Origin of the sequence: Pseudomonas salmasensis (assembly GCF_014268375.2) — a bacterium.
In the GTDB taxonomy this organism is placed as follows: Bacteria; Pseudomonadota; Gammaproteobacteria; order Pseudomonadales; family Pseudomonadaceae; genus Aquipseudomonas; species Aquipseudomonas salmasensis.
Window position 1 is genome coordinate 173,015 of record NZ_CP077083.1, and the last position, 115,343, is coordinate 288,357.

Here is a 115,343-nt window from a genome sequence, read left to right on the forward strand (position 1 = left end):
GCTTCGGCACCGGCAGCGAAGGCCGCGACCTCTTCGTGGCGCACATGCATCCACTCGATGCTGTCCATGCTGCGCAAGGCGTCGGTCAGGCCATTGAGGCTGTCGCCGGTCAGCCCCCAGATACGCTTGATACCCGCTTGTTCCAGGGTGGTCGCCAACTGCTGGGCCAGGTTGATTTTCGCCATGAGGAACTCCAATCGTCAGTGAGGTTGAAAAACTGCTGATCAGTAGGGGACAGTTCAATCACGGCGAATGCTCCGCCTTTAATGTGAAGATTGCGTCATGCTCGCGCGATACTGCCGCGTACGCCGCGCGATAAACCACTGGTCACACACCAATGCCAGCCAGGGCGCGACGTTGGGGTTGGGCAGGCGGCCGCGGCTCAGGCGGCGCATCTGGTTGCGCACCACGGCGAGGGTGGCGAGGGCGGCCAGGGGTTTGCGTTTCCATTCCATGGGCTTGAGTTGTGGGTTGAGGTCGCGACCTTCACGCCACTGCTTGATCAGCTGTGGCTCCAGGGTCAGGGCGGTGGCGATGCCGGCCATGGCGATGCCGCTGTCCAGTACCTGCTGGACCACCGGCAAACGGCGAATACCTCCGGTCACCATCAGCGGCATGTTGGCGACAGTTGCCATTTCCCTGGCGAAATCCAGAAAGTACGCTTCACGGGACAGGGTGCGCCCGTCTCGGGCCTCGCCTTGCATGGCCGGTGCTTCATAGCTGCCGCCGGACAATTCAAGCAAATCGATCGGCAGTGTATTGAGCATCTCCACCACAGCGCGCGCATCGGTCTCATCGAAGCCGCCGCGCTGGAAGTCTGCCGAGTTGAGCTTTACCGACACACAAAACCCAGGGCTGACGCTGGCTCGCACGGCGCGGATGACCTCCAGCAGCAGGCGGGCGCGGTTTTCCAAGGAGCCGCCCCAACGGTCGGTGCGATGGTTGCTCAAGGGTGAGAGGAACTGGCTCAACAAATAGCCATGGGCGCCGTGGATCTGCACCCCGGTGAACCCGGCTTGCTCGGCCAGGCGCGCACTGGTGGCGAAGCGTTTGATGACGTCCTGGATGTCGTCTTCGGTCATGGCCTTGGGGGTGGCGAACATCTTGGAAAAACTGCCCACATCCAGCGCAATGGCGGACGGTGCCAACGCTTGTTGACCCAGGTTGGCCATGGTCTGGCGGCCCGGGTGGCTGAGCTGTACCCAGAAGTGCACACCTTTGGCCCGGGCTACGTCGGCCCATTCACGAAAACTGGCCAGGTGTTGCTCGTTTTCCAGCGCGACACCACCAGGGCCGGTCATGGCGCGGCGGTCGATCATCACGTTACCGGTCAACAGCAAGCCGGGCTCGCCGTCGGCCCAGGTCTTGTACAGCTGCTTCAATGCTTTGGACGGTGCCTGATGCAAGTCCGCCATGTTCTCTTCCATCGCGGCCTTGGCGATGCGGTTGGCGATGACTTGGCCGTTAGGCAGTTGCAGGGGGGTGAAGGGTGACATGGGTTAACTCCTGAGCAGGGGAGGCCTCAGGCTAAGCTTAAAGTTAACTTTAATGTCAAGCGGCAGTCGATCACACAGGATTGACTGGCGACGGAACTGTAGGAGCGAGGGGGACGCCTAGTTCTTGCTCGCGAAGAACGCGAGGACAACGCGTTCATTCAGGATGTCAGCGTTATCGTTCAGGTTTTTCGCGAGCAAGCTCGCTCCTACAGGGACAAGGTGTTAGCGGCGGCGGAACAGCGGCAGGGGTTCATCGGTGGCCGCTTGATAGGTCACCGAGAAATCCTTGAGGCTTTCCAGTGCTTCGTACGGGTCTTTGTCCGCGCGCAAGGCGAAGGCATCGAACCCGCAGCGGCGCAGGTAGAACAGCTGGTCACGCAGCACATCGCCAATGGCACGCAGCTCACCCTTGTAACCATAACGGTCACGCAGCAGGCGCGCGTTTGAGTAGTTGCGCCCGTCGGTGAAGGCCGGGAAGTTCAGGGCGATGACCTGGAAGTGCTGCACGTCATCGCCGATTTCTTCGGCTTCTTCATCGGCGTCCAACCACACACCCAAACCGCCATCACGGGCCTTGAGGGCGTGGCCGTGCTCGCGCCACAAGGCCAGCGGCACGATCAGGTCGTCGCAGTTGGAGATGCCGTCGAAGCTCGCGTCCTTGGGCAGCAGGTGCCAGGTTTCGTCGACGACTGCGTTGTTCTTAATGATTCGCTGCATAGACGCGCTCCTTGAACAGGTCGATGCCGATGCGCTGGTAGGTGTCGATGAAACGCTCATCTTCGGTACGCTGTTCGATGTATACGTCGATCAGCTTGCCGATCACCTCAGGCATGGCTTCCTGGGCAAACGACGGGCCGAGGATCTTGCCCAGGCTCGCATCGCGGCTGGCGCTGCCACCCAGGGACACTTGGTAGAATTCTTCGCCTTTTTTGTCCACGCCCAGGATGCCGATGTGGCCGACGTGGTGGTGACCACAGGCGTTCATGCAACCGGAGATGTTCAGGTCCAGCTCGCCGATGTCGAACAGGTAGTCCAGGTCGTCAAAACGGCGCTGGATCGACTCGGCAATCGGGATCGACTTGGCGTTGGCCAGGGAGCAGAAGTCGCCGCCCGGGCAGCAGATGATGTCGGTCAAAAGGCCGATGTTCGGCGTGGCAAACCCGCCTTCGCGCAGTTCGCCCCACAGGGTGAACAGTTGGCTCTGTTCAACGTCTGCAAGAATGATGTTCTGCTCGTGGGAGGTGCGCAGTTGGCCGAAGCTGTAGCGCTCGGCCAGGTCGGCGACCGCGTCCAGCTGCTTGTCGGTGATGTCGCCTGGCGCCACGCCGGTGGGCTTGAGCGACAGGGTCACTGCCACGTAGCCGGGCTTCTTGTGCGCCAGGGTGTTGCGGGTGCGCCAGCGGGCGAAGCCTGGGTGTTGCTGGTCGAGTGCAGCCAGCTCGGCGTCCTGATTGCTCAGGGCCTTGTACTCAGGGTCGACGAAATGCTTGGCGACGCGGTGCACCTCGGCTTCGGTCAGGGTGGTCTGGCCGCCGCGCAGGTGTTCCATTTCGGCATCGACTTTCTGGGCAAACACCTCAGGGGTCAGCGCCTTGACCAGGATCTTGATCCGGGCCTTGTACTTGTTGTCGCGACGGCCATAGCGGTTGTAGACCCGCAGGATGGCGTCGAGGTAGCTCAACAGGTCCTGCCACGGCAGGAACTCGTTGATGAACGCGCCGACCACCGGGGTACGGCCCAGGCCACCACCGACCAATACACGAAAGCCCAGCTCACCGGCGGCGTTGTACACCGGCTCCAGGCCGATGTCGTGCACTTCGATGGCCGCACGGTCCGAGGTCGAGCCATTGATGGCGATCTTGAACTTGCGCGGCAGGTAGGCGAATTCAGGGTGGAAGGTGGTCCACTGGCGCACGATCTCGCACCATGGCCGTGGGTCGATCAGCTCATCGGCGGCAACGCCGGCAAATTGGTCGGTGGTCACGTTGCGCAGGCAGTTACCGCTGGTCTGAATGGCGTGCATCTGCACGGTGGCCAGTTCAGCCAGGATATCCGGCACATCTTCCAGGGCCGGCCAGTTGAACTGCACGTTCTGGCGGGTGCTGATGTGGGCATAGCCTTTGTCGAAGTCGCGGGCAATCTTGGCCATCATGCGCGTCTGGCGCGACGTCAGTTGGCCATAGGGCACGGCCACCCGCAGCATCGGCGCAAAGCGCTGCACATAAAGGCCATTTTGCAGGCGCAGAGGGCGGAACTCTTCTTCGCTCAGTTCACCTGCTAAGTAGCGTCGGGTCTGATCACGGAACTGCTTGACGCGGTCCTCGATGATGCGCTGATCGTATTCGTCGTATACGTACATATAGGTCCTGTTCTCGGCAAATCTGCGCGCACGGCCGCGCACTCCCAACGGAGCCGGCGCACGATAACAGTTTGCGTATATGCGCAAAAGTGATGTTTGGGTATATGTAAATAACCAAACTGACTAATGAGAACCGTTATCGACATACCCACATTTGTCATAGGGGCAAGCGTGGTCTTTACTGTGATCGAGTCTTAGTGCAGTCACCTATAAAACCGACAAGAGGCGATGCGATGAGCAATTCCACCAAAGCCCGTAAACCCGACAGTACCGTGGACGCCTGGGCGATTTTGTTCCTGATCATTCTGGTAGTAGGGACCGCTGTGTTCTGGGTCAGCCACCAGTAAAGCAGCACGTTGATTGAGCCTCGATTGAATATCTAATTGCCACTATCATGGCGATCTATATTCAAGGTTCAGGCAACCATGTTGAAGGTTCTGATGGCGTGTGCGTGGCTGCTGGGGGCGGCGTACGGGGCAACCGCTCAGGCTGCGTCGGTGGTGTTTCTCAACCCTGGCTTGTCTTCGGAAACCTTCTGGGTCAGTTATGCGCAATTCATGCAGGCCGGCGCCAAGGACCTCGGCCTGGATTTGCGTGTGCGCTATTCCGAGCGTGACAACCAGGTCACCCTGGCCCATGCGCGGGAGGCACTGCTGGGCGCTGAGCGGCCCGATTACCTGGTGCTGGTCAATGAACAGTACGTCGGCCCGCAGATCATGCGCATGGCCCATGGCAGCGGGGTGAAGTTACTGGTCGTCAGCAGCGCGCTGACGCCCGACCAGGTGCAGCTACTGGATGCCTACAACAATACCGGCTTGATCGGCACGATGGTTGCCGACGACGAGCAGGCGGGCTACCTGATGCTCACCGACTTGTTGCGCCAGCACGGCCCGGTCGCCCCGGGGACGACCCTTGACCTGCTGGCGTTTTCCGGCGTCAAGACTACGCCGGTCGCGCAGTTGCGCGTGCAGGGCTTGCAGCGTGCCCTGGCCGAACACCCCGAAGTGCGGCTGCGCCAGTTGGTCTATGGTGAGTGGAGCCGCCAGCGCGCATTCGAGCAGGCCAGCCAACTGTTCAAGCGCTACCCGCAGACCGCCCTGGTCTGGTCGGCCAACGACGAAATGGCACTGGGTGCCATGCAGGCCTTGCAAGACAGTGGGCGAGTACCCGGCAAGGACGTGTTGTTCAGTGCCGCCAACAGCTCACCGCAGATCCTGGCGGCGCGCATTGATGGGCGCCTGAGTACCCTGGTGGCGGGGCATTTCACCCTGGGCGGTTGGGCAATGGTGCTGATCCATGATGATGCCAAGGGCGTCGACATCGGCGCCCGCGGTGGCCGCAACCGTCAGGAAACCATGTTCCAACTGATCGATGCTGCCCAGGCACGACGCCTGTTGGGCCCCATGTCATCGGTGGATTTTCGCGCGCTGTCAGCGCTGGGCAAACCTGCCTCCTACCGTTACCCGTTCAGCCTGCAACTGTTGCTGCGTTAAACCCCGGCCAGGTGCAGCACCAGCTTGACGATGCCAAACAGGGTCAAGGCAAACACCGCCGTGAACAGGATGCCCAGCAGCACAAAGTGGCTGGGCTTGCCGTGGGTAAAGTCACGTGCACGGTTCTTGCCGCTCTGCACGCCAAAGGCTGCGGCCATGACGCTGTGCAGCATTTGCCAGAACGTTGGCGGTTTATTGTCGATTGGATCGTCCATAAGCCCCTCGCGAGTGCAGTCATCCCCCTAGAGAATAGATCAACACGCCTACAAAGTGCTTTACCCCCGCTCACATGTGCAAGTCGATAAACCGTTTCGGAGTCGGCGGTCACATCCACGCCTCCTTTCCCTTGAGACAGCCGTCACATATGCACCACTTGGCATGACGGCTGGCATGGTGTTCTGGCACTCCATTTCAAAGGAGTGACACGATGGCCGATGTAACCCAACCTTCCACGCCTGTTGCGACGCAGAGCGTGCACGGCGACTTCCTCGAACGCGCCAGCCCCGCATGGCTGATCGAGGCCACACCTGCACGCAAGCAAGCGCTCAAGGACGCTGCCACGCCGCTGCCTGCCTGGCTCGAAAAAGCCTCGCCCGAGCAACGCAAGGCGTTGGCGACCAGCTTTTTGGCCAGCTTCACCGCACAGAACCAGCTGGACAAAACCATGGCCAGCTTCCAGGACATCGACGCCTTCGCCAGGCCCTTGCTGCTCAAGGCGTTGAAGGACCAGTATCAGGTTGAGGTAGACGTCGACAAAACCCTGCTATGCCTGCGCCGGCCGCTGGCGGTGGGCATTATCGAAGTCGAGGTGGCGGACTTCCAATTCCTGAAGCTGTCGATGCTGGAGGCGGCACTGCACAACTTCGAAGCCTACGAGTGCAAGGAAGGGGCGTACCACAAGACCTCGGGATTCATGGAGGCGACCAGCACCCCCGGCACTTACCATTCGGTGACCCTCAACCTCAAGGTCAGCCAGTTCCTCAGCCTGTGCCGCAGCCTGGATATCGGCGCCAAATACCAAGCGTATCTGCAGTCGTTTTTTTACCCTGAGGAGGGCGCTGCACAAGTCACCCTGCGCGAGCACTTCATTGCCAGCCAGAAGGCTGCATTGAAGGCCGCCGCCGAGCAGGCCGTGTTGACTGGAGACATCCAGCCCGCCGACCAGCGCATGATCCTCTCGGTGATCGAGGGCGAAATTCACCCGTGGATGGGCGACAAGCCAGTGTGGTTCAGGACCCTGGGCCTGATGAAACTCAGGATGACCGGCTGCATGGTGTTCTTGATCTGCAAGAAATACACCTACCCCGATGAGCTGATCATTTACATCCCCCAGGACCCGGTGCATCCGCTCAAACGCTACACCTGGGCGCAAATGGAAAAGGAGTTCAAGCGCCTGTTTACCGAGCGCGATGCTGGCAAACGCGCCGATCCAGCCCCGACGCCTTACCAGGCGTTCTTCCGCCGGTTCGTGCCCTACGCCAAAAGGGCCTATTACTTCAGCCAGTTCACCCGCAAGGCCGCTGACTCACCCACGGACATCTGGCGCTCGCCGTGGAAGAAACTCCTGGATTTCACCACGCCGCACATCATCACCGGTATCAAGGAGTTGCCACCCGAAGCCCCCGCCAAATTGGAGCCCAATAACGACCCGTACCTCGCGCCTTCAACCCGAACCCGAGCCGGCAAAGGCATCTGGGCGGCGAACATCGACCCCTGGAAGTACTTCTATGAGCAACACCGCGAGCAACTGATCGCCGACGCCCGCGCCCATGCAGTGCCCGCCGCAGACGTGGATGCCAAGGCGCGTGACGCCAAGCTCGCGCACCTGCTGGAGGTCGGCATGCTTGGGCTGAACATGGCCTCGATGTTCGTGCCGGTGCTGGGGGAGGTGATGATGGGCGTAATGGCCGGGCAATTGCTCTATGAGACATTGGAAGGTGCGGTCGAGTGGGGCGAAGGTGACTTGCAAGCGGCCAAGGCACACCTCATCGACGTTGCCGAGAACCTCGCGCAGATCGCGGTAATGGCCGGCGTGGGCGCTGTGGTCAGCTGGCGGGCGGCCAAGACGGAGCCTGTGATCGAAGCGTTGAATGAGGTAACGCTGCCCGATGGCCGAACCCGGTTGTGGCGGGCCAGCCTGGAACGTTATGCCAGCCCAGTGGTGCTGGAGCATAAGCTGAGCCCCAATGCCCTGGGCCAATATGTGAAAGAGGGCAAGACCTATATCCGGCTCGGTGCCCAGGCTTATGAGCAGACCTTCGACCCGTCGTTGCAGAAATGGCGGATCAAGCACCCGAGCGATCCTGAGGCTTACCAGCCGATCCTTGAACATAACGGCCACGGAGCCTGGCAACACACGTTGGAGCGCCCGCTGGAATGGGATCGCCTCACGCTGTTACGGCGCCTCGGGCATGCCACCGAAGGCTTCACTGACGAGGCGTTGCTCAAGCTGGCGGATATCAGCGGTGTCAGCGACAACACCCTGCGCAAGGTGCACGTTGAGCGCACGGCCGCGCCGCCCGAGTTGCTGGAGGCGATGCGCTTGTTCAAGGCGGACACCGCCGCCACCGAGGTGATCTTGCAACTTGAGGGCACCAAACCGATTGATGAGCTGTACCTGTATGCACTGCCGTTGATTGTGGAAATGCCCCGATGGCCCCAGGGCCGGGCGCTTGAAATCGTCGACGGCCCGGCCTTGACGGCCAAGCCGGTCAAGTATGGCGCCGGGCGTTCGCGCATTGGCGAGACCATCAAGGTCCGGCGTGAGCATATCCTGGGCGGCGAGCTGCCCGAGCGTATTTTGCAGGCTCTGGATGAGTTAGAACGTGTGCAACTGCTTGGCCCTGAGGCTGCGCGGGTTCGCGAGGCGCGCACAATGGAGTTCAACAAGCAGCTTGCCGACCATGCCCGGCAGCGCAAGCCGGCAATTTTCGACAGTATTTACGCCGGTACCGAAGCAGTGGACCCGCGTGTGCGAAGGCTGCAGCGTAATTGCCCGGGGCTCAGTGAGTCGGCGGCGCACGCCGTGCTCGAACACGCCCAGGCTGATGAGCTGGCCGTGTTCGACAGCGCGACGCGTGTGCCCTTGAACATGCTGGAGGAGGCGCGCTGGTATGCCCGCCAAGGGCGCCTGGTGCGTGCCTATGCCGGCTTGCGCCGCGAAGCCATTGCCACGGCGGACACGCGCCGGCTGGCGCTGCATACCCTGCAGACATTGCCGGGCTGGCCGTCAACGCTACGCCTGCAAGTGCGTGATGGCCGTGTCGACGGTGCGTTGCTCGACAGCATCGGGCCCGAGACTGCGAGCGAGAAAAAGTACCTGGTCAAACAGGGGCCTGCCTACCAAGCCTTCGATGAGCGCGGTGAAGCCCTCAATAGCCTGCCCAGCCATGGCGATAATTTTTTCGCCTCGCTGATGCATGCCTTGCCTGATGAGGCGCGCCAGAGTCTGGGCGTGCCGCAGGTGAGCCAGCATGCTGCGCTGCAGGCAAAAATCATCGAACAGGCCGATGCCTATCGCATGCAGGCAGTAGAGTGGCTGGAACCCAAGACCCGCTGGTTCAAGCCGCCGGTGCGTGTCAACGGCGTACTCAAGGGCTATTACGCCAGTGGGCGCGTGCCGGACCAGCGTCAAGCGGTTATCCGCGAAGTGCGCAAGATCTACCCGGATTTGACCGAGGCCCAGGTCGATGACTTTATCCTTGAGCTGCGGCAGGCGGGCAACGACGTCCGTGCGATTGCCGCTCGACTCAGGGCATTGTTTGAAGAATACCGCCAGATGCAGGCCGCCCTGGATGACTGGATCAGTCGCGCAGCGCCGGCCGAGCGCCATTACCACCTGTTGGCTGCGCAGGCCCTCAAGCGCAGTTGGCGCCAGGCCGTGCTGGCCGGCAAGGTGCCCGGCGCAGAGGTATTGTCGCTGAATCTGGAAACGCCGCTGCCGCCCCTGACCGCCAACTTTTCCCATGTGCGCGAGTTGAACGTCAGTGGAGGCGCCTTGCATGACGGCAATATCGACGAATTCCTGCGCTATTTCCCCACGCTTGAAAACCTGTCCATCGAAGCCACTCAGGGCCTGCGCGCTGAGCGCATACCCCGTCCGCTGCTGACCAACGTGCCGGCATCGCTGGCGCGCCTGGAAGGGCTCAAGCACCTGAGGCTGACCTTGAGGGCGTCTGAGCTGGCGGAGCAGTTTCCCGCCAGGCTGGCAACATTGACCGGCCTTGAGCGTTTGGAGATCGGCTACTTTGGCTATCAGAGCGCGCGCCTCGACAGCCTGGACCTTCTACCGCTGAGCCAGCTCAAAACGCTGAGAGTCGTTGCGCCCAATGTGACGTTGCAATGGCCAGCCTATGTCCAGCAACTGCCGCTGCTGGAGCGCCTGGACCTGGCGCAAACCACCGTGCTCAAGCTCCCGGACAGCCTCTACACCGGGTATGAGCGGCTGTGGCGCGGGCTGTCGCTGGACTGGTCGCAATTGAGCTATGAAGCGTTCAAACCGGCCTACGAACACGTCAAGAATTACGCGGGCACCTCGGGTCCACACCTGGTGAATCTGGATGAAATGGTCAGAGGTTTCGCCGAGGGAGAACTGGCGTTACTGATGGGCGAAAAGACGCTCGCCGAGCGAGTGACCAACGCGCTCATGAGCACCTGGAAGACCCCGCAAACACGCATGAATGCGCTCCAGGCGCTGCGCGAAGAACACCTGGGTATCTTCAAACAGTTCTATCAGCCGTCCACGCTCCCGGGCATCAGGCATAAGTTTCGGGTAGAGCGCTGGGGAGCAGGGTACAACGCGCGAATTTTGACCGCGCTTGAAAAAAGCTGGAGCTGGGCCGTGCGTAAGCGCTACGGGGTCAAGCTCGACGAGGAGATCAGGGGGCAGGTCGATGCCTTTGATGGTTCGGTGTTCGAGCTGCCAGCCTTTGACTTGGCCACCGCTGCCGAACTGAGCAGCGAGAAAATTCACGAGTTGCCGGTGTTGCCCGCCGGTACTTTTTCCCATGTGAAAATCCTGAAACTGAGCTGGCTGGAGAACGTACCCGCCGATCAGCTCAAAGGCTTCATCCACGCGTTTGGCGGCGTAGAGCAGCTGGAAGTGCGTTACAGCCACCTCAGTGACGTGCCTGTCGCCACCGACGTGCTGCCGTCTCTGACCCACCTGAACCTGTCCGATAACCATATCGTGGTGACCCCAGCGGTGCAGGCTCAATTTGATGGGATGAAGAATCTGCAAGTGTTGAACCTGCGGTACAACCGGCTGGGGCGTTTGAATGTCAGCGCGATGGCAAAACTGACCGCCTTGAATCTGCGCGAAACGCGGTTGCAGGCATGGCCGGCCGGCGCCGAAAACCTCGCGCAGTTAGCCTGCCTGGACATACGTGACAATGCGTTGACCAGTGTTGCCCCAGAAGCCCTCAGCCATCCGGATATGCTGCTGCGTACTGAACTGGCGGGTAACCCGCTGAGCACGCAAGGTGAGGCGGCATTGAAGGCGGCGCGCAACCGCATCGAGCGGCAGAGGGGGCTGCCTGAGGGGGCATTGAGCCGTTTTGCCCTGGCTCAAGAGCACTGGCCATTTCCACCTACCGAGACGGCCGCGTCGTTGTCACGGTATTTATTGACTTGGCGGGAGCTACCTGAAGACCCTGGGTACCCCCAGAGTTTCGTCGTGCGCTTGCGCCGTATGAACGCCAGGCTGGACGATGAACAAGGAGCGGCAAGGATCGAGCAGTTGCGCCAAGCCGGCCTGAGCGACACCCAACTCGATACGCTGCTCAGTCAATGGCAGCAGAGCTTTGAGGCTCTTACGCGAACCTTGAACGGCTGGGTATTCAGTCGGGAAATACGGATTGCCGATGGCGACACCGTCGCGTTTACCCGTACGCGAGCGGCAGAGTCTATCCGCTTTTCCTGGCAGCAAGGCGTGACGGCGGGACGCACCGGGGAGGCGGGGGGCACACTGAGCCTGAAGGGGCTGCAGACCGGCGATCTGCCCGCGCTCAACATGGCCTTCGAGCATATCCGCACACTCGATTTAACCGGCGTCAGGCTGACGGCCCAAGGCAGTAACGGGTTCCTGGGCGCTTTCACGCGGGCAAACCGTTTGATACTCAGCGCCAACCAACTGTCAGTACTGCCCGATGCGGTCGCAGGCATGGCGCAACTTGAACGGTTGGAACTGGCCTCCAACCTGTTCACACAGGCACCCACGCTGCCAACCCAGGTGGGCACCGAGCACCTGCGCTCGCTGGACATGAGCCACAACGACCTGGAAGCGTTCGATGCCAGCGCGTTCAGCCGCCTTGAGGTGCTGGACCTGAGCTACAACAGCCTTTCAACATGGCCTGAGGGGGTATTGGCCGCCCCGCGCCTGACCCGCTTGGACCTGAGTGGCAACCTGTTAACCAACGTGCCGCCCAGCCTGCTCAGTGGCGCCCATGACGCGTTGGTGGCAGGCACTGACTTGTCGGGTAACCACACCTTGACGCCGGATGCGCGAGAGGCTCTGTACCGTTACGCCGACACGCACCAACTGACTGAATTGATGGGGTTCCAACGGGCCGAGCTTGACCGCTGGCACCGGCGCTTTGAGGCGGGTGCCGACACTGATTTAGACGCCAGTTCCGAAACCGATTCGAGCTCCGATTCAGACCCGGACGGTGATGAAGGGGCAGTCGTCGAGCCCGTGGAGGCGCTGCCCGAACCGCAGCTCACTGTCGCTCCGGCGTCGCTGGAGCCCTGGCTGGAGGGTTCCAACCCTGGGCAGATAACGCAGCGCACGGCGCTGTGGGACCACCTGGCGCAAGCCCCTGACCACGACCGGTTTTTCTGGTTGATGTCGAGCCTGCGCCTGACCTCGGAGTTCAACTTCAACCGCGCCAGCCTTACACAGCGGGTGTGGGAGGTGATCGAGGCCGCCACCGCAAATGCGGAGTTGCGCGGCCTGTTGTTCGTCGAAGCCGAAACCCATGGCACCTGTATCGACGGGCGTATCCTCACCTTCAGTCAGATGGAGGTACGTGTATTCGAATACCGCGCCTTGCACGGCATCCCGCGGCAAAGGCCTGATCTTCGAGGGCGAGCGCTGCTGGATTTATCGCGGCAGTTGTTCCGGCTCGACCGGGTTGATCAATTGGCCGAAGCGTCGGCCACCGGCCTGGACCGGGCCGAGGAGCGCTTGAGGCATCGCATCGGCTTGACCCGTGGCTGGCCCGACGGTTTGGAGTTGCCAGGGCAACCGGAGTACATGGCGTATGGCCGCCCGATCGAGGGCGCACGGCGCGCGCAGATCCAGGCCAATATCATCGCGCAGGAAGGTTCCGATGCGTTCATCGAGTACTTGGTGGCCCAGGATCATTGGGCTCGGTACCTGCAGGAGCGCTACCCCGAACAATTCGATGCGCTGAACAAGGAGCTTGCACAGAAGTATGAAGCACTGGAGGACGAGCACGCCGAACGCGGCGATGATGAAAGCCAGCGTCGCTATGAAGAAGCGCTGACTCGGCTGGAGGTGGAGCGTGCGACCGCGCGTAACCTGAAGTTGATGCAGCTGTCGCGTATGGAGATACAACGCCTGGCCAGCATCCGCTGAGAACTAATGTAGGAGCGAGCTAGCTCGCGAAAAACGTGAACGATACCGCGTGCCTGCTGAATGAGCGCGGCGCCTGTAAGTTTTTCGCGAGCAAGCTCGCTCCTACAATAAGCCTTTTCAGTTGTCGTAACCCAGGTTCGGCGCCAGCCAGCGTTCGGTCACGGCCAGGTCCTGGCCTTTGCGAGCCGTGTAGCTGGTGACCTGGTCCTTGTCGATCTTGCCCACGGCAAAATATTGCGCCTGCGGGTGGGCGAAGTACCAGCCACTGACCGCCGCCGCCGGGAACATCGCGTAGTGCTCGGTAAGGAACACCCCGCTGCGCCCGGCCTGCATTTCGCGGGCCTCGGGGTCGAGCAGTTGGAACAACTGGGCTTTCTCTGTGTGGTCCGGGCACGCCGGGTAGCCGGGGGCAGGGCGGATGCCGCTGTATTGCTCTTTGATCAGCGCCTCGTTGTCCAGTTGCTCGTCCTTGGCGTAACCCCAATGCTCTTTACGTACCTGCTGGTGCAGCCATTCGGCGCAGGCTTCGGCCAGGCGGTCGGCCAGGGCCTTGACCATGATCGAGTTGTAGTCGTCGCCCGCGTCTTGGTAGGCCTTGGCGACTTCTTCGGCACCGATGCCGGCGGTGGTGATGAAACCACCAATGTAGTCGGTCACGCCGCTGTCTTTAGGCGCGACGAAGTCAGCCAGGGAGAAATTCGGCTTGCCGTCGGTCTTGATGATCTGCTGGCGCAGGTGATGCAACCGGGCAATCGGCTGGCCGTCGTCACCGTAGACTTCCAGGTCATCGTCCTGCACCTGGTTGGTCGGCCAGAAACCGAACACGGCGCGGGCGCTGATGAGCTTTTCGTCGATCAGCTTCTTGAGCATGGCCTGGGCGTCGGCGTACAGCGCGGTAGCGGCTTCGCCTACCACTTCATCGGTGAGGATGCGCGGGAATTTGCCGGCCAGGTCCCAGGAGATAAAGAACGGTGTCCAGTCGATGTACTCGGCCAACACGTTGAGGTCGATATTGTCCAGCACCTTGGCGCCGGTAAAGGTCGGCACCACTGGCGTGTAGCCGCTCCAGTCAAACTGCGGCTTCTTGGCGATGGCTGCCGCGTAGCTCAGGCGCTCGGTACGTGCGCTGCGGTTGGAGGTGCGCTCACGCACGTCGATGTATTCCAGGCGGGTTTTCTCGACGAAGCCAGCCTTCAGTTCCTTGGACAGTAACTGCGTGGCCACACCCACGGCGCGGGAGGCGTCGGTGACGTAGATCACCGCGTCATTGCTGTACTTGGGCTCGATCTTCACCGCTGTGTGTGCCTTGGAGGTGGTGGCGCCACCGATCATCAGCGGCAGATGGAAGTCCTGGCGCTGCATCTCGCGGGCCACGTGCACCATTTCGTCCAGGGACGGCGTGATCAGGCCGGACAGGCCAATGATGTCGCACTTCTGCTCCTTGGCCACTTGCAGGATCTTCTCCGCCGGCACCATCACGCCCAGGTCGACAATGTCATAGCCGTTGCAACCGAGCACCACGCCGACGATGTTCTTGCCGATGTCATGCACGTCGCCCTTGACCGTGGCCATGAGGATCTTGCCTTTGGCTTCGGGCTTGTCGCCTTTTTCCAGCTCGATGAACGGGATCAAGTGCGCCACCGCCTGCTTCATCACGCGGGCGGATTTCACCACCTGGGGCAGGAACATCTTGCCGGCGCCAAACAGGTCGCCGACGATGTTCATGCCCGACATCAGCGGGCCTTCGATCACTTCGATCGGGCGCGCAAACGACAGGCGCGATTCCTCGGTGTCTTCGACGATGTGCGTAGTGATGCCCTTGACCAACGCGTGCTCCAGGCGCTTGTTGACCTCCCAGCCACGCCATTCCTCTGTCTCGGCTTCCTTGACGCTGCCGTCGCCCTTGTACTTGTCGGCAATCGCCAGCAGGGCGTCGGTGCCTTCCGGCGTGCGGTTGAGTACTACGTCTTCGACGGCGTCACGCAGCTCGGCGGGGATCTGGTCGTAGATCTCCAGTTGGCCGGCGTTGACGATGCCCATGGTCAGGCCCGCGCGAATCGCATGCAGCAGGAACACCGAGTGGATCGCCTCGCGCACCGGGTTGTTGCCACGGAACGAGAACGACACGTTGGACACGCCACCGGAGGTCAGCGCATACGGCAGTTCGTCACGGATATAGGCACAGGCGTTGATGAAGTCGACGGCGTAGTTGTTGTGCTCTTCGATACCGGTGGCGACCGCGAAGATGTTCGGGTCGAAGATGATGTCTTCCGGTGGGAAGCCGACTTCGTTGACCAGGATGTCGTAGGAGCGTTTGCAGATTTCTTTCTTGCGCGCTTCGGTGTCGGCCTGGCCGGCTTCGTCGAACGCCATCACCACCACCGCCGCGCCGTAGCGCTTGCACAGCTTGGCGTGGTGGATGAACTGCTCCACGCCTTCCTTCATGCTGATGGAGTTGACGATGCCCTTGCCCTGGATGCACTTGAGGCCGGCTTCGATCACCTCCCACTTGGAGGAGTCGATCATGATCGGCACGCGGGAGATGTCCGGCTCGCCGGCGATCAGATTGAGGAAGGTCACCATGGCCTTCTTCGAATCCAGCATGCCTTCGTCCATGTTGATGTCGATCACCTGGGCGCCGGCTTCCACCTGCTGCAGGGCAACTTCAAGGGCTTCGGTGTAGTTGTCTTCACGGATCAGCCGGGCGAACTTGGCCGAGCCGGTGATGTTGGTGCGCTCGCCGACGTTGACGAACAACGAGCTGCGGTCGATGGTGAACGGCTCCAGGCCCGACAGGCGGCAGGCCTTGGGAATGTCCGGGATCGGGCGCGGTGCATACCCGGCCACGGCCTTGGCGATGGCTTCGATATGCCCAGGCGTGGTACCGCAGCAACCACCGACGATGTTCAGGAAGCCGCTTTGGGCAAACTCTTCAATGACTTTGGCGGTTTGCGACGGCAGTTCGTCGTACTCGCCGAATTCGTTGGGCAGGCCAGCGTTGGGGTGTGCCGACACATGGGTGTTGGCCTTGTTCGACAACTCTTCCAGGTAGGGGCGCAGTTCGCTGGCGCCCAGGGCGCAGTTCAAGCCCACCGAGATCGGCTTGGCGTGGGCCACGGAGTTCCAGAACGCTTCGGTGGTCTGCCCCGACAGGGTACGGCCGGAGGCATCGGTGATGGTGCCGGAAATCATGATCGGCAGCTCGATACCCAGGGCTTCGAACACGCCTTGCACGGCGAAGATCGCGGCCTTGGCGTTGAGGGTGTCGAAGATGGTTTCGATCAGGATCAGGTCGGCGCCGCCTTCGATCAGGCCTTGGGTGGCCTCGGTGTAGTTTTCCACCAGTTCATCGAAGGTCACGTTGCGGTAGCCGGGGTTGTTCACGTCTGGCGACAGCGAGCAGGTGCGGCTGGTCGGGCCCAGCACGCCGGCCACGAAACGCGGCTTGGCCGGGTTTTCGTGGGTCTTGGCGTCGGCGACTTTGCGCGCCAGGCGCGCGCCTTCCACGTTCAGTTCATAGGCCAGCTCTTCCATGCCGTAGTCGGCCATGGAGATGCGCGTGGCGTTGAAGGTGTTGGTTTCCAGAATGTCGGCGCCGGCGTCCAGGTACGCCTTCTCGATGCCGCCAATCACGTCGGGACGGGTGAGCACCAGCAGGTCGTTGTTGCCCTTGACGTCGCTCGGCCAATCGGCGAAGCGTTTGCCACGGTAGTCCTGTTCCTCGAGCTTATAGCTCTGGATCATCGTGCCCATGCCACCGTCCAGGATCAGGATACGTTCCTTGAGGGCGTGGTGAAGGGCTTGCAGACGAACGCTTCGGTCGGACATGGGACTACTCTGGTCAGGCATTTCGGAGGGCGTGAATCATAACAAACCTGCGGGCTTTTGGAGCATGTAGAGGTTTTGCATGAATATCGCTCATGTTGCTGGGGGGCATGGCCCGGTAGAATCACGCCACTTCAAACACCGCATGCCTTGAATCGGGACCGGATACATGTCACTTCGTTTAATCGTCAGCGCCGTCCTGGCCTTGATTGCCAGCAGCGCTCAGGCGGAAGGTCCCGCTTCGGCGATTTCCTACACCCGCGACATCCAACCGATCTTTACGCAAAAGTGCGTGGCCTGCCATGCCTGCTATGACTCCGCGTGCCAGCTCAACCTGGGCAGCGCCGAGGGCGCAGCGCGGGGCGCAAGCAAGATGCCGGTGTATGACGGCGAGCGCAGCCAGGCCACGCCAACGACGCGTTTGTTTTATGACGCATTCGGTAAGCAGGCGTGGCAGCAGAAGGGCTTCTATTCGGTATTGGACGCCCAGGGCAGCCAGGCTGCGCTGATGGCGCGCATGCTGGAGCTGGGGCACAACGCGCCGCTGGCGCCCAATGCCAAGCTGCCCGAGAACATTGTGCTGGGGCTCAACCGTGAAAATATGTGCGCGACGCCTGGCGAGTTCAATGCCTATGCCGGTGCTCACCCCAAGGAAGGCATGCCGCTGGCCGTCACAGGCCTGACCGACCAGCAATACCAGACCCTGCAACGCTGGCTGGCCTCCGGCGCGCCGATTGACGAGCAGGGCCTGGCACCGAGCGCCAGGGAAGCCTTGCAAGTGCAGCAGTGGGAAAACCTGTTCAACCAGCCGGGCGCCCGGGAAAGCCTGGTGGCGCGCTGGCTGTTCGAGCATTTGTTTCTGGCGCATATCTATTTCGAGAACGGCGAGCCGGGGCATTACTTCCAGTGGGTGCGTTCGCGCACGCCCAGTGGCCAGCCGATTGACCTGATCGCCACCCGTCGCCCCAACGACGACCCAGGCACCCAGGTGTATTACCGCCTGTGGCCGGTGCAGGGCGTGATCGTGCATAAAACCCACATCACTTATCCGTTCAGTGCCCAGAAGATGGCGCGGATCAAGGCGCTGTTCTACGGCGGCGACTGGCAGGTCACAGCCTTGCCAGGCTACGGCCCTGGCAGCCGCGCCAACCCGTTCGCGACATTCGAAGCGATCCCGGCCAAAGCGCGCTACCAATTCATGCTCGATAACGCCGAGTACTTCGTGCGTACCTTCATTCGCGGGCCGGTGTGCCGTGGGCAGATCGCAACGGATGTGATCCGCGATAACTTCTGGACGCTGCTCCAGGACCCCGACCACGACCTGTACATCACCGATGCGCGTTATCGCGGCCAGGCCACGCCGTTGCTGGCCATGCCTGGGCAAAATGACGACGTGGGCAGCGTGCTGAGCCTGTGGCTGGCGTATCGCGACAAGCGCAACCAGTACGAAGCCCTGCGCCGTGACAACTACGCAGACCTGCCGGCGCCGAGCTGGTCGACATTGTGGGCGGGCAATGACAACGCCTTGCTGAGCATTTTCCGTCATTTCGACAGCGCCTCGGTGACCAAGGGCCTGATTGGCGAGGTCCCGCAGACGATGTGGCTGTTCGACTACCCACTGCTGGAACGCACCTATTACCAGTTGGCGGTGAATTTCGATGTGTTTGGCAACGTCTCGCACCAGGCCCAGACCCGCCTGTATTTCGACCTGATCCGCAACGGCGCCGAGCAGAACTTCCTGCGCTTGATGCCAGCGGATACCCGCGAAGACTTCATGGACGACTGGTACCAGAACAGCGGCAAGCTCAAGCTGTGGCTGGACTACGAAGCGATTGACGATGACAAGGCCAGTGGTTTGCACCTGAGCGAAAAGGACCCCAAGCGTGACTTCGCCAACCAGTTGCTGAACCGCTACGGCCCTTTGAATGCCAGCCTCGACCCGATCAACCGCTGCAGCGGCGCGTTTTGCTCGCGCGACGGCATCGACCCGGCCTTGCAGGATGCCGAGCAAGCCCTGAGCCGCCTGACCTCACGCCCGGCGGCAGGGCTCAAGGTGATCGAGCAATTGCCCGAAGCCACGATGCTGCGCATCGAAACCGCCAGCGGCAAGCGCGAGGTCTACAGCCTGCTGCGCAACCGTGCCCACAGTAACGTGGCGTTCCTGCTGGGTGAGGCGTATCGCTATCAGCCGGGCCTGGATACGGTGACCATTTACCCTGGCGTGCTCAGCAGCTACCCCAACTTCATGTTCAACATTCCAGCCCGGCAAGTGCCTGAGTTTGTCGCGCTGATGGAGCAAGCCAAGGACGCCAAGAGCTTCGAGAAGATCGTCGACCGCTGGGGTGTACGTCGCAGTCACCCGCTGTTCTGGCAGTACTTCCATGACTTGTCGCGGTACATCCACGAAACCACGCCGGTGGAAGAGGGCGTATTGGACATGAACCGCTATGAGAACCTATAACTACCGCTATTGATCCGGTCATTTCTCCATGCGGGGGCTGAAGCAGTCGGATATCTGGCGATAGACTGGAAAAGGTACTCCGACGATGTTGATTTCAGTGCAGGCGCTACGTGCCTTGGCGGCGTGGATGGTGGTGGGCCACCATTTCATGCAGCTGTTTTTCGACTTTGAAGCCCACAACGCGCTGGAGTATGTACTCGCCGACAAAGGCGGTATCGGGGTGGATATATTTTTTGTGATCAGCGGCCTGGTGATTTTCCTGGCGAGCGCTGACAAGGCACTGACCCCCTGGCGTTTCATGCTGATGCGCGTGGCCAGGATCGCTCCGGCGTATTGGTTCTACACTTTGCTCTTGGCCGTGCTGGTACTGGCGGTACCCTCGATGTTTCCAGAGGTGCGACTGGAACTAAGCCACGTGCTTCTGTCGTTGTTCTTTGTGCCGGCGCAGAACCCCGGTGGGTTCGGCATCTATCCCCTGTTGGATGTGGGGTGGACATTGAACTTCGAGATGCTGTTTTACGTGCTGTTCGCCTGTGCCTTGCTGGTTCACCGGGACTATCGGCTAGGGGTGGTAGCCGTGCTGTTGTACCTGGTGTGCGGCCTTATCGGGCCGGCCTTCGACCTGGCCGGTGGTTTTTACCGCGATGACATTGTCATCGAGTTTCTGATGGGCATTGGGATTGGCATGCTGTATCGCCGCGGCCTGTGTCGGGCCAAGCCGTGGCTGCCGTTATTGGGGATCATGGTTGCGCTGGCGGCGATCTATCACGGCGCCGACGTTCCGCGCGCGTTGGAGTGGGGCGTGCCCAGTGCATTATTGGTCATCAGTTGCGTGACATTGGAGCCCTACTTCAAAGGTTCCCAGGTATTGAAGATGCTCGGCGATTGCTCTTATTCGGTGTACTTGATCCATGTGCTGGTACTGGTCGCCGGGCGGTGGGTTGTCGAGCGAACGGGTCTAGATCCCTACGCAGTCCTGGCGGTTTGCATCGTACTGATCCTGGTGGGCGGCTATGGCAGCTACCAATGGTTGGAGAAGGGAACCTATCGCACGCTCAAGCGTTGGTGGGGCATTGAGGGCCCGGAAATAATTTCCCGACAAAAATACTAGGACTTTGTACCTCTGTAATGATTTGGCGTAAACTGCGGGCAAGCCTGTGAGGAGTTTCCATGACTGCCATAACCATTACCGACGCCGCCCACGATTACCTGGCTGACCTGCTGTCCAAGCAGAACACCCCAGGTATCGGCATCCGCGTCTTTATCACCCAGCCCGGCACCCAATACGCCGAGACGTGCATTGCCTACTGCAAGCCCGGCGAAGAGAAGCCTGAAGACACCGCCCTGGGGCTCAAAAGCTTCACCGCGTATATCGATGCCTTCAGCGAAGCCTTCCTGGACGACGCCGTGGTCGATTACGCCACCGACCGTATGGGCGGCCAGTTGACCATCAAGGCGCCCAACGCCAAGGTGCCGAATGTCAACGCCGACAGCCCGGTCAATGAGCGCATCAACTATTACCTGCAAACCGAGATCAACCCGGGGCTGGCCAGTCATGGCGGCCAGGTGAGCCTGATCGACGTGGTGGATGACGGTATCGCCGTACTGAAGTTCGGCGGCGGTTGCCAGGGCTGTGGCCAGGCGGACGTGACCTTGCGTGAGGGCATCGAGCGCACGCTGCTGGAACGTATTCCTGAACTCAAGGGCGTACGAGATGTGACTGACCACACGCAGAAAGAAAACGCCTACTACTGAGCAAGGTGTTCACTGCGAACATAAAAAACGGCGCCCCGTGAGCGCCGTTTTTTATGCTTGAAATTCATAGCCTTGCGAGCTGCCTCGCCTTTTCTGTAGGAGCGAGCTTGCTCGCGAAAAACGTCAACGATAACGCGCGCTTACTGAATGAACGCGGCGCCTGGAAGTTTTTCGCGAGCAAGCTCGCTCCTACAAACAGCCTTACACGTTGTTGTTCGCATTTCAGGGTCGATAGAGGTGCGCATGCCCTGCGCGGTACAACGATGACTCGCTGAAACTGTCACTGGCCAACACCCGGCCCACCACAATCAATGCCGTACGCCGAAACCCCTTCGTCGCGACTTTCTGGGCAATGTCACTCAGCGTACCCACCACCCACTCCTGATCCGGCCAGGTCGCCCGGTGTACCACGGCAATCGGGCAGTCCGTGCCGTAGTGCGGTAGCAGCTCGGCGACGATCTTTTCCAGATGATTGACCCCCAGATGAATCGCCATGGTGGTGCCATGCTGCGCCAGGCTATCGAAGTCTTCACCGGCGGGCATGCTGGTTTTATCGGCGTAACGGGTCAGGATCACGCTCTGGGCGATGTCCGGCAGGGTCAGTTCAGCCTCCAATAAAGCCGCGCACGCCGCGACCGCCGTGACCCCAGGAATGATCTGGAAAGGGATGCCCAGTTCACGTAAATGGCGGATCTGTTCGCCAATTGCCCCATACAGGCTGGGGTCGCCGGAGTGCACCCGCGCCACGTCCTGGCCTTGGGCATGAGCGGTCTTGATCAGCTCAATGATCTGCTCCAGGTGCAATTCGGCGCTGTTGACCACCTGCTGCGCTTGATGACCTTCCAGTACGGCGGCGGGCACCAGCGAGCCGGCGTAGATGATCACCGGGCAGCTGCGGATCAGCCGCTGACCCTTGACGGTGATCAATTCCGGGTCGCCGGGGCCGGCGCCGATGAAGTAGACGGTCATGGAAAAGTCCTGTTCAAAACGGGTGAGCATGAACTTGGCTCATGCTCAAGAGCGGCAATTATCGGGATTTTAGCCCGCGCAGGCCAATGCAAGGGTGGCCTGTGCGCTTTTCTTGCGGGTGATCAGCAGGCGCGCGGGGCCATTAGACAGGTGCTCGGCCAAGGCCAGGGCGGCGCTTTCGGCCACGCCGTAACAGCCGGTGTGGGCAAAAGCCGGCGCCGAGCGATGGCTCAGCCGATGCTCATAGCCCGCCAGTTGCTCGACGCTGAAGCACTGCAAGGGCAGGTTCAACCGCTGGGCCAGGGCCAGCAGCCCAGGTTCATCGCGTTTGCGGTCAATGCTTGCCAACGCAGTCACGCGTGAGCGCTCAATGCCGGCCTCGGCCAGGGTACTGTCCAGCAACGCCAGCAGGCTGTGAACCTCACAGCCGCGCTGGCAGCCAAGCCCTACAATCAGGATCATGCCGAGTATTGATCGTCGCGGTTGCGGCGGAACAACCAGGCGCTGATCAGGCCCAGGGCCAGCCAGAAGGCGACGTTGGTCAATTGCGAGGCGATCTTGAACTGCGCTTCGAGCGCCTCCGGGGCCAGCATCGAATGCACTTGCGGTTGCGGCGCGCCGATGAAGTGGGGCACGGCAAGAATCGCCAGCCCAAGCCCTTTCAACAGCCAGTTGCGACCGAACACGATCAGCGCCAGGCCGGCGGCGGTGGAGGCTGCGGTGCCGATCCACCAGGTCTGGCGCAGTGTCAGGTCGGCGGCCGCTGTACCGGGCAGTTCCGGTGGCAGGCCCAGGGTGGGTGCCAGTACAAAGGTCGCGTAGCCGGCCAAGCCCCAGAGCAGGCCTTGGGCGGTACGGGTCGGCGCGCGCAGCGTATAGAGGCCGGCGAGCATCAGGGCAAAGCCTACGGCCACCACCAGGTTGCCTCCAGTGGTGGACAGCACACGCTGCCAGCCATCTTCGGGCTCCCAGGCTTGGGCATCGTGGCTGTGTGCAGCAGCGCCAGCGGCGTGCTCATGCACCACTTCGGCCGCTGGTGGGGCTTTTTCGAAGCTTTCTGCCTGCAGAATCAGCGGGGCGACCCAGAAGCTTTGCAACAGAGTCAGCAACAAGGCCGCCAAAAGCCCAGTGAAACCTGCGGTTTGCGCAATACGCTTGATCATGTCGGCAGCTCTCAATGGCACGGGAACGCAGCGCTGTGGCGGGTATCGTGGGCGGCGTTGTGCACCGCCTCGATATGCGAGAACCCGGCGAAATACACCAGGCACGCGCCCAGGATCGACGCGCCGATGGCGGCGGTCAGTCGTTGGCTGAGGGTGGCGGTGCTAGTGGCGGAGTGCGAAGTGCTGCTGATGATCGACATGGCGCGTCCCTTTCAGGTGTCAGGGTGGAAACGAGCGCATGAAAACCCCGCGCGCCAGGCACGCAGGGTTCTGAACAGCGCCCGCCCACCGCGGGTTTGTTATCTGAATTTTTCGGGCCGGTCTCCGGGCTTGCGAGGGGCGGCTCTTTAAAGAGTCCTCCTGAAAGCATCGCCTTCCCATGCAAAAGCACAGTGGCTGTGACGCTTCGCTCGCTTACCGTTGCGGGGGCAGCACCGGACTGGTCATAGGACTATGACGCACCGGTTTCCCGTTTCACCCTGTGAAGGGCACCCGAAACAAGAGGTGTAGGAGAGCATGGGCCGGGGACGGTAGTCAAATGCTGCAAGCCCCTGTAGCCTTGCACCCTCGAGGTTCTTCGGCCCAGGCCGAAGCTAAGAAGGGAACGCGGTTCAAGCCGCGGCTGCCCCCGCAACTGTGAAGGGTTCAGTTGACTGCCACGCCACTGCCGATACGGCGGGAAGGCGCAGTCAGCGTTGGTCGCAAGGCCTGCACACCCCAAGCCAGGAGACCTGCCTCGCGACTGATTTTCCAATTCAACCGGGCGGGGTGATCCGGTGACGAAATCCGCTGCTGCGCGCCGCCGCAGGGCCTGTCGTCCCGTATGCCCGCCCCAAAGGGCATCCGATGAAAACACTGGCCAAACTTCCCGTCACCATCGTTACCGGCTTCCTCGGCTCGGGCAAAACCACGCTGTTGCGCCATATGCTCGACAACGCTCAGGGCCGCCGCATTGCAGTGATCGTCAACGAGTTCGGCGAGCTGGGCATTGACGGTGAAATTCTCAAGCAGTGTTCTATCGGTTGCACCGAAGAAGAAGCCAATGGTCGCGTCTACGAGCTGGCCAACGGTTGCCTGTGCTGCACCGTGCAGGAAGAGTTCTTCCCGGTGATGCGTGAACTGGTCGCCCGTCGCGGTGACCTGGACCATATCCTCATCGAAACTTCAGGCCTGGCCCTGCCCAAGCCGTTGGTGCAAGCCTTCCAGTGGCCGGAAATCCGCAGCGCCTGCACCGTTGACGCGGTGATCACCGTGGTCGACAGCCCGGCCGTGGCCGCCGGCACCTTTGCCGCCTTCCCGGACCAGGTCGACGCCCAGCGCAAACTTGACCCCAACCTGGACCACGAATCGCCGTTGCACGAGCTGTTCGCCGACCAGTTGGCCAGCGCCGACCTGGTGATCCTCAACAAAACCGACCTGATCAGCGCCCAAGACCTGGCGCGTGTGCGCCTGGAAGTCGCCGAAGAACTGCCGCCGGCAGTGAAGATCATCGAAGCCAGCAGCGGTCGCCTGCCTCTGGACGTGCTGATCGGCCTGGGCGCCGGTTCCGAGGCGCATATCGACGCGCGTCACAGCCATCACGACCATCACCATGAAGGTGAAGACGACCACGATCACGATGCCTTCGACTCCATCTCCATCGACCTGCCCCAAGCCGATGAAGCGCTGTTGCTCGACGCCCTGACCCAATTGGTGGTGCAGCACGGCATCCTGCGTGTGAAAGGTTTCGCCGCGATCCCCAACAAACCGATGCGCCTGCTGATCCAGGGCGTGGGCACGCGCTTTGACAAGCACTTCGACCGTGCCTGGGGCGCTGATGAAGCACGCACCACGCGCCTGGTGCTGATCGGTCAGGAGCTGGACGCCGTGGGCCTTGAAGCGCAATTGCGCGCTGCCCTCAGCGTTTAACCATGCACCTGCTCAGGACCCAACCCGGTGGTTTCGTCGCGGACGACAATATTGCCGACCTTGGCCAGACCCCCGCTGAGCTGGTGATCCTGTGCAGCGGCGATTCCAGCCTGGCACTGCTCGCCGAAGCCGCCCAGCAATTGCCCGAGGATTACCCCAGCCTGCGCCTGGCCAACCCGATGCAGGTGCAGAACCATGCCTCGGTTGACCTGTACGTCGACGAGGTGCTGCGCCACGCCAAGGTCATCCTGCTGTCATTGCACGGCGGCATCGGCTATTGGCGCTACGGCATCGAGCGCCTGGTGGAGTTGGCCGAGCGCGGCGTCACCCTGATCCTGGTGCCGGGTGACGACCGCCCAGACCCGGAACTCAGCGGCCTGAGCACCGTTGCTGCCGAACACCGCGAGCGCCTGTGGCACTTCCTGCGCCAAGGTGGCCTGGGCAATGCCCTGGATTTTTACCACTGCCTGGCCAGTGCCCACCTGGGCCGCGACTATGCCTGGGCCGAGCCGCAAACCCTGCCGCGCACGGCGATCTACCACCCGCGCAACGCCAATGCCCGCCTCAATGACTGGCAGGCCGATTGGCACGCCGATTGGCCCGTGGCTGCGGTGCTGTTCTACCGCTCCCATTTACAGGCGGCCAATACCGGTTTTATTGATGTGTTCTGCCAGCGCTTACAGGCGGCGGGCCTCAACCCCTTGCCTATCGCGGTGGCCAGTTTGAAAGAACCCGGCTGCCTCACGGTGGTCGAGGACCTGCTGGATGACGTGCAAGCCGCGGTAATTCTGAACACCACCGGCTTTGCCCAATCGAGCCCGGAAGCGCCGCATTTGCGCCCGTTTCGCCGTAATATCCCGGTGATCCAGGCGATCTGCGCCCAGGACAACCAGCCCGGCTGGCAGGCCAGCGAACAAGGCCTGGGGCCCCGTGACCTGGCGATGCATATCGCCTTGCCGGAGCTGGACGGGCGCATCATCAGCCGGCCGATCAGTTTCAAGGACCTGGCCTGGCGCAGCGAGCGCAGCCAGTCGGACGTGGTGTGCTACCGCGCAGCGCCCGAACGCATGGACTTTGTCGCGGAGCTGGCACGCCGCTGGGTCGCGTTGGCGCGGGTGCCCAATGCACAGAAACGGATTGCGTTGATCCTCGCCAACTACCCAACCCGCGACGGTCGCATCGGCAACGGCGTAGGCCTGGACACCCCTGCGGCAGCGCTGAATATCCTGCGCGCCTTGCAAACCGAGGGCTACCCGGTGGCGGAGCGGCTGCCCGACAGTGGCACCGCGCTGATCCATGAACTGCTCGGCGGCGTCACCAACGATCTCGACAGCCTCGACCTGCGCCCCTGCCATCAAAGCCTGAGCCTTGTGGAATACCAGGCGATGTTTGATCGCTTGCCGGCCTCCAATCGCCAGGCCGTGCTGGAGCGTTGGGGCGCCCCGCAAAACGATCCGATGTGCCGCGATGGCCGCATGATGATCGCCGGCCTGCGCCTGGGCCTGACCTTCGTCGGCATCCAGCCGGCCCGGGGTTACCAGGTGGATGCCAGCGCCGTGTACCACGACCCGGACCTGGTGCCGCCCCATGGCTACCTGGCGTTCTATTTCTGGCTGCGCCATACCTACGGCGCCCACGGCGTGATCCATGTGGGCAAGCACGGCAACCTGGAATGGCTGCCCGGCAAAGGCGTGGGCCTGTCGGAGCACTGCTGGCCGGATGCACTGCTGGGGCCGCTGCCGAATATCTACCCGTTTATCGTCAACGACCCGGGTGAGGGCGCCCAGGCCAAGCGGCGCACCCAGGCGGTGATCATCGACCACCTGATGCCACCGCTGACCCGCGCCGAAACCTACGGCCCGCTGCGTGATCTGGAGCTGCTGGCCGACGAGTATTACGAGGCGCAATTGCTCGACCCGCGTCGTGCCCTGGAGCTGCAAAAAGACATCCTCAAGCTGGTGCGCGAAACCCGTATCGACCAGGAGCTTGAACTGGGCAGTGAGGCGGACGCGGCGGTGTGGCTGCCGCGCCTGGATACCTACCTGTGCGACTTGAAGGAATCGCAGATCCGCGATGGCCTGCATATCTTTGGTGAGTCGCCCGAAGGCCGTTTGCGTATCGACACCTTGCTGGCGCTGTTGCGCATTCCCCGTGGCGATGGCCGGGGCCCGCAGTCGAGCCTGTTGCGTGTGCTGGCCAAGGCGTTCGAGTTGGGGTTTGATCCGCTCGATTGCGCATTGGCCGAGCCCTGGACGGGGCGGCGCCCGTTGGTGTTGCAGAAGATTGACGATCAGTTGTGGCGCACGGCCGGGGATACCCGTGAACGTCTGGAGTTGTACGCGGCACGCTTGATCGAGCAGGCATTGGAAGGGCCCATCGAGCAGTTGGAAGAGCCCGGCTGGGAGGAGGTGAAGTCGGTGGTCGAAAGCCTGCGCATTGTCGTCGCGCCACGCCTGGATGCCTGCGGCCCGGCGGAGATGCGCGGTTTGCTCGATGCCTTGAGTGGGCGCTTTGTCCCGGCGGGGCCCAGCGGTGCGCCGAGTCGCGGTCGGCTGGATGTGCTGCCCACGGGGCGTAACTTTTTTACCGTGGACGTGCGCAACCTGCCAACCACCACGGCCTGGCGCATCGGGTTCCAGTCGGCCAACCTGATTCTTGAGCGGCACCTGCAAGACCACGGCGACCACCTGCGTCAGCTCGGCCTGTCGGTGTGGGGCACCGCCACCATGCGCACCGGCGGTGACGATATTGCCCAGGCCATGGCGCTGATGGGCGTGCGCCCGGTGTGGGCCACCGGCAGCCAGCGGGTGGACGACTTTGAAATACTGCCAATCAGCTTATTGGACCGCCCGCGTGTGGACGTGACCCTGCGTGTGTCCGGGTTCTTCCGCGATGCGTTTGCCAACCTGATCCGCCTGTTCGATGCGGCAGTGCAGGCAGTGGCGGCCCTGGATGAACCCGACGACATGAACCCGCTGGCCGCCAAGGTGCGCAGCGAACGCCAAGCGCTGCTTGAGTCGGGCCTGGATGAAGCAGCAGCGGCCAAACAGGCCGGCTGGCGCATTTTTGGCGCCAAGCCGGGTGCCTATGGCGCGGGCGTGCAGGGCGCGATTGACGGGCGCCTGTGGCAGAGCCGCGAGGACTTGGCCGAGGTCTACCTGAACTGGGGCGGTTACGCCTACGGTGGCTCCGATGAAGGCACTGCCGCCCGCGAGCAATTTGCCCAGCGTTTGAGCCAGGTGCAGGCGGTGTTGCAGAACCAGGACAATCGCGAGCACGATTTGCTCGACTCCAATGACTACTACCAATTCCAGGGCGGCATGCTGGCCGCCGTGGAAACCCTGAGCGGTGACAAGGCCGCCAGCTACCATGGCGACCACAGCCAGCCGGACGTGCCGAAAATCCGCACCTTGAAGGAAGAGCTCAACCGGGTGATCCGTTCCCGCGCGGCCAACCCCAAGTGGATCGAAGGCGTGAAGCGCCATGGCTATAAAGGCGCGTTTGAAATGGCCGCGACCGTGGACAACCTGTTCGCCTTCGACGCTACCACCGCGCTGATTGACGATCACCAATACGCCTTGCTCGCCGATGCCTACCTGCTGGACCCGGACACCCGCGCCTTCGTGCAGCAGCACAACCCCGATGCCCTGCGCGACATGACCGAACGCATGCTTGAAGCCCAGCAGCGTGGTTTGTGGCAAGCGCCGGGGGCGTATCGCGAGGCCTTGGAAAACCTGTTGCTGGACATAGAAGAAGACAGCTGATGACTGATACTCCCCATTTCCCGCTGTCCGCCGTGGTCGGCGCCGATGACTTGAAGCTCGCGCTGTGCCTGGCTGCCATCGACCCGAAGATCGGCGGCGTGCTGATCGAAGGGCCACGGGGCATGGCCAAGTCCACCCTGGCCCGTGGGCTGGCAGACCTGCTGGCCAGCGGGCAATTTGTCACCTTGCCCCTGGGCGCGACCGAAGAGCGGCTGGTCGGTACCTTGGACCTGGACGCTGCACTGGGCGAAGGCCGCGCGCAATTCTCCCCCGGCGTGTTGGCCAAGGCCGACGGCGGCGTGTTGTACGTGGATGAAGTCAACCTGCTGGCGGACCACTTGGTGGACCTGCTGCTGGACGTGGCCGCCAGTGGCACCAACCTGATCGAACGCGACGGGATTTCCCATCGCCATGCGGCGCGCTTTGTATTGATCGGCACCATGAACCCGGAGGAGGGCGAGCTGCGCCCGCAGTTGCTCGACCGCTTTGGCTTCAACGTGGCCTTGAGCGGGCAGACCTTGCCCGCCGAGCGCGGGCAGATCATCCGGCGTCGTTTGGATTTTGACACTGACCCAACTGCGTTCTGCGCGCAGTGGGCGCCAGCCCAAGCCGCCTTGCGCGAGCGCTGCACCCAGGCGCGAGCACGGCTTGACAGTATCGCCCTGGATGACCAGGCGTTGGCCCGCATCACCGAGCGCTGCTTTGCCGCAGGGGTAGACGGCCTGCGTGCCGACCTGGTCTGGTTGCGGGGCGCCCGTGCCCACGCGGCGTGGCGTGGTGCGGCCGCTATCGAGCAGGAAGATATCGATGCGGTGGCAGAATTTGCCTTGCGCCATCGTCGTCAGCAACAGACTCCGCCAGGCTCGCCGCCCCAGCCGAATGACGGGCCGTCGCCTTCCCCCTCTGACACCTCGTCCGGGCAAGGCCAATGGGGCGATATGCCCGCACTCGCCTTGCCCACGGGCGCTCGCCGCGATGTACCCACCTGGCCAAAAAAGCCCTAGGCATCCGCCCCCGACCTGACGCGGGGGCGGATGCCCGGCCCCAAGCGGGGCGATTGAACACCGGCCGGCAGGGCAAGGCCCGCAGCGCACAGCGCGGGGCGATCAATTGGCCGGGCACGTTGCTCGGTGGTCGGCCGCAATGCCGTGCGGACCTGCTGTTCCATTTGCGTAGCCGGTCAGCCCCCGAGCTGTGGCTGGTGATTGTCGATGCCTCGGCGTCCACGCGGCGCCACCGGGCGTTGACCGATGCCAAGGGGTTGTTGGCCCAGCTGTTTGACGATGCTTATCGGCAACGGGCGCGCATGGCGTTGCTCACGGCTAGCGGGCCGTCACCGAAGTGGCAAGTGCAAGGCATGAAGGCGGCGAAAGGCTTGGCCGAGTGGTTGGAGCAGTTGGGTGCGGGCGGCGGGACGCCGTTGCTGGCTGCGCTGACGGAGGCGGGGCATTGGTTGGCGGCACGGCGCAAGCGCTATCCCGCCGAGCAGCAGAAGGTGCTGGTGTTGACCGATGGGCGGCTCAAGGCGATGGGCGCGCTGCCGCGATTGGAGTGCCCAGGCGTGTTGATTGACATCGAGCGTGGGCCGATCAGGTTGGGGCGGGCGCAGGAATTGGCGGTGGGGTTGCAGTTGGATTATCAACATATAGATGATGTGTAGTGCCAGGGAGGGCGCATTCGCGAGCAAGCCCGCTCCCACATTTGTCCGCATTCCAAAGGATGTACTGGGTCAAATGTGGGAGCGGGCTTGCTCGCGAAGAGGCCCTCAAACACACCACACCTATCAGCCTGCCCCCGGCACATTCGGCCAAAGATCCGCCACCAGAAACAACCGCTCGGCTTCCTCCCACTCCTCACCGTTGGGCACCATGCGCACCAGCAACTGCGCCGGGGCCATCGGGTCCAGGTCTGCCAGCCAGTCTTGCATCTGCACTTCACTCCACATTTCATCAGTCGGGTAATGCGCGGGCGCCAGCCAGGCATGGCGGGGCAGGGGTTGCCAGCGGCCCGCTGGGCGGGTGCTCACAAACTCCGCCCAATCGCGCTGATGCAACCAGCGCCCACGCAGGTGCTGCGGGTGAGCTCCGAGGGGGGAGTGCGCCGCGCCGGGCCAGGGATAGAGCAGATAGCCGCCGAGCCACAAATGCGCATCGAATGCTTGGATATCCAGCGCCGCCAAGGCCTCGCGGCTTTCTGCCCGCGCGGAGATCGGCAGTTGATGCTGGGCCAGGTGCGCCAGTTTGCGGTCCAGCCGGTCATGGCAGCCAGGCCCCAGCCATTGCGCGGCGTCCTGGCCATTGCCATCCTGCGGGCCCAGGTAGAGTTTGATCGCCAGCTCCAGGTGGTGCACGCCATCGCGGTCGCGCAGCAGCATGTCCAGCTCGCCCAAGGTATGCCCGGCACGGCGGATCGGCAGGTTGGCAGCCAGTAACTCCACGCCTGGCGCATGCTGCACCGCGAATTGCCATAAGCGTTCGTAATACAGGCCCAGGCGCCGGGTGCGTGACAGGCTCAGCCACTGCTGCAACGCGCTGCTGTCCTGGTCCAGCTGGCGCAGCCAGGCTTCGAGCTGGTGAGGGGCCTGCACCCAGTCACTGCCGGCCAGCGGGTGGCGTTGCGGCCATGGCGTTTGCGCCAGCATCGGCGGCGCGAGCATCACCCACGCCAGGTCGCGCACCTCGGGGTGGCGCAGTTGGCGGGGCAGGGTGTGCAAGTCGGGGAATGGCGTCATGCTCCGAGCATAGCCTTTTCAGCGCGCAGAAGGTGCCTGAGAACCATTGTCATCAAGGCGTGGCGGCGACAAAGGATTTTGCCTGAGGCGGCCTTTCGCCCATAATCGCTCTTTTTGCCTCACCCCAGATCCCGCAGGAGCCCCATGGAGCACTTTCGCAATATCGGCATTATCGGTCGCCTGGGCAGTACCCAGGTGTTGGACACCGTCCGCCGGCTGAAGAAGTTTCTGCTCGAGCGCCACCTGCATGTGATCCTCGAAGACACCATCGCTGAAATCCTCCCCGGCCACGGCCTGCAAACCTCGTCGCGCAAGATGCTCGGCGAAGTGTGCGACATGGTCATCGTGGTCGGCGGCGATGGCAGCCTGCTCGGCGCCGCCCGGGCGCTGGCACGGCATAATGTGCCGGTGCTGGGGATCAACCGCGGCAGCCTGGGGTTTCTCACTGACATCCGCCCCGATGAGCTGGAAGTCGAAGTGGCCAAGGTGCTCGACGGCCATTACCTGGTAGAGAACCGCTTCCTGTTGCAAGCCGAAGTGCGCCGCCACGGCGAGGCGATCGGCCAGGGCGATGCCCTCAACGATGTAGTGCTGCACCCTGGCAAGTCCACGCGCATGATCGAGTTCGAACTGTATATCGACGGCCAGTTCGTGTGCAGCCAGAAGGCCGACGGCCTGATCGTCGCCACGCCCACAGGTTCCACTGCCTACGCGCTGTCGGCCGGTGGCCCGATCATGCACCCCAAGCTCGATGCCATTGTGATCGTGCCGATGTACCCCCATATGTTGTCCAGTCGGCCAATAGTGGTCGATGGCAACAGTGAGCTGAAAATCGTGGTGTCCAAAGACATGCAAATCTACCCGCAAGTCTCCTGCGACGGGCAGAACCATTTCACCTGCGCCCCCGGTGACACCATCACCGTGAGCAAGAAGGCACAGAAGTTGCGCTTGATCCACCCGCTGGATCACAACTACTACGAAGTGTGCCGCACCAAGTTGGGCTGGGGCAGCCGCTTGGGAGGTGGAGGCGACTGATGCTCGATCCCGCGCGTAGCTACGACCTGATTGGTGACGTGCACGGTTGCGCTCATACCCTTGAGCACTTGCTCGACCAATTGGGTTACCACAAGCAGGGCGGCACCTGGCGCCATCCGTCACGCATGGCCGTGTTCCTGGGCGATATCATCGACCGTGGCCCACGCATCCGTGAGGCGCTGCATATCGTCCACGATATGACCGAGGCCGGCCAGGCGCTGTGCATCATGGGCAACCACGAGTTCAATGCGCTGGGCTGGACCACGCCGGCACCGCCGGGCAGTGGCAAGCAGTTCGTGCGTGAGCACAACCCGCGCCACGCCCACTTGATCCAAGAGACCCTGACCCAGTTCGAACACCACCCGGCTGATTGGCACGACTTCCTCGGCTGGTTCTACGACATGCCGCTGTTTGTCGATGCCGGGCGTTTCCGCGTGGTGCACGCGTGCTGGGATGAAGGCTTCATCCAGCCGTTGCGCGCCACCTTCCCGGATGGCTGCATCGACCAACACTTCCTGCAATCCGCCGCCGTACCGGGCAGTTTCGCCTGCAATGCATTCGATCGCCTGTTGCGCGGCACCGATATGCGCCTGCCCGATGGGCTCACCCTGACCGGTGGCGATGGCCTGACGCGTTCGTTCTTTCGCACCAAGTTCTGGGAAGACGACCCCAAGACCTACGGCGACATCGTGTTCCAGCCCGACGCCTTGCCAGAGCCGGTGGCGCGCACGCCGTTGTCGTCCACGCAAAAGAATTCCCTGCTGCGCTACGGCGTCGATGAACCGCTGTTGTTCGTCGGCCACTACTGGCGCAGCGGCAAACCGGCGCCGATCCGCCCGAACCTGGCCTGCCTGGACTACAGCGCCGTGCTGTACGGCAAGCTGGTGGCGTATCGACTGGACCAGGAAACCCAACTGGATCCGCGTAAATTCGTATGGGTCGACGTTGAGCGACCAGAGGCCATCCCATGAGTACCGTAGCTGTATTGCGCTTGCCCCTGAGCGTCGACCTGGGCGGCTTCGTCAAGTTGCTGCACCGCATGCAGGTGCCGCACCGCGTCAGCGAGGAGGCGGGTGAGCAGGTGCTGTGGGTGCCCGAGGCCATTAGCGACGACGTGCGCGTGTTGTATCAACGTTTCCCCGCTGGCGACCCGGACCAGCAACTGGACATTCCCGAGCAGGCGCCGGTTGCGCGGCCAGGTTTTGTCCAGCAGGTGCGCCACAGCCCCGTCACCGCGCTGGTGCTGTTGGCCAGTCTCATCGTCGCTGCCGTGACCCTGCTGGGTGAAAACCTGCAAACCATGGCCTGGCTGACCTTCCTGCCGTTCCGCGTGCTGGGCGAGTACATCCAGTTCACGCCGCTGGCTGACACCCTGGCCTTGGGGCAGTGGTGGCGCCTGGTCACGCCGATGCTGATCCACTTCGGCATCCTGCATCTGGCCATGAATGGCATGTGGTACTGGGAGCTTGGCCGGCGCATTGAAGCGCGCCAGGGCGGTATCAACCTGCTGGGCCTGACCCTGTTGTTCAGCCTGGCCTCCAACTACGCGCAATACGCCTACGGTGGCCCCGGCTTGTTTGGCGGCTTGTCCGGCGTGTTGTACGGCCTGCTCGGGCACTGCTGGATCTTTCAATTATTGTCGCCCAACCCGGCCTATCGCCTGCCCCGTGGGGTGCTGGTGATGATGCTGGTGTGGCTGCTGCTCTGCCTGTCGGGGCTGGTCTCGATGATCGGTTTCGGCGAAATCGCCAACGCGGCCCATGTGGGCGGCTTGGTCATCGGTTGCTTGACGGGTTTGCTTGGCGGTTTGTACAACCGTCGCAAAGCGTCTATTTGATAAGGAAGAGCCTTATGTCCTCTTTTGCTGAAATGATCGAAAACATCACCCCGGACATCTACGAGAGCCTCAAGCTCGCGGTAGAGATCGGCAAATGGTCCGATGGCCGCAAGCTCACCGCCGAGCAGCGCGAATTGTCGCTGCAAGCGATGATCGCCTGGGAAATCCAGAACCTGCCGGAAGAGCAACGCACCGGCTATATGGGCCCGCAGGAGTGCGCGTCGAAATCGGCACCGGTACCCAACATCCTGTTCAAGTCGGATGCGATCCATTGATTGAAATTGGTCGCGGTGCAGTCAGCAAAATGTCGGCGCAACTCGGTGAGCCGACCGTTCAATACGCCTTTCGCTTAGGAAGCACCGAGGTGCCGGTCAATCCGCTGATCGGCACCCATGTACGCCTGGAGTACCTGGGCGCGATTCATTGCAGCCATTGCGGGCGCAAGACCAAGACCAGCTTCAGCCAGGGCTATTGCTACCCCTGCATGACCAAGCTGGCCCAGTGTGACCTGTGCATCATGAGCCCCGAGCGTTGCCATTACGACGCCGGTACCTGCCGCGATCCGGGCTGGGGCGAGACATTCTGCATGACCGACCACGTGGTGTACCTGGCCAACTCGTCGGGCATCAAGGTCGGCATTACGCGGGCTACGCAGTTGCCCACCCGTTGGTTGGACCAGGGCGCCAGCCAGGCGTTGCCGATCATGCGCGTGGCGACGCGCCAGCAATCGGGCTTTGTCGAAGACCTGTTTCGCAGCCAGGTGGCCGACAAGACCAACTGGCGCGCTTTGCTCAAGGGCGATGCGCAATCGGTGGACCTCAAGCAGGTGCGTGACGAGCTGTTCGCCTCTTGCGCCGAGGGCTTGCTGGGTTTGCAGGAACGCTTTGGCCTGCAAGCCATCCAAACCATTGCCGACATAGAGCCGATTGAAATCCGCTACCCGGTCGAGCAGTATCCGACCAAGATCGTCAGCTTCAACCTGGACAAGAACCCGATTGCCGAAGGCACGTTGCTGGGGATCAAGGGCCAATACCTGATCTTCGACACCGGCGTCATCAACATTCGTAAATACACGGCCTACCAGCTCGCCGTGCATCAGTAGAAGGATCCCCAGCATGCGCACCGAACAACCGAAGATGATTTACCTGAAGGACTATCAGGCGCCGGACTACCTGATCGACGAGACGCACCTGACCTTCGAGTTGTTCGAGGACCACAGCCTGGTCCACGCGCAGCTGGTGATGCGCCGCAACCCCGAGCGTGGCACTGGCCTGCCACCGCTGGTGCTCGATGGCCAGCAGCTTGAGTTGCTGAGCGTCACCCTTGCGGATCAGGAACTGACCGCCGCCGATTACCAGCTGACCGACAGCCACCTGACCCTGCAGCCTCAGAGTGAAACCTTCACCCTGGACACCACGGTCAAGATCCACCCGGAAACCAACACTGCCCTGGAAGGCTTGTACAAATCCAGCGGTATGTTCTGCACCCAGTGCGAGGCCGAAGGTTTCCGCAAGATCACCTATTACCTCGACCGCCCGGACGTGATGAGCGTGTTCACCACCACGGTGATCGCCGAGCAACACCGCTACCCGGTGCTGTTGTCCAACGGCAACCCGATCGCCAGCGGCCCCGGTGAAGACGGCCGGCACTGGGCGACCTGGGAAGACCCGTTCAAGAAACCGGCGTACCTGTTTGCGTTGGTGGCCGGTGACCTGTGGTGCGTTGAAGACAGCTTCACCACCATGACCAACCGCGAAGTCGCGCTGCGCATCTACGTCGAGCCGGAAAATATCGACAAGTGCCAGCACGCCATGACCAGCCTGAAAAAATCCATGCGCTGGGACGAAGAGACCTACGGCCGCGAGTACGACCTGGACATCTTCATGATCGTCGCGGTCAACGACTTCAACATGGGCGCCATGGAGAACAAGGGCCTCAATATCTTCAACTCCAGCGCCGTGCTGGCCCGTGCCGAAACCGCCACCGATGCCGCCCACCAGCGCGTCGAGGCCATCGTTGCCCACGAATACTTCCACAACTGGTCGGGCAACCGCGTGACCTGCCGCGACTGGTTCCAGCTGTCGCTCAAGGAAGGCTTCACCGTGTTCCGCGACTCGGGCTTCTCTGCCGACATGAACTCGGCCACGGTCAAGCGCATCCAGGACGTGGCGTACTTGCGTACCCATCAGTTCGCTGAAGATGCCGGCCCCATGGCCCACGCCGTGCGCCCGGACAGCTTTATCGAGATCTCCAACTTCTACACCCTGACCGTCTATGAAAAGGGCTCGGAAGTGGTTGGCATGATCCACACCCTGCTCGGTGCCGAGGGCTTTCGCAAAGGCAGCGACCTGTATTTCGAACGCCATGACGGCCAGGCCGTGACCTGCGACGACTTCATCAAGGCCATGGAAGACGCCAATGGCGCCGACCTCAGCCAGTTCAAGCGCTGGTACAGCCAGGCCGGCACCCCACGCCTGGCGGTGAGCGAAGCCTACGATGCGGCGGCCAAGACCTACAGCCTGACCTTCCGCCAGAGCTGCCCACCCACGCCGGACAAGGTCGAGAAGTTGCCCTTCGTGATCCCGGTGGCGCTGGGCTTGCTGGACGGGCAGGGCGCCGGCATTGCCTTGCGTCTGGCCGGTGAAGCGACGGCGGGCGACACTTCGCGGGTAATCTCGGTGACCGAAGCGGAACAGACCTTTACCTTCGTCGACATCGCTGAAAAACCCTTGCCTTCGTTGCTGCGTGGGTTCTCGGCACCGGTGAAGCTGAGCTTTCCCTACAGCCGCGATCAACTGATGTTCCTGATGCAGCACGACAGCGACGGTTTCAACCGCTGGGATGCCGGCCAGCAATTGGCCGTGCAGGTATTGCAGGAACTGATCGGCCAGCACCAGGCGGGCCAGCCGCTGAAGCTTGATCAACGCCTGATCGATGCGCTGCGCACGGTATTGAGCGATGAAAGCCTGGACCAGGCCATGGTCGCCGAAATGCTCTCGCTGCCGAGCGAAGCCTACCTCACGGAAATCAGCGAAGTGGCGGATGTGGACGCCATCCACGCTGCCCGCGAGTTTGCCCGCAAGCAACTGGCCGATAACCTGTTCGAAGGGTTGTGGTTGCGCTACCAGGCCAACCGCGAGCTGTCCAAGCAAACGCCTTACGTGGCAGAGGCCGAGCACTTCGCTCGGCGTGCGCTGCAGAACATCGCGCTGTCGTACTTGATGCTCAGCGGCAAGCCAGAAGTGTTGGCGGCCACCCTGGATCAGTTCGACACCAGCGATAACATGACCGAACGCCTGACCGCGTTGGCGGTGCTGGTGAACTCGCCGTTTGAAGCAGAGAAAGCCCAGGCCTTGGCGGTGTTTGCCGAGAACTTCAAGGACAACCCGCTGGTCATGGACCAATGGTTCAGCGTACAGGCCGGCAGCACCTTGCCGGGCGGGCTGGCGCGGGTCAAGGCGTTGATGCAGCACCCTGCGTTCACCATCAAGAACCCCAACAAGGTGCGCGCGCTGGTGGGCGCCTTTGCCGGGCAGAACCTGATCAACTTCCATGCGGCGGATGGCTCGGGCTATCGCTTCCTGGCGGACCTGGTGATTCAACTCAATACCTTGAACCCGCAGATTGCCTCGCGCCAACTGGCGCCGTTGACGCGCTGGCGTAAATACGACAGCGCACGGCAGGCGCTGATGAAAGCGGAGCTGGAGCGCATCCTGGGCGCGGGTGAGCTGTCCAGTGATGTGTTTGAGGTGGTCAGCAAGAGCCTGGCGTAACCCTCACTGCTTTATGTAGGAGCGAGCTTGCTCGCGAGAAACTCACAGGCGCCGCGTCCATTCAGGAAGCACGCGTCATCGTTGACGTTTTTCGCGAGCAAGCTCGCTCCTACAGACGGCAGGATTAATCCCTGACACTAGGCCGACTCATAGCCGCGGCGCGTACGCTCTATCTCTTCGACCAACCGGTCAATGCCCGCCAACCGCGCCCGGTTGTCATGATCCCAGGGATGAAAGCCCGGCTTGAAGTAATGCAGCCACGGCCGGAACATCCGTGGAAACACACCCTTGGGCCCATACAAGAATTTAACCATGCGCCACAGCCCCTTGAGCGTGCCACCCGAAGTGCGGTCGGCAATCAACAGGCGCACGTGAAAGTCCAGCACCACCACCCAGAACAGCATGCTGGTGGTCAGCATGGTGCCGGTGCGCAGCAGGTAACGCGCAGGCCCTGGCTTGATCACGGTGTTCCACACATCGAACGCCACGGCTTTATGTTCGGTCTCTTCCAGGGCGTGCCAGTACCACATCTGCTGGTACCCCTTGAGTGAGTCGCCAAAGCGCGACGGGTCGCTGAGCAGGATTTCCGCGAGCATCGCGGTGTAGTGTTCCAGGGCGATGGTCACCGCCAGGTTGAACGACGGTGGCAGGTGTTTTTTCTGCAGGTCGAGGAAGAACTTCAGGCGTCGGTCGAGGGTGTGCGCCGGCAGGCCGGCGGCTTGCAGCAAGTCGTTATAGGCCACATGCTCGCGGCTGTGCATGGCCTCCTGGCCGATAAACCCCTGGATCTCTTTTTTCAGTTCGGCATCGTCGATCTGCCCACGGTAGTGGCGCACGCTGTCCATGAAGAACAGCTCGCCCTGGGGAAACAGCAGCGACAAGGCATTGAAGAAGTGACTGACCACAGGCCCTTGTTCATGCCAGTTCTTGATGCGCTCGGCAGGTAAGGCAAAACGGATATCGCGACGGATCGGCAACATGGTGCGTGCTCCTGTTCAGAGTCGAGGCTCGTCGTTGGTTTCAAACACTGGCGTGCGCGGCTTGGGCGCCATGCGTTTGCTGGCAAACACCACCAGGGCCTGATAGGCCGCCGGCAGGCAACGGGCGAGCAGGTCGAGGAAATAGGCATCGCGGCCAATCAGCACGCGGCGCTTGTTTTTGCGTACGCCTTGCAGGATCACGTTGGCGGCCTGGTCGGCGTCGGTGATGAAGAGTTTTTCGAAGTCGGCGCGGGCTTGCTGCTCGCTGTGGATGAGAAAGCCGGTCATGTTCGCGTCGATGCGGCTGCTGCGGCAGATATCGGTACGAATGCCGCCGGGGTGTACGCAGGTGGCCGACACGCCGCAGCGTTGCAGATCGAGTTCCTGGCGCAAGGCTTCGGTGAAACCGCGCACGGCGAACTTGGTGGCGTTGTAGCCGCTCATGCCCGGCTGGGCGAACAGGCCGAACACGCTGGACGTATTGATGATATGCCCGTCGCCGCTGGCCTTGAGGTACGGCAGAAATGCCTTGGTGCCATGCACCACTCCCCAGAAGTTGATGCCGACGATCCATTCCAGGTCGGCGTAATCCACCCCTTCGACGGTGCTCGACAGCGCCACCCCGGCATTGTTGAACACCAGATTGACCTGGCCGTGCTCGGCCGCACAACGCGCTGCCCACGCCTGCATGGCCTGGCGGTCGGAGACGTCCAGCACTTGGGTGGTGACGGTAACCGGCGACAAAGTCGAGGTGTGGATCAGGTCCTGGGTCTGTTCCAGGCCCTGGCTGTTTTTGTCTGCCAGCGCCAGGTGACACCCTTCCCGCGCCAGGGCCAAAGCCAGTGCGCGGCCCATGCCGGAAGCCGCGCCGGTGATCGCCGCGACGCGGCCGTTGAATGACTTCATGACAGGCTGCCTTCTGTGGTGGAGTGGGGCGTTGCAACCGCTCGCGGCAGGGCGGGCGCGGGCGCCTGGCTGACGCTGTAGTCCTTGAGGGCAAAATGCCGGGTGACCTGCTTGAAGCGCCAGGTCGAGCCGGGCCACAGCGTGGTGTTCTTGCCAGTGCGCGGGTCGAGGTACCAGCTCTGGCAGCCGCCGGTGTTCCAGATGGTGCGCTTGAGTTTGTCCTGCAACTGCTGGTTGTAGGCGTGCTCCACGGCGGGTTTGACCTCTACCGTGGTAAGGCGCTGGCGCTGCATGTGTTTCAGGGCGTCGAGGATGTAAGCGACCTGGGCCTCGATCATCAGGATCATCGAGTTATGCCCCAGGCCAGTGTTGGGGCCGACGATCAGAAACAGGTTCGGGTAGCCCGGCACGGTGGTGCCTTTGTAGGCATGGGCGCCATCGCGCCAGGCGTCCATCAGGTCGATGCCGTCACGGCCGATGATGCAGCCACGGGGCAACGGGTCGCTGGCCTGGAAACCCGTGCCGAAGATCAGGCAATCGGCGGGGTGCTTGATACCGTCGGCGGTGATCACGCCGTCGGCTTCGATGCGCAGCACGCTGTCGGTGACCACCTCGACATTGCTGCGCGAGAGTGCCGGGTAGTAATCGTTGGAGATCAGCACGCGCTTGCAGCCGATGGTGTAGTCCGGCGTCAGGGTTTTGCGCAGGGAAGGGCGGGCCACCTGTTTGCGCAGGTGACGCAGGGCGATTTTCTGCACCATTTTCATCAGGCGTGGATGCAGGGCAAAGCCCACCACGCGGCCTTCCAGTGCCCAGTAAAGTGCAGCGCGCACCAGCCGTTGGGTGAGCGGTACGTGCTTGAAAAGCCAGCGTTCGGCAGCCGAAAGCGGCCGATCAGGCTTGGGCATGATCCACGGCGGCGTGCGCTGGAACAGGTCCAGGTGCGCCACCTGCGGTGCGATCTGCGGCACGAACTGGATGGCGCTGGCACCGGTGCCGATCACCGCCACGCGCTTGCCCTTCAAGGCGTACTCGTGATCCCACTGCTGGGAGTGGAAGCGCTTGCCCTTGAAGCTGTCCAGCCCTGGGATATCCGGCATGGCCGGGCGTGACAAGCCCCCCATGCCCGACACCAGCACCCGTGCGCTGACCTGGCGGCCGTCGCTGAAGGTCAGCTGCCAGCGCAGCTGCTGTTCATCAAACACCGCACGTTGCAGGCCCATGCCAAAGCGTAAGTAGGGCGCCAGCTCGAAGCGTTTGGCGCAGTCTTCCAGATAGGCGCGAATCTCGGGTTGCGCCGCGAACTGTCGCGTCCAGTTCGGGTTGGGCGCGAAGGAAAACGAATACACATGGGACTGCACGTCGCAGGCGCACCCTGGGTAGTGGTTGTCGCGCCAGGTGCCGCCGAGGGTTTGGGCCTGTTCGGCGATAAAGAAGTCGGTGAGCCCGGCTTCCTTGAGTTTGATCGCCATGCACAGGCCCGCGAACCCGGAGCCGATGATGGCGATGTCGATTGAGTCACTGGGGGCATTCATAAGGCTGCCTCGTCAATAAAACGCTTGGGCATCGGATGTGCTCCTGTTTTTGTTTTGTCTTTTAGATAGAACACCATTGCAAAGGAAAATTGAATTAATTATTTTAAAAAAGATTTTAAATAATCTACCTGAAAAATTCGCCTACGCTAGGACCTTGTTGCGCATGAGCGATTTGTCCGACGGACGAACGTGGTATGCATGAAGTGTAGGTCCAGGGTGTGGACGATGGCTGAGGCCAGGCCAATTCCGGTCGGGTCGCCAGCAGCAGGGAAGCAGAGGACCGAGCTATGGCTGTGGAGTGGGTTGTCGCTGCGGGTGTGCTGGTGGGCGCCAGCGCGGTGTTATGGGGCTTGAGTGCCTGGATGACGCGGCGCATTGAAGCGACCGTGCCAATCAACGGGCGCTTCGTCGAGGTGGATGGCGAGCGCTTTCATTATGTCGAAGAGGGCAAGGGCCCGCCGCTGGTGATGATCCATGGGCTGATGGGCAGCAGTCGCAACCTGACCTATGCCTTGTCCGGCCAGTTGCGTGAGCATTTTCGCGTCATCAGCCTCGACCGGCCGGGCTCAGGCTATTCCACCCGGCGCAGCGGCACGCCGGCAGACTTGCCAGCCCAGGCGCGACAAATCGCGGCCTTTATCCATACGCTGGACCTGGACAAACCGCTGGTACTGGGGCACTCCCTGGGCGGCGCGATTGCCCTGGCGCTGGCCCTCGACCATCCCCATGCCGTCTCCGGGTTGGTGCTGGTTGCGCCCTTGACTCACCCCCAACGCATGCTGCCGCTGGTGTTTCTGTCTCTGGCCGTGCGCCCGGCCTGGCTGCGGCGCTGGGTGGCCCACACCTTGACCCTGCCCATCGGCCTGCTGACCAAAGACTCGGTGGTGAAGGGCGTATTCGCCCCCGATCCTGCACCACCGGACTTCGCCACCCGTGGCGGCGGCTTGCTGGGCATGCGCCCCGACAACTTCTACGCCGCGTCCACCGAGATAAACCGGGTCAACGACCACCTGCCGGACATGGTCAAGCGCTACCCCCAACTGACCCTGCCCATCGGCCTGATCTACGGTGGGCAAGACAAGGTGCTCGACTTCCAGAAACACGGGCAGGCCCTGGCCAGCACGGTGCCAGGGCTGAAAATGCAGGTGATCGAAGGCCGCGGGCATATGTTGCCGATCACCGCCACCGAGCGCGTGGCGGCGCTGGTGGAACAGGTGGCCAAGCGGGTTCGACCCGGTGAAAACGTCAGGTCCTTACACCCACCTGTCGCCCTGGCGAGGCAGTAATAGCACTACCCGACTCGCGGTTCATGGGCGTTGATGCCTGCCTTCAACCCTGACCAAACGGCTGAAAAGAGACTGCCCGGTCACGGAAAAAAGGGCTGGAAAAACTAGTTGACGACCTAACGATTCCGCGCTATTTATTTAAAAAAATTATTTCAATGTGTAATTTGAAATTATTTTTGAAATGCCTAAGAGCGAATAAAATAATGAAAAAAACGCCTTTTATCGCATGCATGATTTTTCGCAGCAGTCAGCGCACCGCTGCCGCATTGCCTACCGTATGTGTACGGAGGCTGCCATGAACCAGACGCTGGCAGCTGCGACCGTGTGGGCCGACGGCAAACGTTACCTGTGGTGGCTCGGCATCATGCCGCTGGCCACTCCCTTACTCTCCGGCGCCCTTGCCATCACCACAGGCGTGCAACAACTGTGGTGGGTGGGCGTACTGGTGATCTTCGGCTTGATCCCGCTGATCGACGGCCTGCTCGGCGAAGACGTCAGCAACCCGCCCGAATCTGCGGTCAGCCACCTCGAATCCCAACGCTACTACCGCTGGATCGTCTACACCGGCGTGCTGTTTGTGATTGCCTCGGTGGTCATCACCGGTTGGCTCGCTGCGGGCGGTATCGACTGGATCATCAACGGCGGCCTGTTGCACGCCACGGCCAGCCTGGAACCCTCGAACTGGCTGGCCAAGACCGCCGCGTTCATCACCGCCCGCACCCAGCTGCACGGTGAGATCAGTGGGTGGACGTATGTGGGCATGGCCATGTCCACCGGCGCCGCCACGGGTATTGCCATCAATACCGCCCATGAGCTGGGGCACAAACCCAAGCCCCTGGAAGTGTTCCTGGCCAAGGTCACCCTGGCGCCGACGTTCTACGGGCACTTCTACACCGAACATAACCGTGGCCATCACGTACGGGTCGCCACGCCGGAAGACCCTGCCAGCTCGCGCCTCGGTGAGAGCTTCTGGGCCTTCCTGCCGCGTTCGGTGTGGTTCAGCGCCGTGTCGGCCTGGAACCTGGAGCGCGAACGCCTGCGCAAACTCGGCCTGCCGGCGCTGCACTGGAAGAACGGCGTGCTCAGCGCCTGGATGTACAGCGTGGTGTTGTGGGGCGCGATGATTGCCTGGCTGGGGGCGGCGGTGATTCCGTTCCTGATTATCCAGGGTATCTACGGGTTCTCGTTGCTGGAAGTGGTGAATTATGTCGAGCATTACGGCCTCAAGCGTCAGAAGTTGCCCAACGGCCGTTATGAACGCTGCTCGCCGCGCCACTCGTGGAACAGTAATCGGATTGTCACCAATATCTTTCTGTTCCAGTTGCAACGGCACTCCGATCACCATGCCAACCCCACGCGTAGTTATCAGTCGCTGCGTCACTTTGATGAATCACCGCAACTTCCGTATGGCTACGCCAGCATGATTGTCTGGGCCTATGTGCCGTACTTGTGGCGGCGGCGCATGGACCATCGCGTACTCAATCACTATGCCGGTGATATCAACCTGACCAATCTTCAACCGTCAAAGCGCTTGAAGTACCTGGAAAAGTACAGCGGTAGCGCCAAGCCATTTTGAGATGAAGTAAGCCTTCAGGGGGGACTCGGGATCTGTGTATCGCGCAGGTCCTTATCGCCCGGAATATTGAATGCAAGCACCTGGTTTGACCCTACAACAATAATTTCAAGGGAAGGACGTACGCCATGCAAAGTTCTGCCAAGTTCACCGCCCACATCCTGTTGGCGGCCATGGGCCTGATTGTGTATCACCAGGCCCAGGCTGCGCGTATCGAACCTGCGGGCAGTGCCTTCACTGCCCAGGGGCCTATCAGCTTCTCCAAAGGCAAGCTTATCAGTGCCGATTGCACCATCAAGGTGGCCGGCAAGGTTGCAGCCGATGGTTCATCGGTGAATGTCGACAAAGTCGAGTTCGACGGTGGCCTCAAGTGCAGCCGCGTCGAAGCCATCAACTTGCCCTGGGTGTTAATCGCCAAAGACACAACAAGTGGCTCCATGTCGAAGATCAGCGTGGATGTGCATGCCTTTGGCCTGGGCGGCAAGTGCGGGCCTTCGACGGCCGACGGTACCTGGGATAACGCCACCGGCAAGTTGGAGGCCAGCGATGTTGCGATTGGCGAAGACTGCAAGATCAAGACGGTGTCGATCAAGATGCCGCCCAACTTCAAAGTTGTCGACTAACGCGTTCCGACTGTTGCAGCGGTACATGCATTGAAATTTGGCTGGAAAGGGAAGTTCTGCAGTTTCACCGTGACCTCTCGATCATGGCCATTACCCCTGGCGAAATGAATCGCCATAACATGTGAGGAAAAACAATGAAAAGCTTGAAAACTCTCGTGTCGCTCTCTGCCTTGGCTGTTTGCATGGGTGCTGCTTCCATGGCCAACGCCTACAGCATCACGCCTGTTAACTCGAACTTTACGGCGCCTGGCACTATTTCGGTGAAATCACCGTCGTCCTATCAGGCCACCGTTAACTGCACCGCCAACTTTACCGGCAATGTCGACGCCACTGGGGTGGCCAAGATCACCGGGGTGACGGTGAGCGGTAGCGGCCTTTGCGCATTGCCAAAAATCACTGGGTTGCCATGGACATTGACCGCCACCGGCCCAGCGGCAGGTTCGGTCGCCAATGTCGGCTATACCATCGCCGCTTCGGTCCTGTACCCAGCCTCTAATTGTGGCCCATCGACCATCACCGTGGGCTACAGCGGTGGGGTGCTGACGGCGGCCAACCAAGGTCTCAGCAACAACTGCACCGTCGTGAGCCTGAGCGTGACCCCAAGCCCAACCTTCACCATCGTGCCTTGATGGCCGGTCGGAACACTGGGTTGATCACCTGCTGAAAAACTGGCGCCCTTACCGGGCGCCAGTTCAGGCAGTGCCGGGCAGCAAGACGAACGGGCGAGGCCGGTTCACAGGGATAACAAAAAGGAGTGCCGCATGAATAATAAGAAACAACACGTGCAGGTTTTGCTGGGGCTGGCGTTGATGGGAGGGGTAACCGCCTTCATCGCGCCTGCACAGGCTGGCGGTTTTTCAACCCCGACCTACGGCGCACCTGGTTGGGGCAGGGCGTTTGCCGGCGGCTCGTTGTTCAAGAACGACCCGAGCTCGGCCTACAACAACCCGGCCGCCATGGCGTTTGTCGAACACAATGTTGCGCAATTCACGGTCGACTATGCGCGCATCAAGATCAAGTACAAGGGCAGTGCCCAGGATTACGCCGGCAACCCGATTTCCAGTACGCCGTTGGACGAGAATGGTTTTCCCGATGGCGCCGCAACCGCTGTCAATAACAACGACGGTGGCCAGGGTGGCTTCACGGCGTGGCTGCCCACCGGCTTCATGGTGATGCCGTTGGGCGACCGGTTTGCCTTCGGTTTGAGCCAAGTGGTACCTCAGGGCATGCGCTCCACCTGGAATGAAGACTCCAAACTGCGCGACTTTGCCGTGGATACCAAAATCGAAACCGTCGGGTTGACGGGCTCGCTGTCGTTTAAAGTCAACGACCAGTTCTCCGTGGGCGGCGGCATGATCGTGCAGCACAGCAAGGGCTTCGTCAGCCAGAACGTCGACCTGTTGTCCGCTGCGGCAGTGTCGGACTCCGAGCTTGGCGGGATCAACTTCCCCTCAGACGTGGGCCATGCGCTGATGCGGGTCAAGGTCGACAATATTTCCACTGGCTGGTTTGCCGGCGTGGTGTGGAAGCCCACCGAGCGCGACACCCTGGGCCTGAATTACCACGCCAAGATCAAAAACAAGATGACGGGTAAGTACAACCTGTACGCCGATCAGTTTTCCTACAACCTTATGACTCAGCCCAGCCCATTCGGGGGCACCGGTACGCTGGTCAACACCGCCTACCCCGGGCTGGAATTGGCCCCCAACGGTGCGCATGCCAAGGTTCAACTGGATATTCCTGCCACCGCGGGCCTGGATTGGGTGCATCAGTTCAACGATCGCCTGACCTTGGGTGCCAGCGTCACGTGGACCGAATGGTCGTCGTTCAAGGATCTGACGCTCGACTCCGGCGATATGCGCATTGTCTCCATTCCCTACAACTACAAAAACACCTGGATGTACTCCCTCGGCGGTGACTACCGTGCGACCGATGAACTGACCTTGCGTGCCGGCGTGGCTATCGACCAGACGCCTACACGTAACTCCACCCGCGATCCACGCATCCCCGATGGCGACCGTACGTTCCTTTCGCTGGGGGCTGGCTACGATGTGAAGGCGGTCAAGGGCTTGAGCCTGGATGTGGCCTATTCCCATCAGTTCGTGCAGAAGGTCAATCTCAAGACCAAAAACATCGACCGACTGGGCGGCGCAAGCCTGGATGGCAAGGCCGAGTCTTCGGGTGATGTGGTCAGTTTGTCAGCGACCTATGCGTTCTGACGGGGCATAACGACGACGGCGGAGGGCGGCAAGCGCATCTTGCAGCCTTCCTCCGAGGTGCGTCCTTCTGCCGGGTGGTGATGTATTTCGGTGATGGCAGGCTGAGGCATTCAGCCGTGTTTTTTTTGGCTTAACGATTAAATAAAAATTTCAAAACAAAATTTGAATTTACTCTTTGAAGTTTGTAGTGTGGTTTTCAGCCGCAGTTCATATCGAGCTGCCCATGCGTTTGCCACGCCCTGAATCAAGTAGAGGTATCCCCATGCTTATCTGGTTATTGGTGGGTCTCGCCGCCGCGATTGCCCTGGCGTATCGACAAGCCGCCGCCACCTTGTGGCTGGGCGCTGGCCTGGTCTGGTTGGCGGCGGGTTACCTGTTCAACGTGGTGGCCGTGCCGGGCATGACCCTGGCGGCGGTGCTGGTGGTGCTGCCCGCCGTGGTGCTGGCAATCAAACCGCTGCGCCGCAAGCTGCTGACCGCCAAGGCCCTGGGCCTGTTTCGTACGATCATGCCGGCGATGTCCGACACCGAGCGTGCGGCCATCGAGTCCGGCACCGTGTGGTGGGACGCCGAGCTGTTCAGTGGCAAGCCCAACTGGCAGCGCCTGCTGCACGCCGCACCGGCCAGCCTGAGCGCCGAGGAGCAAGCCTTCCTCGACAACGAAGTCGAAACCCTGTGCGACATCGCCAACGACTGGGAAACCACACAAGTCTGGCAGGACATGTCCCCCGAAGGCTGGCAGTACACCAAGGAGGCCGGGTTCCTCGGCATGATCATTCCCAAGCAGTACGGCGGCAAAGGCTTCTCCCACTATGCGCATTCCCAAGTGGTGATGAAGCTGTCGACACGCTGCTCGGCGGCAGCGATTTCGGTAATGGTCCCCAACTCCCTGGGCCCGGCCGAGCTGTTGCTGCATTACGGCACCGACGCCCAGCGCAACTACTACCTGCCGCGCCTGGCACGCGGTGAAGACATCCCGTGTTTCGCCTTGACCAGCCCGTATGCCGGCTCCGATGCAGGCGCGATCCCTGACCTGGGCATTGTCTGCAAAGGTATGCATGAGGGCGAGGAAGTACTGGGTTTCAAAGTGACCTGGGACAAGCGTTACATCACCCTCGGCCCGATTGCCACGGTGCTGGGCCTGGCGTTCCGCGCCGAAGACCCGCAGGGCCTGCTTGGCGCGCCAGGTTCCCTGGGCATTACCTGTGCGTTGATCCCCACCTCCCATCCAGGGGTGAACAGCGGCCGGCGTCACTGGCCGTTGAATGCGGTCTTCCAGAACGGCCCAACCACCGGCAAGGATGTGTTCATTCCCTTGGAATGGGTGATCGGTGGCCGTGAGCAAATCGGTAACGGCTGGCGCATGTTGATGGAATGCCTGGCGGCAGGTCGAGCGATTTCCCTGCCTTCGGCCAACGTCGGCCTGGGCAAAGTGGCGGTGCGCGGTACCACCGCCTATGCGGCGATGCGCAAGCAATTCGGCCTGCCTATCGGCAAGTTCGAAGGTGTGCAGGCGCCGCTGGCGCGCATGGCCGGGCATCTGTATGCCTGCGATGCGGTGCGCAAGGTGTCGGTGGCGTCCCTGGACGCTGGCGAGAAACCCTCGGTGATCTCGGCCATCGCCAAGTACCACGTCACCGAGCGGGCGCGAATCATCGTCAACGACGGCATGGACGTCGTCGCCGGCAAAGGCATCTGCATGGGCCCCAATAACTTCCTCGCCCGTGCCTACCAGCAAAGCCCTATCGCCATTACGGTGGAGGGCGCGAACATCATGACCCGCTGCCTGATCATCTTTGGCCAGGGCTTGATTCGTTGCCATCCCTACGTGTTCCGCGAGATGGAAGCGGCGCACAACCCCGACCGGCGCAAGGCTTTGGAAGACTTCGACAGCGCGATGTTCGGCCATGTGAGTTTTGTCGTTGCCAACACCGTACGCGCAGCGGTGCATGCTCTGACCGGCGGGCGCCTGATTTCGGCGCCGGCCAAGACCGACCCGGCACTGGCTGCCTACTATCGCCAGGCCAATCGGCTGTCGGTGGTGCTGGCGCTGATCTCGGATGTTTCCATGGGCGTGCTGGGCGGTGCCCTCAAGCGCAAGGAAAGTATCACCGGGCGCCTGGGGGATATTTTGTCGCAGCTGTACATCCTGTCTTGCGTGCTCAAGCGTTTCGAGGATGACGGCAGGCCCCAGGCAGATTTGCCGCTGGTGCACTGGGCGGCCCAGGACGCGCTGCTGCGCGCCCATGAAGCCTTGGCCGAAGTGCTCGACAACTACCCGTCAAAACCCGCTGCGGCGCTGGTGCGCACCTTGAGTTTTCCGTTTGGCATCCCGCTGCGCAAGCCTTCGGACCGGCTGTTGGCGCAGGTGGCGGAGGTGGTGCAGACCCCTGGCGAGACCCGCGACCGTTTGCTGGCCAATTCCTACATCCCGCGGCCGGAAGTCGACAAGCTGGCGTATGGCGAACTGGGGTTCCGTTTGCTGCCCCAAGTGGAGCTGATCGAGGCGCGGCTAAAACCCGCCATCAAGCAAGGCCTGCTCGGCTCGCTGCCGATTGCTGCCACGGCCTTTACCGATTGGCGCGTCAAGGCGCGGGCACTGGATTTGATCAGCGACGACGAAGACGCCTTGCTGGCGCGCTATGTGGAATACGCCGACCACGGTATCCAGGTGGATGACTTCCCCCAGGACTTTGGTTTGCTGGAGGCCCTGCAGCAGCGTAAGCAGGCGCTCGAACCAGTGGCCAAACGGCGCAGCGTCCCGGTCAATTAATAGAAACCCGCCCCACAGGTGGGAACTGGATTGCCCTAACTGTAGGAGCGAGCTTGCTCGCGAAAAACTCACAGGCGCCGCGTTCATTCAGGCCGCCCGCGTTATCGTTGACGTTTTTCGCGAGCAAGCTCGCTCCTACAGAAGGCAAGAACTGTGTTGTGAGTGGAACCCACTATGAGTGACAGCTACCTTTCGTTCGTCAATTCCCCCTGGGGGCGGCGCCTGGCCCAGGCGGTCGGCTTGCCGCAACCCTTGCCCCTGCAACGGCATCGCAGCGGCCAGGTTGGCCTGGCTAACCCGGCGATCATCGCCGGGGCGGGGCGCCTGGTGGCCTCGGTGCAGCGTATCTTCAGCGCCACCGACACCGTCGCCGCGACCCTGGCGACGCTCAAGGCGCCGTCCACGGTCAAGGTGCAAGGCGCGGTGTTCGACGCCAGCGGCGTGACCGACCTGCAACAGCTGGACGAGCTTTATCTGTTCTTTCACAGCAATGCCAAACGGCTGGGCCAGCATGGCCGGGTGATAGTACTCGGCACCGCGCCCGAACATTGCCCCGACTTGCCCCAGGCCATCGCCCAACGCGCCCTTGAGGGCTTGGTGCGTTCGCTGGCCAAGGAACTGCGCCGCGCGATCACCGTGCAATTGCTGTACGTGGCGCCGGGCGCCGAAGACGCGCTGGACAGCAGCCTGGGGTTTTTCCTGTCGCGCCGCTCCGCCTATGTCTCGGGGCAGGTGGTGCGCCTGGAAAAACCGGTCGATGGCCACGCCACCATCAACTGGGACAAACCCTTTGCCGGCAAACGCGCCCTGGTCACCGGCGCCTCCCGTGGCATCGGCCTGGCAATTGCCCAGGTGCTGGCGCGCGACGGTGCCCATGTGGTGTGTGTGGACGTGCCCCACGCCCAGCAAGCCTTGCAGCAGGCGGCGACCAGCGTGGGCGGCTCGGCGTTGCCCCTGGACATCACCGCCGCCGATACCGCCGCGCTGTTGCACACCCACGTCAGCCAATATGGTGCCTTTGATGTGGTGGTGCACAACGCCGGGATCACCCGCGACAAGACCATCGCCAAAATGACCGAGGCCGCTTGGCGCAGTGTCTTGGCGGTCAATCTCGAGGCGCCGTTGCAGCTCAGTGAGGCCCTGCTCGACAGCCAGGGCTTGAACCCCGGCGGGCGCATTGTGTGCGTGTCGTCGATTTCCGGCATCGCCGGCAACCTGGGGCAGAGCAACTACGCCACGTCCAAGGCCGGGGTGATCGGCCTGGTACAGGGCCTGGCGCCGCGTGCGGCCGCCAGGCAGGTCACGGTGAACGCGGTGGCGCCCGGCTTTATCGAAACCCAGATGACCGCGAAAATCCCGCTGATGATCCGCGAAGCGGGGCGGCGCATGAATTCGTTGTCCCAGGGCGGGCAACCCATCGACGTGGCCGAGACCATCGCCTGGTTGGCCCATCCGGCGTCGGGTGGGGTCAATGGCCAGGTGGTGCGGGTGTGCGGCCAAAGCCTGTTGGGAGCCTGACCGATGGACTACGTGACGCAGATCATCGACCCACCGCCGTCGCGCACGCAGTTGTTGCTCGACGGCCTGCGTGCCTTGCGCAAACCCAAGCTCGACGGTGCGCCGCCATTGCCTACAGCACGCCTGGTGCGCAGCGCGGTGGAGCTTTCGCCGGCCGGTATCGCCGCTTACGCACGGGTGTGCGGCTTTCGTCGCGAGCAGGGCGTGCCATTGTCCTATCCCCATGTGCTGGCGTTCCCGCTGCACCTGATGTTGCTGACCCGGCCGAGCTTCCCGTACCCGGCCAGTGGCATGGTGCACCTGGCCAATCGCATTCGTCAGCACCAGCGCCTGCACGAGGGCCAGGCGTTGCGCCTGGAGGTGTATTGCGAGCGCTGGGTGGCCCATCCGAAAGGGCAGGCCTTGAGCATCGCCACTCGGGCCTACAGCCAGGAAACCCTGGTGTGGGAAAGCGACGGCCTGTACTTGCGCCGTGACGTCAGCAATCCGGTGGGTGAACCCTGGAATGACCCTTTGCCGCTGCAGGAAGACGGCCTGTTACGCACCCAGCGCTGGGTGCTGCCCGCCGACCTGGGGCGACGTTTTGCCAAGGTCTCGGGGGACTTCAACCCCATTCACACCTCAATCATCGGTGCCAAACTCTTCGGCTTTCGTCGCGCCATCGCCCATGGCATGTGGACCCTGGGCCGCGCATTGGCAGCGCTACAGCCGCCCGGTGGCCTGGACCAGGCCGAGGCCCATTGCGACTTCAAATTGCCGATCTTCCTGCCCGGCCAGGTTGCCTTGTGGCGCCACCCAGTGACCGGCCCACGGCGCGAGTTCGAAGTGCGCAATTTCGCCGGGGACAAGCCCCATATGCGCGGGCTATTGATTTGCAAAGAGAGCCAGCAATGAGTGACTACAGTTTTACCCCAGCCCCGACCCGCCGCGTGGCGATTATCGGCGGCAACCGTATTCCCTTTGCGCGCTCCAACACGGTGTATGCCCACGACAGTAACCAGGACCTGCTGGTCGCCGCCCTGCAAGGGTTGGTCGATCGCTACAACCTGCATGGCCAGCGTTTGGGCGAGTTTGCCGCCGGGGCGGTGATCAAGCATTCGCGGGATTTCAACCTGGCCCGCGAGGCGCTGTTGTCCACCACGTTGTCTGCGCAAACCCCTGCCTATGATGTGCAACAAGCCTGTGGCACAGGGCTTGAAGCCGCGCTGCTGGTGGCCAATAAAATTGCCCTCGGCCAGATCGAAGTGGGCATTGCCGGTGGCGCCGACACCACCTCCGACGCGCCCATTGGCATCAACGAATCTTTGCGTCACACCTTGCTCGCAGCCAATCGCGCCAAACGCCTGGGCGACAAGCTCAAGGCCTTGATGAAAGTACGCCCCTCGATGCTGTTCAAGCCGTTGCTGCCGCGCAATGGCGAGCCGCGCACGGGCCTGTCCATGGGCGAGCACTGCGAAGAAATGGCCAAGCGCTGGCAGATCAAGCGCCTGGCCCAGGACGAGCTGACCCTCACCAGCCACCAGCGCCTGGATGCGGCTTATAAACGCGGCTTCTTCGACGACCTGATCAGCCCCCATCGCGGCTTGGCCCGTGATAACAACCTGCGTGCCGATATCAGCCTGGAAAAGCTCGCAGGCTTGTCGCCGGCCTTCGACCGCCAGAACGGCACGCTCACCGCCGGCAACTCCACGCCCCTGACCGATGGCGCCTCGGTGGTGCTGCTGGCCAGTGAAGAATGGGCCGCCGCCAATGGCTGGCCGGTGTTGGCCTACTTGCGCACCGGCGAAACGGCCGCGGTGAATTTTGTCGACGGCACCGAGGGCCTATTGATGGCGCCGGCTTACGCCGTGCCACGCATGCTTGCGCGTGAGCGCTTGGGTTTTGCGGACTTCGATTTCTTCGAGATCCACGAAGCGTTCGCCGCCCAGGTGCTGTGCACGCTCAAAGCCTGGGAAGACGAGCAATATTGCCGCGAGCGACTCGGCCTTGATGCCCCTCTGGGCGCCATCGACCGCGCCAAGATGAACGTCAACGGCGGCTCACTGGGCTGCGGCCATCCCTTTGCGGCCACGGGTGGCCGGCAATTGGCGGCGCTGGCCAAGGCCATCCATGAACGCGGTGGCGGTCGCGGCCTGATCTCGATCTGCGCAGCGGGTGGGTTGGGCATTACCGCCATCGTCGAAAAGTAGCGCTATCAAAAAACAACAATAAGGACACTGCGATGAACGCGATCAGCCTGGAACACACCGAACGCATCTGGTTGAACACTTACCTGCCCGGCGTGCCGGCGGACATTGACGCCGGGATCGAGGATTACCCGTCACTGCGCGAAGTGTTCCTGGAGCACCTGGAAAAATTCCGTGAGCGGGTCGCCTACGTCAGCATCGGCACGCAAATGACCTATGCCGATTGGCGCACCCAGGGCATTGCCTTTGCCGCCTGGTTGCAGGGCCAGGGTGTGAAGAAGGGCGATCGCGTGGCCCTGATGATGCCCAACTGCTTGCAGTACCCGATCTGCCTGCTGGGCACGATCCTGGCCGGGGCGGTGGTGGTCAACGTCAACCCCTTGTACACCGCCCACGAACTCAAGCACCTGCTCAAGGACAGTGGCGCCGAAACCGTGGTGATCTTCGAAAATTTCGCGCATACCCTGGAAAAAGCCATGGTCGGCAGCAGCGTCAAGCGTGTGGTGGTCGCGGCCATTGGCGACTTGCTGGGCACCTTCAAGGGCGCGGCAATGAACTTCATCCTGCGCAGCGTGCAGAAGCAAGTGCCGGCCTTCACGCTGCCCGGCTCGCTGCGTTTCAACCAGGTGCTCAAACAGGGCAGGGCCATGCACCATTTGCCGGTCAGCCTGGGCCGCGAAGAACTGGCTTTTTTGCAATACACCGGCGGCACCACCGGCGATGCCAAGGGCGTGATGCTCAGCCATCGCAATATCATTGCCAACCTGCTGCAAGCCAAGGCCTGGGTCGGTGACCAGTTAAACCTGCACAAGCAGGAAACCAACGTGACCTTGCTGCCGCTGTACCACATCTTTTCCCTGACGGTGAACTGCCTGATGTTCATGTGCCTGGGCGGGCGCAATATCCTCATCGCCAACCCTCGGGACGTGAAGCGCGTGCAGATGATCCTGCGCAAGGAACGTTTCAATGGCATTGCCGGGGTGAACACGCTGTTCAATGGGTTGCTGGAGAACAAGGAGTTCTGTGCGCGGGACTTTTCCGACCTGCGCCTGGTGATTGCTGGCGGCATGGCCACCCACACCGCCGTGGCCAAGCGCTGGAAGGAAGTGACCGGGTTGCCGATCATCGAAGGCTACGGGCTGACCGAGTGCTCGCCCGTGGTGAGCATCAGCCCCATCGATATTTCGCGCATGCGCGAGATGGAATTCACCGGCAGCATTGGCGTGCCGTTGCCCTCGACCTGGGTGCGCTTTGTACGCGAAGACGGCGAACTGGCGGACATCGGCGAGCAGGGTGAGTTACAAGTCCGCGGCCCGCAGGTGATGCAGGGCTACTGGCAACGGCCGAAGGAAACCGCCGAGGTGCTGGATGCCGAGGGCTGGCTGTCTACCGGGGATATCGGCGTGATGGACGCACGCGGATATATCCGCCTGGTGGACCGCAAGAAAGACATGATCCTGGTCTCGGGTTTCAACGTGTACCCCAATGAGATCGAGGACGTGGTGGCCATGCACCCTGGGGTTGCTGAAGTGGCGGCCATTGGTGTGGAAGATGCGGTGACGGGGGAGAAGGTCAAGATCATCGTCGTGCGCAAGGACCCGAACCTGACGCAGGAGCAGATTCTTGCGCACTGCCGGGAGTACCTGACGGGTTACAAGCTGCCTAAATATGTGGAGTTTCGCACCACGGAATTGCCCAAGACCACGGTGGGCAAAGTGCTGCGCCGAGCCTTGCGCTGATCTGATGGCTCTGATGAGCAAATGTGGGAGCGGGCTTGCTCGCGAATGCGGCGGTTCAGGCACTGAAGGTGCCGACTGACACAGCGTATTCGCGAGCAAGCCCGCTCCCACATTTTAAACCGTGCCCACGTTCACCCAGCGTTCCTCACGGGCGGCCACTCGAATCGCCGTCGCCAACCGCTCCACCTCCCACGCCGCCTCAAAGTCCGTGCCCTGCGCCCCTTGGCCGGCCAGCGCCATGATCAACTCGTGCACCTCCAACGTCTTCAATTCGTTGTAACCCAGCTGATGCCCCGCCGCCGGGCTGAACGCCGCATAGCCGGGCAGGGCGGGGCCAGCCAGCAGGCGCTGGAAGCCGTCCTGGCCGATGCGGTACAGGCGCAGTTCATTCAAGCGTTCCTGGTCAAACGCCAGCGTGCCTTGGGTACCGCTGATCTCGAAACTCAGGTGGTTCTTGTAGCCGTGCTTTAGCCAACTGCTGCTCACTGTGCCACGGGCGCCGTTGGCGAAACGCAACAGCGCATGCACCTGGTCATCCACGGCAATGGCTTTTGAACTCGGGCTGCCGGCGGTGGCGGGGCGCTGGTTGTGCACGGTCTGGGTATCGGCGCATACATGGGTCACATCGCCCACCAGATAGCGGGCCATCGACAGCAAATGGCTGCCCAGGTCGGCCAGGGCTCCGCCAGCGTGCTCCACTTCGCAGCGCCACGACCAAGGGGACGCCGGGTCGGCCATGAAGTCTTCGCTGAATTCACCTTGGAAACTGATGATCTGGCCCAATTCACCCTGGGCAATCATCTGCCGCGCCAGCACGATCATCGGGTTGTGTTGGTAGTTGTAGCCGACCCGTGTCACCACCCCAGCGGTATGGGCGGCGCGGCGCATGGCATCGGCTTGTTCGAGGCTGACGGCCAAGGGTTTTTCGCAGTACACGGCTTTGCCTGCCGCAATCGCGGCCATGGCCATGGGGTAGTGCAGGTGGTTGGGGGTGGTAATGGCCACGACGTCGACTGTGGGATCGTTGATCAGCGCTTGCCAGTCGCCATGAGCCTGGGCAAACCCCCAGGCGTTGGCGCAACGCTGGGCGCGCTCGGTGTCGGCATCGGCCAGGGCGGCCAGCTTGAGGTGCACCGGCAGTTCAAATACCGCCCGGGCGTTATTGAACGCCAGCGCGTGGGCGCGGCCCATGAAGCCTGTGCCGATCAAGCCGATTCCGAGTTCACGCATCGTCGTGGTCCTTTGGATTATTGTTTTCAGGAAGGCTATTAATGGAATAAAAATTCACTAAGTTCAATAGGTGGAATAAAAATTCATTTTGCTCTGATCGCCGCTCACGCGATGTGCACGATCACGTCGGGCCATCATTTCGGCTGATACAGCTATATTCAGCACATGGCCAAACGCCGGCAGTTAACAAAAGATAACGTAGCGCCGATTGTCAGACGATTCCAAAGCCCGATAGGATGGCTCCTGCTTCCTCCAGGCGCTCTAGAGTGCAGGTTTCAAGGTCCTGGCAGAGAAGACGACCTAACAATAATAAATGGGAGAAAGGTCTATGAGTGAGCCTGTCATGGGTTGGGTTGTTTGCCGCCCACGCGCCGCACGCAGGGTTGCGTTGCTGGCCACAGCGCTCTCGCTGCTTGCTGGCAGCGTATTGTCGCTGCCGGTTCTGGCCGCCAGCGATACCTCCGCCGCCGCAGTCTTTGCAATTGAATCCCCCAAGGCCGCCAAAGGCTTGATGATCGACGTGGTTCACGCGGGCAAGCGCCTGGTGGCGGTCGGTGATCGGGGGCATATCCTGTATTCCGATGATCAGGGCAACACCTGGGCCCAAGCCAAAGTACCCACCCGGCAACTGCTCACGGCGGTGTTTTTCGTTAATGATCAGCACGGTTGGGCCGTCGGCCACGATGCGCAGATTCTTGCCAGTACCGATGGCGGCGCCACGTGGACCCAGCAATATCAAGACCTCAAACGCGAAGCGCCGTTGCTCGATGTGTGGTTCAACGACGCCAACCACGGCCTGGCCGTGGGCGCCTACGGTGCGTTGATCGAGACCACCGACGCCGGCAAAACCTGGAACGATGTCAGCGAGCGCCTCGACAACGAAGACCAGTACCACCTCAACGCCATCGCCCAGGTCAAGGACGCCGGCCTGTTTATCGTCGGTGAGCAAGGCAGCATGTTTCGCTCCAGTGACGACGGCCAGACCTGGGAAAAACTCGAAGGCCCCTACGAGGGTTCGCTGTTTGGCGTGATCAGCACTGCGCAGCCGCAAACCCTGCTGGCGTATGGGTTGCGCGGCAACCTCTACCGCTCCAGCGATTTCGGCAGCACCTGGGAGCAGGTCCAATTGAACGCGGCGCGCGGTGCGCTGGAGTTTGGCCTGTCGGGTGCGACCTTGCTGGAGGACGGCTCCATCGTTGTGGTCGGCAACGGCGGCAGCGTGGTGGTCAGCCATGACGACGGCCAGACCTTCAGTGTGTTCAATCGCCCGGACCGTATTTCACTCTCGGCGGTCACGGCGGCAGGCAATGGCAATTTGATCCTCGCGGGGCAGGGTGGCGTGCGAATTGCCACTTCGGCCGGCGCAGAGCTCTCAAAATAATAAGAAGGCGGGGATTCAATGAGCAGTCATCACAACGATAAAGCGACCTTTCTTGAGCGTCTGATCTTCAATAATCGCCCGGCGGTGATCGTCATCTGCCTGCTGGTGAGCCTCTTCCTGTTCTGGCAGGCGACCTTGATTCGCCCGTCCACCAGCTTTGAAAAGATGATCCCCCTCAAGCACCCCTTCATCGAAAAGATGATGGAGCACCGCAACGACCTGGCCAACCTGGGCAACACCGTGCGGATTTCGGTGGAAGCCAAGGACGGGGACATCTTCACCCAGGAATACATGGAGACCCTGCGCCAGATCCACGACGAGGTGTTCTACATCTCCGGTGTGGACCGCTCGGGCCTCAAGTCGCTGTGGAGCCCCAGCGTGCGCTGGACCGAAGTGACCGAAGAAGGTTTTGCCGGCGGGGAGGTCATCCCGCAGAGCTACAACGGCTCGCCGCAAAGCCTCGACCAGTTGCGCAATAACGTGCTCAAGTCCGGCCAGGTCGGGCGGCTGGTGGCCAATGACTTCAAGTCGAGCATCGTTGATATCCCGCTGTTGGAGTCCTACCCGGACCCGCAGGACCAGGGCAAGCTGCTGGCCCTGGACTACCGCAAGTTCTCCCATGAACTCGAAGACAAGATCCGCGACAAGTTCGAAACCCAGAACCCCAACGTCAAGATTCATATTGTCGGCTTTGCCAAAAAGGTTGGCGACCTGATCGATGGTCTGGTGATGGTGGTGCTGTTCTTCGGCGTTGCGTTCGTCATCACCCTGATTCTGCTGCTGTGGTTCACCAACTGCCTGCGCAGCACCATTGCGGTGTTGAGCACGACATTGGTGGCGGTGGTCTGGCAACTCGGGTTGATGCACTTCTTCGGTTTCGGACTGGACCCGTACTCGATGCTGGTGCCGTTCCTGATCTTCGCCATCGGCATTTCCCATGGCGTGCAGAAGATCAACGGCATTGCCCTGCAATCCAGCGAGGCAGACAACGCGCTGACCGCCGCGCGGCGCACCTTCCGGCAACTGTTCCTGCCGGGGATGATCGCGATTCTGGCGGATGCGGTAGGTTTCATTACGCTGCTGATCATTGATATTGGTGTTATCCGCGAACTGGCCATCGGCGCGTCTATCGGCGTGGCGGTGATCGTGTTCACGAACCTGATCCTGCTGCCGGTCGCGATTTCCTACGTGGGCATCAGCAAGCGCGCCATCGCCAAGAGCAAGAAAGACGCGAACCGCGAACATAGCTTCTGGCGCCTGCTGTCCAAATTCGCCAGCCCGAAAGTCGCCCCGGTTTCGGTGTTCCTGGCCTTGATCGCCTTTGGTGGCGGCCTCTGGTACAGCCAGAACCTGAAGATCGGCGACCTGGACCAAGGCGCACCGGAACTGCGCCCGGATTCGCGCTACAACAAGGACAACAACTTCATCATCAGCAATTACTCCACCAGTTCCGACGTGCTGGTGGTGATGGTCAAGACCAAGGCCGAAGGCTGCTCGCGCTATGAAGCCATGGCGCCCATCGACCAGTTGATGTGGAAGATGCAGAACACCGAGGGCGTGCAGTCGGCGATCTCGTTGGTGACCGTGTCCAAGCAAATGATCAAGGGCATGAACGAGGGCAACCTGAAATGGGAAACCCTGTCGCGCAACCCGGATGTGCTGAACAACTCCATCGCCCGTGCCGATGGCCTGTACAACAACAATTGCTCCCTGGCGCCGGTGCTGGTGTTCCTCAACGACCACAAGGCCGAAACCCTCGACCGCGCCGTGCATGCGGTGCAGGACTTCGCCAAGGAAAACAACAAGGACGGCCTGGAATTCATCCTCGCCGCCGGTAATGCCGGGATCGAAGCGGCCACCAACGAGGTGATCAAGGAGTCGGAGCTGATCATCCTGATTCTGGTGTACTTGTGTGTGGCGACCATGTGCATGATCACCTTCCGTTCCTGGGCGGCGACCCTGTGCATCGTGCTGCCGCTGGTGCTGACCTCGGTACTGGGTAACGCGCTGATGGCGTTCATGGGCATTGGCGTCAAGGTCGCAACCTTGCCGGTGGTGGCTCTGGGCGTGGGGATTGGCGTGGACTACGGCATCTACATCTACAGCCGCCTGGAAAGCTTCCTGCGCGCTGGCTTGCCGTTGCAAGAGGCGTATTACCAGACATTGAAATCCACCGGTAAAGCCGTGCTGTTCACCGGCCTGTGCCTGGCCATCGGCGTGTGCACCTGGATCTTCTCGGCCATCAAGTTCCAGGCCGACATGGGCCTGATGCTGACCTTCATGCTGCTGTGGAACATGTTCGGCGCGCTGTGGCTGTTGCCAGCGCTGGCGCGGTTCCTGATCAAGCCCGAGAAACTGGCGGGGCAGAAGGGCAATTCATTGTTCGCGCATTAAAACGGGGTAAAAAAGCCGCACAGTGCGTATATAGCCCTCTGTAGGAGCGAGCTTGCTCGCGAAAAACGTCAACGATGACGCGTGTGTCTTGATTGGACGCGGCGCCTGTGAGTTTTTCGCGAGCAAGCTCGCTCCTACAAAAAGCCTTAACTGAACGGCATTAGCCCACTGTGCGGCTTTTTGTTGGACCTCAGGGTTTCACAATTTCAAGAACAGTTTTTCAGCCAGTGGCCTGGTGATGTCGGCCTTGATAATTTTCTCCACGACTCCGTTATTTCCGGCTTCGGCAATCAGGTCCTTTTGGGTCTTGGTGCGTTGGGCCGGCGTCTTCAGATGCGCCGCCGTGTAGTCGTCGCGCGCCCAGCCCTTTTGCCGATAGTGGAAGTGGGCATACCACAGCGCATCGATCTTGTTTTTCTTGCGGACCACGTATTCGGTGAAGACATCGCCACTTTTAGTCGGGATGTCGCGCCGTACCAGGTTGATATCGACAAAACCGTGGCGCCACAGGTAATCGACGTTTTCCGCCGTGGGCGTCTGTACCAGATAGCCATCGGCGGTATGCTGACGGGCCTTTTGCAGCATTCCCTCGGCCGCTGCTCGCCAGCGCGCCACCCATTCGGCGGTTTCCGGTTTGTCACCGTGAGCGGCTTGCGCCTGTTGCGCCTTCTCGAAAAGCAGGTTGGCCTGGGCTTCGAGCATGTCGTTCCAGTCGCGGGGGCTGACGGTGTCTCGTCGCACCGGATCATCGAGTTTCTTTTTCTGAAAGAGGATAGTTTTTTCTATCTTCGGCACGCCGTCGATGAGGTTTTGCGCCTCACTTTTATACGTGGACCAGGACTTGGGCGGTGAGGCTGGGCGTGGTGCCGTGGGCTGCCCCTGGACGATCTTAACCCAGCCCCGTTCCCCCGGGTGTTCGCTGTAGCTGGCAATGGGTTGCCCGCTCCCTGGGTCGACCACGTCAATGATGTCGACGGTTCGGCCCGGCTCCGAAGGGCGCAACGTGCCGATAAATGTTTCCTGGTGTTCAGTCCTGAATACGCGTTGATTCTGCGGTTTCGCCCTTTGGCTGTTGCGCGCGGGCGCGGCAGGAAGCAGAAACTGCTGTTCCTTGACCACCTGGACCAGTTCGGTCTCGGCCTCGCTGATGAACTCATTGAGCAACTCGGTAAAGCGCTGGTGATACTCGAGCCGAAACAGCTCGGGGTACTGCTCCTGCATCAATTGACTGTCACTGAGTACCTGCTTGAATTTGTCGATAATAGTAGTCAGCGTGGCATGGCGTTCTTCCAGTGTGTAGCCTTTGTATTGGCGCAGGTCCTCGAAGGCGAGTATCTCGGTCTTCAGTCCCTCGGTCAGCAAGCGTTTCATTTGGAAATACGCGAGGTCCTCGGGACTGCGCGCTGCCCAGGTAGTGGTCAGTTGTTTGAGAAACGACAACCTGTTGAGTTGTGTTGTCAGCCTGCGAGACTCCAGGGACTGCGTATACCGTTGCTTGAGGTAGTCGTCGGCGGCCTTGTTGCCAAAGGGCGAGTCGTTCTTCCAGCGCTCGAATACGGAGTTGATGGTCTGTCGCAGTGGCAACAATATCTCGGTACCTCGGTAGCCCATTTCGCATACTTTCACGAACTCGTCATAGGCCTGCTCGGAGCCGTTATTGGATTGGTCGGTCAGTTCGGCCATTGACGCGCCATCCACGCCATGTTTGACCATGTCTCTGGCCAAGCGCACATACACATTCTCTATTTCGATCAGCGCGTACAGCGAGTGCTGGTATTCCAGCGAGCGGTTCTTTTTGAACTCGGATAAATCGTCAATGCCGCCGATCTTTTTCGGCGCCAAGGTGTCGATGTTGTGCTCGCTGGCCGCTATCAATGACTGCGTCAGGGGTTTGAGCTGTTCAAGTGCTAGATCCAGCTCGGCCCGCAGTGCGTCGCAGATCTTGTGTTGATTCGAGTAGGCCGGGGCGAACCGGCTTGCCGATGTGTTGTCGCTTACCAGGCTGTGCAGCGTCTTGAGTTTTTTTCGGGCTTGTTCGTAGTCGTCAAGGGTGGTGTGGACTTTTTCCATGCGGGCGGCATGTTCTTTTGAAGTCTTGCTGCGTGCCTGCCAGCCGCGTTGAAAATCCGCTTCGGTACGGGCCCTGGCTTGCAGGTTTTGTTTGATCGTACGCTGCACGTCTTTGGTTTTCGGCATTCCGCCCTTGAGCTTCGGCGTCAGGTCAAAATACCAGTTGCCCTGGGCATCGCGTGCTATCGAAGGCGCTATACGTGCCTTATTGTGTTCGTCGATTACGTAAGGGCCATCCAGGTCGGTCGCGACGCGAAACCAGTGGTTGTCGATGTTGGCGTACCAGCGGTTATCCACCTGATACAGGCCCTTCCTGATGCCTTCGGCTATCGGATTTGCGGAAGCTGCCGGTGCAGGCACTTTGAATGAGTCGATGTGTGCACGCAGCTCGGGGGTGAGTCCGCGGGGGCTCGACAGCCTGATATCGATGGCCGTGCCTGCGCCCAACCCGGTGGTGACCGGCGCGCTCGGGTCCTGTTGAATGATGGGCGCAGGGCGCACGGGGTCATTGCTCTGGCGGGGGCGAGGCGCAGGGTGGCTGGCCTCTGGCTCTGGCTTGAACGGCTCAAAGGTACGCGCAGGCGTAGGTTCGGCAACAGGGACATGGGTCAGGGTCATGCCCAGGTTCACCAGCAGGTCGACCATTGCCCCGGCCGGGTCGGGATCGTTCGCGGTGGACAGGCGCTTGATATCGTTTTCGGCATTGGCCAGTTGCAGCAACCAGCCGGCCATGGCGCCTGGCCCGCGCATCAGCGGCAGCAGGGTATTGAACAACAGCCAGCCGAGCTCCTTGTAGGACGCCCAACGGCTTTGCGCATCGGAAGTAGATTGGCCTTCTGCGAGGGTAACCAGGCTGTTGGCGTTGGAGTGGAACCAGTGTTTAGCCAAGTCGCCGTTGAGCAGGTCTTTACGTAGCGTGCTGGCAGCGGCATAGCCGTCGACAGCCAGGGTGGTCGGCTTGGGCGTGGCAGGCGGGTCGAACTCATTGAATACGGTAAAGCGGGCAATATTGGGCGTGTGAAAACCGCCATTGCCATACACGGCCCGTACTTTGTCGTCTGGCAACCAGGCCAGCACGCTCTCTTGCAGCGCACCGGGCTTGCGGATGGCCTCCAGCAGCGCGTCGCGGCTGGCGAACTCCAGCAGTGCCGGCTTCAGTTGGGGACGATACAAAACGTGTGGGCCGCTACCGCTGGCCAATGGTTCGATGGTGAACATATTGGCGACCACATCCGGCGTCGCTCCCGGTTTGCGCACAAACGCCAGGGGCCGCACGGTAATTTCCTGGCCGTTTACCTCCTTGCCGCCCGCGCCGGGCTGGGTGACTGCTTCGATAAACGCGTGGCCCTGGGCGGTGATGCCGGCCTCACCCTTGAGTTTGAGTTCCAGGGCCTGCATCGCGAGCTGCAGGGGCACCTGCTCGATGAAACGTGCCAGCCGATCACGGGCCGCTGGGCTGTCGTCCAGCAGTTCACGCTTGAGCAGCTCGGGATAGTGGCCGCCTATGTCCACGGTGTTGATCAAGTCCTTAAGCATTTTTGGCAGGCTGGCATCGCTGGCCCGTTGCCCATGCACGTGGACTTCCATCTCACCCTTGGGCAAGCCCGAAAGGTTTTCCAGGGCCATGTCCACCAGGCTCATCTTCACCCGTTCCAGGTAGTTGCTGCCCATGTCGCCCACCGGCACCTTGAACACCACCTCCACATCCTTGGCGGTGTAACCCTTGCCGGCTAAATGCTGGTCGAGCTGTTGCTCGGCGTAGGTGCGTATATCGGGGATGCCGTCGAGGAAGGTGCGACCATTGTTGCGGCGCACACTGCTGGCCAGGGCCAGTGCGTGCTGTCGATAGGTATCGCGTTCTGCGGCGCTTGCCGGGCCGAACCAGGTGGGCAACTGCTCATGCAAGCGTTCAAGCTCGCGCGCGTTGGGTGCATAGGCCCCGGCGAACCAGGGGCTCGGGTCGCTGGCCTGGGCGAAAGCCTGCTCCAGCGCCTCAAGCGAGCCGGTGCTGGGCACCTTGATGGACGCAACGTTCTCCACCATGGCATTGAGGATAACCGCCGCCTGGGTATCGAAAATATTCCCGGCAGGCTCCTGGCGCTTCCAGCTCAGGGACTCAAAGACGAAGGCATCGCCCATCTTCTTGCCCCAGGCTTGGCCGAACGCGTGCAAGGAGTCATAGGGCGTCACCACGCCGGCGGCGGTGGCGTGCAGCACCTGCGTGCGGCCATCGACCTGGCGCGTGATCAGCAAGTCTGGAGTGAGTTGCGAGGCATTGCCACCGGCATGACTCACGGCAGAGTCGAGGATAAACACCTGCGCCGCGGCGTCGCCTTTGGCCGCTAGACGCTGCGCACGATCCGGGTAGGTCAGGACCTGGTCGAGGGTCTCGCGCTGTTGAGCGCTGAGCCCCGGCTGTTTCAGGGCGGCGATGGTCAGGGTGTCGCGTAGCGTGTCGCTGAGCCAGCGCCAGGGGTTGTCGCCTTGAGAGTGGGCATCGGCGCTGCCCATGAAGTGCTTGAGCAGGGCCTGTTCGAAGGTTTTTTTGAGCGGGGCGCGCAGGCTGCGAATGGCCAGTTCGATGGCTTGCATATCAATGCCAGGCATCAAGGCGTCGGGCGCCGGCGACGGTTTCAGGGTATGCCCAGTGGCTGGGTCGATCAGCGTGCAGGGCAGCGCATGTTTGTCGGTAAAGTCGAGGTCACCGTCGGTGGTCAGGTGCTTTAGAGCGATATCCAGCAAGGGCGTCAGGCGGTACTGGGGTGGGTTGCTTGAAATGGGTTCGGCGACCGCGGTTTCGGCGGCATTGAATACCGAGCTGGGATACAGGCTTTTGATCGCCTCGTCGAGCATGCCCGACACCACTGACCGCAGCGTAGGGCGGTTATCGAACTGGTGGGCGACCGCCGTTGCGGTGAGCGGCGGCGAGCTGCTGGTGGCCGGGGGAGAAGCGCTGGTCCCTGTGGTGCGCAACGCAGCGGATGCACGCCGGGGCCGGTTCAACGGCTGGACGTGTCCGGTATTGGATAAGGGCTCATGCTGGGTATCGACTGCCTGGTGGGCAGCCTGGGTTGGCAGTGAAAGGGGCAGCTTAGGGTCAAAAAAACGTTGAGGGTAGTTTCCCTGGATCATCGTGCAGCTTCCTTGTCGTTGCAGTCGTGCTCGTCATAGAGGTGACCCTGTTCGCGTCATGCGGGCAGGTAAAACGGAAACTACCGAGCCGGGTTTTTCAGTGAAATCGGCAAAAGGTAATCAGCCATTTCCATTGGCTCGTGCTGGCCGTCAACGCCTGATTCGGCGCGGGGTGGAGCAGGGCGCGGGATATATGGCTGCATGTAAACGTGGTGCAGGCCACGCGAGGATTTACGCCGCTGCAACCATTTGACCTATCATGGGGTCTTTCCTCTGAACGATTGATGTTATGACTGCCGAATCCACCCCCTTGCGCCCTCAGCTTGAAACCAGCGACATGCTTGAAATCGACGGCCTGCATGCCTTTGATTTCGAGTTAACTGAACAAAAGCTAGTGATTAGCGCCATGGATGGCCGGGCCGAAAAACGCTGGAGCTTCACCACGGCGCAGGTGGACACCGCTACATTTGACGAGACATTGCAAAGCTGGACCCTTACCGGTGAGTCGGGCGAGCACCGCTTGATCTGCATGAGCGCCTTCACCGGCAACAATAACGATGAGGACGACGCGGATGATGATGCGTAAATTCTGGCCCCTGCTGATGGCAGGCAGTGTCGGTGCGATGTCGGTGCAGGCCGCACCCAGCGATGTGCATGAACTGCTGGTGGGCAGCTACACCGCCGGTAGCAGCGAGGGTATTTACCGCCTGCAGTTCGACAGCCGCACCGGGCAGTTCAGCGGCAAGCCGGTGCTGGCGGCGAAAACCGCCAACCCTTCCTGGCTGACGATTTCCAAAGACCAGAAGCAGCTGTTCGTGGTCAATGAAAACGGCCCGGGCCAGGAAGACCCGGTGGGGCGTGTCAGCAGCTACAGCATCGACCCGCAGAACCACCAGCTGACTCTGATCAACCAGGTGCAGAGCCTGGGCAATGAGCCCACCCATTCCAGTGTGGCCGCCGATGGGCGTTACCTCTTCGTCGCCAACTACTCGGTGGTGGAAGACCCGGGTGGCAGCCTGGCGATCCTGCCGGTGGACGCCAGTGGCAAGTTGTCGGCGCCGGTGCAATTGAGCGGGCACCCAGCCAGCCGTGTGAACCCGGAGCGCCAGGCGTCCAACCATGTGCATTCGGTGGTGTCGTCGCCGGACGGCAAGTATGTATTCGTGCAGGACCTGGGCGCAGACAAGGTGTTTGCCTACCGCTACGACCCCAAGGCCAATCACGAGCTGCCACTCACTGCAGCCAACCCGGCGTCGGTGCAGTTGCCACCGGGCAGCGGCCCGCGTCACTTGCTGTTCAGCGCGGACGGCAAACACGCCTGGCTGACCACTGAGATGAGCGCCCAGGTGGCCGTGTTCGATTACAACGACGGCAAGCTTAAGCAAACCCAGTTGGTGGACTATGCCGCAGGCCAACCGGTGTCCGACAGGGCCGGTGCGGCGTTGCATGCGTCAAACGACGGCAAATTCCTGTACGTGAGCAACCGTGGCACGGCCAATCAGATGCTGGTGTTCAGCATTGACCCGGCCACCGCGCACCTCAAGGAAGTCCAGCGCCGCTCTGTCGAAGGCGACCATCCGCGCGAGTTCAGCCTCGACCCGAGCGGTAAGTTCCTGCTGATCGCCAACCAGAAAAGCAATGAAATCGTGGTGGTTGAACGCGACCCCAAGACTGGCCTGCTGGGTAAAACCGTGCAGAAATTGCCGATCGATGCCCCCAGCGACCTCAAGTTCCTGGTGCGTCAATAAGCCACAGGCCCCGCAATGCGGGGCCTGAGCCTTTGTATTAATCGCAGTGATAACGGCTACTGTTTCAAAGCATTTCTAAGGTTCAACCCTCGGGCGTAAGTTGGGTTCCAAGGCCTTCCCAGGCCACCCAACCAAACGCACACAAGGGTTACCGCCATGAATTTCAATCTCTTCTCGATCATCGCTGCTTCTGCTGTTTCCGCTACCGTGGCACTGCCTGCCGCTGCCAGCGTGGAAGTCACCGGCAAAAAATCCAATGTCACGGCCTATACCCAGAAATACCTGCAGCAGAGCGCCAATTTCTACGCCGCGCTGGATCACAAGAGCCAGCACTGAGCCGCCATTGAGCCAAGGTCAACTGTGGGAGCTGGCTTGCCTGCGATGATGGCCTGCCAGCCGACACCTATCTACCTGAAACCCCACGATCCAACTGTGGGAGCTGGCTTGCCTGCGATGATGGCCTGCCAGCCGACACCTATCTACCTGAAACCCCACGATCCAACTGTGGGAGCTGGCTTGCCTGCGATGACGCCCTCACAGCCGCCCCATATCTACCTGGCGCCCCAACGATCCAACTGTGTGAGCGGGCTTGCTCGCGAAGGCGGCCTGGCGGGCGACACTGTTATATCGAGTACATGTCCATTGCTGCGGTAACGGCTACTTAGGGTTCCGCCCTGACGGCGGCTCACTTTTGAAAAGCGCAAAAGTAAGCAAAACGCTCTTGCCCCACCACTCGGCACCTCGCCTAGGCTCGGTGTGCCCGTAATCCGCCAGTGATTTGGGGGGCCGCCGCCACGCGCCATCCATGGCGCGGGGCGGCTAAACCGGCATCCCTGCCGGTTTACCCCCCAAATCCCTGTCGAATTCCGGCCAGCGTGGTTTGACGGGGCGCCTAAGATCAAAAGCAGATCAAGAGCAAGAGCGGCTCGCTTCGCATCGTGGTTACCGTTGGATGCTATAACTTGGCCTCAGGATTTTGCCATCACCGCCGTAAACAACGGTGAATCCAGAAACCGTTGCAGCCAGCCCTGCAAACGCCGATACGGCGTGCCTGCAAACCACTCCCGATCCACATGGGCAAACTGGCGCACAAACGGCATCAGCGCCGCATCTGCCAGGCTCAGGTGATCGGCGAGCAGATACTCACGGTCTGCCAGCAACGTTTCCAGTTTCTGTAAGAACACTTCACCCTCGGCCCGATAATGCTCCATCGATTGCTCCGGGTAGCGTTCGGCGTACTTGTATCGATTCAAATGGTGCTTGAACACCTGATCATTCTCGGCAATCAACGCTAGCACCCCAGGGTCACCTTGCAGCAGCCAATCATCGGGATCGTGCTGCGCCAGCGCCCACTGCATGATCTCCAGGCTTTCCTCGATCACTCGACCTTCGACGCTCAACACCGGCACCGTGCCCTTGGGCGACAGCTTGAGCATCTCGGCCGGCTTGGCTTTCAGGCTGACTTCGATAATGCGCACCGCCATGCCGGAGTAGCGCAGCGCCAGCCGCGCGCGCATTGCATAGGGGCAGCGCCGGAACGAATACAGCAGCGCTTCGCTCACTTGACCTCCAACGTGCTCAGGCCATTGCCCTGGCGCTGGACCTGAATCTGCACCGGGATGCGTTCATGCATTTCCTGTACATGGGAGATCACCGCCACTTTGCGGCCCTGGGCTTGCAAGCCGTCCAGGGCGTCCATCGCCAATTGCAGCGATTCGGGGTCGAGACTGCCAAAGCCTTCGTCGATAAACAGCGACTCGATCTTCAAGGTGCTCGACGCCATCGAGGCCAGCCCCAACGCCAGTGCCAACGACACCAGGAAGGTTTCGCCACCGGACAGCGAGTGCACCGAGCGCAGTTCATCGCCCATCTCGGTGTCCATGACCAACAGCCCGAGCATGCTGCCGCCGCGTTTAAGCCGGTAGCGGCGCACCAGTTGGCGCAGTTGCACGTTGGCGTGGTGCACCAGCAAGTCGAGGTTGTAGGCCTGGGCGATCTTGCGGAAGGTATCGCCGGTGGCCGAGCCGATCAGCGCATTCAGGCGTGCCCAGCGCTGCCACTGCTCGTAAGCTTTGGCGATCTGTTCGGCCAGGGCCTGGTTGGCATTCTGGCGACGCTGGTCTTCGGACTGGCGTGCGCGCAGTTCGGCGCAGTGTTTCTCACCCTCGAGCAGTTGCTGGTTAAGCGTGGCCAGGGTGGCGTCCAGTTGCTCGGCCTCCAGGTTGCCGTTGTGCAGGGCCTGGTGTTCGGCCAGGCGCTGTTCGCGCTCGTGCAGCAGAACCTTGGCTTGCTCCACGGCCTTTTCGCTGCTGTGCAGGTGCTGACGCAACTGCGTGACCTGGGCCTCATCGAAGGCCAACAGGCGTGCCAGGCCCTGATCATCCAGTTCGGGGTGCAGGGCGCGCCATTCGCTGATGCGTGTCGCGAGGGCTTGCTGTTCCGCCTCCAATGCCTGCTGGCGTTGCTGCTGGGCGTTGAGGTCGGCGGCCAGCTGTACCAGGGCCGTGTGCACGGCGTGCAGTTCCTGGTTGGCGTCGGTCTCGCTTTGGCGGGACTGAGTGACGGCTTGCTCCAGTTGCTGTTGCCAGTGTTCGGCGCTGGGGTGGTCCCCTAGCAAGGCGCGGAGTTTTTCCTGGACGGCGTGTTGCTGGTCGGCCAGCTCGGCGACTTGCAGACTCAAGGCGTCGAGTTGCTGCTGACGATGCTGTTGGTGGGTGTGTTGTTTCTCGATGGCCTGTTGGCGCTCCTGCTGCTCGGCCTGCTCATCGCGTTGATGGCCCAATTGCTCAAGGCGCTGGCTGACCTGTTGGTCGAGCTGCATGAAGGTTGCCGCAGGCGCGCTGCGCAAACCCTCCAGCGTCTGGGCGGGCAACAGGCTGGCGAAGGCGCTGAGTTCCGCCTCCAGGCGTTCGCGGTCGCCGGCCAGTTGCCTTTGCTGGTCCACCAGCAATTGCCGGGCTTGCTGGCTGGCGTCCTGGGCCGCTTGCAATTGTTGCTGCAAGCGCCCGGCGTTCTGTTGCAGGTTGAGCAGGGCGCCCTGGCGTTGTTCGTCCTGGCTGATGCTTTGGGTCAATTGGGCCAGTTGCTGGGCCAGCCAAGGGCTGCGCTTGGCGGCGTCCTGATTGAACAGCGAGGCAGACAGTGGGTGGGCTTGCAGGCTGGGTGCCAAACCCTGCTGCTGCGTGGCCAACTGTTCCTGCTGTTGCAGGAACTCTTTTTGCTGAGCGATAAGGCCGCCCACTTCACCGCGCAGTTCGGTGAGTTTTTCCTTGAGGCTGTCGACGGCTTTCTGCGCCGCGGCCTCTTCACTTTCATCATGGCGGCCCAGGCTTTGCAGCAGGGCCTCGGGCTGGTGATAGGGGTGCTCGTGGCTGCCGCACACCGGGCAGGGTTGGTCATCCTGCAACTGCTCGCGTAATTCCTCGACGCTGGCACTGCGGGCCAGGCGTTGGCGCTCAAGCAGTTGCTTGGTCACCGCCAGGGTTTGTTCGGCAACGGTGAGTTCGGCCTTGGTCTGCAGGCCGGTCTGGTTCAGTTGTTCGCGTTTTTGCGCGGCCTCGGCGAGCCTTTGCGTGAGCGCAGCGGCCTGTTGATCCAGCTGTTGCTGGCTGTCCCACAAGCGGGCCAGGTCTTCGAAGGCGCGCTGTTGCTTGCGATTGTCTTGCAGCAGGCTGGCGAGCAATTGGATTTGTTCGGCCACCGCATGCGGTTCGGCGCCGGCCTCATGGTAGAGCAGGTCCAGGGCTTCGCGCTGTTGGGTGAACTGTTCGGCAGCGGCGCTGGCGCGCTGTTCGAGCTGCCCCAGCTCGGCCTGGCCTTGGTTGAGGCGATTGCCGATCAACACCAGCTGTTGCAGACGGTCACGGTAGGCGTTCCAGGCATCGCTCAGCGGCGCGAGGGCGGCGCTGTGCTCAAGCTCGGTGGCCAGGCGTTGCAGGCGCTCGCTGCCTTGGGCCTGTGTGTGTTGCAAGCCGTCGAGCAGGGCCTGGCCTTCGGTGCAGGCGCTTTCGTGCTGGTGTTTTTCCTCATTACGCTTGGCCAGTTCCCGGGTCACATGGGCGAGGGTGTTTTGCTCCTCGATGGCCTGGCGCAGCAGGGGGGCGGCGTCGGCCTGGTTTTTCAGGGCCTCGGCCAGTGCTGCCTGGGCGGCCACTTGCTGGTGTTGCGCCTGTTCCTGGCGGGTGTGCAGGGCGGTTTGTTGCTCGAGGTGCTGGGCAATCTGCGCCGCCAAGGGGGTCAGCAAGGTGGCGAGTTCTGCCTGGCGCAGGAAGTGATGGCGTTGCGGTGCCAACTGCTCCAGCAGGCTCAGGTCCTGGCGTTGCTGGCCTTGGCTCGCCCAAGTTGCTTCGTCACGTTGCAGTTGCTCCACGGCATGCTGATGGCGCTCCTGCCATTCACGCAGCTCCTTGAGCCAGGTGTGTTGCAACTCCAACTGCTTGAGCTGGGCTTGTTGGGTCTTGAGCTGTTGCTGAGCTTCGGCCAGCTGTTGGTCCAGCTCGGCGCGGGCTTCGGGGGCCAGGGGCACCACGCCGGTGGCTTGGTCCTGTAGCTGTTTGTGGGCGTCCTTGGCCTCTTTGGCCTTGTCGAACGCGCGGCGGCCCAGCTGGGTGTAGAGCGCGGTGTCGGTGAGCTTTTCCAGCAGCTCGCTGCGCTCATTGTCATTGGCCTTGAGGAAGGCGCTGAACTCGCTTTGCGCCAGCAGCACCGCACGGGTGAACTGTTCGAAGTTCAGGCCCAGGGCCAATTCCAGCTGGGTCTTGTATTCGGTTTTCTGGCTGGCCAGCAGTTGGTCGCTGTCCAGGTCGATCAGGCTTTGCCGGCTGTTCTGCAACTTGCCGCTGGCTTTGTCGCGGGCGCGGTTGGCTTCCCAGCGGGCGCGGTAGCGACGGCCACTGACACCGACAAAATCCACCTCGGCATAGCCACCACCGGTGCCGCGGCGAATCAGGGTGCGCGGGTCGCCGATGGAAATATCCGTGTCGGCATCCGGCATTTTGGCCTGGCCGGTATCACCCAGGCGCGGCACCGCGCCAAACAGCGCCAGGCACAACGCATCGAGCAGGGTGCTTTTACCCGCGCCAGTCGGCCCGGTGATGGCGAACAGGCCCGCACTGGCCAGGGGCTCGGCGGTAAAGTCGATTTCGAACGGGCCCGCCAGGGAGGCGAGGTTTTTCAAGCGGATGGCGAGGATCTTCATGGCTGTTCGCCCTCCTGTTGCACTTCCTGGAGCAGCACGGCGAAGTCCTTCAAGGTCTGTTCATCCACTTCACTGCCGTAGCTGTCCTGCCAGGCGCGGCTGAACAACTCCTGGGGCGTGAGCTGGTCGAGTTCGATCAGTTGCGCATCGTCTGCCTCTGCGCTGCCGCGCGTGCCGGCGTATTCGGCGGCGATACGCACCAGGCGCACGGCCTTGCCTTGCAACGCGGTTTCGATCTGTTGGCGCAGGTCTGGTTGCGGCTCGTCGAGGCGCACGCGCACTTCCAGCCAAGGGTGGCGCTGGGTTTCAGCGAGCAGGTCGATGTCGGGCAACTCACCGAGTTGCTTGAGGATATCGGCCAGGGGCGCGGCTTCCAGGCGCTGCAGATTGACGGAGCGGGGAATCAGGATCGGTTCGCAGCCCACCAGCCTTTCGCCCTGGAACGTCACGTCGAGAATCTGGTGCTTGTAGCCGATTTCGGAGAACGATAAGGGGATTGGCGAGCCGCTGTAGCGAATGCGCTCCTCGCCATTGACCTTTTGCGGCTTGTGCAGATGGCCGAGGGCAACATACGCCACGCTTCGGTCGAACAGTGTGGCAGGCAGCGCCTCGGCATTGCCGATGATCAAGCTGCGTTCGGAGTCTTCGGATACCGACCCACCGGCCATGTGCGCATGGCTGATGGCTATCAACGCCTGGCCTTTGTTGCGCTTGGCATTGGCGGCCGCGATCAGCCATTCATGCACTTGGCCGATACCGCGCAGGTAATCATCGCCCAACTGGGCACCGGTGACTTCCGCCGGCCGCAGGAAGGGCAGCGCCAGGCACCAGGCGGCGATCTTGCCTTTGGCATTGGGCAGCGGGATCAGCAGGCGGTCGGCATCCAGTTGGCCATCGTCCAGCCACAGCACCCGGCCCAGGGCATGGGTGCGCAGACGCCGCATCAGGGGTGCAGGCAGTTCGATGCGCGAGCCGGAGTCATGGTTGCCGGCGATCATCACAATGGTCAGTGTCGGCTGTTGTTCGTGGGCGCTGATGATGAAGTCATACAAGCGCTCCTGGGCCTTGAGCGGCGGGTTGACCGTGTCGAAGATATCGCCGGCGATCAACAGCACATCCGGGCGCTGTGCCTTGAGTTGGCCCAGCAGCCATTCAAGGAAACAGGCGTGTTCGAAGTCGCGTTCCTGGCCGTGGAGGTTTTGGCCCAAGTGCCAGTCGGAGGTATGAAACAGACGCAAGGCGAACTCCGTGGAGAAGATGAAAAGGAGGGGAGTTTACCTGTAAAAGTGCACGCGGACTCATGGCCGACGCGATGGTTATTTGTAGGAGCGAGCTTGCTCGCGAAAAACGTCAACGATAACGCGGGCTTTCTGGATAAACGCGGCGCCTGTGAGTTTTTCGCGAGCAAGCTCGCTCCTACACAGGGGTTATGGGGTGTTAGTGGGGTTGGGTTGCAGGCAATCCAGCGCACGGTCGGCGAGGGTGCGGGCCATGTCGATCAGGTGAGCGGTGGAACAGGCCATGTCTCGCTGGGTGCCTTTGAGGCCTTCGGCGGTTTCGGTGGCGGTGGTGGCGGCGCAACGCAGTAGCGAGGAGATGCTGGCGATGGCGTCTTCGAAACTCAGGTCTTCGTGGGCGACGAAAATGGGAAAGGGGGGGGCGGGGACGATTTTGCTCATGGGTATAGCTCCTACTCAGTTGGGGCGCCGTCCTATGCCGTTTCCACACGACAAATTAGGTGGCAGCCATACGCGGGGTGGAAACCGGGGAGTAGGACCCAGTCAGACCGAAGTCTGCCCGCGCACAGCCGCCATTGAGCGTTTGCATACGATCATGACGCCTACTCATTCCCAGGTTTCCACACCCGATCGCTGATATGCAGCGACGAAGCGAAGGCTAGCCAGCGAAATGAGCAGGCGCAAGGCCAAAGGATTGTCTAGGAAACGTCCTGCAAATTAAAGGGATATGGATTGCTGGCCTTTAACAATGCATGTCGAGCGGGCGATGCTGGTCAACTGTGGACGGGCTAGCCCTGATGGTTTTTGGTAGGAGCGAGCTTGCTCGCGAAAAACGTCAACGATAACGCGGGCTTCCTGGGTAAACGCGGCGCCTGTGAGTTTTTCGCGAGCAAGCTCGCTCCTACACAGGGGCTATGGGGTGTTAGTGGGGTTGGGTTGCAGGCAATCCAGCGCTCGGTCGGCGAGGGTGCGGCCCATGTCGATCAGGTGAGCAGTGGAACAGGCCATGTCGCGCTGGGTGCCTTTGAGGCCCTCGGCGGTTTCGGTAGCGGTAGTGGCGGCGCAGCGTAGTAGCGAAGAGATGCTGGCGATGGCGTCTTCGAAACTCAGGTCTTCGTGGGCGACGAAAATGGGGAAGGGTGGGTCGGGTATGAGTTTGTTCATGGATAAAGCTCCTGCTTGGTTTGGGAGCCATTCTTTTGCCGATCTCACACGTCAAAAGGTGGCAGCTATGTGCGGGGTGAGATACCGGAAAACAGGACCCGGCCAGACCGAAGTCTGCCCGCACACAGCCGCCATTGACGGTTGTAGCGCATTGCGCCTGCTAATAACGGCATCTCACACCCGATCGCTGATAGGCAGCGACGAAGCGAAGGCTAGCCAGTGGGTTGAGCAGGCGCAAGGCCAAAGGATTGTCTAGGAAACGTCCCGCAAATTAAAGGGGTATGGATTGCTGGCCTTTAACAATGCATGTCGAACGGGCGGTGACGAACGAAGTGGAACCACAGGGTGAGTAGTGACCACGCACAACGTGGATTTCTCAATCAACCCCTGAATGAATCAGAGGCCCACCATGTCTTTTTCAGTAAACCCACCTTCCACTAGCGCTTTCACCGTTCTACCAGAGCAACTGGATGCTGATGCTGATGCTGACAGCCGCTCAGCCCAAGCTAGCCATCGTCAGGCACGAAGCACGGAAACCCAGGCCAGCGCCCCAGACCCGCGCCCGTACGCAAGCGTGACTGACCGGCAACTAATAGGGTTGATCCGCGACCACTTCCGTGAGTTCGCCGCAGGGGCGACAGACAGCTATGTGAACTTCAATGAGTTGAAAGAAGCCGCCGGCCTGGTAGCCACCGACAGGACATTTTCGCCAGAGGCACACCACGCGGCCAAGGAGTTACTCACACGGCCAAAATTGCTGCGCAAGCTGGATATCGGCATCAGCTTCTTCGGTGGCCCCGGTAAGGAGGACGGCCGGTTCGATATGGATAACCTGAACTATCTGTACAAATTCCCCCATCGTGAATGGAAGGTGCCGCGTCGTAATCACTAAGTGCAGGCGGGCGTCCGTGCAGGCGATGCGGATCAACTGTGGGAGCTGGCTTGCCTGCGATGACGGCCTGACAGCCGACGCCTATCTACCTGGCACCCCATCATCTTACTGTGGAAGCGGGCTTTCTCGCGAAGACGGCCTCACAGTCGACACCGTAATACCGAGTACATATCCATTCCTGCGGTAACGGCCACCTAGGGTTCCGCTCTGACAGCGGCTCACTTTTGAAAAGCGCAAAAGTAAGCAAAACGCTCTTGCCCCACCACTCGGCACCTCGCCTAGGCTCGGTGTGCCCGTAATCCGCCAGTGATTTGGGGGGCCGCCGCCACGCGCCATCCATGGCGCGGGGCGGCTAAACCGGCATCCCTGCCGGTTTACCCCCCAAATCATTGTCGAATTCCGGCCAGCGTGGTTTAACGGGGCGCCTAAGATCAAAAGCAGATCAAGAGCGGCTCGCTTCGCATCGTGGTTACCGTTGAGCGCTACAGAGTTGTGTAGAGACCTATGCTGCTATGGCGGAGTATCAGCCAGCACGTCGGCCGACTGTTACACCGCCATCGCGGGCAAGCCCGCTCCCACAGGGTTTTGTGGTGTTGGTCGAGGCTGGGTTACTTGGGGTAGAGCGGCGGCAAGCTGGTGGTGTCGGTCGCTGGGTCTTGCTCGCGTTCGGCCACGGGGATGGCCTTGATCGCACGCCATAGATCATCACCCAACCAGTATTGGCCGCTTTCGCTGTACAGCGCGCCATTCAACCCGTCCAGGGCATCCGACAGCGGCACAAACCGTGCGGCCATGTCGGCCAGGGTTTCCGGCTGTTGCCTTGCCCACGCGTCGAGGGCCTGGCGGGTAGCTTGAGGGTCGTTGGCCTGGGTGGCGCGCTTGAGGTCGTCGAGCAGCGTGCGTGGGCTGGGGCCGGTTTGGGCGGCGCGTTGTACCGCCGGTTGTCGGCGTGCGCGCCACCACAGGCCAAAGCCCAGCAGGGTGGTGCAGGCCAGTAACAGTGTGCTCAGTTGCCAGAGCCACAGGCGGTCATCGTCGGGGGCGGTGATGATGGTCGGTGTTGCGGGGGTGTCTACCACCAGGCTGGGGTTCACCGCCACTTGCACGGTGCGCGCCGGCAGGCTGGTGCGTTCCAGATGATCTTCGTGGGTGTTCCACCACACCACTTCCACGGTGGGCAGTTCCAGCTCGCCAGCGCGGGTCGGCACCAGGGCTTCGCGGTCTTCACGGCTGCCGGTCAGGCCGCGGTCGCTGGTGCGGTTAGCCATCACCGGTTGGTCGGGGTAGCGGCGCAGGCCGTTGACCTCGGTGCCGGGCAGCGCCGGCAATTGTGCGCTGGACAGGCCTTCGGCCTCCACGGTCAGGCTGCGGGTCAGGGAGTCGCCGACTTGCACGTGGTCCGGCGTGGGGTTCCAGCCTTCGCTCAGGGTCAGGCTGCGCGCGGGCAGCCAGGGGGCGTCGGCGGGGTAGGCGTCCGGTTTGGGTTTGACCGTCAAGGGCAGGGGTGCGGAGCTGACGTGAATCATCTTGCCCGGCTTGGTGCCCTGCAGGGTGTTTTCCTGGGGCGGGCGCGATTCCACCAGAGTGGCGCTGAAGGTCTGCGCCGGAATCACTACCGAGCCACTGTGTTGCGGGTAGAGGGCGTAGCGGGTTTCGATCACGCCATGGCGGATGCTGTTGATGACCTTTTCATAGGTGCGTGATTCGCCCAGTTGTTCGACACGTGCATCCGGTATCTGCAAGGGCGTGAGGCTGCTGTCGTCATACAGCGACACCGAGTGGTACACGCGCACGGTCAACAGGGCCTGGGCCTGCACGTACACGCTGGTCTGGTCGAGGTTGGCTTCGATGAACACCGGGGCCAGTTCGGCGCTGGTGTTCTGGCTGGCGCTTTCCACCACTTGCAGGGCGATCGGCTGGGTCTTGAGTGCGCCCACTTGCAGTGGCGGGATGACCACGTTGCCGTTCACCTTGGGCAGCAGGGTGATGATCCAGCGGGTGGTGGCGTGGTTGTCGCCGTCCAGCGTGGTGAGTTGGTTGATCTGGCGGGTGCCGCTGACTTCGAACTGCGCGTCCAGGGGCGACAGGTCCGGTTTGCCGAACTGGGTCACATCACTCGATTGCACCGTCAGTTCCACCGTTTCCCCGGAGTTGAGGCGGCTGCGGTCTACGCTGGCGACCAGGTCCGCCGCCTGGGCGTGGCCTGCCGACAGCGCGAGCAGGAGCAAAAGGGTGGTGCGGCGGCTCATCGAGTGGTGTCCTGATGTTGTTGCTGTTCGTACCAGAATTTGCGTCGCAACAGCTCGCCGGGGTTGTCCGGGATCTCCTGCAACCATTGCTCCAAGGCCTGGCGGCGCTCGCCTTCAAGACGCGTATCGGCAGGGCGCAAAGGCGGCGTGGTGGTTTGCTCGTCGCCCAGTTCGCTGCCTGGCACTTCATTACCGCCAGGCTGTGGCGTGGCGGCTGTCTGAGTCTCACCGGTGCCGGCTTCGCCCTGGCCGTGGGACGACTGCTCGCCACCCAGTGCCGTTTGTGCGCTGGCACCCGGTTGCGCAGTTTGGCCGGGTTGGGCGGTTTCGTCATCTTCGTTTTTTGCCGGCGGGTCTGGCTCGGGCTGCGTTTGCTGCTGCATCAGGGTTTCAACCAGGGCTTTGTTTTTCAGTGCCGGTTGCAAATCGGGCTGGGCTTCCAGGGCTTGTTCATACGCATCAATGGCCGCTTCAAACTCACCGGCCTTGGCCAGGGCATTGCCACGGTTGTAGTGGGAATAGGCATCGCTGCCTTGGGCAAACCGCTTGATGGCCTCGGCGTAATTGCCGGCTTCGTACAGCGCCACGCCTTGCCATTGCGGGTCCTGGAAGTGTTCGGCGGCTTCGGCCGGGCGTTTGTGCTTGAGCAGGTACTGGCCTTGTTGGTCGGGGCGCAGCCACAGGTCCTGCAGCCCGAAGGCGTAGCTGGGTTGCGGCGCGCCCATCAGCAGCAAGGGCAGACAGAACAGCCAGCCGCGACGCCCGGCGCACGCGGCCAGCAGCAACAACGGCAAGAGCAGCCAGTAACCCTGGTCGGCCCACGTGTCCAGGCGCAGCCGTTGGCCGTCGTCGCGCAGGGCCTGGGCGCTGTCGAGCATGCCGAGCTGGCGCAGATCTTTGTCATCCAGGCGCGCCGCACGGTAGCGGCCGCCCATTTCGCTGGCGAACGCCTTGAGGGTCGGGCTGTCGAGACGCGGCACCAGGATCGCGCCCTGGTCGTCCTTGAGGAATTCGCCGCTTTCCTGAGTCACCGGCGTGCCTTCGCGACTGCCGATGCCGAGGATCGACAACGTCGGCGCCTGGGCACTTTGCAGTTGCAGGCGGATGCCTTGGCGCTCTTGTTTGGACAGTGAGGAACCGATCAGCAGCAGGCGCCCTTGGCCGAGACCGCCTTGCTTGAGCAGGCCCAGGGCTTTTTCCACGGCCAGATCGGCACGATGGCCGGGCTCGGGCATGATCGAGGGGCGCAGGGCTTCCAACAGGTTGCGGCTGGTGGCCAGGTCATCGGACAGCGGTACCAAGGTGTGGGCGCTGCCGGCGTACACGATGATGGCTGTTTGCGCATCGGTGCGCGCTTGCAGCAAGTCATACAGCTTGCGCCGCGCCTGCTCCAGGCGGTTGGGCGGGCTGTCGGTGGCGAGCATTTGCGGGGTCAGTTCCAGCAGCACCACCAAGGGGTCAGAGGGTTTCTGGCTGGCCTGTTCAACCCGTTGCCAACTGGGGCCCAGCAACGCCAGCACGGCCAACAGCCAGGCGATGCCGAGCACCACCCACGGCGACTTACTCTCGCGGCCATTGCCACCACTGAGCAACTCGGCATGGAACGCCGGCGGCAGGATCATCTGCCAACGGCCGGCGCGTTTTTGCCGATGCCATAGCTGCCACAGCAACCAGCCAAGCAGGGGCAGCAACAACAGCCACCAGGGGCGCAACCAGTGCGGCCACAGGGCGATCATCGACGCCTCCGCAAACGCAGGCGCTGCAGACGCTGGCGCCATTCAGGGTGTTGCTGCAAAAAAATGCCCCTGCTCGATAGTCGATTGAAGGCGCGCTGCAAGGCGTTGTTCGGCCAGCGTTCCTGGACCACCAACAACAGGCTCAGAACCAACGCCAGGGCCAATGGGCCGCTGTACAGCGCCTGGGCCGGTCGGGCCTGGGTGGGTTGTTGCTCCACCGGCTCAAGGGTGTCGAGGGTGTCCTTGATCTTCAGCAGTTCCTCGCCGTCACGGGCGCGGAAATACTGGCCGCCGGTGGCCTCGGCCAGTGCCTTGAGCGCCGGTTCGTCGAGGTCCAGGCTCGGGTTGACGCCAAGGATGCCCAGGGAGCCGGTTTGCTCGGGGTCGGCACCGATGCCGATCGGGTAGATTTTCACACCTTCCTCGGCCGCCAGGCGCGCAGCGGTCAACGGGTCGATCTGCCCGGCGTTGTTGGCGCCGTCGGTGACCAGGATCAGCACGCGGCTTTGCGCCGGGCGCTGGCGCAGGCGTTTTATGGCCAGGCCGATGGCGTCGCCGATGGCGGTGTTCTTGCCGGCAATGCCGATGCGCGCTTCATCCAGCCAGGTGCGCACGGTGCGCCGGTCAAAGGTCAGGGGCGCTTGCAGGTAGGCTTGGCTGCCGAACAGGATCAGGCCCACGCGGTCACCTTCACGCTCCTCTAGAAAGTCTCCCAGCAGGTGCTTGACCAGGGCCAGGCGGCTGACGTCCTCGTCCTGCCAGTGCATATCGGGAAAATCCATGGAGCCTGAGACGTCCACCGCCACCAGCAAATCCCGACCGCTGGCAGCAATCGGCAAGGGTTCGCCCAGCCATTGCGGGCGGGCGGCGGCGGTCAACAGCAGCAACCACAGCACCACGAATGGGGCTTGCTGGCGCCAGCCGGGCAGGTTGACGCGGGCACGGCGGCGGGCCAGGCCTTCAAGGTCGCTGAGGTAGCTGACTTTGAGCGCCGGTTCGCCGCTGTCGGCCACGGGCAGCACCAGGCGCATGACCCAGGGCAGTGGCAACAGGGCGAAGATCCACGGCCAGGCGAACTCAAACATGTTTGCGAATCCAGGTGTCGACGGCTTGGGTGAGGCCGGCGATGGCTTTGTCGTCGAGCTTGCATTCGGGTTTGTAGGCGCCTTCCACTAACACCATCCAGCGCGTCAGGCCGGCGGCGGGGCAGCGGTTGTCCAAAAAGGCGAGCCATTTGCGCCCGTTGAGGGTGTGGCTCTGGCTATAAGGGTAGTCGTTGCGGCACAGGCGCTTGAGCAGGCCGTTGAGTTGCTGCAACCAGGCGCCAGCCGGCGCGCCGTCGTAGGGCTTGGGCATCAAAGCCAGCTCGGCCAGGGCGGCGATACGTAACGGGTCCAAAGGTTGTTCGGCACGGGCCACGGGGCGGCGGGCCGGGAGGAAACGGCGCAGCCACCACAGGCCCCAACCGAGCAGGGGGATCACCAGCAGCAACAGCCACCAGCCCGGCGCCGGTGGCCAGAAGCCAATGGCAGGCGGTGCGATCAGTGGTTGCAGTTGGTCCAGGCTGCTCATGGTTTTTTAACCGGGCGTTGCGGGTTGAGGTATTCGCGCAGTTGCTCGACCATTTCACTCTGGGTGCTCAAGGGCATCAATAACAGCCGCAGTTTCTGCGCGAGCCGTTCCCAGCGGGCGATACGTGCTTCGGCCTGGGCCTTGTAGGCCTGGCGCAGGTCAATATTCAGGGTGTCCAGTTCCAGTTGCGCGCCTCGTTGCGCGAAACGCAGCAGCCCGGCGGCGGGCAGGGCGTGGTCCAGCGGGTCGGAGATCGGTAATAACAGCAGGTCGCAATGGCGCGCCAGCAGGCTCAGCTGTTGCTCGGCGCCTTCGGTGAGGGCGCGCTCATCGCAGATCACCACCACCAGGCTGCCCGGGCGCAGCACCTCGCGGCCACGGCGCAAGGCCATGCCCAGGGCGTCGGCTTCCGGCTGACGCTCGGTGTTCAGGCTCTGGTTGACCCGCACCAGCCGGTTAAGCAGTTGCAACAGGCTCTGCTTGCTGCGCCGTGGCTTGATCTCGTAGTGCTCGCTGTCGCCGAACACCAGCCCGCCCACCCGGTCGTTATGGCCCAGGGCGGCCCACCCGATCAGGCTGGCAGCCTGGGCGGCAAGCACCGACTTGAACATTTGCCCCGAGCCGAAAAACAGCCGGCAACTTTGCTCGACCATGATGAAAATCGGTCGCTCGCGCTCTTCATGGAACAGCTTGGTGTGCGGCTCCTGGGTACGCGCCGTCACGCGCCAGTCAATGGTGCGCACGTCGTCGCCGGCCTGGTACACGCGCACCTGGTCGAAATCGACGCCACGCCCGCGCAGCTTGGAGTGGTGCAGGCCCACCAGCGGGCTACGTTGACCAGGCGTGGAGAACAACTGCACCTCACGCACGCGGTGGCGCATCTCAATCAATTCACTGAGGGTTACGCGGATGCCATCGCTTGCGTTCATCGACTTCAAGCGACGGCAACGACGTCGAGAATACGTTGCACCACGCGGTCCTGGTCGACCCCGGCGGCTTCGGCCTCGAACGACAGGATGATGCGGTGGCGCAGCACGTCGAACAGCACCGCCTGGATATCTTCCGGGCTCACAAAATCACGCCCGGCCAGCCAGGCATGGGCGCGGGCGCAGCGGTCCAGGGCGATGGAACCACGGGGGCTGGCGCCATAGGCGATCCACTCGGCCATTTCCGGGTCGAACTTGGCAGGGGTGCGCGTGGCCATCACCAGTTGCACCAGGTATTCCTCCACGGCATCGGCCATGTACAAGCCGAGGATTTCCTTGCGCGCGGCAAAGATGGCCTGCTGGCTGACCCGGCGCTCGGGCTTGGTTTCGCCATTGAGCGCTTCGCCACGGGCTTGTTGCAGGATACGGCGCTCGACGGCGGCATCCGGGAAGCCGATCTTGACGTGCATCAGGAACCGGTCGAGCTGGGCTTCGGGCAGCGGGTAGGTGCCTTCCTGCTCGATGGGGTTTTGCGTGGCCATCACTAAAAACAGCGGCGACAGCTCGTAAGTGCTGCGGCCCACGCTGACCTGGCGCTCGGCCATGGCCTCGAGCAAGGCCGACTGCACCTTGGCCGGGGCACGATTGATTTCGTCTGCCAGCACCAGGTTATGGAAGATTGGCCCCTGTTGGAACACAAAGCTGCCGGTTTCCGGGCGATAGATCTCGGTGCCGGTGATATCGGCGGGCAACAGGTCGGGGGTGAACTGGATACGATGGAACTGCGCTTCGATCCCTTCGGCCAACTCCTTGATCGCCTTGGTCTTGGCCAGCCCCGGTGCGCCTTCGACCAGCATATGGCCGTCAGCGAGCAGGGCGATCAGCAGGCGATCAATGAGTTTTTCCTGGCCGAGAATCTGCGTAGAAAGAAAGGTTCGCAGCGCAAGCAGCGCTTCACGATGTTCCATCGATGACGGTTCCTGGAAAAGATGAGCCTGGGTGTTGTGACAGAACACCGGGCCTGGGGCGTTTACTTTAATGCATCGTGGGGTGCGGCGACTAACGGCTTGATGGGTATTTTTGGCGAAACTTACAGGATTGCGGTGTGAGAGGCATAACAGCTGGGTAGGTAGAGCACGGTCACTGTGGAAGCTGGCTTGCCTGCGATCCAGTCAACTCGGTGATTCAGGCACACCGAGTCGATACCTTCGCAGGCAAGCCAGCTCCCACATTTGGATCGCCGTGCCTCAGCCAGATCAGCGTCGGCTGTCAGGCCGTCACGGGAGCAAGCTCCCTCGCCACAGATTTGGCGTCGTGCCGAAGTTTCAAGTGACCGGTTTCAAGTCCGAATGAACGTGCCGGTGCCTGTGAGGATGTTCTGCAGCGTTTCCTGCACTTCGGCCATGTCTGCCGCAGCGGTGCTGTGGGTGATCTCCAGCTGGTCCTTACCACCCAGGGCATCGGCATCGCCAGCCGCCAGTTCGATCAATAAGGTGGTGTCGCCCAACGTCACTTTCAGCCCGTCGAGAGTCGAGGGTTCGTAGTCCCAGGTCAGCTCCACTTCATCTTCATCCGGATAACGGGTGAGCATGAACATTTCGCCGTTCTTGCCGTGACAGCAAAGCATAGCCATGTTGTCTTCTTCGTCGTCACATGGGGTGGCCATCAGGGCGTCGGTTTTCAGATGCAGCATGGGGCAATCCTGTGTAGGGGAGGGCAATTGTGCCACTAAGGCGAATCTTGTGCTTCATCCTGTGTCGGAAGTTAGGCATGACCTGACGGGCCAGATCGGTCATTTCTGGTACTGATGGGGTTCAATGTAGCAAGATTTTCTACCGAAAATCCTGGGTTGCCCAAGTTGCAACCGGCACCCTGCTTACCGATGACCGAATATGTCGCAGCATCGCAAGCAGCGTTCTTCCTACACTCGTTAAGCTGCGCAACGGATGTGCCCTGTGCCAGGCGCCTGACCTGCCCGTCGTATCGTCACCTGGCCAAGAGCATGCCGTATGGAAGTTGTATGTGACCTGACTGTCTTGTCCAGCTTCACCCACCTGTCGCCCTGATTCGTTTATGGTGCTTGTCAGCACACCAGCGAACAGAGCTGACGGTCTCCCCGCAAGGGGATAACACGCGACGCTTTCATCAATAACAAGCCCAAGCGGAGTACCACAGATGGCGTTCTTCACCGCAGCCAGCAAGGCCGACTTCCAGCATCAACTGCAAGCGGCACTGGCGCAGCACCTCAGTGAACAGGCACTGCCACAAGTGGCGCTGTTCGCTGAACAATTTTTCGGCATCATTTCCCTGGACGAACTGACCCAGCGTCGCCTTTCCGACCTGGCCGGTTGCACCCTGTCTGCCTGGCGCCTGCTTGAGCGCTTTGATCACACCCAACCGCAAGTGCGGGTCTACAACCCCGATTACGAACGTCATGGCTGGCAGTCGACCCACACCGCGGTCGAAGTGCTGCACCATGACCTGCCCTTTCTGGTCGACTCGGTACGCACCGAGCTGAACCGCCGTGGCTACAGCATCCATACCCTGCAAACCACCGTGCTCAGCGTGCGTCGTGGCAGCAAGGGCGAGCTGCTGGAAATCCTGCCTAAGGGCACCCAGGGCGAAGGCATCCTGCAAGAATCGCTGATGTACCTGGAGATCGACCGCTGCGCCAATGCCGCCGAACTGAACGTGCTGAGCAAAGAGCTTGAGCAGGTGCTGGGCGAAGTGCGCGTGGCCGTGGCCGATTTCGAACCGATGAAAGCCAAGGTCCAGGACCTGCTGGCCGGTATCGACGCCAGTGCGTTCACCATCGACGGCGAAGAAAAAGCCGAGATCAAGAACTTCCTCGAATGGCTGGTGGGCAACCACTTCACCTTCCTGGGCTACGAAGAGTTCGTGGTACGTGACGAGGCGGACGGCGGTCATATCGAATATGACGCCAGCTCCTTCCTCGGTCTGACCAAGCTGCTGCGCGCCGGCCTCACCGCCGAAGACCTGCGCATCGAAGACTACGCCGTGGCCTACCTGCGTGAGCCGACCGTGCTGTCGTTCGCCAAGGCCGCACACCCAAGCCGCGTGCACCGCCCGGCTTACCCGGACTACGTGTCTATCCGCGAGATCAGCGCCGACGGCAAGGTCATCAAGGAACACCGCTTCATGGGCCTGTACACTTCCTCGGTGTACGGCGAAAGCGTGCGGGTGATCCCTTATATCCGTCGCAAGGTCGCGGAAATCGAACGTCGTTCGGGCTTCCAGGCCAAGGCGCACCTGGGTAAAGAGCTTGCCCAAGTGGTTGAAGTACTGCCCCGCGACGACCTGTTCCAGACTCCGGTCGACGAGCTGTTCAGCACCGTGATGTCGATTGTGCAGATCCAGGAGCGCAACAAGATCCGCGTGTTCCTGCGCAAAGACCCCTACGGTCGTTTCTGCTACTGCCTGGCCTACGTGCCGCGCGACATCTATTCCACCGAAGTGCGCCAGAAGATCCAGCAAGTGCTGATGGACCGTCTGAAGGCTTCGGACTGCGAGTTCTGGACCTTCTTCTCCGAGTCCGTGCTGGCCCGTGTGCAACTGATTCTGCGGGTTGACCCCAAGAACCGCCTGGACATCGACCCACTGCAACTGGAAAAAGAAGTGGTGCAGGCCTGTCGCAGCTGGCAGGACGACTACGCCAGCCTGGTAGTGGAAAGCTTCGGCGAAGCCCAGGGCACCAACGTGCTGGCGGATTTCCCCAAAGGCTTCCCGGCCGGCTACCGCGAGCGTTTCGCCGCGCATTCGGCTGTGGTCGACATGCAGCACCTCAACAGCCTGACCGAAGCCAACCCGCTGGTGATGAGCTTCTATCAGCCGCTGGGCCAGGTCTCCGGCCAGCGTGAGCTGCATTGCAAGCTTTACCACGCCGATACGCCGCTGGCGCTGTCCGACGTGCTGCCAATTCTGGAAAACCTCGGCCTGCGTGTGCTGGGCGAGTTCCCGTATCGCCTGCGCCACGCCAATGGCCGTGAGTTCTGGATCCATGACTTTGCGTTCATCGCCGCCGAAGGCGTGAACCTGGATATCCAGCAGCTCAACGACACCCTGCAGGATGCGTTCGTGCACATCGTGCATGGCGATGCCGAGAACGATGCGTTCAACCGCCTGGTCCTCACTGCCGGCCTGCCTTGGCGCGACGTGGCGTTGCTGCGTGCCTATGCTCGCTACCTGAAGCAGATTCGCCTGGGCTTCGACCTGGGTTACATCGCCAGCACCCTGAACAACCACACCGACATCGCCCGCGAGTTGACCCGGTTGTTCAAGACCCGCTTCTACTTGGCGCGCAAGCTCACTGCCGACGACCTGGAAGACAAGCAGCAACGCCTGGAGCAAGCGATCCTCAGCGCCCTGGACGACGTTCAGGTGCTCAACGAAGACCGCATCCTGCGTCGCTACCTGGACCTGATCAAGGCCACCCTGCGTACCAACTTCTACCAGACCGATGCCAACGGCCAGAACAAGTCGTACTTCAGCTTCAAGTTCGACCCGCGTGCTATCCCAGAGCTGCCCAAGCCCGTGCCGAAGTTTGAAATCTTCGTGTACTCGCCACGGGTCGAAGGCGTGCACCTGCGCTTTGGCAACGTGGCCCGTGGCGGCCTGCGCTGGTCCGACCGTGAAGAAGACTTCCGCACTGAAGTGCTCGGCCTGGTAAAAGCCCAGCAAGTGAAGAACTCGGTGATCGTGCCGGTGGGCGCCAAGGGCGGCTTCCTGCCGCGTCGCCTGCCATTGGGCGGCAGCCGGGACGAGATCGCGGCTGAAGGCATCGCCTGCTACCGCATCTTCATCTCCGGCCTGTTGGACATCACCGACAACCTGAAAGACGGCGCGCTGGTGCCGCCGGCCAACGTCGTGCGTCATGACGACGATGACCCGTACTTGGTAGTGGCGGCGGACAAAGGCACTGCGACCTTCTCCGACATCGCCAACGGCATTGCCATCGACTACGGCTTCTGGCTGGGCGATGCGTTCGCTTCCGGTGGTTCGGCCGGTTACGACCACAAGAAAATGGGCATCACCGCCAAAGGCGCGTGGGTGGGTGTGCAGCGTCACTTCCGTGAGCGCGGCATCAACGTGCAGGAAGACAGCATCACCGTGGTGGGCGTCGGCGATATGGCCGGTGACGTGTTCGGTAACGGTTTGTTGATGTCGGACAAGCTGCAACTGGTCGCAGCCTTCAACCACCTGCATATCTTCATCGACCCGAACCCGAACCCGGCCACCAGCTTCGTCGAGCGCAAGCGTTTGTTCGAACTGCCGCGTTCGGCCTGGACCGACTACGACACCAGCATCATGTCCGAAGGTGGCGGTATCTTCTCGCGCAGCGCGAAAAGCATTGCCATCTCGCCACAGATGAAAGAGCGCTTCGACATCCAGGCCGACAAGCTGACCCCGACCGAACTGCTCAACGCCTTGCTCAAGGCGCCGGTGGACCTGTTGTGGAACGGCGGTATCGGTACCTACGTCAAGGCCAGCACCGAGAGCCATGCCGATGTGGGCGACAAGGCCAACGACGCACTGCGCGTCAATGGCAACGAGCTGCGCTGCAAGGTAGTGGGCGAGGGCGGTAACCTCGGCATGACCCAGTTGGGCCGTGTGGAATTCGGCCTCAATGGCGGCGGTTCCAACACCGACTTCATCGACAACGCCGGTGGCGTGGACTGCTCCGACCACGAAGTGAACATCAAGATCCTGCTCAACGAAGTGGTGCAGGCCGGTGACATGACCGACAAGCAGCGTAACCAGCTGCTGGCGAGCATGACCGACGAAGTCGGCAACCTGGTGTTGGGCAACAACTACAAGCAGACCCAGGCCCTGTCCCTGGCCGCGCGCAAGGCTTACGAGCGTGCTGCCGAGTACAAGCGCCTGATGAGCGACCTGGAAGGCCGTGGCAAGCTGGACCGTGCCATCGAGTACCTGCCGACCGAGGAGCAGCTTACCGAGCGCGCCTCCAGCGGCAAGGGCCTGACCCGTCCGGAACTGTCGGTGCTGATCTCCTACAGCAAGATCGACCTCAAGGAAGCGTTGCTCAAGTCGCTGGTACCGGATGACGAGTACCTGACCCGTGACATGGAGACCGCGTTCCCTCCGAGCCTGGTGGCCAAGTTCGGCGAAGCCATGCGTCGCCACCGTCTGAAGCGCGAGATCGTCAGCACCCAGATCGCCAACGACCTGGTCAACCACATGGGCATCACCTTCGTTCAACGACTCAAAGAGTCGACCGGCATGAGCCCGGCGAACGTGGCGGGCGCTTATGTGATCGTGCGGGACATCTTCCATCTCCCGCACTGGTTCCGTCAGATTGAAGCCCTGGACCACCAGGTTTCCGCCGACGTGCAACTGGAGCTGATGGATGAGCTGATGCGCCTGGGCCGTCGCGCTACGCGCTGGTTCCTGCGCAGCCGTCGCAACGAGCAAGACGCCGGGCGTGACACCGCGCACTTCGGTCCGCATCTGGCGGCGCTGGGCCTCAAGCTCGACGAACTGCTGGAAGGCCCGACCCGCGAAGGCTGGCAGAACCGCTACCAGGCCTACACCCAGGCCGGCGTACCGGAGTTGTTGGCACGCATGGTTGCAGGCACTACCCACCTGTACACCTTGCTGCCGATCATCGAAGCCGCCGACGTGACCGGGCATGACGCCGCCGAAGTGGCCAAGGCCTACTTCGCCGTCGGCAGCGCCCTGGACCTGCCGTGGTACCTGCAACAGATCAGCGATCTGCCGGTTGCCAACAACTGGCAGGCCCAGGCCCGCGAAGCCTTCCGCGATGACGTGGACTGGCAGCAACGGGCGATCACCATCTCGGTCCTGCAAATGGCCGATGCGCCACAAGACATGGAAGCCCGCGTGGCCCTGTGGCTTGAGCAGCACCAGGACATGGCGGATCGCTGGCGCGCCATGATGGTGGAAATTCGTGCAGCAGTGGGCACGGACTACGCCATGTACGCGGTGGCCAACCGTGAGTTGCTGGACCTGGCGTTGAGTGGCCAGTCGGTGTTGCAACCGGCTTGATGCCTCGCTAAACCAAAAGCCCCCGCATCGTGAGATGCGGGGGCTTTTTTTTTTGATCTGGAATGCGATCAATGTAGGAGCGAGCTTGCTCGCGAAAAACGTCAACGATCACGCGTGCTTGCTGAATGAACGCGGCGCCTGTGAGTTTTTCGCGAGCAAGCTCGCTCCTACAATGGGATTAAGGCAAGCCAGCTCCCACAGGTTGATCTTCATTCACTGGGGATCAGTGGTGTTTGAGTAGTCGGGTTTCCAGGTGATCCAGGTGCTGGGTCATCAAGGCGACGGCCATGTGGGCGTCGCGCTGTTCCACGGCATCCACAATCGCCACATGCTCCTGCCACGCGCAATAGGTGCAGGCCTTGGCTTCAAATTGCGCAATGATCAACGACGTCAACGGCACCAGGCTGTTGAGAAACTGGGCCAGCGGCGCATTGCCTGCCATGTGCGCCAGTTGCAGATGAAACTCTCCCGAAAATCGAATCGCTGGGCCACGCTGGTCACGCTCAATGGCGTCGCGCTCCTGCGCAATCAGCTCGCGCAGTTGGTGAATCTGCATCGCGGTGGCCTGGGCGCAGGCCAGTTGCACCACGGTGATTTCGGTCAGGCGCCGTGCTTCCAGAATCTGCCGTGTGTGCTGGGCATCCGGCGCGGCGACCTGGGCGCGCTGGTTGGGGCGCAGGATGACTACTTGCTGATGAGACAGCTTGGCGAGCACCCGGCGAATCACGCTGCGGCTCACGCCAAAGAGCTCGCCCAGGCCTTCTTCGGTGAAGCGGCTGGCGGGCGCAATGCGTTGCTCAAGGATGGCGTCGAACAAGCGTGGGTAGATGTCGTCCACCGAGGGCTTTTTTTCGGGCGTCCAGCGTAAGGACGTGAGGGTGCAATTGCGTTGCAGGGCGTGAGCGTTCATGGCCGGTCTCCGAAAATCAACTGCCCAGATGGTCGTCCGGGATATTCAAGCGAATGCCCATGCGCAGGCCTTCGTGCAGGATGTGCCGGCGCATTTCGGCACTGGCCAGGGCGCTGTTCTTGTTGCGGATAGCGCGTACCACGGCTTCGTTCTCTTGCAGGCGTTCGGCCAGGTGTTCAGGGGAGTTGCGCAGTACCTGGGCGCTTTGTTTGAGCGCGGTGCTGGTTTGCTGCACCACGTTCTGGAAGATCGGGTTGGAGGTCAGGGCGAACAGTTCTTCATGGAAGTCGATATAGGCGTTCATGCCGGCTTCTGCATCGCCTGCATCGAGAGCCTCACGCATGTCCATCAGGGTCAGGCGCAGTTGGCCGATTTCCTTGCTGCTGATGGACTGGGCCACCAGCCCGACGATGAAAGGTTCGAGGGTGTAGCGCAGTTGCAGGATGTCCTCGAGGCTGGCATCGGCCACGGCGTCGCTCGACTGCGGCTCGCTGACGCTGGTTTCCAGCACGACCACGCCTTTGCCGGGCATGGAGCGCACCAGGCCGAGGGTCTCCAGTACGATCACAGCCTCACGCAGGCTCGGGCGGCTGATGCCCAGCTGTTCGGCCAGTTCACGCTGGCCAGGCAGCATTTCGCCACGCCGCCACTGGCCTCGCGCCAAGGCGGCGCGCAGTTTTTCTACCACTGAATTGACGACGGTTGAGGTGCTGATCACGTCGTGCGCTCCTTGATAATGAATAATCCCGCCATCTGTAGGAGCGAGCTTGCTCGCGAAGGTCGTCAACGATAGCGCGGGCAGCCTGGATGCTCGCGGTGTCTTGAAGTTTTTCGCGAGCAAGCTCGCTCCTACAGGGGCAGCGGTAACGTTGTTAGAACTCCTGATGCGCCGGCAGCACCGGCTTTTTGGCCTGGAAGGCATAACCTTGCTGGCCGTCGAGCACCTTGTTGGCGCGCTGGATATCAATGTCTTTTTCCCAGCGCGCAATCGCCACGGTGGCCACACAGTTGCCGATCAGGTTGGTCAGCGCACGGCCGATGCCCATGAACCAGTCCACTGCCAGCACCAACACCAGGCCGACCACCGGAATTGCCGGGATCGCCGTGAGCGTTGCCGCCAGGATCACCAACGCTGAGCCTGGAATGCCATGGGCACCCTTGGAGGTGATCAACGATACCAGGAGGATGGTCAGCAAGTCGGTCATCGACAGCGGTGTGCCGGTGGCGTTGGCGATAAACACGATAGCCAGGGTCAGGTAGATGGAGAAACCGTCCAGGTTAAACGAGTAACCGGTGGGAATCACCAGGCCCACGGTGGAGCTGCCAATGCCCAGGTGTTCCAGCTTGCGCATGATCTGCGGCAACACCGCGTCGGACGACGCGGTGCCCATCACGATCAGTAGCTCTTCGCGCAGGTACTTGAGCAGCGGCAACATGCGCAGGCCCGACAGGCGCATCACCAGCCCGAGGATCACCGCCACGAAGGCAAAGCAGGTCAGGTAGAAAAGCCCCACCAGGCTGCCCAAATGTTGCAGCGAGTCCAGGCCGTAGGTGCTGGTGGTGAAGGCGATGGCACCGAATACGCCAATCGGCGCCAGGCGCACGATCATGCCCATGATGCGGAAGATCACATGGCTCAATTCGTTGATCAGCCGCGAAATACCGCTGGCCGCTTCGCCCACCAGGTTCAGCGCGCTGCCGAACAGCACCGAGAACAACAGCACTTGCAGCACGTTGTTATCGGCAAAAGCGCCGACCACCGAATTGGGGATCAACTCCATCAGGAACTGGCTGGTGCCGCGGATGTGCTGGCCCTTGTCGGCCAGTTCATTCAAACCGGCGGAAGAAAGTTGCTCCAGGTGAATATTGGCGCCGCTGCCGATGCCGGTGCTGAAGGCCATGATCAGGCCGAGCACCAGGGCGACGGTGGTGAGCATTTCAAAATAGATCACCGACTTGAGGCCGATGCGCCCGACCTTCTTCAAGTCGCCCGCGCCGGAAATACCGCTGACCACCACGCAGAACACGATCAGGCCAATCAGCATTTTGATCAGCTTGATAAAGCCGTCACCCAAGGGTTTGAGTTGCGAGGAGAATTCGGGAAGGGCCAGGCCGCAGGCGATGCCGAGCATCAGGCCAATCACGACTTGCAGGAAAATCGAACGCGAGCACCATCTGAGCATGGGAGGGATCTCTATTCGGTGCCCTGGTGGTTCCAGGGCTTAATTGTTGTGGTCTTACCGGTAAGTCCAGTGCGGGGCCAGTCTACGCTCGGTTTTTTTCAAATCACAAGCAAATATTTGGCGGTTGGCAGGTCCCGGTCTGACCAGTTGGTCGGTAAGCACGATGCTTGAGCGGTTGGCGGGGATTAATTTTTTTTGCGTATCATCGCCCTCGGCATACGAGGTGACGGATGGACCAACCAGGGCTGACAACCGACGAAGCAGGGCGCATGTATTGCGCCTGGCGCACTGCAGCGCCTGCGTACCTGCATTACCACGACCACGAGTGGGGCGTGCCGGTGGCGGATGACATCGCGCTGTACGAGAAAATCTGCCTGGAGGGTTTTCAGGCAGGGATGGCCTGGATCACCATCCTGCGCAAGCGCGAAAACTTTCGCCAGGCGTTCGAGGGCTTTGATTTTCGCCGGGTGGCGCAGTACGGTCAGGCGGACGTCGAGCGGTTGATTAGCGACCCGGGGATCGTGCGCAATCGGGCGAAAATCGTCTCGGCTATCAACAACGCGCGCCGGGCCTGTGAACTGGTGGAGCAGACTGGCTCGCTTGCGCGCTGGCTGTGGGCGTTCGAACCCGGCGCAGACGAGCGGCCGGCAGTGGTGGATATGGCTTACTGGACGGCCAATCCGACCTCGGCGGCTTCGGTGCGTTTGTCCAAAGCCCTGAAGAAACGCGGCTGGACCTTTGTCGGCCCAACCACGATGTATGCGTTGATGCAGGCGATGGGGATGGTCAATGACCATTTGGAAGGTTGCGAGTGCCGGCCGCGTATTGAACACCTGCGCAACCTGTTCAAACGTCCCTGACCAGACACGGTTGAAACTGTGGGAGCTGGCTTGCCTGCGATAGCGGTGTATCAGCCAGCTCATCTTTTACTGGCCCACCGCTATCGCAGGCAAGCCAGCTCCCACAGGGGTTTGTGGTGTTGCTGATTATTTGGGAAGTGGGGTGAGTACCTCAGCCTTGTCATCCAGCACCATCACCACCAGCAGCTTGGCCGGTTGGGTCTGGCTGGCATTGCTTGACTCAAAATGTCGCGAGCCGGCCGGTTCGTAGAACGATTGCCCGGCTTTGTAGGTAATCGCCTTTTCATCATTGACCCGCGAGGTAATCTCGCCTTCGAGCACATACGCCACGGCAGTGCCGGTGTGGCTGTGGGGCACGGTCGCCTGGCCGGGGGCGTAGTCCACGGTGAGCAGGATGGTTTTCTTGCCCGGCACGTTGGTCAAGGCGTGCTCTTGCAGCACCTTGAGCGTTTCCTTGTTGTAGACCGGGTCGTGGGCAAATGCACTGAAAGAGGCGAGCATCAGCGTGGCAGCGAGTAAGCGTTTCATGATGAGGGTTCCATCGGGTGAAAGACCGCTTCACCCTACGCCGCCAGGGGCTTGCCACCAATGACCAATGCGCCGGAAAACCGCCTAGCCAATCTGCAGGAGAATATCGCGGACCTTGTCCAGCGCCGGGTCAATGTCCAGGGTCTCGATGGCGCCGAACCCCAGAATCAGCCCCGAACGCAGCGGCCGATCGTGAAAAAACACGTCCAAGGGATATAACCCCACCTCGACCTCACGCGCCCGTTCAATCAGTAAGGGAATATTCACCGGCACCTTGCACAGGGCCGCCAGGTGAAAGCCGGCCACCGTGGGTACGGCCTCGAACCACGGTGACAGATCGCCCGCCAGACGCTGCAGTATGCGTTCGCGACGCCCCGCGTAGACGCCGTGACAGCGGCGAATATGCTTGAGCAGGTAACCTTCGCTGATGAACTTGGCCAGTGCCCATTGCGGCAAGGTAGCGCTGTGCTGGTCGGTCAATTGCTTGGCCTTGAGCACCGCGCCATAGATGGCCGGCGGCAGCACCGCGTAGCCCAGGCGTAGTTCGGGCGACAGGGTTTTGGAAAAGGTGCCGACGTAGGTGACCACGCCTCGGGTGTCCATGCTTTGCAGGGAGTCGGTGGGGCGGCCCTCGTAGCGAAACTCGCTGTCGTAATCGTCTTCGATGATGATCGCGCCGAGCGCAATGGCGCGGTCCAGCAGGGCCTCCCGGCGCGCCTGGCTCATGGGCATGCCGAGGGGGAATTGGTGGGACGGCGTCACATAGATCAGGCGGGTGCCATCCGGGATCTGGTCGACCTGCAGGCCCTGTTCGTCGACGGCCACACTGGCAACATTGGCGCCCATCGCGACGAACAATTGGCGTGCGGGGCTGTAGCCAGGGTCTTCCATCGCGACCAGGCTGCCCGGCTCAAGCACCACGCGGGCAATCAGGTCCAGGGCCTGCTGTGCCCCATTGGTGACTACGATATTGCTGGCGCGGCATTTGACCCCACGGGAAAACGCGATATGCCCGGCGATGGCCTCGCGCAGCGCCGCCACACCTTCTGGCTGGCTGTAAAAACCGCTGTTCTGGGCGATACGACGCAACGCATCCTGGGTGCAACGCCGCCATTCGTCCTGGGGGAAGTGGTTGCGTGTGGTCGCGCCGCCGATAAATTCGTAGCGCAGGATGTCCTCGCGAGCGGGGTGATGCATGGGCGAGGGCAGTGCGGCCCATTTGCCCAGGTTGGCGGCGCACGCCAGGTCGGTGGCGGTTTGCACGCGGTCGGGCTGTGGCGCCCACGCGTTGACGAAGGTGCCGCGGCCGATCTTGCCGACCAGCAGGCCCTCGTAGGTCAAGGTGGCGTAGGTGTCGGATACCGTCTTGCGCGAGATGCCCAGTTGTTCGGCGAGCAGTCGGCTGGGGGGCAGTTGCGCGCCCGCCGACAGTCGCCCGGTGGCGATGGCTTGGCGCAGTTGCTGATAAAGTTGGGCAGCCAGGTCCTTGCGGCCGGTGATGACGAGGTGCAGTTCCATGTTTCATCCTGGGACAGATCGATCTGCGCCAAGGTTACGCGCAAATCGATCTGAAGAAACCCAGGCGAGATCAGGACAAGAAACCACCGTCCACATTCAGCGAAACCCCGGTGGTATAGCTCGACGCATCGCTGGCCAGGTACAACACCGCGCCGGCCATTTCGCTGGGGTCGGCCACGCGCTTGAGCGGGATTTGCGCCAGGGCCATTTTCAGGATCGAATCGTTCTTGACCAGCGCCGAGGCGAACTTGGTATCGGTCAGGCCCGGCAGCAGGGCATTGCAACGGATGCCAAAGGCCGCACATTCCTTGGCAAACACCTTGGTCATGTTGATCACGGCGGCCTTGGTCACCGAGTAGATGCCCTGGAACACGCCCGGCGAGATGCCGTTGATCGAGGCTACGTTGATGATGCTGCCGCCGCCGTGCTCGCGCATCAGCTTGCCGGCTTCCACCGACATGAAGAAGTAGCCACGGATATTTACGTCGACGGTTTTCTGGAACGCGCCGAGGTCGGTGTCCAGTACGTTGCAGAACTGCGGGTTGGTGGCGGCGTTGTTGACCAGGATATCCAGGCGGCCGAACTGTTCGCGGATGCCGGCGAACACCTGGGTGATCTGCTCCATTTCACCAATATGGCAGGCAATCGCCGTGGCTTTGCCGCCGTCGGCGATGATCGCATCGGCCACGTGCTGGCAACCTTCCAGCTTGCGGCTGGAGACAATCACATGGGCGCCTTGCTGGGCCAGCAACTTGGCGATGGCCTCACCGATGCCACGGCTGGCGCCGGAAACGAAAGCAATCTTGCCGTCGAGGTCGAACAGGTTGGTCTTGGACATGAGGGTTCCTTGTAGTTGCACTCAGAGCGCAGATTTGCCGATGACGTTCAGGCTCATCTGCTCCAGCAGCTTGTTCATGTGAATGAACTGCGCAAAGCGTTTGTCCTGGGTCTGGCCATGGAAGAAGCGGTAGTAGATCTGCTGCACAATCCCGGCCAGGCGGAACAGGCCGTAGGTGTAGTAGAAATCGAAGTTGTCGACCTGGATGCCGGAGCGCTCGGCGTAGTAATCGACAAACTGGCGACGGGTGAGCATGCCGGGGGCGTTGCTCGGCTGGCGGCGCATCAGTTGCACCGGCGCCGGGTCCGCGGCCTCGATCCAGTAGGCGAGGGTGTTGCCCAGGTCCATCAGCGGGTCGCCCAGGGTGGTGAGTTCCCAGTCCAGCACGCCGATGATCTGCATCGGGTTGTGCGGGTCAAGGATCACGTTGTCGAAGCGGTAGTCGTTGTGCACGATGCTGGAGGTGGGGTGATCGGCGGGCATCTTGTCGTTGAGCCAGGCGCGTACCGCCTCCCATTTTGGCGCGTCGGGGGTCAGGGCTTTTTCATAGCGCTCGCCCCAGCCGCGAATCTGCCGCGCCACGTAGCCTTCGGGCTTGCCCAGGTCCGCCAGGCCGCAGGCGGTGTAGTCGACCTGGTGCAGTTCGACGAACTTGTCGATAAAGCTCTTGCACAAGGCTTCGGTGCGGGTGGCGTCCAGGCCCAGTTCAGGCGGCAGGTCGGAACGCAGGATGATGCCGTTGACGCGCTCCATCACATAGAACTCGGCGCCGATCACCGATTCATCGGTGCAGTGCACGTAGGCTTTGGGGCAGTACGGGAAGCCGTCTTTGAGCTGGTTGAGAATGCGGTATTCGCGGCCCATGTCGTGGGCAGACTTGGCCTTGTGGCCAAACGGCGGGCGACGCAGCACAAATTCCTGGCCGGGGTATTCCAGCAGGTAGGTCAGGTTCGACGCACCGCCCGGAAACTGGCTGATGGTGGGTGTGCCATCCAAGCCCGGGATATGAGCCTTGAGGTAGGGATCGATCAGGCTGGCATCAAGTTCTTCGCCTGGGCGAATCTGGGTCGATTGGTCGTTCAGCGCCATGCTTATCCCTTCTGCTTATTCTAAAGGCCTTGGACTATTTCCTAATCTAATGCGCACAGCCGCCCAGCGACAAGGTCGGGGCGGCTTAATAGGTTAGCGTGTTGAAGCGTGATCAGCGTGCCTGATCGGTCATTTTGCAGGCGCTGGCAAGGCCACCGGTGTAAGCACGGGGCGGCCGGCAAAGTACTCCACCAGGTTGTCGGCGACGCGTTGCACCGTGTCATGGGCCGCTTCCGGGGACAGCCCGGCCACATGGGATGTCAGCACGGTATTGCTCAGGCGCTTGAGGGCTTCGGGCACTGCGGGCTCATCGTCAAACACATCCAGTGCGGCGCCGCCGATGCGTCGCTGTTCCAGCGCGGCGATCAGGTCGGCGGTCACCACCACGCTGCCGCGGCCAATGTTGACTAGAAAACCGTGCGGCCCCAGGGCGTCCAGAGCGTGGCGGTCGATCAGGTGGCGAGTGCTGGCACCGCCGGGCGTGGCCAGTACCAGGAAGTCCGAGGTGCGCGCCAGCTCCACAGCCGTTGCACAGTAGGTGTAATCCACGTCATCGCGGGGTTGGCGGTTGTGATAACTCACCTCCATGCCGAACCCCAGGGCGGCGCGCCGGGCAATCTCCATGCCCACCGCGCCCAGCCCGACAATCCCCAGGTGTTTGCCGCTCAGGGAAGGGCGCATCACCTTCGGCCACTCGCCGCGCCGCACTGCCGCATCTGTCTGGGGAATGCCACGCACCAGCGCCAGCAACAATGCCATGGCGTGATCGGCCACCGAAGGGGCGTTCACGCCGGCGCCGTTGGTGACCACAATCCCACGGTTGCTCGCCGCCTGCAGGTCTACATGCTCGTAGCCGGCACCGATCACGCAGATGATCTCCAGCAAGGGCAGCGCGGCGATTTCCTCGGCGTAAAGCCCCAATGGGCCACGGGTCAGCACGGCCTGGATCTGCCCACCATGGGTCTTGATCGCCTGGGCACGTTCAACGGGCGTCGGCGCCAGGATCACATGGAAGTCACTGCTTTCGATGATTTGCAGGTATTCGTTGATGGTTTCAACCAGGACCAGAACAGTGGTGGGCATCGCAAGGCTCTTCCTGAAGGGTTTGAGAGCATGAGTATGCGGGATTTGTAAGACAGAGCGTTTTATTGAGGTGGAAAAATTTCCTCGCTCGTAAGGCCCGTCTGATTTTACAGACCGTCCATCCGCGCCCGTTTTTTTGCGCAAGACTTCAATGACTTTCCCGCCAGCAGAGACGACATGGATGCCTGTTCCTGCCACACCCGAAGAGATCGAATGGACACCGTATGGTTACAAACACTGCCCCTCAGCCCAGGTTCCCTGGAGAACAGTGATCGCCAGTACGCTGATTGGCCCCGCCAAGTACAGGCCAGGTATCGCTATTGAAAAGCTTGAAAGGGAGGCTTATAAAAACGGAACGCCCACTACCAATGGAAAACCTTGGAAAGTGATGGAGTTCTCCCACTGCATTGGTGCCAGCCATGGCAAACTCAGCCGCTGGGTGCGGATAGAGCTCAGCGCTGGCGCTATTCATGGTCACCCGATTTCTGAACAGGAATTCAGGAGGTTAACAAATTGATCTCGCTTAACTTTACCGGTGGCACAGTCACCCATGACGATCTGTCGCACCTGCAGGATATTGCAGTGGCCAAGCAGGTCGATCTGTTAAAGGAAGATATGCTCCAAGTGGAGTTCGCCGAGGGATTGTTACTGGATGTGGGTTGGTACCCAGAATTTGATGCGGCGGGTGGTTTTCGGATAAATGTCATCAAGAACTATGACTGGGACCTCCCACTTATGGCGCTGACGGCCCACGAAACGTCTGAATTGTTAGAAAAACTGGCTATTGCGCAGAACGCCATACAAAGCGAGCTGCGCAATCCAAACCTGGGCACCTCGGCCACTTAGCAAGTGCGCCAGCTACTGCGCAGTCCCCGTTTGCCGTGCCTGGGCTCGCTCTCTTTGTGCGATCGGCATGAAATCGTAGGTCGGGAAGAATTCTGTCTTGTAGACACCCCACGCCGTGTTCTCGATGGCCAGGTTGACTTGGGCCAGGCGCGACGCCGGTAAACGCAGCACGATGACTTGCCCGATGCCCATGGTGATATTCCAGCTGACGACTTCGACACCTTCCGGCGGGAAGACTTTGTGAAATTCCTGCTTGGCCAGCTGGGCTTTCAATTCGCCAAGCGGTCGTGATTGATCGTGTTTAAGAAACACGGTCAACATGACGGTGTTATCGGGCGTGGCGGCGATGCTTTTGGTGGGCAGTGTGGTGCTGGCCTGTACCGTGGTTGCAATGGGCAACAGGACGGCTGCCAGCAGTGCAGGCATTAATAGAGATCTGAATGAAGTATATGGGTTCATCATAAGTGCCTCGTTTGTTATTGGTTTTTATGGCTGGATATAAATAGGGTGTTTAACTAGTTCGACATCTGCGTCTTTATTGGCCCCGTGTAAGGCGCATGTACCACATAGATTCTAACGGGAGGGTTGGTCGCTACCATGTCGCGAGGGACTTCACGAGAATAGGTAAATTCGGTGTTGTCCAATTTTTCCAGCCTTCTGACGATGGTGCGATGCGCTCCAAGGTCGGGCACCAGGATGTGGGTCTGTTTGTCGCCAGTGACCAGGAAATAGCCGCCTCCGCCGTCGGGGTGTTTCGAGCGCCCTGTATCGGTATAGAAGAATTCATAACGATTGCGCTGCGGGTCCCACATCGATATACCCACCACGCCGGGGTACTGGGCCTTGACGTCGTTTTCTGGCTCACCCTCGATATACACCTTGGTGGTCAGCCATTGAGGCGACGAGGCCAGGGCACGAATATCCGCCTCGGGCTGGGTTGATTTTGCGTAACTGAATGAGGGGGCGCCTAATAATCCCGTTATAAACAGGCCGGTAAGTACACCAGTGATTCGTCGCATCTCAAACTCCTTGAAAGTTGATTACATGCTGTTCGGTTTTCGCCTTCTTGGTCAGTGCGCGAGGATAGTAGTTTGGGAATTTGTGGGGGCTCAATAGCTATGTATGGTTCTGTAACATATGAGGTGCTGTATGGGTGAGAATGTGATTTTTGAATCGGATAAGTTCTGAACTTGTTGTCAGACACTTCTCGTGTATTTAGCGTGTTGAAGGAAAAGGTGCTTGTTTGTAAGACGCCTCAGTCATCCAAATCCCACCCCCTCATGGCGGCCTCTGAACGGCTGCACCGCCTAACCATTCCTCAGCTAAGTCTTTGCTTCTCCAAGAGAATCCCGGACAATCCGGCCCTTGTTTCGGCCAGGGCGCTGCCTGTCAGGTTTTTCTGACTCGTGCTGGCCGTGTGAATGCGGAGATCCGACCGGATGAATGATCAGGCCAATAGCGTCGACGAACGCTATGCAACGACACCTGCAACGCTCACAAGCTGGAGCCGCCAGGACACTACCTGGATGCTTGGGCTGTTCGGTACCGCCATTGGCGCCGGTACTTTGTTCTTGCCGATCAACGCGGGCCTGGGGGGCTTCTGGCCGCTGGTGATCCTGGCGTTGCTGGCTTTCCCGATGACGTTCTTTGCCCACCGTGGGCTGACCCGTTTCGTGCTGTCCGGCCGCGAAGGTTCCGACATCACCGACGTGGTTGAAGAGCATTTCGGTATCAAGGCCGGCGCGCTGATCACCTTGCTGTACTTCTTTGCAATCTTCCCCATCCTGCTGATCTACAGCGTGGCGCTGACCAATACCGTCAGCAGCTTCATGGAGCATCAGCTGCATATCCTGCCGCCGCCTCGCGCGATCCTGGCGTTTGTGCTGATCCTGGGTCTGCTGGCCGTGGTGCGTTGCGGTGAGCAGGTGATCGTCAAGGCCATGAGCCTGATGGTGTATCCGTTTATCGTGGCCTTGCTGTTCCTGGCCGTGTACCTGGTACCGCACTGGAATGGCGGCATTCTCAGCACCGCCAGTGAAGTGCCGGCACCGTCGGCCTTGCTCAACACGCTGTGGCTGGCGATTCCGGTGATGGTGTTCTCGTTCAACCATTCACCGATCATCTCGGCCTTTGCGGTGGATCAGAAGCGCCAGTACGGTGCCCACGCCGAGGAACGCAGTTCGCAGATCCTGTCCCGCGCGCACCTGTTGATGGTGGCGATGGTGTTGTTCTTCGTGTTCAGTTGTGTGCTGACCCTGTCGCCAGCGCAGTTGGCTGAAGCGAAAGCGCAGAACCTGTCGATCCTGTCGTACCTGGCCAATCACTTCGATAACCCGACGATTGCCTTTGCCGCGCCGTTGATTGCGTTCGTGGCGATTGCCAAGTCGTTCCTGGGCCATTACATCGGCGCCAGCGAGGGCCTCAAGGGCCTGGTGGTCAAGACTGGCCGCCGTCCGGCACCCAAGACCCTGGACCGCATGACCGCAGCCTTCATGCTGGTGGTGTGCTGGATCGTCGCCACGCTTAACCCGAGCATCCTCGGCATGATCGAGACCCTGGGTGGGCCGGTGATTGCGTCGATTCTGTTCCTGATGCCGATGTACGCCATCCGCAAGGTGCCGGCCATGGCCAAGTACCGTGGGCAGGCGTCGAATGTGTTTGTGACTGCGGTTGGTTTGGTTGCCATTACGGCGTTGGTGTATTCGCTGGTTGCGTAGGAGCGAGCTTGCTCGCGAAGAGCGTCAACGATAACGCGTGCTTCCTGGATGAGCGCGGCGCCGGTGAGTTTTTCGCGAGCAAGCTCGCTCCTACATTGGATTAGGGTAAGCCACACATTTGTTTTGTGGTGTGGCAGATGCCTTGTTCCAGGCATAAAAAAACGCCGCGTACCTTGCGATACGCGGCGTTTTTCACATCAACACACCGTTAAGCTTGAATCACCGGGATGTTGGCGCTCGCTGCGATCTTGCGGAACTCAGCGATTTGGTCGAAGTTCAGGTAGCGGTAGACGTCACTGGCCATGGTGTCCAGTTTCGCCGCGTAGCCCATGTACTCTTCGACGGTCGGCAGGCGACCCAGGGTCGAGGCCACGGCCGCCAGCTCAGCCGATGCCAGGTAGACGTTGGCACCATCACCCAGGCGGTTCGGGAAGTTACGGGTCGAGGTCGACACCACGGTGGAGTTCGGCTCTACGCGTGCCTGGTTACCCATGCACAGCGAGCAGCCTGGCATTTCCATGCGTGCGCCAGCCTTGCCGTAGATGCCGTAGTAGCCTTCTTCGGTCAGTTGGTGAGCGTCCATCTTGGTCGGCGGCGACAGCCACAGACGGGTTGGCAGCTGGCCCTTGACCTGCTCCAGCAGCTTACCGGCAGCGCGGAAGTGACCGATGTTGGTCATGCACGAACCGATGAACACTTCGTCGATCTTCTCGCCAGCGACGCTGGACAGCAGACGGGCGTCGTCCGGATCGTTTGGCGCGCAGAGGATCGGCTCGTTGATTTGGGACAGATCGATTTCGATGATTTCGGCGTATTCGGCGTCGGCATCGGCTTCCATCAGCTCCGGGTTGGCAACCCAGGCTTCCATCGCTTGGGCGCGACGTTCCAGGGTGCGTGCATCGCCGTAGCCTTCGCCGATCATCCAGCGCAGCAGGGTGATGTTGGAGTTCAGGTACTCGGTGACGGACTCTTTGGACAGCTTGATGGTGCAACCGGCAGCCGAACGTTCAGCCGAGGCGTCGGACAGCTCGAAAGCCTGTTCCAGCGTCAGGTCGTTCAGGCCTTCGATTTCCAGGATGCGGCCAGAGAAGGCGTTCTTCTTGCCTTTCTTCTCTACGGTCAGCAGGCCAGCCTGGATCGCGTAGTAAGGAATGGCATGAACCAGGTCACGCAGGGTGATGCCAGGTTTCATCTTGCCTTTGAAGCGCACCAGGATCGATTCCGGCATGTCCAGCGGCATGACGCCGGTGGCGGCGGCAAACGCGACCAGGCCAGAACCGGCCGGGAACGAGATGCCCATCGGGAAACGGGTGTGGGAGTCACCACCGGTACCGACGGTGTCCGGCAGCAGCATGCGGTTCAGCCAGCTGTGGATGATGCCGTCGCCTGGACGCAGCGATACACCGCCACGGGTCATGATGAAGTCAGGCAGGGTGTGGTGGGTGGTCACGTCGATCGGCTTCGGGTAAGCCGCGGTGTGGCAGAAGGACTGCATCACCAGGTCGGTCGAGAAGCCCAGGCACGCCAGGTCTTTGAGTTCATCACGGGTCATTGGGCCAGTGGTGTCCTGGGACCCCACGGTGGTCATCTTCGGCTCGCAGTAGGTGCCGGGACGAACGCCTTTGCCTTCTGGCAGGCCGCAGGCCTTGCCGACCATTTTCTGTGCCAGGGTGAAGCCTTTGCCAGTGTCGACAGGCGCTTCAGGCAGCTTGAACAGGTCGGTTGGGCCCAGGCCCAGCTCAGCGCGGGCCTTGTCGGTCAGGCCGCGGCCGATGATCAGCGGGATACGGCCGCCGGCGCGAACTTCGTCCAACAGCACCGGAGTCTTCATTTCGAAGGTGGTCAGGACTTCGTCGGTGCCGTGCTTGCAGACTTTACCAGCATGCGGGTACAGGTCGATCACGTCGCCCATGTTCATGTTGGTGACGTCGAATTCGATTGGCAGTGCGCCAGCATCTTCCATGGTGTTGTAGAAGATCGGAGCGATCTTGCTGCCGAAGCAGAAACCGCCGGCACGCTTGTTCGGCACGTAAGGTACGTCGTCGCCGAAGAACCACAGTACCGAGTTGGTCGCCGACTTACGCGACGAACCGGTACCGACCACGTCGCCCACGTAGGCGATCGGGAAGCCTTGGCCGCGCATTTCTTCGATCTGCTTCATCGGGCCGGTCTTGCCTTGCTCGTCCGGCACGATGCCTTCACGAGCCATTTTCAGCATGGCCAGGGCGTGCAGCGGGATGTCAGGACGGGACCAGGCATCAGGCGCAGGCGACAGGTCGTCGGTGTTGGTTTCGCCGGTGACCTTGAAGACACGCAGGCTGATCTTGTCGGCCAGGGTAGGGCGGTTGCGGAACCACTCGCCATCAGCCCAGGACTGGATCACACCTTTGGCGTGTTCGTTGCCGTTGCGGGCTTTTTCGGCGACGTCGTGGAACGCATCGAACATCAGCAGGGTGTGCTTGAGTTGGGCGGCCGCGACGGGCGCCAGTTCGGCGTCGTCCAGCAGCTCGACCAACGTCACGATGTTGTAGCCGCCTTGCATGGTGCCGAGCAGTTCAACAGCGCGTTTCTTGTCGATCAGGGGGGAGGTGGCTTCGCCCTTGGCCAGGGCAGACAGGAAACCGGCCTTGACGTAAGCGGCTTCGTCAACGCCTGGTGGAATGCGGTTGGTGATCAGGTCAACGAGGAATTCTTCTTCGCCAGCCGGAGGATTTTTCAGCAGCTCGACCAGGCCTGCGGTTTGTTCGGCGTTAAGCGGCTGGGGAACGATACCCAGTGCTGCACGCTCTTCGATATGTTTGCGGTAGGCTTCAAGCACAGTTATTACCCTCATCAGTGGTCCCACGGGACGCTCATCCAGAAATGAACGGCACGCATGCGCTCGGGGGCTTTTTGGGCCGCAAAGCCAGCGCTGCCGGCATTCCTTACAGAAGCTGCTTTCAAAGTTTTACGCCTGCAGAACGGAGCTGATGAGGGTTGGCGCGGGCTCTGACCTACCGGGTCGAACCTGCGCCAACACCGTTCTGAAGGAACGACTGTGCTCGTGACGCTTTGAAAACAGCTTCCAGCGGATTATTGGCGCCTTACAAGGCCGGGTGATTCTACGGCAAAAAAAATCTAAAGGTAAGTTGCCTGCTCAAGTTTGCTGGGTGATCAACCTTAGACAAAGGGCTAACATGGCGCACTGTTTCGCTGATTTGCGTGTTGTTGCCCATGCCCAACCAAACCATCAAGACCCCCTGCGTCGGCCTGTGTTCCACGGTCTACGGCGATCTCGTGTGCCGTGGATGCAAGCGCTTCCACCATGAAGTGATCCAGTGGAATGGCTATAACGAAGAAGAAAAACGCGCGGTCTGGCTCAGGCTTGAGCAGCTGTTGGTGCAGGTCATGGCCGGCAAAGTGGAGGTTTTCGACCCCAAGACCCTGCGCGGGCAGTTGGAGCAACGCAAGATTCGCTTTGTGCCGCACCAGTCCGAGTATTGCTGGGCCTACCAATTGATCGCCCGTGGGGCCCGGGTGATCAATAACCTGGAGGCTTATGGGATGGTGCTGTTGCCGGAGTTTCGCGACTGGGCGCTGCCGGAACTGCGCGATGCCATTGATCGCGAGTTTTTTATTTTGTCCGAGGCGCATTACCAGCGCTATATCGCGCCGGGGTTCTTGAAAGATGCGCTGGGTAACTGACCGACGAGGTCAATGTAGGAGCGAGCTTGCTCGCGAAAAACTTGAAGGCGCCGGGTTTATTCAGGAAACGCGCGTTATCGTTGACGTTTTTCGCGAGCAAGCTCGCTCCTACATTTGATCTTCGGTGTCAGGGCTTGGTCGCCAGCTCTTCCAGATGGTCCATGAGCGTCTGCGGCTTGAGCACCAGCACATCGCTTTCCACTGCGTCCAGCACCACCTCCGCCGTATTGCCGATCAACGCGCCGGAAATCCCCGTGCGTGCCACCGTGCCGATAATGGTCACCGCCGCCCGCAACTGATGGGCCATGTGCGGGATCAGCACATCGGCCGGGCCTTCCTTGATATGCAGGTGACTGTCGTCTACGTCGAATTCGGCCTGGAAGGCCTTGCATTGCTCGCGGTAGCGCGCCTCGATGGTTTCCGTGAGCTGAAAGGTCGGGTCGGCCGCCGACAGCATGGGTGACGGGTGAGCGCTGATGACATGCAATTTGGCCTTGGCCAGGCTGGCGATATCAAAGCCATGGTCGATGATCGAATGGTGCAGCGAGCGGTGTTCGGCATCGGTATTGCCCACGTCGATGGCCGCCAGGATCACGCCGCCCGCCCAGGGAGTAGCGGTCTTGACCAGCAACACTGGCGTTGGGCAATAGCGCAGCAACTTCCAGTCCGCCGGGGTCAGCAGGGCTTTTTTCAGCGGGCTGTCGGGGAAGTGCTGTTTGATCACCAGGCCACAGCCTTCGGCTTGCTGTACATCGATGATGGTTTCATGCAGGCTGTCGTTCCACGCTTGCTCGGTGGTGACGCTGTAGCCGTCGCCCGTCAAGCCTTCCTTGAGTACACTCAGCAGCGCCGAATGCTCGTGCTTCTTGTCACACACCAGCAAATGCAGGTGCGCGCCGGTCACCCCGGCAATCAGCTTGGCACGCTTGAGGGCCAGGCTTTCCGAATGCTCGGGCTCGATGACCACCAGGATGCTGCGGATGGCTTGCATGGTCGGGATCTCCAAAAAGGGCGGGCGTTGGATAACTATAGTTGCTTGCCGGCTGCCGTCATGTTGATACACATCAAGGCCGGTGGCTGGTGGTCTGCGGCGGGGTCGGTATAATCGCCGCCCTTTAGTGATCCTTTGCCCGTGAGCCCGATGAACCTGCCCGAAATCCATGAATTCCTCGGCTGCCGCACCCCCGATGCCTGGGTGCAGGCCGCGCTGGCCGATCAGGAAACCCTGCTGATCGACCACAAGAACTGTGAATTCAAAGCCGCCAGCACCGCCTTGAGCCTGATGGCCAAGTACTACGGCCACGTTGACCTGATCAACATGATGTCGCGCCTGGCCCGTGAAGAGTTGGTGCACCACGAGCAGGTCATGCGCCTGATGAAAAAGCGCAAGGTCGAGCTGCGTCAACTGCACGCTGGCCGTTATGCCTCGGGTTTGCGCAAGGTGGTGCGCAGCCATGAGCCGGTCAAGCTGGTGGATACCCTGGTGGTGGGCGCCTTTATCGAAGCGCGCAGTTGCGAGCGCTTCGAAGCGCTGGTGCCGCATTTGGACGAAGAACTCGGCAAGTTCTATTTCGGCTTGCTCAAAAGCGAGGCGCGGCACTTCCAGGGCTACTTGAAGCTGGCCTACCAGTACGGCGACGCCAAGGACATCGCCCAAGTGATCGAGCGGGTGCGGGCCACCGAGCAGGACCTGATCGAATCACCCGACGTCGAGTTCCGCTTTCACAGTGGCGTGCCAGCCTGAGGCCACGGCCACACCGATCAAGGCGGTGATCCCCGTCAGCAACAGGATCACCGTTGGCGTGCCCAGGGGCGCTGCCAGCACGGCAATCATCAAGCCTGCCAAGGGCTGGGCCAGGTTGTTGAGCAAGGTCATCACGCCGACTGTCTTGCCGAAGTCCTGCACCGGGATCACCCGTTGGCGGGTGCTGCGCAGGTACACGTTGAACATCTTGTCGAAGCCGGTTACCAGCAGGAAACCCACGGCATACGCCCACACGCCGGGGCTGAGCGCGGTGATCAGCGCGCCGACGGTGATCATCGAATACGACAGCCCGCCCAGTACCTTCAGCTTCAGTGATGAACGCGCCAGGTAGAACAGAATAGCAATGGTGACCAACGCCCCAGCGGCTTGCAGCAGGGCATAGGCGTCTTTGTCCACTGCGTAGTGGCCGGTGACTATGGCCGCCGAGGTGGCCAGCGTCACGCCGACTATCAGGTTCACACCGACCGCCAGGACGATGATGCGCTTCAACTCCACCCGCTTGAGGATATGACCAAAGGCGGTGCGCAGGGGTTGCAGCCAGATGCCCGGATGTTGTTCATGCAGGTGCAGGTCCACCGTGGTGTTGCGCTGCCAGATCAGCATCGCCAGGTCCGCCAGCACAAACAGCACGGCGACCCCCAGCACTACCCAAGGCCACGCCCAGACTTCCAGCACCAGCGCCGCCACCAACGGCCCGAGCACCAGCCCGCTCTGGTCGGCGATCTGCGAGTAGGACAAGGTCTTGGCGTAGGTGTACTGCCCGAAGACATGCGGCATCACCACTTCCCGCGCCATGATGCCCAGGGTGGTCAACACGCCGCACAACGCGGACAACATCACCAGCCAGTGGATACCGTCGAACAGCCCATACAATGCCATCGCCACCACGCAGGCCAAGGCCCGATACACCTGGCTGATATGCAGGATACGCACCGGGGAAAACCTGTCGCACAGCGCGCCGCACACCGGAAATGCCAGGTAACGCGGCAGCGATTCGACAAAGAATGCCAGCCCCGCCCACGACACGCTTTGAGTGGTCTGGAACACGATCAGCGGCACGATAAACAGCAAAACCTGGTCGGCCAGCCGTGACAAGAACAGCGAAATGAAGAACGCCAGGTAATCCTTGCGCATGGAACTCCCTGTCAATGGCGTTAAAAAGTGCGGGCTATTTGTTAAAAACTCTTAAAAGCATGAAGCTTCTTCACTGGGACGGGTCAGTCACAGCCGTCGGCCAGCTTGCCACCTATAATGGCCCCTTTTCAATCCGCGCATCCACACTGAGAACTTATGGAAAACCTGGGTATGGGCAAGGTCCTGCTCGTTGAGGACGATGAAAAGCTGGCAGGGCTGATCTCGCATTTTCTGTCGCAACATGGTTTCGAGGTGCGGGTGGTGCACCGGGGCGATGAAGCCCTGGCGGCGTTCCAGGATTTCAAGCCGAAGATCGTCGTGCTCGATCTGATGTTGCCGGGTCAGAGCGGGTTGCATGTCTGCCGCGAGATTCGCAACGTGTCGGACACGCCCATCGTGATCCTCACCGCCAAGGAAGATGACCTGGACCATATCCTAGGCCTTGAGTCCGGTGCTGACGATTACGTGATCAAGCCAATCAAACCCCCAGTGTTGCTGGCGCGCCTGCGTGCGCTGCAACGCCGCCAAGTGCCCGAACCCACGGTGCGCGGCGCCCTGGAGTTTGGCCGCTTGTCGATTGATCGCAGTTGCCGGGTAGTCCGCCTGGGCGGCGAAACCATTGACCTGACCACCATGGAGTTCGAGTTGCTGTGGTTGCTGGCCAGCAGCTCCGGCAAGATCCTCTCGCGCGATGACATCCTCAACCGCATGCGCGGCATAGCCTTTGATGGCCTGAACCGTAGCGTAGACGTATACATCAGCAAACTGCGCGGCAAGCTCAATGACAACCCTCGCGAACCAGTGTGCATCAAGACCATCTGGGGCAAGGGCTACCTGTTCAATCCGTTCGCGTGGGAGGTGTAGATGCTGCGCTTGTACCTGCGCCTCTATTTGATTCTCGCGATCGGCCTGGCCGGGTCGATCTGGCTGGTCAACTTTGGCCTGGACGCCTACATGCCCGAGTCCAACGAGACCTATAACCGTGAAGCCCTGCGTGGCCCGGCATGGGCCCTGGTGGAACAGCTGCGCCCTGTGCAGCCAGAGGCGCGCCAGGCCCGCCTGGACGAACTGCAACCGCATTACGGCTTGCGGCTTAAACTGGTGCAACGCGACAACCAGCAGTTGAGCGAGCGCGAGCAGAAACTCCTGGCGGCTGGCCAGGTGGTGGTGCGCGAAGACTTCATGAAATTCCTTGCGCCTATCGACGACGGCGCTCAATTACTCGAAATCAAATTGCCGGAAGAACCCAAGTGGTTGTACTTGTGGGCCTACGGCTTCCTGGGCGTGAGCCTGGCCATCGTCCTGTATTTCTGGGTGCGTCCACACTGGCGTGACCTGGAGCACATCCGCCTGGCGGCGCAACGTTTCGGTGACAACGACCTGGGCTCACGCATTCTGTTGCCCAGGCGCTCCACCGTGCGTTCCCTGGCCGGGCACTTCAACCAGATGGCCGAGCGCATCGAAGGCCTGATCGCCAACCAGCGCGAACTCACCAACGCGGTCTCCCACGAATTGCGCACGCCGATTGCGCGGCTGTCATTCGAGCTGGACCAGCTCAGGCAGCAGAGCGACCCACGGCAAAGCCGAGCGTTGATCAACGACATGTACGCCGACCTCGGTGAATTGGAAGAAATGGTCTCCGAACTGTTGACCTATGCCAGCCTTGAGCCAGGCGCTACCCAGGTCACCCGCGAGCGTATCGAGGCCCACAGTTGGCTCGACAGCGTGATTGGCAGCGTGGCCCTGGAGGCCGAGGCAGAAGGGGTGCAGTTGTCGCTGCGCACCTGCGAGGTGGACGTTATCCAGATCGAGCCACGCTTTATGGCACGGGCGGTGATCAACCTGCTGCGCAACGCCATTCGTTATGCCGACCGCCGTGTGGAAGTGTCGTTGGTCAAGTTTGGCAGCGGTTACGAAGTGCGGGTCAACGACGATGGGCCGGGGGTGCCGCTGGAGGGCCGCACCAAGATATTCGAACCCTTCCTGCGCCTTGACGCCAGCCGCGACCGCCGCACGGGCGGCTTTGGCTTGGGCCTGGCGCTGGTCAAGCGTGTCAGCCAGTGGCACGGCGGCCAAGTCGAAGTGCTGGATTCGGAGTGGGGCGGGGCGTCGTTTCGGATGACGTGGGCCTATGCCGAGTAAGAGGGCTTGCCCCAATGCCATCCTGTAGGAGCGAGCTCGCTCGCGAAAAACTCAGAGGCGCCGCGTTTATCCAGAAAACCCGCGTTATCGTTGAAGTTTTTCGCGAGCAAGCTCGCTCCTACAGAGGGCAAGGCAGATTATCCAGAGGTGGGAGCTGGCTTGCCTGCGATGACTGCCTGACAGCCAACCCGCATGGCGGATCAGGCCGAGTACCTGCCTAACGAACCAGCCCCAGCCGTTCATGCCAATCGGCAATAGACTCTTGCGGGTAGTCGTCGAACTGCAAGTCGCCCTTGAACGCGTTGATTTCCACCCACGGCGCCTTCGACCCCAGCATGAGGTGCGTGTGCTGCGGCGGCACTGGCAGTGGCGTGTCGATGGCTGAGGCAAATGGGTGGATCAGTGCTGGCCACTCCGGGCTGAAGAGCCACAGGCCGCTGCCGCATTGGGAGCAGAAGTGCCGCTCGGCGGTGCTCGCATGGGCACGGCTGGCGCCGTCGGGCTTGAGCTTGGCGTGGTAGATGGAAATCTGCTTGCGCCCACGTAACTTTAAACTCTTGGCATCGCCGCCCAGGTTTATCGCATAACCGCCGCCGCCCTGGGTCTTGCGGCAAATCGAGCAGTAGCAACGCTGGTAGGGATAGGGGTGAGCGCTGGTCAGGCTGAATGTCACGGCGCCGCAATGGCACGAACCTTCGAGTTGCATGGAGCGTCTCCTCTGGCAAGGTGACACTCAAGCTTAGGCGTTATTCGGCATCAACGTGGCGATCAGCGCGCGAATGGTCCCCGGCAGCGCTTCCAGCTCGCGTACCAGGATGCTGCGCTCGCGAATCGCCCAGGGCTCGTCCAGTTTCACCGTCACCAGTTGCATGGTGCGGCTGTGGCGCAGGGCGGCGGACTCGGGAATGATACCGATGCCTACGCCGGCCTCGACCATGCGGCAGATCGCCTCGAAGCTCGAGACCTGAATACGCAGCGACAACTGCTTGCCAAGGCGCTCGACGTGTTCGCGCAGGAAACTCAACAACGTGCTGCCTTCGTGCAGGCCGATATGCTGATACGCCAGGGTTTGCTCAAGGGTGACCGAAGGCTGGTCGGCCAACGGATGCCCGACGGGTACCATCAGCACCAGTTCATCGGTGCTGAAATGCAGCACTTGCAAGCCAGAGGCTTCTACGGGGCCGGCAATGATACCCATGTCACTGGTGCCATCGAGCACACCGCGCACGATGTCCCGTGACAGGCGTTCCTGCAGGTCGACGGTGACGCCGGGGCGCTGTGACAGAAAGCCTGCCAGAACCTCCGGCAAAAATTCGGTGACCGCCGTGGTGTTGGCGAAGATACGGATATGCCCGGCCGAATCCACGCCGTATTGGGTGAACTCGCTTTTGAGGTAATCCACCTGGCGCATGATCAACCGCGCATGGTGCAACAGGCGCTCGCCTGCCGGGGTGATCTCCACGCCCCGGCTGTCGCGGTACAACAGGCGCGTGTCGAGCTGGCCTTCCAGGGCCTTGATCCGCGCACTGGCGGCAGCCGGCGACAGGAAGGCGCGCTTGGCACCCTGGGTAAGGCTGGGGGATTCGGCGATATGGATAAACAGGCGCAGGTCGGCGAGATCGAAGTGCATGCAAGGCTCCCGAAGAACAGGTTTCCTGTGGGAGCTGGCTTGCCTGCGATAGCGGTGTGTCAGTGAGCATCTTCGTCACTGACACGCCGCTATCGCAGGCAAGCCAGCTCCCACATTGGTTCACGGTGTGGCTGTAAGCGTTCAGCATAACCGAACGCTGGTTTATTGAAATGCAAATTCTCAGAACGGGCAGGCCCTTGCATGATCCACGGCAGACACCCACTGCCTGAGGACCTGCACCCGATGAGCGCTACTGATTGGATCGGCCGAAGTGAGACCGCCCACGACCACCTGAGCCATAACCTGCTCAAGCGTATCGCCGCCACGTTCGGTGAGGCGGTGCCCGCCGATGGCGACGCGGTGCCTGCGTTGTGGCAATGGTGCTTTTTCCAGGACCCGTTGCCCGAATCGGCCCTGGGCAGCGACGGCCACCCGGCACGCGGCGGGTTCCTGCCACCGGCCGATAACCGCAATCGCATGTGGGCCGGTGGGCGTCTTGAGTTTTTGCACCCGCTGCGGGCTGGCGAGGCGGCCACGCGTGTGTCGACCATCACCCAGGTCGAAGAAAAGACCGGGCGCACCGGTTCACTGTTATTTGTCACCGTGCGCCATGACTATTCCCAGGACGGGCGCCTGGCCATCCGCGAGGAGCAGGACATCGTCTACCGCGAACCCACGCCACCCAAAGCGGGCAGCGGCGACGCACTGGCCCAAGGCGAATGGACAGAGGCCGTCGAGCCGACGCCGACCCTGTTGTTCCGCTACAGCGCCGTCACGTTCAACGGCCACCGCATCCATTACGACTACCCCTATGTCACCGGCACCGAAGGCTATGCCGGCCTGGTGGTGCATGGCCCGCTGATCGCCACCTTGAACCTGCGCGCGTTCTGCCGGGCGCACCCCGAAGCGACCCTGCGCCGTTTTGCCTATCGCGGCGTGCGCCCACTGATTGCGCCGCAGCCGTTTGAGGTCGGCGGGCGCATCACCGCAACCGGCGTCGCAGACCTCTGGGCCGGCAACGCTCAAGGCCTGGCGCAAACCGCCCAGGTGCATTTCGAATAACCCCATAACAACAGGCGGAGAGCCGTTAATGAATGCCCATGACAACGAAGAACTCACTGCCATCCGCGACGGCGTGCGCGCCTTGTGCGCCGAGTTCGATGCCGCTTACTGGCGCAAGATCGACGAAGAAAAAGGCTTCCCCGAAGCCTTCGTCAAGGCCCTGACCGACGCCGGTTGGCTGTCGGCAATGATCCCCGAGGAATACGGCGGTTCGGGCTTGGGCCTGGCCGAAGCCTCGGTGATCCTTGAGGAAGTCAACCGCTGCGGCGGCAACTCGGGCACCGTGCATGGCCAGATGTACAACATGTTCACCCTGCTGCGTCACGGCAGCGAGGCGCAAAAACGCTTCTACTTGCCCAAGCTGGCCAGCGGTGAATTGCGCCTGCAGTCGATGGCCGTCACCGAACCCACTACCGGCACCGACACCACCAAGATCAAGACTACGGCGATCAAACGCGGCGACAAGTACGTGATCAACGGCCAGAAAGTCTGGATCTCACGGGTGCAGCATTCCGACCTGATGATCCTGCTGGCACGCACCACGCCCTTGGCCCAAGTGCAGAAAAAATCCGAAGGCATGTCGATCTTCCTGGTGGACCTGCGCCAGGCCATCGGCAACGGTCTGACCGTGCAGCCCATTGCCAATATGGTCAACCACGAGACTAACGAGCTGTTCTTCGACAACCTGGAGCTGCCCCTGGACAGCCTGATTGGCGAGGAGGGCAAGGGTTTCAAATACATCCTCGATGGCCTGAATGCCGAGCGCACCCTGATTGCCGCCGAGTGCATCGGTGACGGCCGCTGGTTTATTGAAAAGGCCAGCGCCTATGCCCGCGACCGCGTGGTGTTTGGCCGGCCCATCGGGCAGAACCAGGGCGTGCAGTTCCCGATTGCCGAGGCGCATATCGAGATTGAAGCGGCGGACCTGATGCGCTGGCGCGCCTGTGAGGAATACGACAGCGGCAAGAACGCCGGGGCCAGTGCCAACATGGCCAAGTACCTGGCGGCGAAGGCGTCCTGGGAAGCGGCCAACGCCTGCCTGCAAACCCACGGCGGCTTTGGGTTTGCCTGCGAGTACGACGTGGAACGCAAATTCCGCGAGACCCGCCTGTACCAGGTGGCGCCGATTTCCACCAACCTGATCCTGTCCTACGTGGCCGAGCATTTGCTCGAACTGCCGCGCAGTTTCTGAGGGCCTTGAGCATGCATCATACCCAAGCCCTGTGCCGGTTCCTGGCCGAGCTGACTTACGCGCAGTTGCCCGAGCACGTACTGGCGCGCACCGAAGAGCTGTACCTGGATTGGCTCGCGTCCGCCTTGGCCAGCCAGGGCGCGCACCCGATTCCCCTGTTTGAACGCTACGCGCAGAAGATGGGCCCGAGCAGCGGCCCGGCCCAGGTGATCGTCAACGGCGCCAGCACCAGCGCGTATTTTGCCGCACTGGTCAACGCTGCCTCCTCGCATTTGGTGGAGCAGGATGACCTGCACAACAGCTCGGTGCTGCACCCAGCCACTGTGGTATTTCCCGCCGCATTGGCCGCTGCCCAGGACCTCGGCAAGTCCGGCCGTGAATTGTTGCTGGCCTCCGCGGCCGGCTACGAGGCGGGGATTCGCATCGGTGAGTTCATGGGCCGTTCCCACTACCGCATCTTCCACACCACGGCCACGGTCGGCACCCTGGCGGCAGCGGTCGCGGTGGGCAAGTTGCTGGACTTCAACGAGGAACAGTTCATCAACCTGCTCGGTAGCGCCGGCACCCAGGCCGCCGGGCTCTGGGAGTTTCTGCGCGATGCCGCCGACTCCAAGCAACTGCACACGGCCAAGGCCGCAGCGGACGGCTTGCTCGCGGCTTACCTGACGGCCGATGGGCTGACCGG

General features: G+C 61.5%; 86 protein-coding genes and 2 riboswitches (2 of these 88 running past the window's edge). Of the genes, 43 read left to right on the forward strand and 43 right to left on the reverse strand.

Going from position 1 to position 115,343, the window contains the following annotated elements; genetic code table 11:
• The 4 genes from poxB to HU731_RS00735 all read right to left on the reverse strand — a co-directional run.
• Positions 1-185: the 5' end (the start) of a ubiquinone-dependent pyruvate dehydrogenase gene (poxB, locus tag HU731_RS00720; protein WP_186606611.1), read on the reverse strand. It extends 1,540 nt beyond the left edge of the window; the window shows 185 of its 1,725 coding nt (coding positions 1-185); the start codon lies at positions 183-185; its stop codon lies off the left edge, out of view.
• Between the two features lie 78 nt (positions 186-263).
• Positions 264-1,496 carry an NADH:flavin oxidoreductase/NADH oxidase family protein gene (locus tag HU731_RS00725; protein WP_186606612.1) on the reverse strand — a complete coding sequence of 411 codons (1,233 nt, stop codon included), beginning with the start codon at positions 1,494-1,496 and terminating at the stop codon, positions 264-266.
• Positions 1,497-1,718: 222 nt separating this feature from the next.
• Positions 1,719-2,213 (reverse strand): DUF934 domain-containing protein, encoded by a 495-nt coding sequence (locus HU731_RS00730; protein WP_044273390.1) that lies wholly within the window; start codon positions 2,211-2,213, stop codon positions 1,719-1,721.
• Positions 2,197-3,855, reverse strand: coding sequence for a nitrite/sulfite reductase (locus HU731_RS00735; protein WP_003190712.1), 1,659 nt, complete (start codon positions 3,853-3,855; stop codon positions 2,197-2,199). The genes HU731_RS00730 and HU731_RS00735 overlap by 17 nt, the downstream gene beginning before the upstream one ends.
• Before the next feature lie 425 nt (positions 3,856-4,280).
• Here HU731_RS00735 and HU731_RS00740 point away from each other — a divergent pair, with 425 nt between their 5' ends.
• Complete coding sequence (locus HU731_RS00740) at positions 4,281-5,348, forward strand: ABC transporter substrate-binding protein (protein WP_186606613.1); 1,068 nt, start codon at positions 4,281-4,283, stop codon at positions 5,346-5,348.
• Here the strand turns inward: HU731_RS00740 and HU731_RS00745 are convergent.
• A complete protein-coding gene (locus HU731_RS00745) occupies positions 5,345-5,563 on the reverse strand; it encodes a DUF2970 domain-containing protein (RefSeq protein WP_032892193.1) in 219 nt (72 codons plus the stop codon). The genes HU731_RS00740 and HU731_RS00745 overlap by 4 nt on opposite strands.
• Positions 5,564-5,775: 212 nt before the next feature.
• Between HU731_RS00745 and HU731_RS00750 the strand changes: the two genes are divergently transcribed.
• Positions 5,776-12,945, forward strand: coding sequence for an NEL-type E3 ubiquitin ligase domain-containing protein (locus HU731_RS00750; RefSeq protein WP_186606614.1), 7,170 nt, complete (start codon positions 5,776-5,778; stop codon positions 12,943-12,945).
• Positions 12,946-13,062: 117 nt separating this feature from the next.
• Here HU731_RS00750 and metH read toward each other — a convergent pair whose 3' ends face one another.
• Positions 13,063-16,773, reverse strand: a complete 3,711-nt coding sequence (gene metH / locus HU731_RS00755; protein WP_186606615.1) for a methionine synthase — start codon at positions 16,771-16,773, stop codon at positions 13,063-13,065.
• A gap of 166 nt (positions 16,774-16,939) precedes the next feature.
• Here metH and HU731_RS00760 point away from each other — a divergent pair, with 166 nt between their 5' ends.
• The 3 genes from HU731_RS00760 to nfuA all read left to right on the forward strand — a co-directional run bounded on the left by HU731_RS00760 (position 16,940) and on the right by nfuA (position 20,986).
• A complete protein-coding gene (locus tag HU731_RS00760; RefSeq protein WP_186606616.1) occupies positions 16,940-19,231 on the forward strand; it encodes a fatty acid cis/trans isomerase in 2,292 nt (763 codons plus the stop codon).
• A gap of 85 nt (positions 19,232-19,316) precedes the next feature.
• Complete coding sequence (locus tag HU731_RS00765; RefSeq protein ID WP_186606617.1) at positions 19,317-20,342, forward strand: acyltransferase family protein; 1,026 nt, start codon at positions 19,317-19,319, stop codon at positions 20,340-20,342.
• 59 nt (positions 20,343-20,401) lie between these two features.
• Positions 20,402-20,986 carry a Fe-S biogenesis protein NfuA gene (gene nfuA / locus HU731_RS00770; protein ID WP_003190728.1) on the forward strand — a complete coding sequence of 195 codons (585 nt, stop codon included), beginning with the start codon at positions 20,402-20,404 and terminating at the stop codon, positions 20,984-20,986.
• Positions 20,987-21,208: 222 nt separating this feature from the next.
• Here the strand turns inward: nfuA and cobM are convergent, their stop codons facing one another.
• From cobM to HU731_RS00790, 4 genes are all read right to left on the reverse strand, one after another.
• Positions 21,209-21,955 (reverse strand): precorrin-4 C(11)-methyltransferase, encoded by a 747-nt coding sequence (gene cobM / locus HU731_RS00775; RefSeq protein WP_186606710.1) that lies wholly within the window; start codon positions 21,953-21,955, stop codon positions 21,209-21,211.
• Between the two features lie 69 nt (positions 21,956-22,024).
• Positions 22,025-22,417 (reverse strand): cobalamin biosynthesis protein, encoded by a 393-nt coding sequence (locus HU731_RS00780; RefSeq protein ID WP_186606618.1) that lies wholly within the window; start codon positions 22,415-22,417, stop codon positions 22,025-22,027.
• A complete protein-coding gene (locus HU731_RS00785; RefSeq protein WP_186606619.1) occupies positions 22,414-23,118 on the reverse strand; it encodes a CbtA family protein in 705 nt (234 codons plus the stop codon). The genes HU731_RS00780 and HU731_RS00785 overlap by 4 nt, the downstream gene beginning before the upstream one ends.
• Before the next feature lie 11 nt (positions 23,119-23,129).
• The gene (locus HU731_RS00790; protein WP_032892180.1) at positions 23,130-23,318 is read right to left on the reverse strand and encodes a CbtB domain-containing protein; all 189 of its coding nucleotides are present in this window, start codon (positions 23,316-23,318) and stop codon (positions 23,130-23,132) included.
• Between the two features lie 98 nt (positions 23,319-23,416).
• A riboswitch (cobalamin riboswitch) is annotated at positions 23,417-23,629 on the reverse strand.
• 42 nt (positions 23,630-23,671) lie between these two features.
• A riboswitch (cobalamin riboswitch) is annotated at positions 23,672-23,871 on the forward strand.
• A gap of 93 nt (positions 23,872-23,964) precedes the next feature.
• Between HU731_RS00790 and cobW the strand changes: the two genes are divergently transcribed.
• From cobW to HU731_RS00810, 4 genes are read left to right on the forward strand one after another with little or no spacing between them, the layout of a single operon-like run.
• Positions 23,965-25,026, forward strand: a complete 1,062-nt coding sequence (cobW, locus tag HU731_RS00795; protein WP_225931555.1) for a cobalamin biosynthesis protein CobW — start codon at positions 23,965-23,967, stop codon at positions 25,024-25,026.
• Positions 25,027-25,028: 2 nt separating this feature from the next.
• Positions 25,029-28,790 carry a cobaltochelatase subunit CobN gene (gene cobN / locus HU731_RS00800; RefSeq protein WP_186606620.1) on the forward strand — a complete coding sequence of 1,254 codons (3,762 nt, stop codon included), beginning with the start codon at positions 25,029-25,031 and terminating at the stop codon, positions 28,788-28,790.
• Positions 28,790-29,794 (forward strand): magnesium chelatase ATPase subunit I, encoded by a 1,005-nt coding sequence (locus tag HU731_RS00805; protein ID WP_186606621.1) that lies wholly within the window; start codon positions 28,790-28,792, stop codon positions 29,792-29,794. Before cobN ends, HU731_RS00805 begins: the two co-directional genes overlap by 1 nt.
• Positions 29,795-29,847: 53 nt before the next feature.
• Positions 29,848-30,450: a vWA domain-containing protein gene (locus HU731_RS00810; protein ID WP_186606622.1), complete on the forward strand. Its 603-nt coding sequence runs from the start codon at positions 29,848-29,850 to the stop codon at positions 30,448-30,450.
• A 123-nt stretch (positions 30,451-30,573) separates the two neighbouring features.
• Here the strand turns inward: HU731_RS00810 and HU731_RS00815 are convergent, their stop codons facing one another.
• Positions 30,574-31,521 (reverse strand): DUF1853 family protein, encoded by a 948-nt coding sequence (locus HU731_RS00815; RefSeq protein ID WP_186606623.1) that lies wholly within the window; start codon positions 31,519-31,521, stop codon positions 30,574-30,576.
• A gap of 144 nt (positions 31,522-31,665) precedes the next feature.
• Between HU731_RS00815 and HU731_RS00820 the strand changes: the two genes are divergently transcribed.
• From HU731_RS00820 to pepN, 6 genes are read left to right on the forward strand one after another with little or no spacing between them, the layout of a single operon-like run.
• On the forward strand, positions 31,666-32,556 hold the full coding sequence (locus HU731_RS00820; RefSeq protein WP_003190745.1) for an NAD(+) kinase: 891 nt from the start codon (positions 31,666-31,668) through the stop codon (positions 32,554-32,556).
• The gene (locus HU731_RS00825; RefSeq protein ID WP_437180734.1) at positions 32,553-33,527 is read left to right on the forward strand and encodes a metallophosphoesterase; all 975 of its coding nucleotides are present in this window, start codon (positions 32,553-32,555) and stop codon (positions 33,525-33,527) included. Before HU731_RS00820 ends, HU731_RS00825 begins: the two co-directional genes overlap by 4 nt.
• Positions 33,524-34,393 (forward strand): rhomboid family intramembrane serine protease, encoded by an 870-nt coding sequence (locus HU731_RS00830; RefSeq protein WP_186606625.1) that lies wholly within the window; start codon positions 33,524-33,526, stop codon positions 34,391-34,393. Before HU731_RS00825 ends, HU731_RS00830 begins: the two co-directional genes overlap by 4 nt.
• Before the next feature lie 14 nt (positions 34,394-34,407).
• On the forward strand, positions 34,408-34,668 hold the full coding sequence (locus HU731_RS00835; RefSeq protein ID WP_003190750.1) for a YeaC family protein: 261 nt from the start codon (positions 34,408-34,410) through the stop codon (positions 34,666-34,668).
• Positions 34,665-35,495, forward strand: coding sequence for a DUF2797 domain-containing protein (locus tag HU731_RS00840; protein WP_032892171.1), 831 nt, complete (start codon positions 34,665-34,667; stop codon positions 35,493-35,495). Before HU731_RS00835 ends, HU731_RS00840 begins: the two co-directional genes overlap by 4 nt.
• A 13-nt stretch (positions 35,496-35,508) precedes the next feature.
• Positions 35,509-38,166 (forward strand): aminopeptidase N, encoded by a 2,658-nt coding sequence (gene pepN / locus HU731_RS00845; RefSeq protein ID WP_186606626.1) that lies wholly within the window; start codon positions 35,509-35,511, stop codon positions 38,164-38,166.
• Positions 38,167-38,303: 137 nt separating this feature from the next.
• On the opposite strand, the gene HU731_RS00850 is transcribed toward pepN, so the two are convergent.
• Genes HU731_RS00850 through HU731_RS00860 form a run of 3 tightly spaced genes read right to left on the reverse strand, consistent with a single transcriptional unit; the run spans position 38,304 to position 41,587 of the window.
• Entirely contained in the window at positions 38,304-39,146 is an 843-nt protein-coding gene (locus tag HU731_RS00850; RefSeq protein ID WP_186606627.1) for a metal-dependent hydrolase, read from the reverse strand.
• Between the two features lie 15 nt (positions 39,147-39,161).
• Positions 39,162-40,052: an SDR family NAD(P)-dependent oxidoreductase gene (locus HU731_RS00855; RefSeq protein WP_186606628.1), complete on the reverse strand. Its 891-nt coding sequence runs from the start codon at positions 40,050-40,052 to the stop codon at positions 39,162-39,164.
• On the reverse strand, positions 40,049-41,587 hold the full coding sequence (locus HU731_RS00860) for a flavin-containing monooxygenase (RefSeq protein WP_186606629.1): 1,539 nt from the start codon (positions 41,585-41,587) through the stop codon (positions 40,049-40,051). Before HU731_RS00860 ends, HU731_RS00855 begins: the two co-directional genes overlap by 4 nt.
• Before the next feature lie 287 nt (positions 41,588-41,874).
• Between HU731_RS00860 and HU731_RS00865 the strand changes: the two genes are divergently transcribed.
• The 10 genes from HU731_RS00865 (at position 41,875) to HU731_RS00910 (ending at position 55,504) form a co-directional block, all read left to right on the forward strand.
• Positions 41,875-42,873, forward strand: coding sequence for an alpha/beta fold hydrolase (locus HU731_RS00865; protein ID WP_186606630.1), 999 nt, complete (start codon positions 41,875-41,877; stop codon positions 42,871-42,873).
• Positions 42,874-43,168: 295 nt separating this feature from the next.
• Positions 43,169-44,449: an alkane 1-monooxygenase gene (locus HU731_RS00870; RefSeq protein WP_186606631.1), complete on the forward strand. Its 1,281-nt coding sequence runs from the start codon at positions 43,169-43,171 to the stop codon at positions 44,447-44,449.
• A 125-nt stretch (positions 44,450-44,574) separates the two neighbouring features.
• Positions 44,575-45,069 (forward strand): alkane oxidation protein activator PraA, encoded by a 495-nt coding sequence (gene praA, locus HU731_RS00875; protein WP_186606632.1) that lies wholly within the window; start codon positions 44,575-44,577, stop codon positions 45,067-45,069.
• A gap of 134 nt (positions 45,070-45,203) precedes the next feature.
• Complete coding sequence (praB, locus tag HU731_RS00880; RefSeq protein WP_186606633.1) at positions 45,204-45,698, forward strand: alkane oxidation protein activator PraB; 495 nt, start codon at positions 45,204-45,206, stop codon at positions 45,696-45,698.
• Positions 45,699-45,830: 132 nt separating this feature from the next.
• A complete protein-coding gene (locus tag HU731_RS00885) occupies positions 45,831-47,288 on the forward strand; it encodes an outer membrane protein transport protein (protein WP_186606634.1) in 1,458 nt (485 codons plus the stop codon).
• A gap of 262 nt (positions 47,289-47,550) precedes the next feature.
• Entirely contained in the window at positions 47,551-50,061 is a 2,511-nt protein-coding gene (locus HU731_RS00890) for an acyl-CoA dehydrogenase (protein ID WP_186606635.1), read from the forward strand.
• 174 nt (positions 50,062-50,235) lie between these two features.
• A complete protein-coding gene (locus HU731_RS00895) occupies positions 50,236-51,579 on the forward strand; it encodes a 3-oxoacyl-ACP reductase (protein WP_186606636.1) in 1,344 nt (447 codons plus the stop codon).
• Between the two features lie 3 nt (positions 51,580-51,582).
• Positions 51,583-52,473: a MaoC/PaaZ C-terminal domain-containing protein gene (locus HU731_RS00900; protein WP_186606637.1), complete on the forward strand. Its 891-nt coding sequence runs from the start codon at positions 51,583-51,585 to the stop codon at positions 52,471-52,473.
• The gene (locus tag HU731_RS00905; protein WP_186606638.1) at positions 52,470-53,768 is read left to right on the forward strand and encodes an acetyl-CoA C-acetyltransferase; all 1,299 of its coding nucleotides are present in this window, start codon (positions 52,470-52,472) and stop codon (positions 53,766-53,768) included. Before HU731_RS00900 ends, HU731_RS00905 begins: the two co-directional genes overlap by 4 nt.
• Before the next feature lie 32 nt (positions 53,769-53,800).
• Positions 53,801-55,504 carry an AMP-binding protein gene (locus tag HU731_RS00910; RefSeq protein ID WP_186606639.1) on the forward strand — a complete coding sequence of 568 codons (1,704 nt, stop codon included), beginning with the start codon at positions 53,801-53,803 and terminating at the stop codon, positions 55,502-55,504.
• Between the two features lie 114 nt (positions 55,505-55,618).
• Here HU731_RS00910 and HU731_RS00915 read toward each other — a convergent pair whose 3' ends face one another.
• A complete protein-coding gene (locus HU731_RS00915; protein ID WP_186606640.1) occupies positions 55,619-56,734 on the reverse strand; it encodes a Gfo/Idh/MocA family protein in 1,116 nt (371 codons plus the stop codon).
• A 343-nt stretch (positions 56,735-57,077) separates the two neighbouring features.
• Between HU731_RS00915 and HU731_RS00920 the strand changes: the two genes are divergently transcribed.
• Positions 57,078-58,115: a WD40/YVTN/BNR-like repeat-containing protein gene (locus HU731_RS00920; RefSeq protein ID WP_186606712.1), complete on the forward strand. Its 1,038-nt coding sequence runs from the start codon at positions 57,078-57,080 to the stop codon at positions 58,113-58,115.
• 18 nt (positions 58,116-58,133) lie between these two features.
• Positions 58,134-60,509 carry an efflux RND transporter permease subunit gene (locus tag HU731_RS00925; protein WP_186606641.1) on the forward strand — a complete coding sequence of 792 codons (2,376 nt, stop codon included), beginning with the start codon at positions 58,134-58,136 and terminating at the stop codon, positions 60,507-60,509.
• A gap of 198 nt (positions 60,510-60,707) precedes the next feature.
• Here the strand turns inward: HU731_RS00925 and HU731_RS00930 are convergent, their stop codons facing one another.
• Positions 60,708-65,711: a dermonecrotic toxin domain-containing protein gene (locus HU731_RS00930; protein WP_186606642.1), complete on the reverse strand. Its 5,004-nt coding sequence runs from the start codon at positions 65,709-65,711 to the stop codon at positions 60,708-60,710.
• 289 nt (positions 65,712-66,000) lie between these two features.
• On the opposite strand from HU731_RS00930, the gene HU731_RS00935 reads away from it, so the two are divergent.
• The 3 genes from HU731_RS00935 to HU731_RS00945 all read left to right on the forward strand — a co-directional run bounded on the left by HU731_RS00935 (position 66,001) and on the right by HU731_RS00945 (position 67,795).
• Positions 66,001-66,297 carry a DUF5629 family protein gene (locus HU731_RS00935; RefSeq protein WP_186606643.1) on the forward strand — a complete coding sequence of 99 codons (297 nt, stop codon included), beginning with the start codon at positions 66,001-66,003 and terminating at the stop codon, positions 66,295-66,297.
• Positions 66,284-67,459, forward strand: a complete 1,176-nt coding sequence (locus tag HU731_RS00940) for a lactonase family protein (RefSeq protein ID WP_186606644.1) — start codon at positions 66,284-66,286, stop codon at positions 67,457-67,459. Before HU731_RS00935 ends, HU731_RS00940 begins: the two co-directional genes overlap by 14 nt.
• Positions 67,460-67,615: 156 nt before the next feature.
• The gene (locus tag HU731_RS00945; RefSeq protein ID WP_056784568.1) at positions 67,616-67,795 is read left to right on the forward strand and encodes a hypothetical protein; all 180 of its coding nucleotides are present in this window, start codon (positions 67,616-67,618) and stop codon (positions 67,793-67,795) included.
• Between the two features lie 632 nt (positions 67,796-68,427).
• Here HU731_RS00945 and HU731_RS00950 read toward each other — a convergent pair.
• The 5 genes from HU731_RS00950 to HU731_RS00970 all read right to left on the reverse strand — a co-directional run bounded on the left by HU731_RS00950 (position 68,428) and on the right by HU731_RS00970 (position 75,058).
• Positions 68,428-69,021: a glutathione S-transferase gene (locus tag HU731_RS00950; protein WP_186606645.1), complete on the reverse strand. Its 594-nt coding sequence runs from the start codon at positions 69,019-69,021 to the stop codon at positions 68,428-68,430.
• Positions 69,018-72,656, reverse strand: a complete 3,639-nt coding sequence (locus HU731_RS00955; protein ID WP_186606646.1) for an AAA family ATPase — start codon at positions 72,654-72,656, stop codon at positions 69,018-69,020. The genes HU731_RS00950 and HU731_RS00955 overlap by 4 nt, the downstream gene beginning before the upstream one ends.
• The gene (locus HU731_RS00960; RefSeq protein WP_034135427.1) at positions 72,653-73,894 is read right to left on the reverse strand and encodes an exonuclease SbcCD subunit D C-terminal domain-containing protein; all 1,242 of its coding nucleotides are present in this window, start codon (positions 73,892-73,894) and stop codon (positions 72,653-72,655) included. Before HU731_RS00960 ends, HU731_RS00955 begins: the two co-directional genes overlap by 4 nt.
• A gap of 189 nt (positions 73,895-74,083) precedes the next feature.
• Positions 74,084-74,335: a DUF6124 family protein gene (locus HU731_RS00965; RefSeq protein WP_186606647.1), complete on the reverse strand. Its 252-nt coding sequence runs from the start codon at positions 74,333-74,335 to the stop codon at positions 74,084-74,086.
• 471 nt (positions 74,336-74,806) lie between these two features.
• On the reverse strand, positions 74,807-75,058 hold the full coding sequence (locus HU731_RS00970) for a DUF6124 family protein (RefSeq protein WP_186606648.1): 252 nt from the start codon (positions 75,056-75,058) through the stop codon (positions 74,807-74,809).
• 409 nt (positions 75,059-75,467) lie between these two features.
• On the opposite strand from HU731_RS00970, the gene HU731_RS00975 reads away from it, so the two are divergent.
• A complete protein-coding gene (locus HU731_RS00975) occupies positions 75,468-75,950 on the forward strand; it encodes a hypothetical protein (RefSeq protein ID WP_186606649.1) in 483 nt (160 codons plus the stop codon).
• Positions 75,951-76,558: 608 nt separating this feature from the next.
• On the opposite strand, the gene HU731_RS00980 is transcribed toward HU731_RS00975, so the two are convergent.
• The 7 genes from HU731_RS00980 to HU731_RS01010 all read right to left on the reverse strand — a co-directional run bounded on the left by HU731_RS00980 (position 76,559) and on the right by HU731_RS01010 (position 84,126).
• Positions 76,559-78,199 carry a BatD family protein gene (locus tag HU731_RS00980; protein ID WP_186606650.1) on the reverse strand — a complete coding sequence of 547 codons (1,641 nt, stop codon included), beginning with the start codon at positions 78,197-78,199 and terminating at the stop codon, positions 76,559-76,561.
• On the reverse strand, positions 78,196-79,935 hold the full coding sequence (locus HU731_RS00985) for a tetratricopeptide repeat protein (RefSeq protein WP_186606651.1): 1,740 nt from the start codon (positions 79,933-79,935) through the stop codon (positions 78,196-78,198). Before HU731_RS00985 ends, HU731_RS00980 begins: the two co-directional genes overlap by 4 nt.
• Positions 79,932-81,020: a vWA domain-containing protein gene (locus tag HU731_RS00990; RefSeq protein WP_186606652.1), complete on the reverse strand. Its 1,089-nt coding sequence runs from the start codon at positions 81,018-81,020 to the stop codon at positions 79,932-79,934. Before HU731_RS00990 ends, HU731_RS00985 begins: the two co-directional genes overlap by 4 nt.
• Positions 81,013-81,507, reverse strand: a complete 495-nt coding sequence (locus HU731_RS00995) for a DUF4381 domain-containing protein (protein WP_003190798.1) — start codon at positions 81,505-81,507, stop codon at positions 81,013-81,015. Before HU731_RS00995 ends, HU731_RS00990 begins: the two co-directional genes overlap by 8 nt.
• Positions 81,504-82,436, reverse strand: a complete 933-nt coding sequence (locus tag HU731_RS01000; protein ID WP_032892136.1) for a DUF58 domain-containing protein — start codon at positions 82,434-82,436, stop codon at positions 81,504-81,506. The genes HU731_RS00995 and HU731_RS01000 overlap by 4 nt, the downstream gene beginning before the upstream one ends.
• A 5-nt stretch (positions 82,437-82,441) precedes the next feature.
• Positions 82,442-83,401 carry an AAA family ATPase gene (locus tag HU731_RS01005; RefSeq protein ID WP_020301524.1) on the reverse strand — a complete coding sequence of 320 codons (960 nt, stop codon included), beginning with the start codon at positions 83,399-83,401 and terminating at the stop codon, positions 82,442-82,444.
• Between the two features lie 371 nt (positions 83,402-83,772).
• Positions 83,773-84,126, reverse strand: a complete 354-nt coding sequence (locus HU731_RS01010) for a hypothetical protein (protein WP_186606653.1) — start codon at positions 84,124-84,126, stop codon at positions 83,773-83,775.
• Positions 84,127-84,608: 482 nt separating this feature from the next.
• Between HU731_RS01010 and HU731_RS01015 the strand changes: the two genes are divergently transcribed.
• Complete coding sequence (locus tag HU731_RS01015) at positions 84,609-89,477, forward strand: NAD-glutamate dehydrogenase (RefSeq protein WP_186606654.1); 4,869 nt, start codon at positions 84,609-84,611, stop codon at positions 89,475-89,477.
• Between the two features lie 223 nt (positions 89,478-89,700).
• Here HU731_RS01015 and HU731_RS01020 read toward each other — a convergent pair whose 3' ends face one another.
• The 3 genes from HU731_RS01020 to HU731_RS01030 all read right to left on the reverse strand — a co-directional run bounded on the left by HU731_RS01020 (position 89,701) and on the right by HU731_RS01030 (position 92,585).
• On the reverse strand, positions 89,701-90,387 hold the full coding sequence (locus tag HU731_RS01020; protein ID WP_186606655.1) for a GntR family transcriptional regulator: 687 nt from the start codon (positions 90,385-90,387) through the stop codon (positions 89,701-89,703).
• Between the two features lie 16 nt (positions 90,388-90,403).
• On the reverse strand, positions 90,404-91,105 hold the full coding sequence (locus HU731_RS01025) for a FadR/GntR family transcriptional regulator (protein ID WP_186606656.1): 702 nt from the start codon (positions 91,103-91,105) through the stop codon (positions 90,404-90,406).
• Positions 91,106-91,259: 154 nt separating this feature from the next.
• Complete coding sequence (locus HU731_RS01030; RefSeq protein WP_169855370.1) at positions 91,260-92,585, reverse strand: C4-dicarboxylate transporter DctA; 1,326 nt, start codon at positions 92,583-92,585, stop codon at positions 91,260-91,262.
• Between the two features lie 215 nt (positions 92,586-92,800).
• On the opposite strand from HU731_RS01030, the gene HU731_RS01035 reads away from it, so the two are divergent.
• Positions 92,801-93,430 carry a DNA-3-methyladenine glycosylase I gene (locus HU731_RS01035; RefSeq protein ID WP_186606657.1) on the forward strand — a complete coding sequence of 210 codons (630 nt, stop codon included), beginning with the start codon at positions 92,801-92,803 and terminating at the stop codon, positions 93,428-93,430.
• A 126-nt stretch (positions 93,431-93,556) separates the two neighbouring features.
• On the opposite strand, the gene HU731_RS01040 is transcribed toward HU731_RS01035, so the two are convergent.
• The 5 genes from HU731_RS01040 to HU731_RS01060 form a co-directional block, all read right to left on the reverse strand.
• Positions 93,557-93,958: a cupin domain-containing protein gene (locus tag HU731_RS01040; RefSeq protein ID WP_186606658.1), complete on the reverse strand. Its 402-nt coding sequence runs from the start codon at positions 93,956-93,958 to the stop codon at positions 93,557-93,559.
• An 84-nt stretch (positions 93,959-94,042) separates the two neighbouring features.
• A complete protein-coding gene (gene pdxR, locus HU731_RS01045; protein WP_186606659.1) occupies positions 94,043-95,476 on the reverse strand; it encodes a MocR-like pyridoxine biosynthesis transcription factor PdxR in 1,434 nt (477 codons plus the stop codon).
• Positions 95,477-95,546: 70 nt separating this feature from the next.
• On the reverse strand, positions 95,547-96,314 hold the full coding sequence (locus tag HU731_RS01050; RefSeq protein WP_186606660.1) for an SDR family oxidoreductase: 768 nt from the start codon (positions 96,312-96,314) through the stop codon (positions 95,547-95,549).
• A gap of 21 nt (positions 96,315-96,335) precedes the next feature.
• Positions 96,336-97,403, reverse strand: a complete 1,068-nt coding sequence (locus HU731_RS01055; RefSeq protein ID WP_186606661.1) for a phosphotransferase family protein — start codon at positions 97,401-97,403, stop codon at positions 96,336-96,338.
• 129 nt (positions 97,404-97,532) lie between these two features.
• Positions 97,533-98,486, reverse strand: coding sequence for a 2-hydroxyacid dehydrogenase (locus tag HU731_RS01060; protein WP_186606662.1), 954 nt, complete (start codon positions 98,484-98,486; stop codon positions 97,533-97,535).
• Positions 98,487-98,667: 181 nt separating this feature from the next.
• Between HU731_RS01060 and HU731_RS01065 the strand changes: the two genes are divergently transcribed.
• Positions 98,668-99,003, forward strand: coding sequence for a hypothetical protein (locus HU731_RS01065; RefSeq protein ID WP_186606663.1), 336 nt, complete (start codon positions 98,668-98,670; stop codon positions 99,001-99,003).
• Complete coding sequence (locus HU731_RS01070; protein WP_032892123.1) at positions 99,000-99,332, forward strand: hypothetical protein; 333 nt, start codon at positions 99,000-99,002, stop codon at positions 99,330-99,332. The genes HU731_RS01065 and HU731_RS01070 overlap by 4 nt, the downstream gene beginning before the upstream one ends.
• A 12-nt stretch (positions 99,333-99,344) precedes the next feature.
• On the opposite strand, the gene HU731_RS01075 is transcribed toward HU731_RS01070, so the two are convergent.
• Both HU731_RS01075 and HU731_RS01080 read right to left on the reverse strand, forming a co-directional pair.
• Positions 99,345-99,758, reverse strand: a complete 414-nt coding sequence (locus HU731_RS01075; protein WP_186606664.1) for a hypothetical protein — start codon at positions 99,756-99,758, stop codon at positions 99,345-99,347.
• Positions 99,759-99,847: 89 nt separating this feature from the next.
• Complete coding sequence (locus HU731_RS01080; RefSeq protein WP_186606665.1) at positions 99,848-100,351, reverse strand: DUF4822 domain-containing protein; 504 nt, start codon at positions 100,349-100,351, stop codon at positions 99,848-99,850.
• A 420-nt stretch (positions 100,352-100,771) separates the two neighbouring features.
• Here HU731_RS01080 and HU731_RS01085 point away from each other — a divergent pair, with 420 nt between their 5' ends.
• Positions 100,772-102,049, forward strand: a complete 1,278-nt coding sequence (locus HU731_RS01085; RefSeq protein ID WP_032892121.1) for a serine/threonine transporter — start codon at positions 100,772-100,774, stop codon at positions 102,047-102,049.
• Between the two features lie 208 nt (positions 102,050-102,257).
• Here HU731_RS01085 and acnB read toward each other — a convergent pair whose 3' ends face one another.
• Complete coding sequence (gene acnB / locus HU731_RS01090) at positions 102,258-104,867, reverse strand: bifunctional aconitate hydratase 2/2-methylisocitrate dehydratase (protein ID WP_044273442.1); 2,610 nt, start codon at positions 104,865-104,867, stop codon at positions 102,258-102,260.
• Positions 104,868-105,262: 395 nt separating this feature from the next.
• Here acnB and HU731_RS01095 point away from each other — a divergent pair, with 395 nt between their 5' ends.
• Positions 105,263-105,733 carry a DUF1289 domain-containing protein gene (locus tag HU731_RS01095; protein WP_032892118.1) on the forward strand — a complete coding sequence of 157 codons (471 nt, stop codon included), beginning with the start codon at positions 105,263-105,265 and terminating at the stop codon, positions 105,731-105,733.
• A gap of 127 nt (positions 105,734-105,860) precedes the next feature.
• Here the strand turns inward: HU731_RS01095 and HU731_RS01100 are convergent, their stop codons facing one another.
• A complete protein-coding gene (locus HU731_RS01100; RefSeq protein ID WP_186606666.1) occupies positions 105,861-106,724 on the reverse strand; it encodes a universal stress protein UspL in 864 nt (287 codons plus the stop codon).
• Positions 106,725-106,874: 150 nt separating this feature from the next.
• Here HU731_RS01100 and HU731_RS01105 point away from each other — a divergent pair, with 150 nt between their 5' ends.
• The gene (locus HU731_RS01105; protein ID WP_032892116.1) at positions 106,875-107,477 is read left to right on the forward strand and encodes a MiaE family protein; all 603 of its coding nucleotides are present in this window, start codon (positions 106,875-106,877) and stop codon (positions 107,475-107,477) included.
• On the opposite strand, the gene HU731_RS01110 is transcribed toward HU731_RS01105, so the two are convergent.
• Entirely contained in the window at positions 107,433-108,632 is a 1,200-nt protein-coding gene (locus HU731_RS01110; RefSeq protein WP_186606667.1) for an MFS transporter, read from the reverse strand. The two genes, HU731_RS01105 and HU731_RS01110, sit on opposite strands and share 45 nt — an antisense overlap.
• Positions 108,633-108,788: 156 nt before the next feature.
• On the opposite strand from HU731_RS01110, the gene HU731_RS01115 reads away from it, so the two are divergent.
• Positions 108,789-109,496, forward strand: a complete 708-nt coding sequence (locus HU731_RS01115; protein ID WP_186606668.1) for a response regulator — start codon at positions 108,789-108,791, stop codon at positions 109,494-109,496.
• Positions 109,497-110,774: an ATP-binding protein gene (locus HU731_RS01120; RefSeq protein WP_186606669.1), complete on the forward strand. Its 1,278-nt coding sequence runs from the start codon at positions 109,497-109,499 to the stop codon at positions 110,772-110,774.
• Between the two features lie 217 nt (positions 110,775-110,991).
• Here the strand turns inward: HU731_RS01120 and HU731_RS01125 are convergent, their stop codons facing one another.
• Together HU731_RS01125 and HU731_RS01130 are read right to left on the reverse strand one after the other, a co-directional pair.
• The gene (locus tag HU731_RS01125) at positions 110,992-111,480 is read right to left on the reverse strand and encodes a GFA family protein (RefSeq protein ID WP_186606670.1); all 489 of its coding nucleotides are present in this window, start codon (positions 111,478-111,480) and stop codon (positions 110,992-110,994) included.
• Positions 111,481-111,513: 33 nt separating this feature from the next.
• Complete coding sequence (locus HU731_RS01130; RefSeq protein WP_186606671.1) at positions 111,514-112,404, reverse strand: LysR family transcriptional regulator; 891 nt, start codon at positions 112,402-112,404, stop codon at positions 111,514-111,516.
• A gap of 243 nt (positions 112,405-112,647) precedes the next feature.
• On the opposite strand from HU731_RS01130, the gene HU731_RS01135 reads away from it, so the two are divergent.
• The 3 genes in view from HU731_RS01135 to HU731_RS01145 are tightly spaced (at most 28 nt apart) and all read left to right on the forward strand, a layout consistent with a single transcriptional unit that may run on beyond the window.
• On the forward strand, positions 112,648-113,466 hold the full coding sequence (locus tag HU731_RS01135; RefSeq protein ID WP_186606672.1) for an HTD2 family dehydratase: 819 nt from the start codon (positions 112,648-112,650) through the stop codon (positions 113,464-113,466).
• Positions 113,467-113,494: 28 nt separating this feature from the next.
• The gene (locus tag HU731_RS01140) at positions 113,495-114,658 is read left to right on the forward strand and encodes an acyl-CoA dehydrogenase family protein (RefSeq protein ID WP_056784890.1); all 1,164 of its coding nucleotides are present in this window, start codon (positions 113,495-113,497) and stop codon (positions 114,656-114,658) included.
• An 11-nt stretch (positions 114,659-114,669) separates the two neighbouring features.
• Positions 114,670-115,343, forward strand: partial view of an MmgE/PrpD family protein gene (locus tag HU731_RS01145; protein WP_186606673.1) — the beginning only. Its footprint extends 676 nt past the window's final position; only the first 674 of its 1,350 coding nucleotides appear in the window; the start codon lies at positions 114,670-114,672; its stop codon lies beyond the right edge, outside the window.

Coding starts and splice junctions, on each gene's coding strand:
- HU731_RS00910 (WP_186606639.1), top strand. CDS start 53,801: ATGAACGCGATCAGCCTGGAACACACCGAACGCATCTGGTTGAACACT.
- HU731_RS01050 (WP_186606660.1), bottom strand. CDS start 96,314: ATGTCCAAGACCAACCTGTTCGACCTCGACGGCAAGATTGCTTTCGTT.
- HU731_RS00980 (WP_186606650.1), bottom strand. CDS start 78,199: ATGAGCCGCCGCACCACCCTTTTGCTCCTGCTCGCGCTGTCGGCAGGC.
- praB (WP_186606633.1), top strand. CDS start 45,204: ATGAAAAGCTTGAAAACTCTCGTGTCGCTCTCTGCCTTGGCTGTTTGC.
- HU731_RS01010 (WP_186606653.1), bottom strand. CDS start 84,126: ATGCTGCATCTGAAAACCGACGCCCTGATGGCCACCCCATGTGACGAC.
- HU731_RS00785 (WP_186606619.1), bottom strand. CDS start 23,118: ATGATCAAGCGTATTGCGCAAACCGCAGGTTTCACTGGGCTTTTGGCG.
- HU731_RS00930 (WP_186606642.1), bottom strand. CDS start 65,711: ATGATCCAGGGAAACTACCCTCAACGTTTTTTTGACCCTAAGCTGCCC.
- HU731_RS00805 (WP_186606621.1), top strand. CDS start 28,790: ATGACTGATACTCCCCATTTCCCGCTGTCCGCCGTGGTCGGCGCCGAT.
- HU731_RS00885 (WP_186606634.1), top strand. CDS start 45,831: ATGAATAATAAGAAACAACACGTGCAGGTTTTGCTGGGGCTGGCGTTG.
- HU731_RS00760 (WP_186606616.1), top strand. CDS start 16,940: ATGTCACTTCGTTTAATCGTCAGCGCCGTCCTGGCCTTGATTGCCAGC.
- HU731_RS01015 (WP_186606654.1), top strand. CDS start 84,609: ATGGCGTTCTTCACCGCAGCCAGCAAGGCCGACTTCCAGCATCAACTG.
- HU731_RS01125 (WP_186606670.1), bottom strand. CDS start 111,480: ATGCAACTCGAAGGTTCGTGCCATTGCGGCGCCGTGACATTCAGCCTG.
- HU731_RS01115 (WP_186606668.1), top strand. CDS start 108,789: ATGGAAAACCTGGGTATGGGCAAGGTCCTGCTCGTTGAGGACGATGAA.
- HU731_RS00975 (WP_186606649.1), top strand. CDS start 75,468: ATGTCTTTTTCAGTAAACCCACCTTCCACTAGCGCTTTCACCGTTCTA.
- HU731_RS00865 (WP_186606630.1), top strand. CDS start 41,875: ATGGCTGTGGAGTGGGTTGTCGCTGCGGGTGTGCTGGTGGGCGCCAGC.
- HU731_RS00905 (WP_186606638.1), top strand. CDS start 52,470: ATGAGTGACTACAGTTTTACCCCAGCCCCGACCCGCCGCGTGGCGATT.
- HU731_RS01100 (WP_186606666.1), bottom strand. CDS start 106,724: ATGCAAGCCATCCGCAGCATCCTGGTGGTCATCGAGCCCGAGCATTCG.
- nfuA (WP_003190728.1), top strand. CDS start 20,402: ATGACTGCCATAACCATTACCGACGCCGCCCACGATTACCTGGCTGAC.
- HU731_RS01055 (WP_186606661.1), bottom strand. CDS start 97,403: ATGGCGCTGAACGACCAATCGACCCAGATTCGCCCAGGCGAAGAACTT.
- HU731_RS00850 (WP_186606627.1), bottom strand. CDS start 39,146: ATGTTGCCGATCCGTCGCGATATCCGTTTTGCCTTACCTGCCGAGCGC.
- HU731_RS00780 (WP_186606618.1), bottom strand. CDS start 22,417: ATGATCCTGATTGTAGGGCTTGGCTGCCAGCGCGGCTGTGAGGTTCAC.
- HU731_RS00750 (WP_186606614.1), top strand. CDS start 5,776: ATGGCCGATGTAACCCAACCTTCCACGCCTGTTGCGACGCAGAGCGTG.
- pepN (WP_186606626.1), top strand. CDS start 35,509: ATGCGCACCGAACAACCGAAGATGATTTACCTGAAGGACTATCAGGCG.
- HU731_RS01135 (WP_186606672.1), top strand. CDS start 112,648: ATGAGCGCTACTGATTGGATCGGCCGAAGTGAGACCGCCCACGACCAC.
- praA (WP_186606632.1), top strand. CDS start 44,575: ATGCAAAGTTCTGCCAAGTTCACCGCCCACATCCTGTTGGCGGCCATG.
- HU731_RS01085 (WP_032892121.1), top strand. CDS start 100,772: ATGAATGATCAGGCCAATAGCGTCGACGAACGCTATGCAACGACACCT.
- HU731_RS00920 (WP_186606712.1), top strand. CDS start 57,078: ATGGGTTGGGTTGTTTGCCGCCCACGCGCCGCACGCAGGGTTGCGTTG.
- HU731_RS01105 (WP_032892116.1), top strand. CDS start 106,875: ATGAACCTGCCCGAAATCCATGAATTCCTCGGCTGCCGCACCCCCGAT.
- HU731_RS00835 (WP_003190750.1), top strand. CDS start 34,408: ATGTCCTCTTTTGCTGAAATGATCGAAAACATCACCCCGGACATCTAC.
- HU731_RS00925 (WP_186606641.1), top strand. CDS start 58,134: ATGAGCAGTCATCACAACGATAAAGCGACCTTTCTTGAGCGTCTGATC.
- HU731_RS01110 (WP_186606667.1), bottom strand. CDS start 108,632: ATGCGCAAGGATTACCTGGCGTTCTTCATTTCGCTGTTCTTGTCACGG.
- HU731_RS00900 (WP_186606637.1), top strand. CDS start 51,583: ATGGACTACGTGACGCAGATCATCGACCCACCGCCGTCGCGCACGCAG.
- HU731_RS00995 (WP_003190798.1), bottom strand. CDS start 81,507: ATGAGCAGCCTGGACCAACTGCAACCACTGATCGCACCGCCTGCCATT.
- HU731_RS00820 (WP_003190745.1), top strand. CDS start 31,666: ATGGAGCACTTTCGCAATATCGGCATTATCGGTCGCCTGGGCAGTACC.
- HU731_RS01130 (WP_186606671.1), bottom strand. CDS start 112,404: ATGCACTTCGATCTCGCCGACCTGCGCCTGTTTATCCATATCGCCGAA.
- HU731_RS00935 (WP_186606643.1), top strand. CDS start 66,001: ATGACTGCCGAATCCACCCCCTTGCGCCCTCAGCTTGAAACCAGCGAC.
- HU731_RS00895 (WP_186606636.1), top strand. CDS start 50,236: ATGAGTGACAGCTACCTTTCGTTCGTCAATTCCCCCTGGGGGCGGCGC.
- HU731_RS00890 (WP_186606635.1), top strand. CDS start 47,551: ATGCTTATCTGGTTATTGGTGGGTCTCGCCGCCGCGATTGCCCTGGCG.
- HU731_RS00990 (WP_186606652.1), bottom strand. CDS start 81,020: ATGTTTGAGTTCGCCTGGCCGTGGATCTTCGCCCTGTTGCCACTGCCC.
- HU731_RS00745 (WP_032892193.1), bottom strand. CDS start 5,563: ATGGACGATCCAATCGACAATAAACCGCCAACGTTCTGGCAAATGCTG.
- pdxR (WP_186606659.1), bottom strand. CDS start 95,476: ATGGAACTGCACCTCGTCATCACCGGCCGCAAGGACCTGGCTGCCCAA.
- HU731_RS00765 (WP_186606617.1), top strand. CDS start 19,317: ATGTTGATTTCAGTGCAGGCGCTACGTGCCTTGGCGGCGTGGATGGTG.
- HU731_RS01060 (WP_186606662.1), bottom strand. CDS start 98,486: ATGCCCACCACTGTTCTGGTCCTGGTTGAAACCATCAACGAATACCTG.
- metH (WP_186606615.1), bottom strand. CDS start 16,773: ATGTCCGACCGAAGCGTTCGTCTGCAAGCCCTTCACCACGCCCTCAAG.
- HU731_RS00730 (WP_044273390.1), bottom strand. CDS start 2,213: ATGCAGCGAATCATTAAGAACAACGCAGTCGTCGACGAAACCTGGCAC.
- HU731_RS00945 (WP_056784568.1), top strand. CDS start 67,616: ATGAATTTCAATCTCTTCTCGATCATCGCTGCTTCTGCTGTTTCCGCT.
- HU731_RS01080 (WP_186606665.1), bottom strand. CDS start 100,351: ATGCGACGAATCACTGGTGTACTTACCGGCCTGTTTATAACGGGATTA.
- HU731_RS01000 (WP_032892136.1), bottom strand. CDS start 82,436: ATGAACGCAAGCGATGGCATCCGCGTAACCCTCAGTGAATTGATTGAG.
- HU731_RS00965 (WP_186606647.1), bottom strand. CDS start 74,335: ATGAGCAAAATCGTCCCCGCCCCCCCCTTTCCCATTTTCGTCGCCCAC.
- HU731_RS00815 (WP_186606623.1), bottom strand. CDS start 31,521: ATGACGCCATTCCCCGACTTGCACACCCTGCCCCGCCAACTGCGCCAC.
- cobW (WP_225931555.1), top strand. CDS start 23,965: ATGAAAACACTGGCCAAACTTCCCGTCACCATCGTTACCGGCTTCCTC.
- HU731_RS01140 (WP_056784890.1), top strand. CDS start 113,495: ATGAATGCCCATGACAACGAAGAACTCACTGCCATCCGCGACGGCGTG.
- HU731_RS00735 (WP_003190712.1), bottom strand. CDS start 3,855: ATGTACGTATACGACGAATACGATCAGCGCATCATCGAGGACCGCGTC.
- cobM (WP_186606710.1), bottom strand. CDS start 21,955: ATGACCGTCTACTTCATCGGCGCCGGCCCCGGCGACCCGGAATTGATC.
- HU731_RS01095 (WP_032892118.1), top strand. CDS start 105,263: ATGCCCAACCAAACCATCAAGACCCCCTGCGTCGGCCTGTGTTCCACG.
- HU731_RS01040 (WP_186606658.1), bottom strand. CDS start 93,958: ATGAAACGCTTACTCGCTGCCACGCTGATGCTCGCCTCTTTCAGTGCA.
- HU731_RS00740 (WP_186606613.1), top strand. CDS start 4,281: ATGTTGAAGGTTCTGATGGCGTGTGCGTGGCTGCTGGGGGCGGCGTAC.
- HU731_RS01005 (WP_020301524.1), bottom strand. CDS start 83,401: ATGGAACATCGTGAAGCGCTGCTTGCGCTGCGAACCTTTCTTTCTACG.
- HU731_RS00870 (WP_186606631.1), top strand. CDS start 43,169: ATGAACCAGACGCTGGCAGCTGCGACCGTGTGGGCCGACGGCAAACGT.
- HU731_RS00985 (WP_186606651.1), bottom strand. CDS start 79,935: ATGATCGCCCTGTGGCCGCACTGGTTGCGCCCCTGGTGGCTGTTGTTG.
- HU731_RS00915 (WP_186606640.1), bottom strand. CDS start 56,734: ATGCGTGAACTCGGAATCGGCTTGATCGGCACAGGCTTCATGGGCCGC.
- HU731_RS00860 (WP_186606629.1), bottom strand. CDS start 41,587: ATGAATGCCCCCAGTGACTCAATCGACATCGCCATCATCGGCTCCGGG.
- HU731_RS00830 (WP_186606625.1), top strand. CDS start 33,524: ATGAGTACCGTAGCTGTATTGCGCTTGCCCCTGAGCGTCGACCTGGGC.
- HU731_RS01035 (WP_186606657.1), top strand. CDS start 92,801: ATGGACCAACCAGGGCTGACAACCGACGAAGCAGGGCGCATGTATTGC.
- HU731_RS00790 (WP_032892180.1), bottom strand. CDS start 23,318: ATGTCGATCATCAGCAGCACTTCGCACTCCGCCACTAGCACCGCCACC.
- HU731_RS01075 (WP_186606664.1), bottom strand. CDS start 99,758: ATGCCTGCACTGCTGGCAGCCGTCCTGTTGCCCATTGCAACCACGGTA.
- HU731_RS01120 (WP_186606669.1), top strand. CDS start 109,497: ATGCTGCGCTTGTACCTGCGCCTCTATTTGATTCTCGCGATCGGCCTG.
- HU731_RS00955 (WP_186606646.1), bottom strand. CDS start 72,656: ATGAAGATCCTCGCCATCCGCTTGAAAAACCTCGCCTCCCTGGCGGGC.
- HU731_RS00940 (WP_186606644.1), top strand. CDS start 66,284: ATGATGATGCGTAAATTCTGGCCCCTGCTGATGGCAGGCAGTGTCGGT.
- cobN (WP_186606620.1), top strand. CDS start 25,029: ATGCACCTGCTCAGGACCCAACCCGGTGGTTTCGTCGCGGACGACAAT.
- HU731_RS00970 (WP_186606648.1), bottom strand. CDS start 75,058: ATGAACAAACTCATACCCGACCCACCCTTCCCCATTTTCGTCGCCCAC.
- HU731_RS00855 (WP_186606628.1), bottom strand. CDS start 40,052: ATGAAGTCATTCAACGGCCGCGTCGCGGCGATCACCGGCGCGGCTTCC.
- HU731_RS01020 (WP_186606655.1), bottom strand. CDS start 90,387: ATGAACGCTCACGCCCTGCAACGCAATTGCACCCTCACGTCCTTACGC.
- HU731_RS01065 (WP_186606663.1), top strand. CDS start 98,668: ATGCCTGTTCCTGCCACACCCGAAGAGATCGAATGGACACCGTATGGT.
- HU731_RS00725 (WP_186606612.1), bottom strand. CDS start 1,496: ATGTCACCCTTCACCCCCCTGCAACTGCCTAACGGCCAAGTCATCGCC.